The 115,343-nt window shown below is 52.9% G+C and carries 108 protein-coding genes, 1 tRNA gene, 3 pseudogenes and 1 riboswitch (2 of these 113 running past the window's edge); of the genes and pseudogenes, 66 read left to right on the top strand and 46 right to left on the bottom strand.

Translation table 11 applies throughout. The features are described from left to right. On the bottom strand, positions 1 to 568 hold the start of the coding sequence (gene ubiF, locus GW579_RS13115; RefSeq protein ID WP_165059427.1) for a 3-demethoxyubiquinol 3-hydroxylase. The gene continues 617 nt to the left of window position 1, outside the view; only the first 568 of its 1,185 coding nucleotides appear in the window; the start codon lies at positions 566 to 568; its stop codon lies off the left edge, out of view. 188 nt (positions 569 to 756) lie between these two features. Between ubiF and miaB the strand changes: the two genes are divergently transcribed. The 9 genes from miaB to GW579_RS13070 all read left to right on the top strand — a co-directional run bounded on the left by miaB (position 757) and on the right by GW579_RS13070 (position 10,181). Continuing rightward, positions 757 to 2,181, top strand: a complete 1,425-nt coding sequence (miaB, locus tag GW579_RS13110; RefSeq protein ID WP_152326449.1) for a tRNA (N6-isopentenyl adenosine(37)-C2)-methylthiotransferase MiaB — start codon at positions 757 to 759, stop codon at positions 2,179 to 2,181. Between the two features lie 268 nt (positions 2,182 to 2,449). After that, complete coding sequence (locus GW579_RS13105) at positions 2,450 to 3,526, top strand: PhoH family protein (protein ID WP_152326448.1); 1,077 nt, start codon at positions 2,450 to 2,452, stop codon at positions 3,524 to 3,526. Continuing rightward, the gene (gene ybeY / locus GW579_RS13100) at positions 3,523 to 3,996 is read left to right on the top strand and encodes an rRNA maturation RNase YbeY (protein WP_152326447.1); all 474 of its coding nucleotides are present in this window, start codon (positions 3,523 to 3,525) and stop codon (positions 3,994 to 3,996) included. Before GW579_RS13105 ends, ybeY begins: the two co-directional genes overlap by 4 nt. A 100-nt stretch (positions 3,997 to 4,096) precedes the next feature. Next, positions 4,097 to 4,975 carry a CNNM family magnesium/cobalt transport protein CorC gene (gene corC, locus GW579_RS13095; RefSeq protein WP_165059423.1) on the top strand — a complete coding sequence of 293 codons (879 nt, stop codon included), beginning with the start codon at positions 4,097 to 4,099 and terminating at the stop codon, positions 4,973 to 4,975. Between the two features lie 7 nt (positions 4,976 to 4,982). Then, positions 4,983 to 6,512 carry an apolipoprotein N-acyltransferase gene (lnt, locus tag GW579_RS13090; RefSeq protein ID WP_165059422.1) on the top strand — a complete coding sequence of 510 codons (1,530 nt, stop codon included), beginning with the start codon at positions 4,983 to 4,985 and terminating at the stop codon, positions 6,510 to 6,512. 440 nt (positions 6,513 to 6,952) lie between these two features. Next, positions 6,953 to 7,849, top strand: a complete 897-nt coding sequence (locus GW579_RS13085; RefSeq protein ID WP_165059420.1) for an amino acid ABC transporter substrate-binding protein — start codon at positions 6,953 to 6,955, stop codon at positions 7,847 to 7,849. Between the two features lie 189 nt (positions 7,850 to 8,038). Next, positions 8,039 to 8,779: an amino acid ABC transporter permease gene (locus GW579_RS13080; RefSeq protein ID WP_152326444.1), complete on the top strand. Its 741-nt coding sequence runs from the start codon at positions 8,039 to 8,041 to the stop codon at positions 8,777 to 8,779. A gap of 2 nt (positions 8,780 to 8,781) precedes the next feature. After that, complete coding sequence (gltK, locus tag GW579_RS13075) at positions 8,782 to 9,459, top strand: glutamate/aspartate ABC transporter permease GltK (RefSeq protein WP_152326443.1); 678 nt, start codon at positions 8,782 to 8,784, stop codon at positions 9,457 to 9,459. Continuing rightward, entirely contained in the window at positions 9,456 to 10,181 is a 726-nt protein-coding gene (locus tag GW579_RS13070; protein WP_152326442.1) for an amino acid ABC transporter ATP-binding protein, read from the top strand. The genes gltK and GW579_RS13070 overlap by 4 nt, the downstream gene beginning before the upstream one ends. Positions 10,182 to 10,230: 49 nt before the next feature. On the opposite strand, the gene GW579_RS13065 is transcribed toward GW579_RS13070, so the two are convergent. Continuing rightward, entirely contained in the window at positions 10,231 to 10,728 is a 498-nt protein-coding gene (locus GW579_RS13065) for a zinc ribbon-containing protein (RefSeq protein ID WP_152326441.1), read from the bottom strand. A 269-nt stretch (positions 10,729 to 10,997) separates the two neighbouring features. Between GW579_RS13065 and leuS the strand changes: the two genes are divergently transcribed. The 14 genes from leuS to lipA all read left to right on the top strand — a co-directional run bounded on the left by leuS (position 10,998) and on the right by lipA (position 26,046). Next, positions 10,998 to 13,580, top strand: coding sequence for a leucine--tRNA ligase (gene leuS, locus GW579_RS13060; RefSeq protein ID WP_152326440.1), 2,583 nt, complete (start codon positions 10,998 to 11,000; stop codon positions 13,578 to 13,580). A gap of 14 nt (positions 13,581 to 13,594) precedes the next feature. Continuing rightward, entirely contained in the window at positions 13,595 to 14,224 is a 630-nt protein-coding gene (gene lptE / locus GW579_RS13055) for an LPS assembly lipoprotein LptE (protein WP_152326439.1), read from the top strand. Continuing rightward, positions 14,221 to 15,261 carry a DNA polymerase III subunit delta gene (holA, locus tag GW579_RS13050; protein WP_165059418.1) on the top strand — a complete coding sequence of 347 codons (1,041 nt, stop codon included), beginning with the start codon at positions 14,221 to 14,223 and terminating at the stop codon, positions 15,259 to 15,261. Before lptE ends, holA begins: the two co-directional genes overlap by 4 nt. 14 nt (positions 15,262 to 15,275) lie before the next feature. Next, positions 15,276 to 15,953 (top strand): nicotinate-nucleotide adenylyltransferase, encoded by a 678-nt coding sequence (nadD, locus tag GW579_RS13045; protein ID WP_152326437.1) that lies wholly within the window; start codon positions 15,276 to 15,278, stop codon positions 15,951 to 15,953. Between the two features lie 206 nt (positions 15,954 to 16,159). Next, complete coding sequence (gene rsfS / locus GW579_RS13040; RefSeq protein ID WP_152326436.1) at positions 16,160 to 16,477, top strand: ribosome silencing factor; 318 nt, start codon at positions 16,160 to 16,162, stop codon at positions 16,475 to 16,477. Between the two features lie 3 nt (positions 16,478 to 16,480). Further along, on the top strand, positions 16,481 to 16,951 hold the full coding sequence (gene rlmH, locus GW579_RS13035; RefSeq protein WP_013576495.1) for a 23S rRNA (pseudouridine(1915)-N(3))-methyltransferase RlmH: 471 nt from the start codon (positions 16,481 to 16,483) through the stop codon (positions 16,949 to 16,951). A gap of 38 nt (positions 16,952 to 16,989) precedes the next feature. Further along, positions 16,990 to 18,894, top strand: a complete 1,905-nt coding sequence (gene mrdA / locus GW579_RS13030) for a peptidoglycan DD-transpeptidase MrdA (protein ID WP_152326435.1) — start codon at positions 16,990 to 16,992, stop codon at positions 18,892 to 18,894. A gap of 6 nt (positions 18,895 to 18,900) precedes the next feature. Then, positions 18,901 to 20,013 carry a peptidoglycan glycosyltransferase MrdB gene (gene mrdB / locus GW579_RS13025; protein ID WP_112287630.1) on the top strand — a complete coding sequence of 371 codons (1,113 nt, stop codon included), beginning with the start codon at positions 18,901 to 18,903 and terminating at the stop codon, positions 20,011 to 20,013. A gap of 9 nt (positions 20,014 to 20,022) precedes the next feature. Then, positions 20,023 to 21,174 carry an endolytic peptidoglycan transglycosylase RlpA gene (rlpA, locus tag GW579_RS13020; protein ID WP_165059416.1) on the top strand — a complete coding sequence of 384 codons (1,152 nt, stop codon included), beginning with the start codon at positions 20,023 to 20,025 and terminating at the stop codon, positions 21,172 to 21,174. 154 nt (positions 21,175 to 21,328) lie between these two features. Next, positions 21,329 to 22,537, top strand: a complete 1,209-nt coding sequence (gene dacA, locus GW579_RS13015) for a D-alanyl-D-alanine carboxypeptidase DacA (protein ID WP_101075658.1) — start codon at positions 21,329 to 21,331, stop codon at positions 22,535 to 22,537. A gap of 113 nt (positions 22,538 to 22,650) precedes the next feature. Continuing rightward, on the top strand, positions 22,651 to 22,914 hold the full coding sequence (gene ybeD, locus GW579_RS13010; RefSeq protein WP_101075657.1) for a DUF493 family protein YbeD: 264 nt from the start codon (positions 22,651 to 22,653) through the stop codon (positions 22,912 to 22,914). A 71-nt stretch (positions 22,915 to 22,985) separates the two neighbouring features. After that, positions 22,986 to 23,669, top strand: coding sequence for a lipoyl(octanoyl) transferase LipB (gene lipB, locus GW579_RS13005; protein WP_165059414.1), 684 nt, complete (start codon positions 22,986 to 22,988; stop codon positions 23,667 to 23,669). A gap of 160 nt (positions 23,670 to 23,829) precedes the next feature. Further along, a complete protein-coding gene (locus GW579_RS13000) occupies positions 23,830 to 24,771 on the top strand; it encodes a YbeF family transcriptional regulator (RefSeq protein WP_152326432.1) in 942 nt (313 codons plus the stop codon). Between the two features lie 309 nt (positions 24,772 to 25,080). After that, positions 25,081 to 26,046, top strand: coding sequence for a lipoyl synthase (lipA, locus tag GW579_RS12995; RefSeq protein WP_152326431.1), 966 nt, complete (start codon positions 25,081 to 25,083; stop codon positions 26,044 to 26,046). 102 nt (positions 26,047 to 26,148) lie between these two features. Here lipA and tatE read toward each other — a convergent pair whose 3' ends face one another. Beyond that, positions 26,149 to 26,352 (bottom strand): twin-arginine translocase subunit TatE, encoded by a 204-nt coding sequence (tatE, locus tag GW579_RS12990; RefSeq protein WP_095921144.1) that lies wholly within the window; start codon positions 26,350 to 26,352, stop codon positions 26,149 to 26,151. 257 nt (positions 26,353 to 26,609) lie between these two features. On the opposite strand from tatE, the gene GW579_RS12985 reads away from it, so the two are divergent. Continuing rightward, positions 26,610 to 27,674 (top strand): diguanylate cyclase, encoded by a 1,065-nt coding sequence (locus tag GW579_RS12985; protein WP_165059412.1) that lies wholly within the window; start codon positions 26,610 to 26,612, stop codon positions 27,672 to 27,674. A gap of 49 nt (positions 27,675 to 27,723) precedes the next feature. On the opposite strand, the gene GW579_RS12980 is transcribed toward GW579_RS12985, so the two are convergent. The 5 genes from GW579_RS12980 to GW579_RS12960 all read right to left on the bottom strand — a co-directional run bounded on the left by GW579_RS12980 (position 27,724) and on the right by GW579_RS12960 (position 32,359). Beyond that, positions 27,724 to 28,521 (bottom strand): amino acid ABC transporter ATP-binding protein, encoded by a 798-nt coding sequence (locus tag GW579_RS12980; protein ID WP_152326429.1) that lies wholly within the window; start codon positions 28,519 to 28,521, stop codon positions 27,724 to 27,726. Continuing rightward, entirely contained in the window at positions 28,518 to 29,501 is a 984-nt protein-coding gene (locus GW579_RS12975) for an amino acid ABC transporter permease (protein ID WP_165059410.1), read from the bottom strand. The genes GW579_RS12980 and GW579_RS12975 overlap by 4 nt, the downstream gene beginning before the upstream one ends. Continuing rightward, positions 29,498 to 30,406 carry an ABC transporter substrate-binding protein gene (locus tag GW579_RS12970; protein WP_152326427.1) on the bottom strand — a complete coding sequence of 303 codons (909 nt, stop codon included), beginning with the start codon at positions 30,404 to 30,406 and terminating at the stop codon, positions 29,498 to 29,500. The genes GW579_RS12975 and GW579_RS12970 overlap by 4 nt, the downstream gene beginning before the upstream one ends. Before the next feature lie 182 nt (positions 30,407 to 30,588). Beyond that, positions 30,589 to 31,383, bottom strand: a complete 795-nt coding sequence (locus GW579_RS12965) for a deaminated glutathione amidase (protein ID WP_165059409.1) — start codon at positions 31,381 to 31,383, stop codon at positions 30,589 to 30,591. A gap of 13 nt (positions 31,384 to 31,396) precedes the next feature. Next, positions 31,397 to 32,359 (bottom strand): substrate-binding domain-containing protein, encoded by a 963-nt coding sequence (locus GW579_RS12960; protein WP_165059407.1) that lies wholly within the window; start codon positions 32,357 to 32,359, stop codon positions 31,397 to 31,399. 210 nt (positions 32,360 to 32,569) lie between these two features. On the opposite strand from GW579_RS12960, the gene GW579_RS12955 reads away from it, so the two are divergent. After that, entirely contained in the window at positions 32,570 to 33,916 is a 1,347-nt protein-coding gene (locus tag GW579_RS12955; RefSeq protein WP_165059405.1) for an aminotransferase class I/II-fold pyridoxal phosphate-dependent enzyme, read from the top strand. Positions 33,917 to 33,919: 3 nt separating this feature from the next. Here the strand turns inward: GW579_RS12955 and GW579_RS12950 are convergent. Then, positions 33,920 to 34,359, bottom strand: a pseudogene (locus tag GW579_RS12950) (GNAT family N-acetyltransferase). Between the two features lie 73 nt (positions 34,360 to 34,432). After that, positions 34,433 to 34,495: riboswitch (Fluoride riboswitch) on the top strand. A 66-nt stretch (positions 34,496 to 34,561) separates the two neighbouring features. Here GW579_RS12950 and crcB point away from each other — a divergent pair. From crcB to GW579_RS12935, 3 genes are all read left to right on the top strand, one after another. Then, positions 34,562 to 34,945 (top strand): fluoride efflux transporter CrcB, encoded by a 384-nt coding sequence (gene crcB / locus GW579_RS12945; RefSeq protein WP_104922959.1) that lies wholly within the window; start codon positions 34,562 to 34,564, stop codon positions 34,943 to 34,945. Between the two features lie 463 nt (positions 34,946 to 35,408). Next, positions 35,409 to 36,065: a TetR family transcriptional regulator gene (locus tag GW579_RS12940; protein WP_152326422.1), complete on the top strand. Its 657-nt coding sequence runs from the start codon at positions 35,409 to 35,411 to the stop codon at positions 36,063 to 36,065. Between the two features lie 9 nt (positions 36,066 to 36,074). Then, positions 36,075 to 37,262 carry a multidrug effflux MFS transporter gene (locus GW579_RS12935; RefSeq protein ID WP_152326421.1) on the top strand — a complete coding sequence of 396 codons (1,188 nt, stop codon included), beginning with the start codon at positions 36,075 to 36,077 and terminating at the stop codon, positions 37,260 to 37,262. A 77-nt stretch (positions 37,263 to 37,339) separates the two neighbouring features. Here GW579_RS12935 and cspE read toward each other — a convergent pair whose 3' ends face one another. The 4 genes from cspE to GW579_RS12915 form a co-directional block, all read right to left on the bottom strand. Beyond that, on the bottom strand, positions 37,340 to 37,549 hold the full coding sequence (gene cspE / locus GW579_RS12930) for a transcription antiterminator/RNA stability regulator CspE (protein ID WP_009636912.1): 210 nt from the start codon (positions 37,547 to 37,549) through the stop codon (positions 37,340 to 37,342). Between the two features lie 177 nt (positions 37,550 to 37,726). Then, positions 37,727 to 38,464 (bottom strand): DUF2076 domain-containing protein, encoded by a 738-nt coding sequence (locus GW579_RS12925; protein ID WP_165059403.1) that lies wholly within the window; start codon positions 38,462 to 38,464, stop codon positions 37,727 to 37,729. Positions 38,465 to 38,647: 183 nt separating this feature from the next. Next, positions 38,648 to 39,781 (bottom strand): ABC transporter substrate-binding protein, encoded by a 1,134-nt coding sequence (locus tag GW579_RS12920; RefSeq protein ID WP_165059401.1) that lies wholly within the window; start codon positions 39,779 to 39,781, stop codon positions 38,648 to 38,650. 189 nt (positions 39,782 to 39,970) lie between these two features. Beyond that, a complete protein-coding gene (locus GW579_RS12915) occupies positions 39,971 to 42,088 on the bottom strand; it encodes a prolyl oligopeptidase family serine peptidase (RefSeq protein ID WP_165059399.1) in 2,118 nt (705 codons plus the stop codon). Between the two features lie 300 nt (positions 42,089 to 42,388). Here GW579_RS12915 and GW579_RS12910 point away from each other — a divergent pair, with 300 nt between their 5' ends. Next, a complete protein-coding gene (locus tag GW579_RS12910) occupies positions 42,389 to 42,634 on the top strand; it encodes a hypothetical protein (RefSeq protein ID WP_104922965.1) in 246 nt (81 codons plus the stop codon). A 42-nt stretch (positions 42,635 to 42,676) separates the two neighbouring features. On the opposite strand, the gene GW579_RS12905 is transcribed toward GW579_RS12910, so the two are convergent. From GW579_RS12905 to GW579_RS12890, 4 genes are all read right to left on the bottom strand, one after another. Beyond that, entirely contained in the window at positions 42,677 to 43,195 is a 519-nt protein-coding gene (locus tag GW579_RS12905; RefSeq protein WP_152326417.1) for a cupin domain-containing protein, read from the bottom strand. Positions 43,196 to 43,245: 50 nt separating this feature from the next. Next, the gene (locus GW579_RS12900; protein WP_152326416.1) at positions 43,246 to 43,611 is read right to left on the bottom strand and encodes a hypothetical protein; all 366 of its coding nucleotides are present in this window, start codon (positions 43,609 to 43,611) and stop codon (positions 43,246 to 43,248) included. A gap of 50 nt (positions 43,612 to 43,661) precedes the next feature. Further along, positions 43,662 to 44,645 carry a diguanylate cyclase gene (locus GW579_RS12895; RefSeq protein ID WP_235937368.1) on the bottom strand — a complete coding sequence of 328 codons (984 nt, stop codon included), beginning with the start codon at positions 44,643 to 44,645 and terminating at the stop codon, positions 43,662 to 43,664. 314 nt (positions 44,646 to 44,959) lie between these two features. Further along, positions 44,960 to 47,146, bottom strand: a complete 2,187-nt coding sequence (locus GW579_RS12890) for a TonB-dependent siderophore receptor (protein ID WP_165059397.1) — start codon at positions 47,144 to 47,146, stop codon at positions 44,960 to 44,962. Between the two features lie 471 nt (positions 47,147 to 47,617). Here GW579_RS12890 and GW579_RS12885 point away from each other — a divergent pair, with 471 nt between their 5' ends. From GW579_RS12885 to GW579_RS12875, 3 genes are read left to right on the top strand one after another with little or no spacing between them, the layout of a single operon-like run. Further along, positions 47,618 to 48,511 carry a substrate-binding domain-containing protein gene (locus GW579_RS12885; protein WP_268959602.1) on the top strand — a complete coding sequence of 298 codons (894 nt, stop codon included), beginning with the start codon at positions 47,618 to 47,620 and terminating at the stop codon, positions 48,509 to 48,511. Then, a complete protein-coding gene (locus GW579_RS12880) occupies positions 48,508 to 49,428 on the top strand; it encodes a PstS family phosphate ABC transporter substrate-binding protein (RefSeq protein WP_165059394.1) in 921 nt (306 codons plus the stop codon). Before GW579_RS12885 ends, GW579_RS12880 begins: the two co-directional genes overlap by 4 nt. 58 nt (positions 49,429 to 49,486) lie before the next feature. Continuing rightward, positions 49,487 to 50,392 (top strand): SIS domain-containing protein, encoded by a 906-nt coding sequence (locus GW579_RS12875; protein WP_165059392.1) that lies wholly within the window; start codon positions 49,487 to 49,489, stop codon positions 50,390 to 50,392. A gap of 63 nt (positions 50,393 to 50,455) precedes the next feature. Here GW579_RS12875 and GW579_RS12870 read toward each other — a convergent pair whose 3' ends face one another. The 3 genes from GW579_RS12870 to GW579_RS12860 form a co-directional block, all read right to left on the bottom strand. Next, on the bottom strand, positions 50,456 to 50,851 hold the full coding sequence (locus GW579_RS12870) for a (R)-mandelonitrile lyase (protein WP_165059723.1): 396 nt from the start codon (positions 50,849 to 50,851) through the stop codon (positions 50,456 to 50,458). Positions 50,852 to 51,145: 294 nt separating this feature from the next. Next, the gene (locus GW579_RS12865; protein ID WP_193333150.1) at positions 51,146 to 51,700 is read right to left on the bottom strand and encodes a sugar O-acetyltransferase; all 555 of its coding nucleotides are present in this window, start codon (positions 51,698 to 51,700) and stop codon (positions 51,146 to 51,148) included. Positions 51,701 to 51,734: 34 nt separating this feature from the next. Beyond that, a complete protein-coding gene (locus GW579_RS12860; RefSeq protein WP_165059390.1) occupies positions 51,735 to 53,150 on the bottom strand; it encodes a sugar porter family MFS transporter in 1,416 nt (471 codons plus the stop codon). 346 nt (positions 53,151 to 53,496) lie between these two features. On the opposite strand from GW579_RS12860, the gene GW579_RS12855 reads away from it, so the two are divergent. Next, the gene (locus tag GW579_RS12855) at positions 53,497 to 53,832 is read left to right on the top strand and encodes a hypothetical protein (RefSeq protein WP_152326409.1); all 336 of its coding nucleotides are present in this window, start codon (positions 53,497 to 53,499) and stop codon (positions 53,830 to 53,832) included. 23 nt (positions 53,833 to 53,855) lie between these two features. Here the strand turns inward: GW579_RS12855 and GW579_RS12850 are convergent, their stop codons facing one another. Then, entirely contained in the window at positions 53,856 to 54,740 is an 885-nt protein-coding gene (locus GW579_RS12850) for a LysR family transcriptional regulator (RefSeq protein ID WP_165059388.1), read from the bottom strand. Between the two features lie 137 nt (positions 54,741 to 54,877). On the opposite strand from GW579_RS12850, the gene GW579_RS12845 reads away from it, so the two are divergent. The 3 genes and pseudogenes from GW579_RS12845 to GW579_RS23830 all read left to right on the top strand — a co-directional run. Then, positions 54,878 to 55,837, top strand: coding sequence for a quinone oxidoreductase family protein (locus GW579_RS12845; protein WP_165059387.1), 960 nt, complete (start codon positions 54,878 to 54,880; stop codon positions 55,835 to 55,837). A gap of 163 nt (positions 55,838 to 56,000) precedes the next feature. Beyond that, a pseudogene (locus GW579_RS12840) lies at positions 56,001 to 57,049 on the top strand (integrase core domain-containing protein). Between the two features lie 29 nt (positions 57,050 to 57,078). After that, positions 57,079 to 57,333: pseudogene (locus GW579_RS23830) on the top strand (integrase); the annotation flags it as partial. A gap of 84 nt (positions 57,334 to 57,417) precedes the next feature. Here GW579_RS23830 and GW579_RS12835 read toward each other — a convergent pair. Further along, positions 57,418 to 57,494: transfer RNA gene (locus GW579_RS12835), tRNA-Arg, on the bottom strand. Between the two features lie 147 nt (positions 57,495 to 57,641). Next, complete coding sequence (locus GW579_RS12830) at positions 57,642 to 58,559, bottom strand: L-lactate dehydrogenase (protein ID WP_165059385.1); 918 nt, start codon at positions 58,557 to 58,559, stop codon at positions 57,642 to 57,644. A 185-nt stretch (positions 58,560 to 58,744) separates the two neighbouring features. On the opposite strand from GW579_RS12830, the gene folD reads away from it, so the two are divergent. Together folD and ybcJ are read left to right on the top strand one after the other, a co-directional pair. After that, positions 58,745 to 59,617 carry a bifunctional methylenetetrahydrofolate dehydrogenase/methenyltetrahydrofolate cyclohydrolase FolD gene (gene folD / locus GW579_RS12825; protein WP_152327960.1) on the top strand — a complete coding sequence of 291 codons (873 nt, stop codon included), beginning with the start codon at positions 58,745 to 58,747 and terminating at the stop codon, positions 59,615 to 59,617. Positions 59,618 to 59,649: 32 nt separating this feature from the next. Further along, positions 59,650 to 59,868, top strand: coding sequence for a ribosome-associated protein YbcJ (gene ybcJ / locus GW579_RS12820; RefSeq protein WP_152327959.1), 219 nt, complete (start codon positions 59,650 to 59,652; stop codon positions 59,866 to 59,868). Positions 59,869 to 59,958: 90 nt separating this feature from the next. On the opposite strand, the gene GW579_RS12815 is transcribed toward ybcJ, so the two are convergent. Beyond that, positions 59,959 to 61,029 (bottom strand): DUF1176 domain-containing protein, encoded by a 1,071-nt coding sequence (locus GW579_RS12815; protein ID WP_165059383.1) that lies wholly within the window; start codon positions 61,027 to 61,029, stop codon positions 59,959 to 59,961. A 256-nt stretch (positions 61,030 to 61,285) separates the two neighbouring features. Between GW579_RS12815 and GW579_RS12810 the strand changes: the two genes are divergently transcribed. After that, the gene (locus GW579_RS12810; RefSeq protein WP_165059381.1) at positions 61,286 to 62,461 is read left to right on the top strand and encodes a hypothetical protein; all 1,176 of its coding nucleotides are present in this window, start codon (positions 61,286 to 61,288) and stop codon (positions 62,459 to 62,461) included. 66 nt (positions 62,462 to 62,527) lie between these two features. Here GW579_RS12810 and nudK read toward each other — a convergent pair whose 3' ends face one another. Together nudK and GW579_RS12800 are read right to left on the bottom strand one after the other, a co-directional pair. Next, positions 62,528 to 63,118: a GDP-mannose pyrophosphatase NudK gene (nudK, locus tag GW579_RS12805; protein WP_152327956.1), complete on the bottom strand. Its 591-nt coding sequence runs from the start codon at positions 63,116 to 63,118 to the stop codon at positions 62,528 to 62,530. 72 nt (positions 63,119 to 63,190) lie between these two features. Continuing rightward, the gene (locus GW579_RS12800; protein WP_165059379.1) at positions 63,191 to 63,481 is read right to left on the bottom strand and encodes a winged helix-turn-helix domain-containing protein; all 291 of its coding nucleotides are present in this window, start codon (positions 63,479 to 63,481) and stop codon (positions 63,191 to 63,193) included. Positions 63,482 to 63,796: 315 nt separating this feature from the next. Here GW579_RS12800 and acrD point away from each other — a divergent pair, with 315 nt between their 5' ends. Next, positions 63,797 to 66,952, top strand: coding sequence for a multidrug efflux RND transporter permease AcrD (gene acrD / locus GW579_RS12795; protein ID WP_165059377.1), 3,156 nt, complete (start codon positions 63,797 to 63,799; stop codon positions 66,950 to 66,952). A 174-nt stretch (positions 66,953 to 67,126) separates the two neighbouring features. Here the strand turns inward: acrD and ypfM are convergent, their stop codons facing one another. Continuing rightward, positions 67,127 to 67,186 (bottom strand): protein YpfM, encoded by a 60-nt coding sequence (ypfM, locus tag GW579_RS23960; protein ID WP_152328030.1) that lies wholly within the window; start codon positions 67,184 to 67,186, stop codon positions 67,127 to 67,129. A gap of 198 nt (positions 67,187 to 67,384) precedes the next feature. Between ypfM and GW579_RS12785 the strand changes: the two genes are divergently transcribed. From GW579_RS12785 to GW579_RS12760, 6 genes are all read left to right on the top strand, one after another. Next, positions 67,385 to 67,768 carry an ArsC family reductase gene (locus GW579_RS12785; protein ID WP_165059375.1) on the top strand — a complete coding sequence of 128 codons (384 nt, stop codon included), beginning with the start codon at positions 67,385 to 67,387 and terminating at the stop codon, positions 67,766 to 67,768. Between the two features lies 1 nt (position 67,769). Further along, complete coding sequence (gene dapE, locus GW579_RS12780; protein WP_165059374.1) at positions 67,770 to 68,897, top strand: succinyl-diaminopimelate desuccinylase; 1,128 nt, start codon at positions 67,770 to 67,772, stop codon at positions 68,895 to 68,897. Further along, positions 68,894 to 69,568, top strand: a complete 675-nt coding sequence (locus tag GW579_RS12775; protein WP_165059372.1) for a M15 family metallopeptidase — start codon at positions 68,894 to 68,896, stop codon at positions 69,566 to 69,568. The genes dapE and GW579_RS12775 overlap by 4 nt, the downstream gene beginning before the upstream one ends. 15 nt (positions 69,569 to 69,583) lie before the next feature. Next, a complete protein-coding gene (locus GW579_RS12770) occupies positions 69,584 to 69,769 on the top strand; it encodes a YpfN family protein (RefSeq protein WP_152327950.1) in 186 nt (61 codons plus the stop codon). A gap of 129 nt (positions 69,770 to 69,898) precedes the next feature. Next, positions 69,899 to 71,170, top strand: coding sequence for an ATP-grasp domain-containing protein (locus GW579_RS12765; RefSeq protein ID WP_165059370.1), 1,272 nt, complete (start codon positions 69,899 to 69,901; stop codon positions 71,168 to 71,170). 2 nt (positions 71,171 to 71,172) lie between these two features. Next, a complete protein-coding gene (locus GW579_RS12760) occupies positions 71,173 to 72,273 on the top strand; it encodes a phosphoserine transaminase (RefSeq protein WP_165059368.1) in 1,101 nt (366 codons plus the stop codon). A gap of 67 nt (positions 72,274 to 72,340) precedes the next feature. Here the strand turns inward: GW579_RS12760 and ypfH are convergent, their stop codons facing one another. From ypfH to dapA, 7 genes are all read right to left on the bottom strand, one after another. Beyond that, positions 72,341 to 72,991, bottom strand: a complete 651-nt coding sequence (gene ypfH, locus GW579_RS12755; RefSeq protein ID WP_152327947.1) for an esterase — start codon at positions 72,989 to 72,991, stop codon at positions 72,341 to 72,343. Between the two features lie 108 nt (positions 72,992 to 73,099). After that, positions 73,100 to 75,139 (bottom strand): tRNA(Met) cytidine acetyltransferase TmcA, encoded by a 2,040-nt coding sequence (locus GW579_RS12750; protein WP_165059366.1) that lies wholly within the window; start codon positions 75,137 to 75,139, stop codon positions 73,100 to 73,102. 10 nt (positions 75,140 to 75,149) lie between these two features. After that, on the bottom strand, positions 75,150 to 75,602 hold the full coding sequence (locus GW579_RS12745; RefSeq protein WP_101075569.1) for a DUF441 domain-containing protein: 453 nt from the start codon (positions 75,600 to 75,602) through the stop codon (positions 75,150 to 75,152). A 114-nt stretch (positions 75,603 to 75,716) separates the two neighbouring features. After that, entirely contained in the window at positions 75,717 to 76,595 is an 879-nt protein-coding gene (gene ypfJ, locus GW579_RS12740; RefSeq protein WP_165059364.1) for a KPN_02809 family neutral zinc metallopeptidase, read from the bottom strand. A 226-nt stretch (positions 76,596 to 76,821) separates the two neighbouring features. Continuing rightward, on the bottom strand, positions 76,822 to 77,535 hold the full coding sequence (gene purC, locus GW579_RS12735; protein WP_047608889.1) for a phosphoribosylaminoimidazolesuccinocarboxamide synthase: 714 nt from the start codon (positions 77,533 to 77,535) through the stop codon (positions 76,822 to 76,824). A 56-nt stretch (positions 77,536 to 77,591) separates the two neighbouring features. After that, on the bottom strand, positions 77,592 to 78,671 hold the full coding sequence (gene bamC, locus GW579_RS12730; RefSeq protein ID WP_165059362.1) for an outer membrane protein assembly factor BamC: 1,080 nt from the start codon (positions 78,669 to 78,671) through the stop codon (positions 77,592 to 77,594). Between the two features lie 16 nt (positions 78,672 to 78,687). Next, complete coding sequence (gene dapA / locus GW579_RS12725; RefSeq protein ID WP_165059360.1) at positions 78,688 to 79,569, bottom strand: 4-hydroxy-tetrahydrodipicolinate synthase; 882 nt, start codon at positions 79,567 to 79,569, stop codon at positions 78,688 to 78,690. A gap of 145 nt (positions 79,570 to 79,714) precedes the next feature. Here dapA and GW579_RS12720 point away from each other — a divergent pair, with 145 nt between their 5' ends. After that, the gene (locus tag GW579_RS12720) at positions 79,715 to 80,281 is read left to right on the top strand and encodes a glycine cleavage system transcriptional repressor (protein ID WP_152327942.1); all 567 of its coding nucleotides are present in this window, start codon (positions 79,715 to 79,717) and stop codon (positions 80,279 to 80,281) included. A 25-nt stretch (positions 80,282 to 80,306) separates the two neighbouring features. Next, positions 80,307 to 80,774, top strand: coding sequence for a thioredoxin-dependent thiol peroxidase (bcp, locus tag GW579_RS12715; RefSeq protein WP_165059358.1), 468 nt, complete (start codon positions 80,307 to 80,309; stop codon positions 80,772 to 80,774). 108 nt (positions 80,775 to 80,882) lie between these two features. Here bcp and GW579_RS12710 read toward each other — a convergent pair whose 3' ends face one another. Next, the gene (locus tag GW579_RS12710; RefSeq protein WP_152327940.1) at positions 80,883 to 81,947 is read right to left on the bottom strand and encodes an AI-2E family transporter; all 1,065 of its coding nucleotides are present in this window, start codon (positions 81,945 to 81,947) and stop codon (positions 80,883 to 80,885) included. A gap of 261 nt (positions 81,948 to 82,208) precedes the next feature. Here GW579_RS12710 and bepA point away from each other — a divergent pair, with 261 nt between their 5' ends. Both bepA and arsC read left to right on the top strand, forming a co-directional pair. After that, a complete protein-coding gene (gene bepA, locus GW579_RS12705; protein ID WP_193333222.1) occupies positions 82,209 to 83,744 on the top strand; it encodes a beta-barrel assembly-enhancing protease in 1,536 nt (511 codons plus the stop codon). Between the two features lie 26 nt (positions 83,745 to 83,770). Then, positions 83,771 to 84,127, top strand: coding sequence for an arsenate reductase (glutaredoxin) (gene arsC / locus GW579_RS12700; RefSeq protein ID WP_165059356.1), 357 nt, complete (start codon positions 83,771 to 83,773; stop codon positions 84,125 to 84,127). A gap of 63 nt (positions 84,128 to 84,190) precedes the next feature. On the opposite strand, the gene hda is transcribed toward arsC, so the two are convergent. The 3 genes from hda to upp all read right to left on the bottom strand — a co-directional run bounded on the left by hda (position 84,191) and on the right by upp (position 87,065). Then, complete coding sequence (gene hda, locus GW579_RS12695; RefSeq protein ID WP_152328029.1) at positions 84,191 to 84,898, bottom strand: DnaA inactivator Hda; 708 nt, start codon at positions 84,896 to 84,898, stop codon at positions 84,191 to 84,193. Between the two features lie 165 nt (positions 84,899 to 85,063). Further along, positions 85,064 to 86,356 carry a uracil permease gene (gene uraA / locus GW579_RS12690; RefSeq protein WP_152327937.1) on the bottom strand — a complete coding sequence of 431 codons (1,293 nt, stop codon included), beginning with the start codon at positions 86,354 to 86,356 and terminating at the stop codon, positions 85,064 to 85,066. A gap of 82 nt (positions 86,357 to 86,438) precedes the next feature. Further along, a complete protein-coding gene (gene upp / locus GW579_RS12685) occupies positions 86,439 to 87,065 on the bottom strand; it encodes a uracil phosphoribosyltransferase (RefSeq protein ID WP_104922995.1) in 627 nt (208 codons plus the stop codon). Positions 87,066 to 87,423: 358 nt separating this feature from the next. On the opposite strand from upp, the gene purM reads away from it, so the two are divergent. The 5 genes from purM to ppx all read left to right on the top strand — a co-directional run bounded on the left by purM (position 87,424) and on the right by ppx (position 93,874). After that, positions 87,424 to 88,461 (top strand): phosphoribosylformylglycinamidine cyclo-ligase, encoded by a 1,038-nt coding sequence (purM, locus tag GW579_RS12680; RefSeq protein ID WP_165059354.1) that lies wholly within the window; start codon positions 87,424 to 87,426, stop codon positions 88,459 to 88,461. 27 nt (positions 88,462 to 88,488) lie between these two features. Beyond that, positions 88,489 to 89,127 (top strand): phosphoribosylglycinamide formyltransferase, encoded by a 639-nt coding sequence (gene purN / locus GW579_RS12675; protein ID WP_152327935.1) that lies wholly within the window; start codon positions 88,489 to 88,491, stop codon positions 89,125 to 89,127. A 224-nt stretch (positions 89,128 to 89,351) separates the two neighbouring features. Then, positions 89,352 to 89,927: a spermidine N1-acetyltransferase gene (gene speG / locus GW579_RS12670; protein ID WP_152327934.1), complete on the top strand. Its 576-nt coding sequence runs from the start codon at positions 89,352 to 89,354 to the stop codon at positions 89,925 to 89,927. 304 nt (positions 89,928 to 90,231) lie between these two features. Beyond that, a complete protein-coding gene (ppk1, locus tag GW579_RS12665; RefSeq protein ID WP_152327933.1) occupies positions 90,232 to 92,301 on the top strand; it encodes a polyphosphate kinase 1 in 2,070 nt (689 codons plus the stop codon). A 22-nt stretch (positions 92,302 to 92,323) separates the two neighbouring features. Next, the gene (ppx, locus tag GW579_RS12660) at positions 92,324 to 93,874 is read left to right on the top strand and encodes an exopolyphosphatase (protein ID WP_152327932.1); all 1,551 of its coding nucleotides are present in this window, start codon (positions 92,324 to 92,326) and stop codon (positions 93,872 to 93,874) included. 72 nt (positions 93,875 to 93,946) lie between these two features. Here the strand turns inward: ppx and GW579_RS12655 are convergent, their stop codons facing one another. Continuing rightward, on the bottom strand, positions 93,947 to 96,178 hold the full coding sequence (locus tag GW579_RS12655) for a sensor domain-containing phosphodiesterase (protein ID WP_235937366.1): 2,232 nt from the start codon (positions 96,176 to 96,178) through the stop codon (positions 93,947 to 93,949). Positions 96,179 to 96,910: 732 nt separating this feature from the next. Here GW579_RS12655 and mgtE point away from each other — a divergent pair. After that, positions 96,911 to 98,350, top strand: coding sequence for a magnesium transporter (gene mgtE, locus GW579_RS12645; protein ID WP_152327929.1), 1,440 nt, complete (start codon positions 96,911 to 96,913; stop codon positions 98,348 to 98,350). Between the two features lie 205 nt (positions 98,351 to 98,555). Then, positions 98,556 to 100,823, top strand: coding sequence for a PAS domain S-box protein (locus GW579_RS12640; protein WP_165059352.1), 2,268 nt, complete (start codon positions 98,556 to 98,558; stop codon positions 100,821 to 100,823). Here GW579_RS12640 and alkA read toward each other — a convergent pair whose 3' ends face one another. Both alkA and cysS read right to left on the bottom strand, forming a co-directional pair. Next, positions 100,824 to 101,687 carry a DNA-3-methyladenine glycosylase 2 gene (gene alkA, locus GW579_RS12635; RefSeq protein WP_206738907.1) on the bottom strand — a complete coding sequence of 288 codons (864 nt, stop codon included), beginning with the start codon at positions 101,685 to 101,687 and terminating at the stop codon, positions 100,824 to 100,826. An 89-nt stretch (positions 101,688 to 101,776) separates the two neighbouring features. Then, positions 101,777 to 103,168 (bottom strand): cysteine--tRNA ligase, encoded by a 1,392-nt coding sequence (gene cysS / locus GW579_RS12630; protein WP_165059348.1) that lies wholly within the window; start codon positions 103,166 to 103,168, stop codon positions 101,777 to 101,779. A gap of 227 nt (positions 103,169 to 103,395) precedes the next feature. Between cysS and ppiB the strand changes: the two genes are divergently transcribed. Together ppiB and lpxH are read left to right on the top strand one after the other, a co-directional pair. Beyond that, the gene (gene ppiB, locus GW579_RS12625) at positions 103,396 to 103,890 is read left to right on the top strand and encodes a peptidylprolyl isomerase B (protein ID WP_152327925.1); all 495 of its coding nucleotides are present in this window, start codon (positions 103,396 to 103,398) and stop codon (positions 103,888 to 103,890) included. A gap of 11 nt (positions 103,891 to 103,901) precedes the next feature. Beyond that, the gene (lpxH, locus tag GW579_RS12620) at positions 103,902 to 104,624 is read left to right on the top strand and encodes a UDP-2,3-diacylglucosamine diphosphatase (protein WP_165059346.1); all 723 of its coding nucleotides are present in this window, start codon (positions 103,902 to 103,904) and stop codon (positions 104,622 to 104,624) included. On the opposite strand, the gene GW579_RS12615 is transcribed toward lpxH, so the two are convergent. Further along, positions 104,608 to 105,240 carry a MiaE family protein gene (locus GW579_RS12615; protein ID WP_152327923.1) on the bottom strand — a complete coding sequence of 211 codons (633 nt, stop codon included), beginning with the start codon at positions 105,238 to 105,240 and terminating at the stop codon, positions 104,608 to 104,610. The genes lpxH and GW579_RS12615 overlap by 17 nt on opposite strands. A 180-nt stretch (positions 105,241 to 105,420) precedes the next feature. Between GW579_RS12615 and purE the strand changes: the two genes are divergently transcribed. Beyond that, positions 105,421 to 105,930 (top strand): 5-(carboxyamino)imidazole ribonucleotide mutase, encoded by a 510-nt coding sequence (purE, locus tag GW579_RS12610; protein ID WP_152327922.1) that lies wholly within the window; start codon positions 105,421 to 105,423, stop codon positions 105,928 to 105,930. After that, the gene (gene purK / locus GW579_RS12605; RefSeq protein WP_165059345.1) at positions 105,927 to 106,991 is read left to right on the top strand and encodes a 5-(carboxyamino)imidazole ribonucleotide synthase; all 1,065 of its coding nucleotides are present in this window, start codon (positions 105,927 to 105,929) and stop codon (positions 106,989 to 106,991) included. The genes purE and purK overlap by 4 nt, the downstream gene beginning before the upstream one ends. Before the next feature lie 155 nt (positions 106,992 to 107,146). On the opposite strand, the gene ybbP is transcribed toward purK, so the two are convergent. Then, entirely contained in the window at positions 107,147 to 109,579 is a 2,433-nt protein-coding gene (gene ybbP, locus GW579_RS12600) for a putative ABC transporter permease subunit YbbP (RefSeq protein WP_165059343.1), read from the bottom strand. Next, positions 109,576 to 110,262 carry a putative ABC transporter ATP-binding protein YbbA gene (ybbA, locus tag GW579_RS12595; protein WP_165059341.1) on the bottom strand — a complete coding sequence of 229 codons (687 nt, stop codon included), beginning with the start codon at positions 110,260 to 110,262 and terminating at the stop codon, positions 109,576 to 109,578. Before ybbA ends, ybbP begins: the two co-directional genes overlap by 4 nt. Here ybbA and tesA point away from each other — a divergent pair. The 5 genes from tesA to GW579_RS12570 all read left to right on the top strand — a co-directional run bounded on the left by tesA (position 110,233) and on the right by GW579_RS12570 (position 114,315). Then, a complete protein-coding gene (tesA, locus tag GW579_RS12590; RefSeq protein ID WP_235937388.1) occupies positions 110,233 to 110,862 on the top strand; it encodes a multifunctional acyl-CoA thioesterase I/protease I/lysophospholipase L1 in 630 nt (209 codons plus the stop codon). The two genes, ybbA and tesA, sit on opposite strands and share 30 nt — an antisense overlap. A 111-nt stretch (positions 110,863 to 110,973) precedes the next feature. After that, on the top strand, positions 110,974 to 111,750 hold the full coding sequence (locus tag GW579_RS12585) for an SDR family oxidoreductase (RefSeq protein WP_165059337.1): 777 nt from the start codon (positions 110,974 to 110,976) through the stop codon (positions 111,748 to 111,750). Between the two features lie 97 nt (positions 111,751 to 111,847). After that, positions 111,848 to 112,705, top strand: a complete 858-nt coding sequence (locus tag GW579_RS12580; protein ID WP_152327916.1) for a co-chaperone YbbN — start codon at positions 111,848 to 111,850, stop codon at positions 112,703 to 112,705. Between the two features lie 234 nt (positions 112,706 to 112,939). Further along, positions 112,940 to 113,860 (top strand): SPFH domain-containing protein, encoded by a 921-nt coding sequence (locus GW579_RS12575; RefSeq protein WP_152327915.1) that lies wholly within the window; start codon positions 112,940 to 112,942, stop codon positions 113,858 to 113,860. Then, positions 113,860 to 114,315 carry an NfeD family protein gene (locus tag GW579_RS12570; RefSeq protein WP_165059335.1) on the top strand — a complete coding sequence of 152 codons (456 nt, stop codon included), beginning with the start codon at positions 113,860 to 113,862 and terminating at the stop codon, positions 114,313 to 114,315. The genes GW579_RS12575 and GW579_RS12570 overlap by 1 nt, the downstream gene beginning before the upstream one ends. Positions 114,316 to 114,324: 9 nt before the next feature. Here the strand turns inward: GW579_RS12570 and cueR are convergent, their stop codons facing one another. Beyond that, the gene (gene cueR, locus GW579_RS12565; RefSeq protein ID WP_152327913.1) at positions 114,325 to 114,726 is read right to left on the bottom strand and encodes a Cu(I)-responsive transcriptional regulator; all 402 of its coding nucleotides are present in this window, start codon (positions 114,724 to 114,726) and stop codon (positions 114,325 to 114,327) included. A 71-nt stretch (positions 114,727 to 114,797) separates the two neighbouring features. After that, positions 114,798 to 115,343 carry the 3' portion of a molybdate ABC transporter permease subunit gene (locus tag GW579_RS12560; protein WP_195823985.1) on the bottom strand. The gene runs 195 nt beyond the window's last position, so only the last 546 of its 741 coding nucleotides appear in the window; the start codon falls outside the window, past its right edge; its stop codon occupies positions 114,798 to 114,800.

Here is a 115,343-nt window from a genome sequence, read left to right as displayed (position 1 = left end):
GCTGGCGATATTCCCAACCATCAACGCCGATGCCCGCCAGCTGGCGTACCAGAGAATTCGCTCCGTCGGCGGCGACGACCAGTTTTGTACGCAGCAGTTCACCGGTGGTCAGCTGAAGTGACCAGGTTTTATCGTCATGTTGCAGAAGATGGCGCAGTTTCGCCGGGCAGAAGCGGGTCAGATTGGAGAAAGCATCAAACTGCTGCCAGAGCGCCAGCTGAAGCACGCGGTTTTCAACCATGAATCCCAGCTCCGGTAATCCGAGTGATTGCGCATCGAATTTGACGTCGGAACCGTCAACTTCCCAGGTTTCCAGGCGGCGATACGGCACCGAGCGCATTTTTTCAACAGCAGGCCACGCCTCTAATTTTTGCAAGAACCGCACCGAAGCGCAGCCAATCGCAGAAATTCGCAGGTCTGCTGCCGCTGATGCGTCAAATTCAGCCGGCTCTTCATTTTCGATCAATGCAACCTGAAGCCCCTGACGGGCCAGCCCGAGAGCTGCCGCAGCGCCTACCATCCCACCACCGACGATCACTGCATCAAATGACTTCTCTGAATTATTCATTTTATTCCAGCTTTCTATTTCAGTTCATTATGCGAAGTGTACCGGATTTTTGTGTCTGCATCAGGGCCTAAGCTGCTTTCCCGCACTGGTCAGCGCTAAGGTGAGGGTTTACAATACCGCCCCTGAACAACGCTATGCACTGCGGCACTGCCGATCTAACGTTCCCCGTACTGAGTACTGACACGCTGATGACTAAAAAACTGCACATAAAAACCTGGGGCTGCCAGATGAATGAATATGATTCATCCAAAATGGCCGATCTTCTCGATAGCACCCACGGTTACCAGCTGACGGATAACGCTGAAGAAGCAGACATTCTGCTGCTGAATACCTGTTCAATCCGGGAAAAAGCCCAGGAGAAAGTGTTCAGCCTGCTGGGACACTGGAAATTATTAAAAAAGAAAAACCCGGATATTATTATCGGCGTCGGCGGCTGTGTGGCATCTCAGGAAGGGGAATTGCTGCGTAAGCGTGCGCCCTGCGTTGATATCGTTTTTGGCCCGCAAACCCTGCATCGCCTGCCAGAAATGGTCAACCATGTTCGCGGCACCAAAAGCCCGGTCGTGGATATCAGCTTTCCGGAAATTGAGAAATTTGACCGTCTGCCGGAACCACGCGCGGATGGCCCGACCGCATTTGTCTCCATCATGGAAGGTTGCAACAAATATTGCAGCTTCTGCGTGGTGCCTTACACGCGCGGCGAAGAAGTCAGCCGCCCGTGTGATGACGTCCTGTTCGAAGTCGCTCAGCTTGCCGCTCAGGGTGTGCGTGAAGTTAACCTGCTGGGGCAAAACGTCAACGCCTACCGCGGCGATTCCTTTGACGGTGGCATCTGCACGTTTGCAGAATTACTGCGTCTGGTGGCGGCCATCGACGGTATTGACCGCATCCGCTTTACCACCAGCCATCCGGTAGAATTTACTGACGATATTATCGAGGTCTATAAAGACACGCCTGAAGTGGTGAGTTTCCTGCATCTGCCTATTCAGAGCGGTTCTGATCGCATTCTGACTATGATGAAGCGCCCTCACACGGTGCTGGAATACAAATCGACTATCCGTAAATTGCGGGCTGCGCGTCCGGATATCCATTTCAGTTCTGACTTCATCATCGGCTTCCCGGGCGAATCCAACGATGATTTCGAACGCACTATGGATTTAATTGCACAGGTCAATTACGACGTCAGCTTCAGTTTTATCTACTCTCCACGCCCGGGAACACCTGCGGCAGACATGGTCGATGACGTCAGCATGGACGAGAAGAAACAGCGTCTGGCGCTGTTACAGGACCGGATCACGCAACAGGTGATGCGGTTTAGCCGCGCCACGCTGGGCACCGTTCAGCGCATTCTGGTGGAAGGGACGTCCCGTAAAGACATTATGGAACTGACCGGACGCACAGAATGCAACCGTGTGGTCAATTTTGAAGGTACGCCTGACATGATTGGCAAATTCGTGGATGTCGAAATTGTCGATGTCTATGCCAACTCCCTGCGTGGCGTAGTCATCCGCACAGAAGAACAAATGGCGCTGCGTCTGCACGAGTCACCACAATCTGTTATTGCCCGCACACGCAAAGAAAATGAATTGGGCGTTGGGCTCTATCAGCCGTAAATCATTGAAGCGAAGAATGACAGAACCTACAGGGCGCTCCGGCGTCCTGTTTCTTTTGAGAATTCAGACGCAACACCGGCTTCCAGGGGTTAATTTTCCAGGAAAGGCCGCATATCCGGATGCAGGTTCATGTAACTGCCTGCAAGCCGCAGCATATTTTGCCAAGGGCATGTATTATTAACTCAGGTATGGTTGACGGCTGAAAGCAGTTTACGGCCGTATGTCTCACTGAACGTACCCTGAAGTATGCAGGGTAAACTGGTCCAGAGTGGCCCAAAGGATAAGTTTGAACGTTGTAACACAAGAGATTTTACTGGAGCCCGAAGACAATCAGCGTCTGCTGAGCCTGTGCGGGCCGTTTGATGACAATATCAAACAACTGGAACGCCGGTTGGGCGTTGAAATCAACCGTCGTGATAACGCATTTAAGCTTGTTGGAAAGAGCCTGCCGGTTGCAGCAGCCGCTGATATTCTGCGCGACTTATACGTAGACACCGCGCCGCTGCGTGGCGAGATTCAGGATATCGACCCTGAAAAAATCCATCTGGCGATTAAAGAAAGCCGCGTTCTTGAGCAAACGGCTGAAAGCGTGCCTGATTTTGGCAAAGCGGTCATCATCAAAACCAAGCGTGGCGTGATCAAACCGCGAACTAAGAATCAGGCGCAGTACGTTGCCAATATTCTGGATCACGACGTCACGTTTGGTATCGGCCCTGCCGGTACGGGTAAAACCTATCTGGCCGTTGCCGCTGCCGTTGATGCGCTGGAACGTCAGGAAGTACGCCGTATTCTGCTGACGCGCCCTGCCGTTGAAGCCGGTGAAAAGCTGGGCTTCCTGCCGGGTGACCTGAGTCAGAAGGTTGATCCGTATCTGCGCCCGCTGTATGACGCGCTGTTCGAAATGCTGGGCTTTGAGAAGGTTGAAAAACTGATTGAGCGCAACGTTATTGAAGTGGCTCCTCTGGCGTATATGCGCGGGCGTACGCTCAATGACGCCTTCATTATTCTCGATGAAAGCCAGAATACTTCCATTGAACAGATGAAGATGTTCCTGACCCGTATTGGTTTTAACTCCAAAGCGGTGATCACCGGTGACGTCACGCAAATCGACTTGCCGCGCCATCAGAAATCAGGCCTGCGCCACGCCATTGAAGTATTGTCTTCGGTTGAAGAACTGAGCTTTAACTTCTTCCACAGCGAGGACGTCGTTCGTCATCCTGTTGTCGCACGAATTGTTGTAGCTTACGAAGCGTGGGAAGAAGAAGACCAGAAACGTCGTGATGCGATTGCCGCAGAGCGTAAACATGAACATCAAAACAGCGCATCCCAGCAGGTTAGTCAATGAACACGGTAATCCTCGATCTACAAATTGCTTGTGAAGAAAACGCAGGCTTACCGTCTGAAAATGACTTTCAAAAATGGCTGGAGGCGGTTCTTCCGCAGTTTCAGGAAGAATCGGAAGTAACGATCCGTCTGGTCGATATTCCCGAAAGCCATGAACTGAATATGACGTATCGTGGCATGGATAAACCGACCAACGTGTTATCCTTCCCGTTCGAAGCTCCTCCGGGCATGGAAATGCCACTGCTCGGCGACCTGATTATTTGTCGTCAGGTGGTTGAGAAGGAAGCCAAAGAGCAGGAAAAAGAACTTTGGGCTCACTGGGCACATATGGTGATTCACGGCAGTTTGCATTTGCTGGGCTATGACCATATCGTTGACGAAGAAGCCGAAGAAATGGAATCGATTGAAACTGAAATCATGCTGGATCTGGGTTATCCGGATCCTTATATTTCAGAGAAAGAAGACGACTGAATTTATCAGTAAACTTGCGCAGCGCCTGCCCGGTGAAGGTTTTTCATCCGCAGGCGTTTCGCCTAATTTTCACTAACACGAGTAAAACAAACCAAACGCCATGAGCGATGACCATTCACAAAATAGTGACAGCCCCAGTCCCAAGAAGGGCTTCTTTTCCCTTATCCTTAACCAGCTCTTTCACGGTGAACCCAAAAACCGTGGCGATTTGGTTGAGCTGATCCGTGACTCAGAACAAAACGAGCTGATCGACCCCGATACCCGTGACATGCTGGAAGGCGTGATGGATATCGCCGAGCAGCGCGTCCGGGACATCATGATCCCACGTTCTCAGATGATCACGCTCAAACGCAATCAACCGCTGGAAGAGTGTCTTGATGTCATCATCGAATCCGCACACTCCCGCTTCCCGGTGATCAGCGAAGATAAGGATCACATTGAAGGCATCCTGATGGCCAAAGACTTGCTGCCGTTTATGCGCACAGAGTCCGAGCCATTCAGCATTGATAAAGTGCTGAGAACCGCCGTGGTGGTTCCCGAAAGCAAACGTGTTGACCGCATGCTGAAGGAGTTCCGCTCCCAGCGTTACCATATGGCGATTGTTGTCGATGAATTCGGCGGCGTATCAGGCCTGGTCACTATCGAAGATATTCTCGAACTGATTGTCGGCGAGATCGACGATGAGTATGACGAAGCAGAAGATCTGGATATCCGTCAACTTAGCCGCCACACCTACACCGTCCGCGCGCTGGCACCGATTGAAGATTTTAACGAAGTCTTCCAGACCCATTACAGTGACGACGAAGTCGATACGATTGGCGGTCTGGTGATGCAGTCCTTCGGCCATTTGCCTGCACGAGGCGAAAGCATTGAAATTGACGGTTACCTGTTCAAGGTTGCGATGGCCGACAGCCGCCGTATTATTCAGGTTCACGTAAAAATACCGGACGACGCGCCGCAACCGATACTGGAAGAATAATTACTCCATGGCAATTGCCTCTTTATATCAACGCCAGCGGGTTCGCGCCCTGCTGGCGCTCTTATTCGGTGCCTGTGGCACGCTCGCTTTTTCCCCTTATGATTTCTGGCCTGCAGCAATCGTCTCGCTCTGCGGTCTGCTGGCATTAACGCTGGATCGCCGTCCGGCGCAATCCGCGTGGATAGGTTTCTGCTGGGGATTTGGCCTGTTTGGAACAGGCGTCAACTGGGTTTACGTCAGTATCGCCACCTTTGGCGGCATGCCGGAAGCCATCAACCTGTTCCTGGTGATTTTGCTGGCGGCTTATTTGTCGCTGTACACCATGCTGTTTGCCGGTATTTTCAGCAAACTCTGGCCAAAAACCACCTGGTGGAAACTGGCAATTGCCGCGCCGGCGCTGTGGCAAGTTACTGAATTCCTTCGCGGTTGGGTGCTGACCGGCTTTCCGTGGCTTGAATTCGGTTACAGCCAGATCAATGGACCGCTGAAAGGCCTTGCGCCAATCACCGGTGTGAACGGCATTACGCTGTTACTGACTTCCCTGAGCGGTCTGCTGGTGTATGCCATTTACCAGCACCGGAAAGCCCCGGGTATTGTTGCGCTGGCAATGTTGCTGCTGCCATGGCCGCTGCGCTATATCCACTGGTATCAGGAACAGCCTGACAAAGCTGTTGATGTTGCACTGGTTCAGGGCAATATTCCGCAGTCCATGAAATGGGATCCGAAGGCGCTGGAAAGCGCGCTGCAAACGTACCTGGATCTCAGCCGTCCCTATCTTGGCAAATCCAGCATGATCATCTGGCCGGAATCCGCGATTTCAGATATTGAGTCCGATCAGCAGGGTTTCCTGAGCATGGTGGATAATATTTACCGTTCTCACGGGACTCAACTGGTCACCGGGATTATCGATGCGCGCCGCAACGAAGAAGGCATGAAGGTGTACAACAGCGCCATTGTGCTGGGCGGTGAACAAACTTATCGTTACCCGGACGACAACCGTTTCAATAAACACCATCTGGTACCCTTTGGTGAATTTGTTCCTCTGGAAAGGCTGCTACGCCCTCTCGCGCCGTTCTTCGATTTGCCAATGTCGGGCCTGACCAGTGGCGATTATGTGCAGAAACCGTTGTTTGTCAGCGGACTCAATCTGACCACTGCCATTTGTTATGAAGTGGTATTCGGTGAGCAGGTGCGTGACAACCTGCGGCCGGACACCAATTTCCTGCTGACCATTTCCAACGATGCCTGGTTCGGCCACTCGATTGGCCCGTGGCAGCATTTCCAGATGGCGCGTATGCGTTCGCTGGAATTAGGCCGCCCGTTGCTGCGCAGCACCAACAACGGTATTACCGCCGTAGTGGATGCTCAGGGTGATGTGACCGCCCAAATTCCGCAGTTTACCCGTCAGGTTCTGAACGTGAAGGTCACGCCGACAACCGGTATGACGCCGTATGCGCGCGTTGGCTGGTGGCCGGTGTGGATAGTAACGCTCATCATGGCTGTCGCGGCACTGTGGCTGGGTCGTCGCAAAAACTGAATTTTCGTATTTTCTCTTTAAATCAGGCGTCTTCGGGCGCCTGAACTGTTTTGTCGCATCTTCTTTTTAGCCCCCGTAATCTTTCCCCCCTTTTACCTGCTGCCGTTTGTTATAAACCCGGCATTAAGCGCTGATTATCTGACCGCTGATGAAGTTAAATCAGGCTTTCTGGCATGACTCTTGCTACATCTAATTGAAAGATATCTGATTAGTTACTTTTTATGACGTCGTGCATCATTTTGGAACAAAAAGGCTATTCCTCATGCACCTTCTAAGTGCATAGCCCGTTAATTGCTTTTAATTGGTGCGTGTCTCGTCTCAAAAAAGAAACAATGTGGTTTCATAAAATTCACATTCAGTTATTTTCTAGCTTCATATGACGAGGCATTAGCACTTTCTGATCCGTGATTTGGATCCCTAATGACAGCAAGGAGTTGGACATGCAATTGCGCAAATTGGCGTTATCCGTAGTGTTGGCAAGCGTTGCCGTAAGCAGCTTTGCTCACGCAGAAGAACTGACCGGCACCCTGAAAAAAATCAAAGACAATGGCGTTATCGTGGTAGGTCACCGCGAATCCTCAGTGCCATTCTCTTACTACAATAACGAACAGAAAGTCGTAGGTTATTCACAGGACTATTCCGACGCCATCGTTGACGCGGTTAAGAAAAAACTGAACCTGCCAAACCTGCAGGTCAAAATGATGCCAATCACCTCGCAGAACCGTATTCCGTTGCTGCAAAACGGCACCTATGATTTTGAGTGTGGTTCTACCACCAACAACCTCGAGCGCCAGCAGCAAGCCGCTTTCTCCGACACCATCTTCGTTATCGGCACCCGTCTGTTAGTGAAGAAAGGGTCGGAGATTAAAGACTTCGCTGATCTGAAAGGCAAAACCGTTGTGGTGACTTCCGGGACAACCTCTGAAGTGCTGCTTAATAAGCTGAACGAAGAGAAAAAACTGGATCTGCGCATCATCAGCGCGAAAGACCACGGTGACTCGTTCCGTACTCTGGAAACCGGTCGTGCCGTTGCCTTCATGATGGATGATGCCCTGTTAGCCGGTGAACGTGCGAAAGCCAAAAAACCAGACAACTGGGAAATCATCGGAACTCCACAGTCCAAAGAAGCATATGGCTGCATGATGCGTAAAGATGATGCCGATTTCAAAAAACTGGTCGATGACACCATCGTGAAAGCACAGACTTCCGGTGAGGCGACTAAGTGGTTTGAAACCTGGTTCAAAAAACCGATTCCTCCGAAGAATCTGAACATGAACTTTGAACTGTCTGACGACATGAAAGCCCTGTTCAAAGCGCCAAACGATAAAGCACTGTAAGAAATACCAGACAGACGGGTATAACCAAGAGAAGTGTAATTAAAGAATAAGGCTGGACCACCAGCCTGTGATGATGCAGACCGGATGCGGGGTGGTCGTTCCCCACCCCGCATATCCTCCCAGTCATTTTTCACGCGGACCACGTCATCACTCAGATGGGTAGTTCATTACCCGGTTTACGGAGTTTTTATGTCAATAGATTGGAACTGGGGCATATTTTTGCAACAAGCCCCCTTTGGGAATACCACCTACCTGGGCTGGATTTGGAATGGATTTCAGGTCACTGTCGCACTGTCGGTTTGCGCCTGGATTATCGCGTTCTTCGTCGGTTCACTTTTCGGGATACTGCGTACCGTTCCCAACCGGATCCTTTCCGGTATCGGCACCTGTTACGTTGAACTCTTCCGTAACGTGCCACTCATTGTGCAATTCTTTATCTGGTATCTGGTTGTGCCTGAACTGCTGCCCGAAAATATCGGTATGTGGTTTAAATCAGAGCTGGCGCCAAATGTGCAATTCTTCTCCTCGTCAGTAATCTGTCTCGGTCTGTTCACCGCTGCCCGCGTATGCGAGCAGGTGCGTGCGGCCATTCAGTCACTGCCAAGCGGCCAGCGTAATGCCGGTCTGGCAATGGGCCTGACGCTGCCTCAGACCTATCGTTATGTTCTGTTGCCAAACGCGTATCGCGTGATCGTGCCACCGATGACATCCGAAATGGTCAATCTGGTTAAAAATTCAGCCATCGCCTCGACCATTGGTCTGGTCGATATGGCGGCACAAGCCGGCAAGCTGCTTGATTACTCCGCACATGCGTATGAATCATTTACTGCGATTACCGTTGCCTACGTCCTTATCAACGCCATCATCATGTTCCTGATGCATTTTGTAGAACGTAAAGTCCGCCTGCCGGGCAACATGGGGGGTAAATAAGAATGCATGAATTTGACTGGAGTTCTATCGGTCCCGGCCTGCCGTACTTGTGGCAGGGCATGGTCGTCACCCTGAAAATCACCTCGCTGGCGATTGTTGTCGGTATCCTCTGGGGTACGCTGCTGGCGGTCATGCGTTTATCGTCTTTCAAACCGGTCAGCTGGTTTGCCTCGGCTTATGTCAACCTGTTCCGCGCCGTGCCGCTGGTGATGGTGTTGTTGTGGTTCTATCTGATTGTGCCCGGCTTCCTGCAAAAAGTGCTCGGTTTATCCCCTAAAACGGATATCCGCCTGATTTCTGCGATGGTGGCGTTCGCCTTGTTTGAAGCAGCCTACTATTCCGAAATCATTCGCGCAGGGATTATCAGTATTGCCCGCGGGCAATCTTCCGCCGCGCTGGCGCTGGGCATGACACAATGGCAGTCCATGCAACTGGTGATTTTGCCGCAGGCGTTCCGCGCGATGGTGCCGTTGTTACTGACGCAGGCGATTGTCTTATTCCAGGATACCTCCCTGGTGTATGTTCTGGGCCTCGCCGACTTCTTCCGCAGCGCATCCAATATCGGCGACCGTGACGGTACGCTGGTTGAGATGGTGCTCTTTGCAGGACTTATTTACTTTGTTATCAGCCTTTGTGCTTCCTTGCTGGTGCGTTATTTGAAGAAAAGGACCGTTTCATGATTTCACTGAAGAATGTTTCTAAATGGTACGGGCACTTTCAGGTGCTGACCGGGTGCAGCACCGAAGTTAAAAAAGGTGAAGTTGTGGTGGTTTGCGGGCCTTCAGGCTCAGGTAAATCGACGCTGATCAAAACCGTTAACGGACTGGAGCCGATTCAGAAAGGTGAGATCCTGGTTAACGGCACGCCGGTCAATGACAAAAAAACCAATCTGGCTCAGTTGCGCGCGAAAGTTGGCATGGTGTTCCAGCATTTTGAGCTGTTCCCGCATTTGTCGATCATCGATAACCTGACGCTTGCTCAGGTAAAAGTGCTGAAACGCGATAAAGCAGCTTCGAAAGAAAAAGGCCTGAAACTGCTGGATCGCGTGGGCTTATCTGCTCACGCCAACAAATTCCCCGGTCAGCTTTCCGGCGGGCAACAGCAGCGTGTCGCTATCGCCCGCGCATTATGTATGGATCCTATTGCCATGCTGTTTGATGAACCGACCTCAGCGCTTGATCCGGAAATGATCAACGAAGTGCTGGACGTAATGGTTGAGCTGGCAAACGAAGGCATGACAATGATGGTGGTCACCCACGAAATGGGCTTTGCACGTAAAGTGGCGAACCGCGTGATTTTCATGGATGAAGGTAAAATTGTTGAAGACCGTAATAAAGACGACTTCTTCAATAATCCGGAATCTGATCGTGCCCGCGATTTCCTGGCGAAAATTCTGCACTAAAACCTGAATTGTCTGCTTCCGGATCAGACCGGAAGCAGACAATTAAACATCACGGTTCAAACGGGCGACGGCTGAATTCGGTATTTCCACATTTAGGACATCGGCTCAGAATCTCTGGCGTGTATACCGCCAGATGGAAATGACAGTTTTCACAGACCAGATTCCCGAGCCCCACCACTTCCCCGCTGTGATAAATGCCGTGATGGCTGACGTCTTTAAACACTTCTTTCCATTCAAGCTGCGTTTTGTCGGTCATATCGGCCAGTTCTTTCCACAGGCTTTCTTTAATCACACGCAAAAACACGCTGTCAGTTCCGTCGTCTTCTGCCACCGCGCGCTGACTCTCGCCGTAACTGCGCGCGAACTCATGCAGGTCGCGCCTGACGGCAGAGGTTAACTGTTCAATCTGAATTTCTGACAACTTGCCTTCATTTTGCAGACGGACACGGGCATCCTGCACCAGTGCGCTGATATCACGTTCGCCATTTTTTAACCGCTCAGTCAGCGAAGACACTAACTGGCGGTAAGATTGCGTAATATTGCTCATAACTTCCTCTCCTTGAACTGACATGACCGTTTGCCCGGCGGGAGCGTATTGTCTTTATTTTAGACGTAAATCCCTGATACGGCGCGCAGATTATCCCGGGTTGACTCGCAGATCATGAATAATGCGTCAGAAGAAGGCAGAAATCCCCGTTAGCCCTTCAGCGGGTGTTGTTGCACCCTCCGCTTATCGGCTATGCTATGCGGATCTTTTGATTAAAACTTTTTGAGCTACAGGCGTAGCTGTTTTCACTCACAGGACCACCGGCCGCCATGCAAGAGCAATACCGTCCAGAAGACATTGAGTCACACGTTCAGCTTCACTGGCAAGAGAAGCAAACCTTCAAAGTTACCGAACAGCCTGGTAAGGAGAAATATTATTGTCTCTCCATGTTGCCTTATCCGTCAGGTCGCCTCCACATGGGACACGTGCGCAACTACACCATTGGTGACGTGATTTCCCGTTATCAGCGTATGCTCGGCAAAAACGTTCTGCAGCCAATTGGCTGGGATGCTTTCGGCCTGCCTGCTGAAGGTGCTGCGGTTAAAAACAACACTGCGCCTGCGCCGTGGACTTACGAAAACATCGAATATATGAAGAACCAGCTGAAACTGCTGGGCTTCGGCTATGACTGGGATCGCGAAATCGCGACCTGCAAACCGGATTACTACCGTTGGGAACAATGGTTCTTCACCAAGCTGTACGAAAAAGGCATGGTTTATAAGAAGACTTCGGCAGTGAACTGGTGCCCGCATGATCTGACCGTTCTGGCGAACGAACAGGTTATCGACGGCTGCTGCTGGCGTTGTGATACCAAAGTAGAACGCAAAGAAATTCCACAATGGTTCATCAAAATCACCGATTACGCCGATCAGCTGCTTAACGATCTGGATACGCTAGAAAGCTGGCCTGAGCAGGTCAAAACCATGCAGCGTAACTGGATTGGCCGTTCCGAAGGCGTGGAAATCACTTTTGACGTGGCAGACAGCGACGAAAAAGTAACGGTGTACACTACCCGCCCTGACACCTTTATGGGTGCGACCTATGTGGCTGTCGCCGCCGGTCATCCGCTGGCACAGCTGGGTGCGCAAAATAATCCTGCACTGAACGATTTCATCGACGAATGCCGTAACACCAAAGTTGCCGAAGCAGAAATGGCAACGATGGAGAAAAAAGGCATGGCAACCGGTCTGTTTGCTGTTCATCCGCTGTCTGGTGAAAAACTGCCAATCTGGGTCGCTAACTTCGTTCTGATGGAATACGGTACCGGCGCGGTCATGGCCGTTCCAGGTCACGACCAGCGTGACTGGGAATTCGCCACTAAATATAACCTGCAGATCAAACCGGTTATCCTGAACGTTGATGGCAGCCATCCTGAAGTCACTGCAGAAGCGATGACCGAGAAAGGTACGCTGTTTAATTCCGGCGAATTCGATGGTCTGAATCACGAAGAAGGCTTCAACGCTATTGCCGACAAACTGGTTGCTCAGGGTGTTGGTCAGCGAAAAGTTAACTACCGTCTGCGTGACTGGGGTGTTTCCCGTCAGCGTTACTGGGGTGCGCCAATCCCGATGATCACACTGGAAGACGGTACCGTTATTCCTACGCCAGAAGATCAGCTGCCGGTTATCCTGCCGGAAGACGTCGTGATGGATGGGATCACCAGCCCGATTAAAGCCGATCCTGAGTGGGCGAAAACCACTGTGAATGGCATTCCGGGTCTGCGTGAAACCGACACCTTCGATACCTTCATGGAATCTTCCTGGTATTACGCGCGTTATACCTGCCCGCAATATGACGAAGGTATGCTGGATCCGGCTGCGGCCAATTACTGGCTGCCGGTTGATCAGTATGTCGGTGGTATCGAACACGCCATCATGCACCTGATGTATTTCCGCTTCTTCCACAAACTGATGCGTGACGCAGGTCTGGTCGATTCCGACGAACCGGCAAAACGCCTGCTGTGTCAGGGTATGGTGCTGGCAGACGCCTTCTACCACACCGGCAGCAACGGCGAACGTATCTGGGTTTCCCCGACAGATGCCACGGTTGAGCGTGACGAAAAAGGACGTATTACTAAAGCGACCGATCCGCAAGGTCGCGAGCTGGTTTACGCCGGCATGAGCAAGATGTCCAAGTCCAAAAACAACGGCATCGACCCTCAGGTGATGGTAGACAAATACGGCGCAGACACCGTGCGTCTGTTTATGATGTTCGCTTCTCCGGCAGAAATGACGCTGGAATGGCAGGAGTCTGGCGTTGAAGGCGCAAACCGCTTCCTGAAGCGCGTCTGGAAACTGGCCTACGAACATTCAGAAAAAGGCCTGACCGTTGCCCTTGATGCGGCTTCCCTGAACGAAGCGCAAAAAGATCTGCGTCGTGACCTGCATAAAACTATCGCCAAAGTCACCGACGATATTGGCCGTCGTCAGACCTTCAACACCGCAATCGCCGCGGTGATGGAGCTGATGAACAAGCTGGGCCGCGCACCTCAGGAAACTGAACAGGATCGCGCACTGCTGCAGGAAGCTCTGCTGGCCGTTGTCCGCATGCTTTATCCGTTTACTCCGCACGTTTGCTTCAGCCTCTGGCAGGCGCTGAACGGTGAAGGTGATGTGGATACCGCGCCGTGGCCAAAGGCTGATGAACAGGCCATGGTGGAAGATTCCAAACTGGTCGTTGTGCAGGTGAATGGTAAAGTACGTGCTAAAATCACCGTAGCCGCTGATGCTACCGAGCAACAAGTGCGCGAGCGTGCGGCAGAAGAACATTTGGTCGCAAAATATCTGGATGGGGTTACGGTCCGTAAAGTAATCTACGTCCCGGGCAAACTGCTTAACCTGGTTGTAGGTTGAGTCAAGGAGGATCTGTGCGACATCCTATAATGACGCTGCTGCTGGCCGCAGCAGTGCTGGTGACAGCAGGCTGTGGTTTCCACTTACGTGGAAAAACCAACGTTCCGGACGAGCTGAGAACCATCGTTCTGGACAGTGGTGACCCGTACGGTCCGTTGACGCGTGATATCCGATCTCAGTTGCGTCTGAGCAACGTGACCATCGTAGATGATCCAACCAAAGAACAGCGTAAGGGCATTCCTTCGCTGCGCATTGGTGCAGAATCGACGGGCAGAAGTACTGCGTCAATCTTCCAGGACGGTAAAACGGCTGAGTACCAGATGCAACTGGACGTCAATGCAACGGTCCTGATGCCGGGCAAAGACTTGTATCCGATCCATGTGAGAGTGTTCCGTTCCTTCTTTGACAACCCGTTAACGGCGCTGGCGAAAGATAACGAGCAGGACATTATTTTGGAAGAGATGCGCCAGCAGGCGGCTCAGCAGCTGATTCGTAAGTTACTGGCGGTTCATGCGTCAGAACTGCGTAAAGCCGATGAAGTGAATGGTCAGGTAGAAGTGATTTCAACCCGGTCATCTGCCAGCAAGTCGTATGATACCTCTGAAGTATCGACCCCGGCTCCGGCCAGCACTTCCGCAAAATGATCCGAATTTACCCGGAACAACTTGCCGCGCAGCTCCGTGAGGGGCTGCGCGCCTGTTATCTGCTATGTGGTAACGATCCTCTGCTTTTGCAGGAGAGTCAGGACAGTATCCGTAAAACGGCTCAGCTTTCTGATTTTCAGGAACACTACACTTTTGCCCTCGACACCCACACCGAATGGGAGTCAATTTTCAGTATCTGTCAGGCGCTGAGCCTGTTCGCCAGCCGTCAGACCCTGATGCTGATCCTGCCTGATAATGGCCCGACTGCGCCGATGGCAGAACAATTACTCAAGCTGACTACCCTTTTGCATGACGACATCTTACTGTTGCTGCGCGGAACCAAACTGACCAAAGCGCAGGAAAACAGCGCATGGTTTAAAGCGCTGAGTGATAAAGGCGTGTTTGTCAGCTGTCAGACGCCGGAACAGGCGCAGCTTCCCCGCTGGGTCACCCGCCGCGCTCAGGCGTTATCGCTTGAACTGGATGAACCGGCAAACCAGCTTTTATGTTATTGCTATGAAGGCAATCTGCTGGCGTTAGCTCAGTCCCTCGAGCGGCTTTCCCTGCTTTATCCTGACGGAAAACTCACGCTGCCACGCGTTGAAACGGCCGTCAACGACGCCGCGCACTTTACGCCCTATCACTGGCTCGACGCACTGCTGGCAGGCAAAAGCAAACGTGCCTGGCACATCTTGCGTCAGCTACAGCAGGAAGACAGCGAACCGGTTATTTTGCTGCGAACCGTGCAACGCGAACTTCTGATGCTGCTTAACCTGAAGCGTAAAATGGATTCGACGCCATTGCGCACGCTCTTTGATCAGCAAAAGGTCTGGCAAAACCGCCGGACGCTGGTGACGCAGGCGTTACAACGTTTATCACTCGAACATCTGACGCAGGCTGTCCGTTTGCTGACTCAAATGGAAATCACCCTGAAACAGGATTATGGTCAGTCTGTCTGGTCAGAACTGGAAAGCCTCTCCATGTTATTGTGTGGAAAACCCCTGCCTGTTGATTACGTGGTTTCGGGTTCGTATTGAAGCAGGACACAAGTATGTCACTCACCACCTCACATTCTTCCTCACGCCCGGCACCCTTACTGGCTTTCTTCGGCGGAACCTTCGACCCGATTCATTACGGGCACCTGAAGCCCGTGACCAACCTGGCCGGACAGGCCGGATTTGATCAGGTCATTTTGTTGCCTAACAACGTGCCGCCTCATCGCCCGCAACCGGAAGCCAGCTCGCAACAGCGTCTGTACATGGTTGAACTGGCCGTTGCGGGTAACCCGTTGTTTTCCGTGGACTCACGTGAGCTGAATGTCGATACGCCGTCCTACACCATTGAGACACTTGCAACGTTACGTAAAGAACATGGCGATGATTGCCCGCTGGCGTTTATCATTGGCCAGGATTCATTGCTGACCTTGCACAAGTGGCACCGCTGGGAATCGCTGCTCGATTTTTGTCATCTGGTGGTGATGGCGCGTCCGGGATATCAGGAACAGCTCGATACGCCGGCGCTCCAGCGCTGGTACGACGCACACCGGGTGGTCGATGCGGAGAAACTCAAACAGAAACCCGCCGGATTCATTTATCAGGCCAATACACCGCTGATAGATATTTCAGCAACGGAAATCCGCGAACGGCGTCATGCGGGGCTTGATTGCTCAGATTTGCTGCCATCTGCCGTTGAGCGCTATATAGAATCACAGGGCTTGTACCGCGAGTAGCTAACGCGTGGTATACTGCGCCGCTTAATTTCGGCTCTCGATAACGCTGCGTGATTAACCAATACAATGTATTGATTGTTAAACGTTTTCAGTTGTTTTCCTGATAACCGCTATGTGTATCCATCATGAGACAGGCCTTTGCTTCGGTGATTCACCGGCGGCTGTCTTGTGAGGTCAATTGTTTCAAACATCCCCAGGGGGAACCTTTGCAAGGTAAAGCGCTCCAAGATTTTGTTGTCGATAAAGTCGACGACCTGAAAGCACAAGACATCATTGCCATTGATGTTAAAGGTAAATCCAGTATTACTGATTGCATGATTATTTGTACCGGTACATCCAGCCGCCATGTAGTGGCTATCGCCGGACATCTGGTTGAAGAAGTGAAAGCGGCCGGTATGGACGCGATGGGCGTGAAAGGCATCAACGAAGCCGACTGGGTTGTTGTCGATCTGGGCGAAGTCATCGTTCACGTCATGCAGGAAGAAAGCCGTCAGCTTTATGAGCTCGAGAAACTCTGGGGTTAATGCGTGAAACTGCAACTTGTCGCCGTCGGCACAAAAATGCCTGACTGGGTACAAACCGGTTTTAACGATTACCTGCACCGTTTTCCGAAAGATATGCCGTTTGAACTGACTGAAGTTCCGGCAGGGAAACGCGGTAAGAACGCTGATATCAAACGCATTCTTGAAAAAGAAGGCGAACAGATGCTGGCTGCTGTCGGTAAAGGTAATCGCATTGTGACCCTGGATATTCCGGGCACACCGTGGGAAACCCCGCAACTGGCACAACAACTGGAACGCTGGAAACAGGACGGACGAAATGTCAGCCTGTTAATCGGCGGCCCGGAAGGGTTGGCACCGGCCTGTAAAGCCGCAGCGGAACAGAGCTGGTCGCTCTCTCCGTTGACACTTCCTCACCCGCTGGTTCGGGTTCTGGTCGCGGAAAGCCTTTACCGCGCCTGGAGTATTACCACTAATCATCCATACCACCGCGAATAACGGGTGGTGAATGTCAGCAACATGAATTAAGTAGTGGGATGAAAATAGATCGTAACCCTTTTCGCGACTATACGGCTGAATCAGCCCTCTTTGTGCGCCGTGCACTGGTGGCGTTCATCGGCATTCTGCTACTTAGTGGTATCCTGGCTTTCAATTTGTATAACCTGCAGATTGTCCGTTTTCAGGATTATCAGACCCGTTCCAATGATAACCGTATCAAGCTGGTGCCGATTGCGCCAAGCCGCGGCATTATCTATGACCGCAACGGAACCCCGCTGGCGTTAAACCGCACGATTTATCAGCTCGAACTTGTGCCCGAAAAAGTCGATGATCTTCAGGCCACGCTCGAAGGGCTGAAACCTATCGTCGATTTAACCCCGGACGATATCGAGAACTTCAAAAAAGAGCGCCAGCGTTCGCGACGCTTTACGTCTATCGCGGTGAAAACGGCACTGACCGAAGTTCAGGTCGCGCGTTTCTCCGTGAACCAGTTCCATTTTCCCGGCGTTGAAGTCAAAGGCTATCAGCGCCGCTATTATCCATATGGCTCAGCCCTCACGCATGTTATCGGCTACGTTTCGAAAATTAACGATCGTGACGTTGAGCGTCTGGATAAAGACGGCATTCTGGCAAATTACGCCGCAACGCACGATATTGGCAAACTCGGCATAGAACGCTTTTACGAAGACACGCTTCACGGCAAAACCGGCTATGAAGAAGTGGAAGTTAACAACCGTGGCCGCGTGATCCGTCAGTTGCATGAGGAGCCGCCTCAGGCCGGGAAAGATATTTATCTGACCATCGACCTGCCGCTTCAACAATATATTGAAGTCCTGCTGACCGGCAGCCGCGCCGCCGTGGTGGTTACTGATCCGCGTGATGGTGCAATCCGCGCGCTGGTGTCTAACCCAAGCTATGATCCGAATTTGTTCGTCGACGGGATTTCCAGCAAAGACTACAGTTCGTTGTTAAACGATCCGAACAAACCACTGATCAACCGTACCACGCAAGGCGTTTACCCGCCGGCGTCAACCGTGAAACCGTATATTTCCGTGTCGGCGCTGACGACCGGTGTGATCAACAAAAACACCTCTCTGTTTGACCCCGGCTGGTGGCAGTTACCCGGCTCAGACAAGCGCTATCGTGACTGGAAACACTGGGGTCATGGCCGCCTGAATGTGACCAAAGCCCTTGAGGAATCCGCGGATACCTTCTTCTACCAGGTTGCGTACGATATGGGGATTGACCGTCTTTCTGAATGGATGGGGAAATTCGGCTATGGTCAGTACAGCGGTATCGACTTATCCGAAGAGCGCAGCGGCAATATGCCAAACCGCGACTGGAAATTTAAACGCTTTAAAAAACCGTGGTATCAGGGTGACACTATTCCTGTCGGTATAGGCCAGGGTTACTGGACCGCAACGCCGGTGCAAATCATGAAAGCCATGACCACGCTGATTAATGACGGCAATGTCAAAACGCCGCACCTGTTGCTGAGCACGAAAGTTGATGGCAAACAGGTGCCGTATCAGCAGCAGGAAACCACGCAGATTGGCGATATCCATTCCGGCTATTGGGAAATTGCGAAAGACGGGATGTATGGTGTTGCCAACCGTCCGAACGGCACGGCCCGTAAATATTTCGCCGATGCGCCTTACAAAGCGGCCGCAAAATCCGGGACAGCACAAGTTTACGGTTTGAAAGCCAATGAAATCTATAATGCGCATAAGATTGCTGAACATCTGCGTGACCACAAACTGATGACCTCTTTCGCGCCGTATGACAAACCAACCGTCGCCGTTGCTGTAGTGCTGGAAAACGGTGGTGCAGGCCCGGCGGTAGGGACAATTTCGCGGCAGATACTCGACCATATTTTACTGGGCGATAACACGACACAACTGCCGGCTGACGCACCCGCGCCACCGGGAACTGAAGGTGATTAACCGGCAATGACTGAGAACCAACAAAAAAGATCATTGTGGTCGAAAATGCACATCGACCTGACCATGTTGCTGATCATACTTGCGCTGCTGACGTACAGTGCGTTCGTGATGTGGAGCGCCAGCGGTCAGGACATGGGCATGATGGAACGTAAAATCGGCCAGATCCTGATGGGTCTGGTGATTATGCTGGTGATGGCACAAATCCCTCCGCGCGTTTATGAAAGCTGGGCACCTTATCTCTATATATTCTGCGTTTTCCTGCTGGTGCTGGTCGATGCGTTTGGCAGTATCAGTAAAGGCGCGCAACGCTGGCTGGATTTAGGGATTATCAAATTTCAGCCGTCAGAGCTGGCGAAAATAGCCGTTCCGCTGATGGTCGCCCGCTTTATCAACCGCGACGTTTGCCCGCCGTCGTTGAAAAATACGGCGATTGCGCTGGCGCTGATTTTCATCCCTACTCTGCTGGTTGCTGCGCAGCCGGATCTGGGGACGTCAATTCTGATTGCCGCATCCGGCCTGTTTGTCCTGTTCCTGTCGGGCATGAGCTGGAAACTGATTGCGGTCGCCGCCATTCTGGTCGCTGCCTTTATTCCGATATTGTGGTTCTTCCTGATGCACGATTATCAGCGAGACCGCGTCATGATGCTGCTTGATCCGGAGAGCGATCCGCTCGGGGCGGGCTATCATATTATTCAGTCGAAGATTGCGATTGGCTCCGGCGGTCTCTCCGGCAAAGGCTGGTTGCACGGAACGCAATCACAGCTGGAATTTTTGCCAGAGCGTCATACCGACTTTATCTTTGCCGTACTGGCCGAAGAACTGGGCCTTATCGGCGTGCTGGTTCTGCTCGGGCTTTACCTGTGCCTTATCATGCGCGGGCTGGTGATCGCGGCCAATGCACAGACCACATTTGGGCGCGTAATGTCCGGTGGTTTGATGTTGATTCTGTTCGTTTATGTGTTTGTTAACATCGGTATGGTCAGTGGTATTGTCCCGGTAGTTGGGGTACCTTTGCCTCTGGTCAGCTATGGCGGGTCGGCACTCATCGTGCTAATGGCAGGGTTTGGTATCGTCATGTCGATACATACTCATCGAAAAATGTTGTCAAAAAATTTATAGAGGTGAGCAATGCGTAAGGAGTGGCTTGGAGCTGTCATTATCGGTTTGCTGTTAAGTGGCTGCACCACTGATGATACTCAGCAACAACAACCGGCACCGCAACAAGCCTACAACGGCCCTGTGGTGGAAATCGGCGGGGCTGATCCGCGTTACGAACCTTATAATCAGGGCACGATGCAGGATTATACCGTCAACGGTAAAACCTATAAAATCGTCAAAGATCCGTCAAACTTCTCACAAGTCGGTCAGGCAGCCTGGTACGGTCAGGAAAACGGCGGCAATACCACGGCAATTGGTGAAGAATTCGACCCGACAGCCATGACGGCGGCGCATCCTACCCTGCCAATTCCAAGCTATGTGCGCGTTACCAATATGGCAACCGGACGTATGCTGGTGGTGCGTGTAAATGACCGCGGCCCGTATGTTCCGGGCAAAATTATTGATTTGTCTCAGGCTGCGGCAGATCGTCTGAACCTGACTAACAGCACCAAAGTCCGCGTTGATTTCATTAACGTTGCGCCGGACGGTACGATGTCTGGCCCGGGCACCATCGGTACCACTGTGGCCAAGCAATCCTACGCCCTGCCATCGCGCCCGAGCCTGGGTGCCAGCAGCATGGGAACGCCGACGCTGTCCTCAGAACCGGTGAACACTTCTGATGTGCGCCCGATCAGCAACAGTACGCTGAGCAACCCGAACGCAGCACCGCTGACCAATGACGAAGACAGCAGCAACGCAAATGTGCCTGCTGCTACCACAATGTCCGGCAACAGCGGCGGTGGGGGTTTTCTGAGTGCGCCAACGCCATTGCGCGCAGGCGTACTTGAAGGCAGCGAACCTGTCGCGCCGGTGGTAACAGCCAGCGCAGCACCGGTTATCGCGGCCTCTGCCGCGCCGGTTGCCGCCGCACCAGCGCATACTACTGCCATTCCGAGTTCTGGTTATATGGTACAGGTCGGTGCGCTGAGTAATCCTCAAAACGCACAGTTATGGCAGAAAAGCCTGAGCCAGCGCTTCAACGTTCCGGGCAAAGTGCAGGCCAATGGCAGTACTTACCGCGTTCAGCTTGGGCCCTTCAGCACGCGCCAGCAGGCGGTTCAACTGCAACAGCGGCTCGCCAGCGAAGCCCAACAGCAATCTTTTGTCACTGCCAGCATGTAATACCCCTCCGGGGCTCAGGCCCCGGACTTATAAGTCCCTTTTCTTATAAGTAAAAGTCAGTAAGCGCCGGTAATCGAAGATGTCTGACTTATGACTCTTCTGCTATAGTGGCGCACGTTTATCACTTACCTCCACGGATGTTGTTGTCCCGATCATGAAACTTGTAAACACTTCACGTTTAGTCAAAAGCCTCGCATTTGGCACCGTTATCACTTTCAGTGCAGCGTCCGCCTATGCCGACGATGTTAATTTAAAAACAATGATCCCTGGCGTTCCGCAAATTGATGCAGAAGCCTACGTCCTGATCGACTACAACTCCGGCAAAGTTCTGGCGGAAATGAATGCTGATGCGCGCCGAGACCCCGCCAGCCTGACCAAAATGATGACCAGTTATGTCATCGGTCAGTCCATCAAAGCCGGCAAAATCTCTCCGACCGACATCGTCACCGTGGGGCCGGACGCCTGGGCAACCGGTAATCCGGTGTTCAAAGGTTCTTCCCTAATGTTCCTCAAACCCGGCGATCGCGTGCCAGTTTCTGAACTCAACCGCGGCATTATTCTGCAATCAGGCAACGATGCCTGTGTGGCAATGGCCGATCACGTCGCCGGAAGTCAGGATGCGTTCGTTGCCATCATGAACAACTACGTGAACGCGCTGGGCCTGAAAAACACCCATTTCGGTACCGTCCATGGTCTGGATGCCGCCGGTCAGTACAGTTCTGCTCGCGACATGGCGTTGATTGGTCAGGCGCTGATCCGCGATGTACCGGAAGAGTACGCAACCTATAAAGAAAAAGAATTCACCTTCAACAATATCCGCCAGATGAACCGTAACGGCTTGCTGTGGGATAACAGCCTGAACGTTGACGGCATCAAAACCGGCCATACCGATTCCGCGGGTTATAACTTGGTGGCATCCGCAACAGAAGGCCAGATGCGTCTGATTTCTGCTGTCATGGGCGGGCATACTTATAAAGGCCGTGAAGTTGAAAGCAAAAAACTGCTGACCTGGGGCTTCCGTTTCTTCGAAACTGTATCTCCGTTGAAAGCAGGTAAAGAATTCGCCTCTGAGCCAGTCTGGTTTGGTGATACCGATCGCGTTGCGCTGGGCGTTGAGAAAGATGCTTATCTGACCATCCCGCGTGGCCGCATGAAAGATTTGAAAGCCAGCTATGTGCTGAACACACCTGAACTGCACGCGCCATTGCAGAAAAATCAGGTCGTGGGTTCAATCAATTTCCAGCTTGATGGTAAAACCATTGATGAACGTCCGCTGGTCGTGATGAACGAAGTGAAAGAAGGCGGTTTCTTCGGCCGCATCGTCGATTATATCAAGCTGATGTTCCACCACTGGTTTGGCTAAGTTGTCCGCTTGAAAAAGTTTGCAACAATCCCCATATAATCGGTATAGATTATGGCTCCCGCTTCGGCGGGAGTTATACTTTCAGAGATAATACTTAATACGCTGGAGTGCACATGAAAACCAAACTGAACGAACTGCTCGAATTCCCTTGCTCCTTTACCTACAAAGTAATGGGCCTGGCACAACCCGAGCTGGTGGACCAGGTTGTGGAAGTCGTGCAACGCCATGCGCCTGGCGACTACAATCCTCAGGTAAAACCGAGCAGTAAAGGGAATTACCACTCCGTTTCAATTACGATCACCGCCACCCACATCGATCAGGTCGAAACCCTGTATTCTGAGTTGGGTAATATCGAAATTGTCCGCATGGTGCTGTAAGCCCTTTCTGACCGACCCGCGCGAGAGAAATTCTGTCGCGCGTTTCCCTCCTCCTACTGACGATAACTGCCGTGCAATCACATAATCCGCAAGAACGTATCGTACTGCGCCAGCTTGGCCTTCAGCCGTATGAGCCTGTCTCTCTGGCCATGCACCATTTCACTGAGCACCGGAACGCCGACTCGCTGGACGAAATCTGGCTGGTTCAGCATCCGCGCGTCTTCACTCAGGGTCAGGCAGGAAAGGCAGAGCATGTTTTAATGCCCGGCGATATTCCGGTGATCCAAAGCGATCGCGGCGGTCAGGTCACCTATCACGGACCGGGCCAGCAGGTGATGTATGTGATGGTCGATTTGAAACGGAAAAAACTGGGCGTCCGTCAGTTAGTCACGGCTATCGAACAAACCGTAGTGGATACGCTGGCGCACTTTTCTATCGATGCCTACCCGCGTGCCGATGCGCCCGGCGTTTATGTCGATGGCAAAAAGATTTGTTCCCTCGGCCTGCGCATTCGAAAAGGATGTTCATTGCACGGTCTGGCATTGAATATTGATATGGATCTCGAGCCGTTTCACCGGATTAATCCGTGCGGGTATGCAGGTCTGGAAATGACGCAGGCCAGCCAGGAAAAACCGGGACTGACCGTTGACCAGGTTATGCCGGTTCTGGTGAAATCCTTTAATCATCGTCTTGATTATCAGCAAGTTGATTATCTGCCCTGGCAAATTGAGCAGTACGCGACTTCGCCGCTCTGATTCCTGTGCTTTACCATCAGACTTATCAACGTTTTAGCAGTTTTACTTCGCATTCTGGTTTACTATCACCCGCTGAACTTCTTAGCATTTTATCGCTTACGGATAAGCATACTTCCCGGCTAATAACCGGGACAGTCCTTCACACTGCCGGGAAATATTTATGGATGATAACGATATTAGTGCCAGCCTGAATAAGCTTCATAACCTTGATCTCAATTTGCTCACCGTTTTCGAAGCGGTATATCTGCATAAAGGCATTGTTCACGCCGCGAAAGCGCTGAACCTGACGCCGTCTTCAGTCAGCCAGTCCATTCAGAAATTACGCAATACCTTTCCCGATCCGCTGTTTATCCGTAACGGACAAGGTATCAGCCCGACGGCGTATGCCATTAATTTGCATCAGCACATCAGTCAGGGTTTGAGTTCGATTCTCACCGGTCTGGACTTTACGCACGATAACGACAAATCCCGCGTACTGACCATCAGTTGTTACCCGTATGTCGCACTACAAACGTTTCCGCTGATCCTCAAAGAGCTGATGAAAATCAACAGCAACTACACGCTGAAACACCTGCCGCTCAGCGATCCGGAAGATACGCTGATCCAACATCGTGCGGATTTAGTGATTGATACCAGCCCGCTGTTTAACAAGTCACTGAAAGGCATCCGGCTGATGTCAGATACCGCGGTATTTGTGTGCAGAAAGAATCACCCGACGCTGGATAAAACCATTACGCTCCAACAGGCTCTGGCCATGCCGCAGACCACCGTGGTGACAAACGCCAGCGATCTCAAGCGTATACAATTTGAAATCAGCGGTTTCCTGCCAGATCGCCCTATAGTGTTTACCAGTTATAACGCAATAAACTCTCTCTCGATGGTTTCCAACACCGATTTGCTGGGGATATTGCCGAGAAAAATGGTCGAACTGCTGCAAAAAAGTTTTCCGGTCGATATCCTCGAATCGGATATTCCAGCGGTGTCATTTGATATCATCATGTATTACAACAAAACGGCAAAAAGCGATAAAACGCTGAGCATGATTATTGATGCGATCAAACTGGCTTTCTCACAGGATGAATCGCTGACGTCTTCCGGCTGAATTTTCGGAATCGGCGAAAATATTTACACACCATTAACACCAGAAGAAGATAACGAGAGTCGCACTTAAAAAATTATATATATCAAAAAATTAAGTGATAAATAAGACTAGTTTTTTAAGGAAAAAATCTTCTTCAGGTTAAAAAAATGCAGCGTTTAGCACTTCAGGCTATGTGTAAAGGCTGAATCCGGTGATGCTTCAATGATATAATTTCCGCATTATTTCTACTTTTTTTGATGAATCAGCCAGTTCATTGAATGTCCTGAAAAAACTCGAGTTACGAGAGACGAACCTGGAAGCTGCAAGATTATGAGTAAACCGATTCAGATGGAACGCGGCGTCAAATACCGCGATGCAGATAAGATGGCGTTAATCCCGGTGAAAACCGTGGTCAGTGACCGGCAGGAAATGTTACGTAAGCCGGCATGGATGAAAATCAAGTTGCCTGCGGACTCAACGAAAATTCAGGGCATTAAATCCGCACTGCGCAAGAATGGCCTTCACTCCGTTTGTGAAGAGGCTGCATGCCCAAACCTTTCAGAGTGCTTTAACCACGGCACCGCGACCTTCATGATCCTCGGCGCAATTTGTACCCGCCGCTGCCCGTTCTGCGACGTGGCACACGGTCGTCCAACCGCGCCGGATACCAATGAGCCGGAAAAACTGGCACAAACCATCGCGGATATGGGATTGCGTTATGTCGTCATCACCTCGGTTGACCGTGATGATTTACGTGACGGCGGCGCGCAGCACTTTGCCGACTGTATCACGGCGATCCGCGCTAAAAACCCGACCATCAAAATCGAGACACTGGTACCCGATTTCCGTGGCCGTATGGATCGCGCCCTGGATATTCTCAACGCCAGCCCGCCGGATGTGTTTAACCACAACCTGGAAAACGTGCCGCGCGTTTACCGTCAGGTTCGTCCGGGCGCTAACTACGAATGGTCACTGACGCTGCTGCAACGTTTCAAAGAAGCGCATCCGGAAATCCCAACCAAATCAGGCCTGATGGTCGGTTTGGGTGAGACAAACGAAGAAATCATCGAAGTGATGCGTGACCTGCGCCGCCACGGCGTCACCATGCTGACGCTGGGTCAGTATCTGCAACCCAGCCGTCACCACCTGCCGGTGCAGCGTTACGTCAGCCCGGAAGAGTTTGACCAGATGAAAGAAGCGGCGATGGAAATGGGCTTCACGCACGCCGCCTGTGGCCCGTTCGTGCGTTCGTCTTATCACGCCGATCTGCAAGCCAAAGGGTTAGAAGTGAAGTAATATCTCGTTACTTCTTGATGCCCAAAACGCAAAAAAGGTTGTTCATAAGAACAACCTTTTTTAATGCCCGAAATTTGTAACCGGAATTAATTCCGTAAAAACTCAGTCTTTGTGTTCGACACGCTCGGCTGGTTTTTCTTCGGCAGTGGTTTTTTCAGCAGGCGCCGGATCATCATTCATGGCTTTCTTGAAGCCACGCAGTGCTGCACCCAGGTCACCGCCCAGAGAACGCAGTTTGCTGGTACCGAACAACAGAACGATCAGCACGCCGACCACCAACAATTTAGTAATACTTAGACCTTCCATACATACCTTCTTTACACTGAGTGCTGGAATACAGCAGTGACAATTTGCCGTTATTAACGGCCATTCGCGACGTTAATACAACCCGAAAATGTAACAGAACGGATCCAGAACTGTGCGCATTGTGACCAGAGTAAGCTATTATGAGCTTGAATAGCACGCTCATAAAGTCTTTCAGTTTTTAAAATCTGTAAAACACCTTCAAATTTGATTTCGACCAGATTATTAACCCGGGTTAACTGACCCTGTAATGAGAACCGATGCCGAAAAAGCTTCATACGACTCTGGTTAACGATACTCATCATTCCGGAATACGTTTTGCCAAAAGGACTTATTTGCCCCGCATCGTCGGGCTGGGAACGGGCAGTTTTTGTGTCGGCTCGGTGATGATTGAGCACACAACGCCCGTCTGGCTCTGGCTGTTGCTGTTTTTAAACGGATTCATCTGGCCGCACATTGCCTACTGGAAAGCAAAGCGTTCGGCAAGCCCGTTTAACAGTGAAATCAATAACCTGAAGGCCGACGCCATTTTCGGCGGCATATGGATTGCAATGATGGGCTTCAACGCCCTGCCCTCTGCCACCATATTTGCCATGATGGGCATGAATAATATCTCCGCAGGCGGCCAGCGGTTATTCTTCCGGTGCGTTATCGCGCAAATTACGGTTGCCATTGCGCTACTGCTTGTCGCCGATATCCCCTTCATGCCCGAAACCACGCCGTTCCAGCTTTATCTCTGCCTGCCAATGATCATGATTTACCCGATTTTTCTCGGCAACGTCACCTACCGCACATCCCGAAAACTGGCCGAACATAAACAGGCCATCATGCAAATCAGTGTGCGCGACGGACTGACCGGGCTGTACAACCGTCGCCACTGGGAATCGCTGCTTAACACCGAGCTGGAAAGCTTCCGCCGCTACCGGCATAAGACCACGCTGGTGCTGATCGACATCGATCACTTTAAGGCCATCAACGACAATTACGGGCACAGCGTCGGCGATCAGGCCATTATTCTGCTGGCACAGGAATTACAGCATACGATGCGCGCCGCCGATATTATCGGCCGGTTTGGGGGTGATGAGTTCGCCGCTATTTTGCCGCACAGCACGGAGCTACAGGCCCGGCGCGCGATAGAACGTTTGCAAAGCCGGCTGGATAACAGCCTGTTTCCGCAACATCCTGACCTGAGAATCCACATCAGCGCGGGTATTGCTGAATGTGATGACGTTCAGGAAACCGCGACACACTGGCTGAATGCCGCTGACCACGCATTGTATGAAGCCAAAAAAAACGGGCGGAACCGGGTGGAAACGGCAAGTTAATCTCGCCCGGTTCCCGGTTTCAGCCCGTCTGGTTTTCCTGTTGTAAACGTCAGATAAAGCGGCTGAGAAACGCCTGAGTACGCGGATGCTGCGGATTGACCAGCACTTCATCCGCAGCACCCTGCTCGACCACATAACCGCGATCCATAAAGACCACCCGGTCAGCCGCTTCTTTTGCAAACCCAATCTCATGCGTGACCACAATCATGGTCAGCCCCTGCTGCGCCAGATCACGCATCGTGGCCAGCACTTCACCCACCAGTTCAGGGTCGAGCGCCGATGTCGGCTCATCAAACAACATCAGTTTCGGTTTCACCGCCAGCGCGCGGGCAATCGCTACTCGTTGCTGCTGACCACCGGAAAGATGACGCGGATAAGCATCGGCTTTGTCGCTCAGCCCGACTTTCTGCAACAACTCACGGGCATATTTTTCGGCCTCATGGCGGCTTTCCTTATGCACACCGACCGGCGCTTCAATAATATTTTGCAAAACGGTCATGTGCGGATACAGGTTAAATTGCTGGAATACCATCCCGATATCACGGCGCTGGCGCGCAATCGCCCGTTCGGATAATTTATGCAACCTGTCGCCACGCAGCTCGTAACCGATTTGCTCGCCACCCACCATGATTGAGCCACGGTCGATATCTTCCAGATGGTTAATACAACGCAGGAATGTGGATTTCCCGGACCCGGAAGGCCCCAAAATCACCACCACCTCGCTGGGTTTGACATCCAGATCAATGCCTTTGAGCACTTCGTTATCGCCATAGCTTTTATGCACATTACGGGCAACAACCAGAGATGCCGTTTCGGATGACTGCGCGTCGGCAGAAAGTTGACTCATAAGTCCTCCTTGCGGGCCAGGCCCGGTGGATTCATAACAGGAACCCCTTTTTCTTCCGCATTTTCCTGACGACGCTTGGCGCTCGCCACCGTGCGACGTGTGCCACGGGAATAATAACGTTCAATCGCCGACTGGCCGAGGTTCAGCACTGAGGTGATCAGCAGATACCAGACCACCGCCACCATCAACATCGGCACCACTTCAAAGGTGCGGTTGTAAATGGTTTGCACCGAGTACAGTAAATCGCCCATTGCGATCACACTGACCAGCGATGTCGCTTTGATCATACTGATCAGCTGGTTACCTGTTGGCGGAATAATCGAACGCATCGCCTGTGGAATGATAATCCGGCGCAGCGCACGGCCACGGCTCATCCCGAAGGCCTGCGCCGTTTCGGCCTGACCGTTATCAACCGACAGCAAACCGGCACGAATGATTTCCGCCATATACGCCGCTTCATTCAGCGCCAGACCGGCAATCGCCGCCGTCAGCGGGGTGATCAGATCATTGGTATTCCAGCTCATGTATTCCGGCCCAAACGGGATGCCGATCACTACGCGGGGGAACAGCGTCGACATGTTGTACCAGAATAAAAGCTGCACCAGCAGCGGTGTGCCACGGAAAAACCAGATGTATAAACCGGCCAGTTTGCGCAGCAACAGGCTGTCAGACAAACGGGCGATCGCCAGCATCAGGCCGATGAACACCCCGATCAACATGGACACCACGGTCAGGCCGAGCGTAACGCCCAGGCCTTTGATGATCGTCGCTTCTGTGAACCACTGCGCGACCACATGCCATTCGAAATTAGGGTTATGCGAAACGGCCCAAATCACATCGGCGGCAATCAGCAGCGCGACAATCCACGCAATCCAACGGCCAATGTTGCGTGGCGCGTGGGAGAATTCAACGTTACGTCGTGGATCCTGCGTATAGTCGTCCTTGACTGCCGGCTTTGAACTATACGTTTTATCAGTCATTTAGGTTGTGCCTTTGCCAGATTGATCCCCGGCGCCTGGATCATGTTGCCTTCCAGACCCCATTTTTTCATGATGATGGCGTAAGTCCCGTTATCGAACAGTTTCTGATATCCCGCCAGAATAGCGTCACGTACAGGAGAATCCTTCGCGACCACCGTTCCCTGGAAAATATCGCCAAAACCGTTGGATTTGCCGGTGCCGGTCAGTTCCAGCTGGCCATTCGCTTTCTCAACGAAATAGGTCAGCGGTGCCTGAGAAGAGAAGAACGCGTCCGAACGGTTAGAACGCACGGCCAGAATCGAGGTAGGCTGGTCAGAGAAAGATTGCACGGTAACCGCCGGTTTACCGTCTTTCACGCACACTTCAGACTGCTTACGGATCACCTGTTCGGCAGATCCACCCGCCATGACGGCGATGCGTTTACCGCAGGTATCATCCAGAGAATTGATGTTTTCCGGGTTGCCTTTACGCACGCCGAACACCACGAACTCCTTTACAAAATCAATAAAATCATTTTTCGCCTGACGATCCGGGTAATCACCAATCGGGCCGATACCCATCTGATAACGCCCTGCAGCCATTCCGCTGAGGATGCCGGATAAACCGCTTACGGAAGCGTGCTCAATTTTCACACCCAGCACTTCTGCCAGTGCATGCGCCAGATCCGCACTCGCGCCATCCAGGCCATTCGCCCCGGTCACGATTTCGTACGGAGGAAACGAGCCGTTGTTCACAGAGGTCATCACACCGGATTTTTGAATATCCGCAGGTAATTTGGCGTGAATTGCCGGATCCATCGTCTGAGCCGGGATCGCCACCGTTTCAGCAGCAAAGGCATTCATGGACGTTACGGAAAGTAATGCAGCGGTCAGTGCAGCAGCCTGACGTAATTGTTTTGCCATCATTTTCTTATTCCTCTGTGTAAAAAGTCGGTCTGTGAGTTTATGAATGTTGTGTATTTATAATGAAAACCTTCCCTGGCTCAGATCGTGTTTAAGTCTTATGAAAAACGAGTTCCCTGGTGAGGCGCTCGGTACGGCTTTATTCACCGGACGGTGCAACCGTTGAGGACCGGCTGCAGTCAGGTTCAGTCATTGCGCAGTTGCGGCAAACCGAAGCGGCGGTTCGCCAGCACAGGCAATACTTTACGGGCATGCGCCAGACGATCTTTGTCCAGCTCAGCAAAAACCAGTGCAGGGGCTTCAGCCGCGCGGGCAATCGCCACGCCCAGCGGATCGACCACCATACTGTTACCGATATTACGTTCACCGCATTCGCCGACAGCGACCATATACGTAGTGTTTTCCAGCGCACGGGCTGTGACCAGCACTTCCCAATGCATTTCTTTCAGCGGACCTTTGACCCACGCAGCCGGCAAGACCAGGACGTCCGCGCCATCAAGTACCAGACGACGCGCCAGCTCAGGGAAACGCACGTCGTAACAGGTCATCAGGCCGACATTAAACCCTGCAACCTCAACCAGTGGTGGTACATCGCTGCCCGGCGTGACGTTTTTAGATTCCTGCGAGGAGAACGCATCGTAAAGATGCAGCTTACGGTATTCTGAAATGATTTCACCATTCCTGATAGAAATCAGTACGTTCCATGCGCGACCATCGGGTGCAGGCGTATGAACGCTCATCATGGTCGTCATCTGATTGCTGCGGCTGGCGGCCACCAGCTGGCTGACGAACGGACCATCCAGCGGTTGTGCGGCTTTCAGAACCAGATCAGGATCAGTGATGTCGCGCGCCAGAATACCTTCCGGCAGCACCAGTAAATCCACGCCTGCTTCCAGAGATTTCGCCATCAGCGAAAGGCAGGTTTCAACGTTGGCTTCCCATTCGCGGGAAACAGCAAACTGACCTAATGCAACTTTCATTTTTACTCTCCCGTCACTTTTGTGTGGCGAACTGAGGGAACAAATCAGCCGGTGTGAGGCGCTGCGCCGTCAGCTTCTGGGCATATAATTCATGTGCAAAATCGTCGATCATTTTTTCATTGGCGGCGAAACCGTTTGCGTTCCAGTCCGCAGGTAAATCAACCACTGTACGACGCAAGTCGTCCAGCAACCACGGTGTGGTATCAGCATATTTTGCGCGTTTATCCATCCAGACCTGATAAGAACGGTCGATGATTTCACTCAGCGCCTGCGGCAGCCACGGATGTTCTTCGGCCAGGGCAGGTTTAATCGCCAGCAGGTGAATGCCGGGGATGTAACCCACGCGGTTGAAATAGGCCAGCTCTGCCGCACGGAAATCAGGCTGGAACTGACGGAAACCGGAATCAGGCTTGAAGAAACCGTCAGGCATGAATGGCGTGAATACGGCGTCCAGCCAGCCTTCCTGCAACAGTTCCATCATCGGGCGCTCTTCGGGCACCGCTTCAATGCGCCCTTCGCGACCAAACCCGGCCAGACGATCGACAACCGGATGCGATTCCGTCAGACGTCCAACGTACCAGTTTGCGTCTTCAATACCGACGCCTTCCAGCGCCAGCAGCGTACGGGTCCAGGTGTTGCCGGAATCCTGCCAGCCGGTCAGGCCAATGCGCTTGCCTGCCAGCTGAGAAAGTTCGGTCAGCGGGCTGTCTTCACGGGTGATGATGCAGCGCTGGCGGAAACCACGCATCAGAAAGTGTGGGATCGCCAGCAGATCAGATTCACCGCGAGCCCGCCCCTGCGCATAACGGCTGAAAGAGACTTCACCCGCGTCATATTTATCACTGGTCGCCAGGTTATCCACCAGCGTTCCCACGCGATCTATCTCGAGATTAAACCCTTCAGGTTTAAGGTCGCCCAACGCCAGCGGCGTAAAATAATCCCAGTCACGAACAGCCAGCCTGATGGTAATCGTCACATCTATCCCCTTAAGTGTCAGCATGGTTGATATGCAGAAAGACAACTGTGCGTTTACAAACCTTATCGGAAACGCACCAAATTCTTTTACGAAGGAGATCATGTTCAGCGTAATGTGATTATTTTATCGCCTCCGTTGGCTAAGTTTGATACTAATGGCATAAATTAATATGTACAATAGAATCTTTGTTACTGAACAAAAGGCAAAAACATGGCAGATAAACCCCTCGAAAAAACGCTGGATGCAGAATGGTTAGCGACACAATTACAGGATCGTTCGATGCGGGGCATTGCAATTGAAACAGCGGCGATGATCCGGTCCGGCGTCATCGAGATCGGCACGCATCTGCCCGCTGTCCGTGAACTGGCGCAGGCGCTGGGCGTCAGCCCGGCCACGGTATCTGCCGCCTGGGGTCAGCTCCGGCGCCAAAAAGTGATCGCCGGGCGAGGCCGCAACGGCGTCTGGGTGTGCGGTGACATGCTGTCGCCGCGCCCGGCAAGGTTTGAAAAAATCGGTAACTTTGGCGAGCATATTATTGCGGATCTCGCGCTGTCATCGCCCGATCCGGCGCTTTTGCCTGATTTGCGAGAAGCCATGCAGCACGGCGTTGGCGCAGATAACCTGAATAGCTATCAGCGCGAAGCCATCGCGCCTTCGCTGCTGGAAGCCGCACGTCAGGACTGGCCTTACGACGCACCGGCGTTCATGTCTGCCGACGGCGGATTTGACGGCATGAACCTCACGCTACAAACCCTGCTGATGCAAGGTTCCGTCGTGGCGATTGAAGACCCGACCGCCACGCGTTTGCTCGATATGCTGGATAATCTCGGCGCGCAGGTGATCCCGGTAAAATGCGATGAGTTCGGCCCGACGCCGGAATCTCTGAGTCTGGCGTTGTCCAAAAATCCGTCCGCGTTTATTTACCAGCCGCGCACCCATTCGCACTGCGGTCACGCCATGAATGCGGAGCGTTACGCGGAGCTGGCCGAAATTCTCCGCCACACCAATACGCTGATTATTGAGGATGACGGCATCGGGCAATTATCCCGCTACGCGCCCGTCAGCATGGGCAGCGTATTGCCGGATCGCACGGTACATGTCCGTTCGTATTCCAAAGCTTACGGGCCGGATTTACGGCTGGCGGTGATTTCCGGTTCGACGGATTTGATCAAACAAATCAAATCATTCCGGAACTTCGGAGCGGGATGGTCGAGCCGAATTTTGCAGGAAGCTCTGGCGTGGCTGATCAAGGATTCTAAAACGCAGGAAAGCATTGCCCATGCGAAAGCGGTTTACGCTCAGCGCCGCAAATCGATGTCTGACGCGCTGCGCATTCGCGGAGTAAATATCCCGGAACGCGACGGGCTGGCAATGTGGATCCCCGTTCCGTCGGAACAGTTTGCGCTGGTCACGCTGGCGGCACGCGGCATTGCTGTTCTGCCCGGCGAGCGCAGCCGCATTGGGCCGGGGCAGTTTATCCGTATCAGCACCAGCCAGATTAAACCTGAGAAAGTGGACCTGATTGCCGACGCCATCGTTCTGGCGCTGGGCGCATGATGATCAGCGGGGCGTCAGCTTTTTCATCAGATACTTAGGCGATTCCTCATATTCCGCGCGGGCATAAAACACGTGCGCGCGGACACGGCGCGTATGGCTGTGAACTTCCATCCGGTCACAGCCACGGTCGCCGGCCAGCCTTTCAGCCTTTCAGCCTCATCGAGCAATTGTTGCCCGATACCTTCGCCACGCGATTCACTGCTCACGCACAAATAACTGATCCGGCAGAATTCACCGGCGAGGGCGATTTGCGGGATAAAATGCAGCGAAATAAAACCGACGGCGCGCCCTTCGTTCTCTGCTACCAGCAAACGGCTGTCCGGATTGGCGGCCATTACGACAATCCGCTCAGCGATCGCTTCCGGCGTATTGGGATAATCCAAATCGCCGAGTAATCCCGCCAGAACCTGTGCGTCGTTTACATCACCTTCTCTGATTAACATGGCTATTTCCTTGTTAAAATCTGTTTCTCATTCGCGGCTACACAATCACTATCACACACGGTAAACTTACTGCCTGCAATATGGAGATGACATTCCTCCCAAACCGCCTTTACCGGCTGATGATGTCTACGCAATCTCGTGAGAGGTTCGTAGCGTCGTGCCCGGGCCTTTCTGAATTTCACTTTTTTTTAAGGTTTTTTTTATGTTCAGTACCTTTCTTGCTGTGTTGATTGGTGGTGCGGTTGGTAGTGTCGCTCGCTGGTATCTCGGGCTCAAAATGAATGTGATCACGCCTGTGGTGCCTCTCGGTACGCTGGCCGTCAATCTCATCGGCGCATTTATTATTGGCCTGGCCATCGCGATTTTTGGCCGCATGAACAGCGTCGATCCGGTGGTTAAAGCGCTCATTACGACCGGTTTCTGCGGCGGGCTGACCACCTTTTCCACGTTTTCCCTGGAAGTTGTTACGCTGTTGCAAATGGGCCGTTTTGGCGATGCCCTGCTCAATATCGCGCTTAATCTTTTCGGCTCGATTGCCCTGACGTTGCTCGGCTTCATGCTGGTCAGCTGGTACACGGCGCACTGATCCTACCTTCCGGCGATGCCTTTTTTATGACAACGGGCATCGCTGTAACAAATTTGTGACACAGCTTCACCCCTTCTCTGCGTTTCTTAATGTTTCCTTCATGTTATCTGCAGATAATGGCAAAACCCGCTCAGGTTTATAAATTGAGGTATGCCATGTTTTCTGTTCCAAAAACGTCTTCTGAATTTCTGGTTGTTGCCCTCTGTATTCTTACTGTAGTGGCTTTTTTACAGGCATATTTTAGTTAGACAGATGCGCCCTGCGCGCCCGTAGTACACCCTTTTCCGCCGACGGCGCATTCCTGATGGATGCGCCGTCGGCCTTTCTGGATCCGTGAAAACACACTGAAACGAAGCGTCACTTTTCATTCCATTCATAATACAAATATTTACCTGTTCCTCCTTATTGCCTATAATTGAGAATGATCGTTCACACTCATTTTCAACAGAGGTGCCAGGTATCCATGCTTCACCCACAACTTTGCAGTAAAGACGCGCGCATCAGTGCGCGACGCGACCAGATCATTGCCGCCGCCCGGCTGTGTTTTCGCAAACACGGTTTTCATGGTGCAGGCATGGCCGAAATCGCCAAAACGTCGCAGCTCAGTGTGGGGCAGATCTACCGGTATTTCGCTAATAAAGACGCCATCATCGAAGAAATTGTTCGTCGCATCGTGATGAAGAAAATCCGCCTGATGACCGGCAACGCGCATAACTTGCAGCAGGTTGCTCATAACCTGGCACACCGCCGGATTGGCAATTTAAGCGCGCCTTATAAAGAGGATCAGTGTATCGAACAAAAAGAACAGGCAGAGATTGACCACGCGCTGATGCTTGAGGTTGCCGCAGAAGCGACCCGCAATCCTATCGTGGAAAAAATCTGGCGCGATTCAGAAAAACAACTGTTCAGCGAAGCAAAATCCCTTCTCAGTGCAACTTTCCCGCAATTTTCAGAGGCTGAAATGACGGCAAAAGTCGAATCTCTGGCGGTGATCTGTGAAGGCACCGCATTCCGACGTATGACTACCGTTCACGCCGACGCAGAGCATCTGGAAGCTTTATACAATCGCTACTTCCAGGATCTCTTTGGCACGGATTTAACCACCAGCAAACTGGAATAAACTTTTACCATGAGCGCTCATCTGCAAGAAAAACGCCTCGGTTACGCCCTGGTTCTCGGCTCGCTTGCCGCCCTCGGCCCGCTATGTACAGATTTATATTTGCCAGCATTGCCTGAAATGGCCGGCGATCTCAACACTTCCACCGCCAGCGCTCAGCTGAGCCTGACCGCGGGTTTACTCGGCCTCGGTTTCGGCCAGCTATTATTTGGCCCGCTCAGCGATCGTTATGGCCGCATGCGCCCTTTGCTGTGGTCTCTGGCGTTACTGCTCGCGGCATCGGTCTGGTGCGCCGTCGCGCAGGACATCAATCAGCTGATTGTCGCCCGTCTGTTACAGGGCATTGCGGGCGCAGGCGGCGCTGTGCTTTCACGCGCCGTCGCCAGAGATTTGTATAACGGCCATGAACTCACACGGTTCTTCGCGCTGCTGATGCTGGTAAACGGACTGGCGCCGATTATCGCGCCGGTGCTGGGTGGCGCCATGCTCAGCTGGATGAACTGGCGGGGAATTTTCGCTGTGCTGGCCTTTATTGCCATCCTGCTGTTCAGCTTCTCATCCCTGAAACTGCATGAAACCTTGCAGCCGGAACGCCGTGCGCAAGGCGGTATTTTCAGCATGCTCGGTTCCGTTTTCAGCCTGCTGGGACACCGTCCGTTTATGGGGTTGTGCCTGACGCAAGGTTTTATCATGGCGGGGATGTTCGCCTACATCGGCGCTTCGCCTTTCGTACTGCAACAGATTTACCATCTTAGCCCGCAGATGTTCAGCCTGTGTTTTGCCATTAACGGTATCGGGCTGGTGATTTCTGCGCAGGTTTCCACGCGCCTCAGCCGCCGTTTCGGTGAAATGGCGCTCGTTAAAGCCGGGTTAGTGATAGCGGCCGTGGCATCTGTTGCGCTGGTGATGGCTGCCAGCCTGAATGCGCCGCTGGTGACGCTGCTGATTCCGCTGTTCTTCTCGGTGATGGTGATAGGGATTATCGGGCCGAACGCCGGGTCGCTGGCGATGCAAAGTCAGGGGAAAAATGCGGGGAGCGCGTCTGCGCTGCTTGGCGTGTGTATGTTTGCGCTGGGTGCGATTGCCGTACCGGTCACCGGTTTTGGCAGCATGCCTGCGTTGTCCATGGGCCTGACGATTTTAGGCTGTTACGCGATCGCTATTTTGATGTTCGTGACGCTGGTGCGCAAAACCGCGTAAGGGTTTACCGTTATACGCACTAATGTCCAGGCAAAAAAAAACCCGCTTCGGCGGGTTTTTTAAGAAATCGGCTAAAGTCAGATAGCGATAACGTTAGCAGCCGACGGGCCTTTGGCACCATTGGTGATTTCGAACTCTACGCGTTGGCCTTCAGCAAGGGTCTTGAAACCATTGCTGGAAATAGCAGAGAAATGAACGAAAACATCTTTGCTGCCATCTTCAGGGGTAATGAAACCAAAACCTTTAGATTCATTGAACCACTTAACGCTACCTTTAATCTTAGACATCAAACTTACCTTTACGTGAATGTTGGACACAAAACGTGTGTCAAATACAGTACAGCAACAGATTTAACTTTTGTCCAGAATTCTGATGGCAATAAGCGATAAAGCTCTCACTCTTCACTTTCTGCCGCCGTTTTCTGCTGTCAGAACGGCCTTTAATAGCCTTCTGACATCAAGCGGTTAGAAAAACGAATCATCGTCGTTGCTATAATCGTCGGAATCAAAGTCGTCAGAACCAAACCCTAAATCCGAATTATCGTTACGCAACGAGGCATCTTCCCAGGACGGTATATTGCTGTCGAAACCCTGTGAGTTGTCGAGGAAACTGCTGTCGGCAGGATTCAGATCCTGCACGGGCGGCTCTTCAATGATATTGACGATTTCCTGCGGCTGACTGTGATGGAACATTCCGGTCAGCATATCTGCCAGCACAACCCCACCCGCAACACCGGCGGCAGTCCGCAATGCGCTGCCCAGAAAGCCCGGTGCCTGTGGCGCGGCCTGAGCCGGAGCCTGCTGTTGTGGCGCGTATTGTTGCTGCTGAGGCTGTGCGCCCCAGGCTTGCGTACCCGGGATTGGCTGGCTGCCTTGTGAAGACTGACGCGCGGGTTCAGGCTGTGCCGAACCACCGCCAAACAGCCCGGCGAGGAAACCGGTACTTTGCGGTTTCGCGTTCTGTGCCTGCTGTTGCAACTGTTCGTTTTGCTGTTGCAGTTCCTTCACCTGAGCATTCAGCTTGGTCAGCGCCGCTTCCTGAATAATCATCGCCTGCGCCATGTAATAAGGGGCTGACGGTTGCTGGCGGATATGGGCCTGAATCACACGTTCAGCTTCCGCATCGCGCGGTGCCGTATTGGACTCAGCCTGTTGTAAACGACTAAAAAGCCCGTCAATTAAACGCTGTTCTTCAGATTGCATAAATTCACCTTGTTGATGTGTCGTACTACGCCAGTCGGCGTTATGCAGATACAGTAATACAGTTATATTTTTGTATGAATTAACGGAGTGTCAACAAATGTGACGGAGGTAAAGTTTGTGCAGAAGCGCCGTGACGGGGTTGAAAACCCGCCTGCGAGACCACAGGCGGGGAGGCTCAAAGACTTATTTCTTCGGTGACCAGCCCAGAATGAAATCCTGATCCGGCAGATTGGTGTAGTTACGCACCAGGTCGTGGTAGGTTTTTGCCGGATCCAGATTTTTAAACTGTTCCGGATAAATGAATTTCGCCAGATATTCCATCCCGACGATATTGTACGGGTGGTTGTAGAACTGGTGGTAAACGCCGTAAACGTGCTGGCTGCTGACCGCCGGGATCTGCGCCACACCGGTGCGGGAAAGCAGAACTTTCGCTTCCTTGTCGATGCTGGCCTCATTCGCGCCATAACCGAACGGCAGAATGTGGGTCACGGAACCGTTTTTACTCGGGCGCGCGGAACCGGTCATGATGTAAACATCCGGCTTCATGCTGATCACCTGCTCCAGAGAAACCGTGCCTGATGCGCCCGGCAGCAATTTGGTGCCGATATTATTGGCGTCTACCGCCTGAATCAGTTTGCCCCAGCCCGCGTCGCCGTGAGTAAAGCAGCAGGAATCATCGCGACCGGCAATCGGCTCGATGAACACGTTTGGTTTGTTTTTAATAGCAGCAACGGCTTTCTGAATGCTCTGGAAGTGCTCGTTATAGAACGCGGTGTACGCGCGGGCATTGTCTTCCTTATTCACAATTTTACCCAGCAGCTCAATGCTCGGTGCCGTGTCTTTCGCCGGATCCGCTTCGTAGTCAACGAAAACAACCGGGATGTGCAGCGCGGCAAGTTTATCCAGAACACCCGCCTGTGCCAGAGAATTCTTCGCACGTACCTGCGCAATCATCAGGTCAGGTTTTTTGGAAATCACGGTTTCCAGATCAACCTGCCCTTTGTCCGTGAATCCCATATCCAGAATTTTGGACGACTCAGGCCATTTGCTTTTCAGCATGTCCCAGGTGCCGCTGTCGGTGGTCTTCAGCAGATTGTTCCACGCCACGACGCGCTTAAACGGATCGGCTTTATCCAGCACAGCAAGCGCCAGAATATCGCGGCCATCCTGCAAGATGATGCGCTGCGGGGCTTTGTCGAGCGTCACTTTCTGCCCGCTAAGATCGGTAACAGTCAGCGGATAGGTGGTAGCAAAAGTGGAAAATGAAGCGGCCATCAGACCTGCGACAGACAGCACGCGAGCGGTATTCTTTAACATGCAAATCCCCGAAAATGAGAATGAATAAGAAATGATTTTGATAATTGTTATCAAATGAAGCGGAAATAATAAACAACGAATGAAGGGCGAGGCAACGCTTTTGGAAGGGAAAAAGCCTGATAAAACATGTCGAAATATGACTGAGTGGGAAATTTCCCCCGCCCAGTCATGTAACGCCGTGCGCGGAAGTTACGGTTTACGCCCGATGAAATGCAGCAGGAACTCGCTCACCAGAGCACGTTTAAATGCCGACTGCGTTTTGTCCGCCGCCGCGCTGTGCCCGCCCTCGGTGTTCTCGTAGAAATACACGTCAGGAATACCCAGTGCCTGCATCTTCGCGGCCATTTTTCGTGCATGATCCGGCCCGACGCGGTCATCGCTGGTCGCGGTCGAGAACAATACCGGCGGATATTTTTTCTGCGGGTCGATATTGTGATATGGCGAAAATTCGCGGATAAACGCCCACTCTTCCGGCTTTTGCGGGTCGCCGTATTCGGCAATCCACGACGCCCCCGCGGAAATCTGCGTGTAGCGCTGCATATCCAGCAGAGGCACTTCGCAGACTATCGCGCCGAACAGTTCCGGATAGCGTGTCAGCATATTGCCCACCAGCAGGCCTCCGTTACTGCCGCCCTGCGCCGCCAGATGCGCCGGTGACGTGATTTGGCTGGCAATCAGCGCCTTCGCCACTGAAGCAAAATCTTCATACGCACGCAGGCGCTTTTCTTTCAGCGCGGCTTTATGCCACTCAGGCCCGTACTCGCCACCGCCACGGATATTCGCGACCACGAAAACGCCGCCGCGATCAAGCCACGACACACCGCTCACGCCCAGATAATACGGCTCCAGCGACACTTCAAAACCGCCATAACCGTATAACAGCGTCGGATTTTTGCCGTCATAAACCACATTTTTGCGGCTGATCACGAAATAAGGCACGCGCGTCCCGTCGTCAGATTGCGCAAAGTGCTGGCTGACCTGATAGCGGGAGGCGTCAAAATGCGACGGATCCTGTTTCAGCAATTCGGCTTCGGCGTTAGCGCCGTTGTCCAGATTGCCCAGCGAGAGGCTGGCGGGTTGCAGGAAACCGCTGACGCTCATGAAGTATTCGTTGGTTTTATCATCCACGCCCCAGGCGCTGATTTTACTCAGCTCCGGCACATGCCCGAACGGTTCACGCTGCCATTCGCCATTCTTTGGTGTCAGCACTTCAAGGCGATTTACCACATCACGGGTCAGGCTGAGAATGATGTGATCACGGGTATGTGAGTAACCGTTGAGCTGATCGCGGGTTTGCGTCACGCCGCTGAGCGCGGAACCGGTATCAGGAACAAACAGCGGTTTCAGCGTGCGCTCACCTGCCATAAAGGCGTCAAAATTCATCGTCAGCAATGAACCTGACGGCCAGCGCTGGCCATTCACCTGCCATTCGCTGGACGGTTCGATAAGGATCCATTCCTGCCAGGTGGTGAATTTGGCATCGTCCGGAATGTCGATTTTGACCAGCGAGCGGGTCTCGTCCACCAGAAAAACTTCGCGATGATAGAAGTCGATAACCCGCACCACGTAATTGCGTTTAATGTCCCCGTCAGATCCCTGATAACCCGCAGCCATCATGTCTTTTTGCCCGGCGCTGTAAACCGTCACCGCTTCGCTGAGCGGCGTTCCGCGTTGCCAGATTTTCACGATACGCGGATAGCCGGAATCGGTCATCGAACCTTCGCCAAAATCGGTGGCGACAAACATATGGTCGACATCAATCCAGCTGATGCGGCTTTTGGCTACCGGCAGATAAAAACCGCCGGTGACAAATTCTTTGGTTTTCAAATCAAATTCGCGGACTTCGCAGGCATCGCCGCCGTCCGGAGAAAGCACAACGAAAGCGCGCTCAAAGCCCGGTTTCAGGTTCAAGAAGCCCGAGAAAACCCATTCAATATTTTCGGCTTTACCCAGCGCATCGACGTCGAGCACCGTTTCCCAGCGCGGTTCGGCTTTGCGGAATTCATCGAGCGTGGTTTTGCGCAATAATCCTTTTGGATTTTTCGCATCCTGCCAGAAGTTGTACCAGTCGTTATCGCATTTCCAGACACCCGGAATTTGCTCGGGGGAATTCAGCCCCTGAAGCACTTTTTCGCGGATCGGGTCAAAATCTTTTCCGTGCGTGAAAGCAGAAAGTGTGACCGAATTTTGCTCATGTGCCCAGGCCAGCGCTTTTTCATTGCGCAATCCTTCCAGCCAGATAAATTCGTCCTGCCCGATTTCTGACACTGTTTTGCGTAAATCTGATTCGCGTGAATCTGTGGTCATATTGTTGCGTCCTTCCCGTCCTGAGAAATAAATTAAAAGTCAGACTTGGGGTTTAGATAACTGTTTTGCTCACGTCATTTCAAGCGTTTTTCAAACACAGATGATTCACAATCTTTCCGAAAAATCCGAATATGCGATCCCAAAGGGTTCTCTCGCCTTCTTTTTGTGAGTCAGTTCAAGCATTCAAATTATCTGAACGCCTATAAAGAAATCATTACCTTGTGATGACAAAAAATGACGTGGATCTGAGGTAGAAAAGGGGACACAGAAATCAGGCAGCAACAGGAAAGGAGCGAGAATATGGAATGGAAAATCATAGATATCCTGAGTATCCCACAGACCGGACTGAAATATATCTGCATTCAGGCATTCAAAAACCTGAAGCTTATCCTGTCTGTCGATAACGACTTTACACTGCAAACCGGCGACACTTTAGAGATTACGCCGGAGGGTTATTCCCTGAACCGCCACCAGGCGCAAAGCCTGAAAATTCATCGCATGATGCCGTATTGTCAGCAACGCTGGCAGTCACTGGGTATCCAGTAAGCGCATCTTCAATTTCATGAATGAATCCAAAAAAGCCGGTTTTTACACCGGCTTTTTGTTGGCTTCTCTTCTCGAATCTGAAAAACCGTCGTGGCTACCCAGTTCCTGTTCAGGCACATCCAGCCAGCGGTCTTTACGCGTTGCTTCATATTCCTGATTGAGCGGATAATGAATGCGGTTTTCCGGCTTATTCGCTTCGCCAACGACCAGCAAACGTACTTCTTCTTCACTGTTATTGATGAACGTATGGCAGATGCCGGTGCCGTGGGGAAACGCCACCGCGTCGCCAGGTTTAAGCCGGTGCAGGTGGCCATTTATCCACGCGTCAGGCTGGCCTTCCAGCACATAAACAAACTCATCTTCAGAACTTTCAGCATGCGCGTAACAGGTACGTCGCCCCGGCAGCAGACGTTCGTGATGAATGCCGATACGCGTCAGCCCCAGCGCTTTGCCGAGCGGTGCACCAATCGACATCAGTTCATCATCACCCGGATAACTGCTGTCGTCCGGGCCTTCGAGCTCACGCCAGTTGGCGATAAAGTCGGGTCTTTCCTTGCTCATCGTTGACTCCGTTTCCCGCCGGTCGCTGCATCCGTTTTACACAGCCGGCCTCAGTACAGCGACGGGGATTTTTGTTGAATTGAGTAAGTGTTTTGATTTGAATACGTGCTTTGCGTCGCCGGTTTCGGCAGACATGCAAATCTTATGTGTACCCGGTCGCCGTCATTGCTTTCACCCAGCGTCTGGAATTTCCCTGTACAAAAATCGAAGATCTTTTTATAGGTATCCGCGCGGCGCTGACGTTCCAGAATGGAAAACACGGAAGACTCATAGCTTGCCTGCCCCTGTACAAAAGACGCATCAAAGTTTGCAGGCCGGTAGACTTCCGCGCCAACGGGTTCATCAATCGATGAGCATCCTGCCAATAAAGTTGCTGCTGCCACCGCTGCTACCATCATTATTTTGATATTTTTCATTATTTATCCCGAGACATCTTCCATTCTATTCAGTGTAGATGAACAACGGCCTAAGCCCTGCCCGCGCTGCCAATACTGTTTTTTCCATTCTTTTTCACGCTTATCAATGCCCGTTCGGCGGCGGCCAGCCACTGATTGTAATTCTCATGATTTCTGGATGTCGCCACGCCAATGCTCATCGAGCACTGAAAACCAGAATCCTGCGACAGACGAATTTCCGAGGTTTTCAGCAACAACCGGTATCCGACCGCATACGCTTCTTCTTCGGAAATGCCCGGCAGTATCACCACAAATTCGTCACCGCCCAGTATGGCTGGAAAATCGTGCTCAGCCGTTTCCTTACGCAAAATAGTTGATACCGATCGTAAAACATAATCGCCCGCTTCGCGTCCGAACAGGTCATTCACCATTTTCAAATCATCGACGCCCAGCACCATCAGGCAGGCCAGATCCTGCTTTGAACGTTCAAATTCCAGCATCAGGCGGCGATCGAGCAAACGCCGGTTAGGCAGGCCAAGAAAGGGATCCATCAGCGCCGATTTTTCCAGTTCGTGCTGCTTATCGCGCAGTTTGCGGGAAATCGAATAATTGGCGGCGCTGAACGCAATAATGTAAATCGTGGAAAGCGGCAGCGTCAGCCATAACGTCCGGTCGCTCACTTCGGTATAGAGGCTCATCCCGGAAAGCGGCCAGCACAGAATAAATCCGGCGCAGTAAAACAGCGCAGCACGGCGCAGTAATTGCCAGCCACCGGCAGAAAACCGGTCGGCAACCAGAATAGACGTAATGATCGCAGATGGCAGCGGACACACGCCCATCAGCGCGACCCATGCGCCACCGGCAATGGCGTCGAACGCCAGGTTTCTGAATTCAGCCTGATTAGGATGCCTGGAACGGCGGGAAATCAGCATTGCAACGTGCGGCCAGACAAACGCGTTCAGCACCAGAAAACCCATCGGGATCCAGGAAGCTTCGCGTTCTAAAAGCACCGAGGCAATGGGGAAAAAACAGAGAAAAGTGCCAAGTATGCGCATTAAATACATTCGTCGTAAGAAACGATCAGAACGCTCACGAACGAGACTTTCATCTGTAGAAAAATATGCCATACCCGAGAAGACTCAATGATTGATTTTTATTTATAGTAGTCGAGTTGGATATCACAGAGCTACTGAAAGCACCGGTTTTAATGGGCCGAACATCGGGGTTTTTTAGGCTTAAATAAAACGGGTCAGCGAATAAGCAGGTAATTTAGGATAAAAAGTCGAAAAGCTAAATCAGACGTGCAGAATTTATCGTGAGGGAGATTACGGGCAGCTTATTTGCCGCCCGCCCGGAATTGCCTGCGAAGTTAAAATTCGAACGTTGAGGAAAGAAGTAACGTTCTTGGCATCCCGACCGCCAGCTGGCCACTGCCTGCCGCGCTCCAGTAACGTTTGTCGGTGACATTATTCACGGTTGCCTGGAATGTGGCCCTGGTTCCCGCCAGTTTAGTGGTGTAACTCGCGCCCAGATTGTACGTCGTATAGCCCGCCACAAACGCCTGATTCTGGGCATTCACCGGTCGTGAGCCGACATAATACGCGCCACCATTAACCGCCAGACCGTCAATGAAATCCAGCTTGTGGTTGATGAAGATGTTCGCCACTTTTTTCGGCGTATTTTCCGGCGTTTTCCCCAGCAGCTTTTCATTGGTGGTTGAGGTGACTTCCGCACTCAGCAACATGACAGAACCCATCACCGACGTATTTTCCGTGACGTCGCCCTGAAGCGAGAATTCCCCGCCGCGAAATCGTGCTTCGCCGTTAAGGGAATAAATCAGATCATCGCCGGTACTGGCAGACGGTTGTTTCAGCTCGAAATAAGCCGCCGACGCATAAAGTTCACCGTAAACCCGTGTGCGGATCCCCAATTCTTTCTGTTTGCTGACCGCCGCTTTCAGGGATTCCCCGGCGTTAGCGGCGGTTGATGGTGCCGTTCCCGCCGACTCCAGACCTTCCACATAACTGGCGTACAGGCTGATATCCGGCGTGACTTTATAAAGCACGCTGACGGCTGGCGTAACCGCGTGAACATCTTCGGAAGCCGCATCAAGCTGCTGGCTGGTATAGCGCCCGTAACGCACAGCGCCGGTCACCTGCCACTGATCGTTGAGCGTGATCCAATCTTGCAGGAACAGGCCGCCGTCGCGGATAGTCTGTTCTTTAAAGCTGCGGTCAGTCAGCGTTTTTTTACTGTTTTTAGCCGCACGCGTCAGCGATGTAATGGTCACCGGGTCATACATATTCTGCGCAGCAGAATACATGTAGGTTTCAAAACTCGGCTGGTAAAGACGGTTCTGACTGCCGCCAAATAACAATTCATGCTCAACGGAACCGGTATCAAACGTGCCTTTAATTTCCGCCCGGACGTTCTGGTTCAGATAATCCTGGCCAGGCTGATCGGCACCATAAACCGTTCCCTCGCCGGTCTGCGCATTGTAATTATCAAAGACCCACAACCAGCGGTCACGCTTGGTACGCGATTGCCCCGCGCTGACTTTACCCGTCCAGTTATCGGTCAGGGCATATTCAGCCTGAAGTAAGTGCGTTTCTGCCGAGGAATGCGTGTCTTTCCCTTTCATCGATAACAGCTTTTTCGGATCAGGTATTGAAGGAATGGTCATGACGCCATTAACGGCGGTCGGCGTGGCGATTGCCGCCTGCTCAGTAATACGTGCGCGGATTGACTCATAGTCATATTTGAGCAAAAGCCGATCCGTCGCCTGCCAGTCCAATGCTGCGCTGAACATCCGGCGGTTACCATTATCGCCGCCTATCGGCGTATGGATATTATTGGTGACGGCATTGATGCGGACGCCAAAATTTTTCTCTTCACCAAAGCGGTCAGCCAGATCGACGTGCGCGAGGGACGAGCCATTATCATCGGTCGAAAACGTCACCGTTCTGACAGGCTGCTGCCCCGCCCGTTTGGTCACCATATTCACCACGCCACCGGGCGCGACAAAGCCATAATAAAGTGCCGATGCGCCTTTCAGCACTTCCATCCGCTCCTTATCTTCCATCGGAATCGGCAGGTTATTATCAAAAGGCAGAACGCCGTTAAACATATAACTTGAGCGGTTATCCAGATTAATACCGCGAACGGAAAGCTGGTCGTAAGCAATTCCGCTTTGTTGCTGGCGAACAATACCCGCCACATTTCGCAAAGCGTCAAATAAGCCCGTGCCCTGCTGCGCCTGAATAATATCTTTGGAAACGACGCTGACTGAGGCGGGAACATCCATCATATCGCGTCCCTGATAAGCCCCCACGTCGGCATAGCCGGGAATATATCCCGAAGGTTCGCTGTAAGAGCTTCCGTTAACTTCAATGGTGTCATCTTTTTGCAGATTTGTATTATCACTACTTTGATCAGGGTATTTAACGCTATTTTCGCCGGAACGCGTTTCAGCCAGACTTTCCCTGACAGGCAATAAAACAGGAAAGCTGGCAATTAACAGCGACAGCGCGTTTTTTTTCATTTTGTTGAAGTTCATACAATCCCCAAAAACATCCGTAAAAGTATTTAAATCAAAATTAATTTCAGGCCGGCTTTTATTATTTTTTTCAGCATATCCGTGCCGACTTTCTCAGGAAGAAAACCTGATTACTGACTCGCTTATTGCGCGAAACACCGGGCGCCGCTGGCCAGTTCCTGCTCAATCTTACAGGAATCAAAGGGCTCACTAAATTAGAATGATTATCATTCCATCACATAGGGCTGTAGTAGTAAACGTCAGGCAATGAAGTGTAAAAAAGAGAAGCCCGGCGGAGTAAAAACCGGGATTTCATTTTTTATATCCCTCTGAAATTGAATATATTATTTTCGTAATCTGTTCTGCAAAACTCACCCGGAATAGCCCTGATATCCCGACACACCTTCGTAGCGTTGACTACTACAGTTACGTACTTCATCATGATTCTTAAAGGATAATGATAATTCTTCTCATGCATCACTGAGATGAGTTATGCATGATCGCGCAAGTTTTAAAGACTCAGCCAGAAGGAATAACAGATTGAACCCGGACAGCCCCCTGCCCGCTCCAGCGCAGTACCCCTCTGAAAAGAAAAGCGTTATCAGGATTACCGCAAAGCCAGAACTTGTGCCGTTGGTTGAAAAAATCATTGCGGCATTCCGTCGCGTTCACCCTGATATTCCGGTCGCCGCCACTTTTTGCCATGACGATGCCGCGTTTGCCTTTCTGATTAACCGACGTTCCACGATGGCGCTGATTGAAAGAGAAATTACGCCCACGGAATCCGTGCCGTATAAAAAGCAGCGCGGCTCGGCACCGTTTTCTGTGAAGCTGGCGGTCAGTCCGGCAACGCCAGCCGTGTACGTGCATCACAGTAATCCGCTGACTGAAATTTCGGTGACGCAACTTTCACAGATTTTCACGCGCGGAAATGCACAGGGTGATTTTTCGAACTGGGGACAACTCCTTTCGTCTTCTCACGATGCCAGTATTCTGCCGCTGAGCCTGCCGGAAGACAGCGCCCTTCAGGTGTTTTTACAAAAGCATTTATTTGCCGGACGTGAGCTGACTGCGCGGACTGAATATGTGCTGGATTCGGCCACGCTTCTGGCGCGGCTTGAGAATATGCCAGACGGCATTGGCATTGCTGACTCCGCCGGAGAACATCCGCTATTACGTAAAATGACGCTGACGGGCCAGGCGCGCGACCCGCTTACCCGTTTTCTGTCTCTTTATCTGCCCGCCAGTGAAGGCCACGACGCACATAGACTGGCCGGTTTCCTGCTCTCCGATGACGGTCAGACAATAATCGCAGAGACAACCTGTCTGCCTCTGGAACCTGCTGAGCTCGCTCAGCAGCGTGCAATATTCGCGGTGCATTCATGAATTCAAACACAATAAATCTCCCGCTGCCGATTGTCGGAAATGACGGCATGGCCTCTCTGATCCTTCCGTGGTGCGCACTTTTCCGCGAAGCGAATCCGGCAATTTCTTTCGACTGCACGCTGGAAGGCTCGTCAACAGCGATTATGGCACTGGCGGCGGATGCCAGCTGGCTGGCACCGATGTCGCGCGCGCCGTGGCCTCATGAACTGGCGGCTTTTGAGCGCGTAAAAGGTTACCGGCCGACGGAAATCCATGTCGGATATACCGGCCACGGACCGCGACCGGAAGCCAAAAGTCCGCCTGCGATTTATGTTCACCGTGATAACCCTATGGCGGGACTGACAATGGCGCAGCTGGCCTCGGTTTTCTCTTCAGGGCAAAGCTGCGGAGATATCACTGACTGGCAGCAACTGGGGCTCGAAGGCAAATGGCATAAACGGCGCATTCATCTTTATGGCCTGCGAGATAACGGGAAATACGCCACCGCATTCCGGTATGCGCATCTGGCCGGGCGCCATTATCCTGCCCATTATGAAGGCCTCGCCGATCGCCGCGCCGTGATTGAAGCCGTGGCGCAAGACCCGTTCGGGGCGGGCTGTCTGGGCTGGTGTAACGCGGCACTGTTCTCTGACGACGTGCGTATTTTGCCGCTGGCCTCAGAAGCAAACACCGCATTTTATTCGCCGGATTTAGTCAATGTGGCGCAGGGGAACTATCCGCTTTCAAGCTATGTTTCGCTCTGCTTTGACCTGCCGCCGGGCGCCACGCTGGATCCGCTGGTTAAAGCCTGGCTGGAAATGACGCTGTCTGATGAAGGGCAAACTATTGTGGCTGATCAGACCCACAGCCCGGAAGGATACGTGCCGCTGGAACCGTCGATGCTGGCTTATCAGCGGCAAAGACTGGCAAACCTGTAAGTCGCTCCCGAAGTACACTGTAAAAAAATGGCAGCAATGTGAATGAACAGGCGTAACTGTGAAAAAACCGAAAACTAAACCCAACCGCTCCGGCCCGGATCTCTACGGCGAACGTTTCCGCCTGCGTAAAAACCAGTTATCGCCACGCTTGTTTGCCGTTGCGCAGTATATTCATACTCACCGTGGCGCAGTGCTGGATAAAACCGCCATGGAAATCGCAGCGGATACCCAAAGCTCAGATGCTACGGTCGTGCGTGCCATTCAGGCGCTGGGGTTTTCCGGCCTGCGCGACCTGAAAAATGTGCTGGCCAGTTATCTCGGGGAGACGCTGACGTCGTCGGCAAAAATGGCAACTACGGTGAATTCCCTGACTCCGGATACCAATTCCAGCATTGATTTCGTGCTCGACGGCTATCTTTATACCTGCCAGATGCTGTCGGAGGAGAAGAACCGGCTGGCACTTTCGCGTGCCAACGCGTTGTTGAAAACCGCCGACCGGATAGCCATTTTTGGCATCGGAGCTTCCTCTCTGCTGGCGGAATATACCGCCCGTCTGTTCAACCGTAACGGGACGCCCGCGTATGTGCTTAACCGTACCGGCGCGTCGCTGAGTGAGCAACTGATCGGCATGCGTCCGGGCGATGTGCTGATTATGATGGCGCAACGAAGCGCCCATCGGGAAGGTGTAACAACGCTGGCAGAAGCCAAACGCCTGGGGATTTCAACTATTTTACTGACCGGCTCGGCTGAATCCGTTTTTATCAAAGAAGCGGACTGCGTGGTGTTTATTCCTCGCAGCGCTGATGCGGAAAAAATCCCCGTCCACGGCACGCCTGTCATTTGCCTCGAAATTCTGGTGCTGGCGCTGGCCGCCTCTTCACCAAAAGTCCCGCTTCAGACCATGAACCGGCTCTATGAGCTGAGTAATTCCATGACCAAGCCCCGCAAAAATCCGCGCGGATGATAAGACGCAGAAACCCCGTCCGGGACAACCGGACAGGATCGCGCTCATTTCTGATCCCCAAAATCACTTCTGGTATTGAGCGTCGGTCACTTTTTCCAGCCACTCCACCGGGCTGCCGTTAAGAGATTCGGCAATTGCAATGTGAGTCATGGCATTTTCCGGCGTAGCGCCGTGCCAGTGTTTAACCCCTTCAGGGATCCACACGATATCGCCGACATTCATTTCACGAATTTCACCGCCCTCTTCCTGCAACCAGCCACGGCCGTGAGTGATGATCAGCGTCTGGCCCAGCGGATGCGTGTGCCATGCGGTGCGCGCGCCCGGTTCAAAGGTCACGGTTGCACCCCCGACGCGCGCAGATTCAGTACCGCTGAACGGCGTATCGATGCGCACCTTGCCGGTAAAATAGCTTTCCGGGCCATTCTGTGAAGGAACAGAACCGCTTTTGGTAATTCTCATTTTGTCAGACATTTTACTCTCCGTTTTCTCGTTCTGATAAAAGGTACAGACATTCCGTTTAAACGACTAGATGACAAAATATGAAAGGAGCTATGAGCGGGATTCATAAATAAAACACAAAGCACGGCAGATTCAATATTAGAAAAATTGATAATTTATTGATTTTTATTAGAATTTCATTCATCCTTTGCGAACTTTAAGAAATATTGTATTTTTCGCATTTGCGGCCCGCCTGGAGCGGGCTTTTTTATGTTTTTAACACTGAAATTTGACTTAGGAATTTATTTAACACAATTAATCTACCCGACGAACCGCCCGGCACGGATTACCACAGGCAACAACGCCCTTTGGAATAGAACGAGTCACTACGCTGCCAGCACCAATTGTACTTCCCGCTCCGATGGTGACGCCTGGCAGAACGATGCACCCTCCGCCAATCCAGACATCATCACCGATTGTGACCGGTTGCGCGCTCCCGATATGTTCCCTGCGTAAATCACAATCCAGCGGATGTTGAGCGGTATAAATTTGCACATCTGGCCCGATAAAAACGTTATTCCCAATACACACCGGCGCGCAATCGAGCAGGACAAAATTGAAATTGATGAAAACGTTGTCCCCAAACGTTGTGTTAATACCGTAATCGATACGCATGCCTTTTTCAAAATGCACGTTGTGCCCAACCTGACCGAATATTTTTCTGATCAGGCTGTCTTTCTCAGCCACCTGACGCGCACCCAGTGCATTAAACTCGTCCACTTTGTCCCGGGTCTGGTAGCGGATTTCAATAAGTTCTTCATCATTAATCGGATAATCCAGACCGTTAACCATGCTTGTCAGCGCAGACATAATCTTCTCCCTGTTCAAAAATTTTTCAACCGGCTTACTGCCCGATATCCCGCAGTTTTTTCCCTGCCATCAGATTTCTTTCAATCTGTTCAAGCGTTACGTTTTTCGTTTCAGGAATAAGAATAAAAGTAATCACAACAAAAGCGAGATTCAGTGCGGTGTACAGCCAGAATGTTTCTGCGGCGCCAATATTGTCCATCAGCGTCAGGAAAGTCGCACCGATAATCATGTTGGAAATCCAGTTGGTGGTCGTTGAGCAGGTGATCCCAAAGTCGCGGCTTTTGAGGGGCTGAATTTCAGAACACAGGATCCACACCACCGGCGCAGCGCTCATGGCATACCCGGCGATACACATCATCGTCATCCCCACCGACAACCAGGAAAGCCCGGCTCCCGCCGTTCCGTGATTAAACTGCTGAAGGCAATATCCCAACACCAGCGTCCCGAGCGCTATCACGCTGAAACCTATTTTCAGCGCAGGTTTACGCCCCGCTTTATCAACCATGCCGATAGCAATGAAAGTCGCCAGCACAAACGTCAGGCCGACAATAATCGTGGCAATCATCTGTTCCTGTGTGCTGGTAAATCCGGCCAGATTAAAAATTTTCGGCGCGTAATACATGATGATATTCATGCCGGTAAATTGCTGCATGGCCTGCAATAACATGCCGAGATACACCGCCCGACGCACATTGCTGTTGGCTTTAAATAAATTCCAACCGCCCTGTTTTAACTTCAAACTTTCACGAATTTCATTCAGTTCCTGACGGGCCTTTTCAGAGGTATCGCGCAGCATCCGCAGCACACGTTCCGCTTCAATATGCTGTCCTTTCGCCGCCAGCCAGCGCGGGCTGTTGGGTAAAAAGCAGACCGCGAGCATCAGAACTAATGCAGGGATCGCCAGAACCCCCAGCATGGCGCGCCAGTCGCCGCTTGCGCTGAACGCCGTATCAGACAAAAAGGCCAGCAAAATACCGAAAGTCACCATCAGCTGATACATAGCGATCATTTTGCCGCGGATAGTTTCTGACGCCATTTCAGAGAGATACAGAGGCGCAGTATAAGAGGCGATGCCAACTGCAAATCCGAGGATCAGACGAGAAACCATCAGAATTTCAACACCTGAAGCAAACGCTGAGCCAAGCGAACCGAGAACAAACAATAATGCTGCGGCCATCAGGCTGTATTTGCGCCCCAGCCGGAAAGAGAGCCAGCCATTGGCAAGCGCCCCGAATGCCGCGCCGAGCATCATAATGCTGACGACCCATTCCTGCTGCCGGCTGGTAAGGACGAAATGGTCAGTAATAAAGGGAAGCGCACCCGAAATCACACCGATATCAAGGCCGAACAACAGCCCGGCCATCGCCGCCGCGAAAGACACAAAGAGGTTCATCACTTTGGTATTTTTCAGTGGATTTTCAGTCAGTTTTGCTACATCAGATGACGACATTTTTTTTCTCCGGATAGAAGGAAACACAGCAACGGACATCAGAAAAAAATAAATCCGGTCTTCACGATAAGCACAACGCACCCCGGCAGTGAGAGCAGGACGGGTACATATATAAACAATCGTGCTGCGCCGGATTTTTTGTGATCAAGATCACCAGCCCGCAGCAATCACATTAAATAAACGTGTCAGCCGAACCCTCACGATTTGCGAGACACTTTCCAAATCTGAATTAAAAACACTGTAAATACATACAGTCTGTTTCTTTATTTCTCGGTCAGGAATAGAGTCAACCCGGTAAAGGCGGCCCGGAAAGCTGCTTCAATTTTACTGACTCGGGATAAACATCATGATGAATTTCGAAAGCGGCACAGCATTTCAGCAAAACTCAGTCACCGTTTTTCGCTCACTGGTTGCCGGGCTGGATCTGGGGAATTTTAACGAGGGGCAGCTTTACGACCTGAGCGCACTGGCGTCAGAATCCGCCGAAGGTTTATGCCAAGGCTTACTGTGCCTGAGTGAAGGGCTGGAGAACGGAGAATTGTTGCCGCCCGAAGGCATTTTGCAGGTCAGCGCCTACCTGAAAGCCTCAGCGCATATCTTGCCGGTCCTGTTTGAGTTGTCGGAAAAAGCCAGCGACAAGCTGGGGAAAGTGAAGAAAAAGATAACTTACCCGATGATGTGACCATCACTAGCAGGCGTGCCGGGTTACGGGATTAATTGCTGCATAAAATATTCAAAGAAAGATGAAACCACGGTAGCGGCGGGCCTTATGGGTAAACGGAGTAAATGCATGGGTCTGGATACCGGCGCGTAATCGGGTAATACGCGGTTCAGCCGTCCGGCCTCTATATCATCTTGCAGCGTGACGCAGGAATGCATAACTACGCCCAGACCAGATAACGCGGCCTGACGGATAGCTTCACCGGAATCCACGGTAAGGCGCGGGACGATATCTACATCAATCTGACCGTCCGGCCCCAGGAGTTGCCAGCGATGAGCAGAGCGCCACTGGCTGAAACTGACACAATGGTGGCGGGCTAAATCAGCGGGCGTTGCCGGTGTTCCGTGAGTCTCCAGATACGACGGTGAGGCTGCAAGCACCATCTCATAAGGCGGTAAAGGAACGGCGACATATCCTTCGTCCTGAAGATTACCAATGCGTATCGCTATCTGAAAACGCTCTTCAATCATATCCACACGGCGGTCGCTCAGAACCAGATCGGCGTTGACGGCGGGATAGCGTTGCAGAAATTTCGACAATATTGGCGTGAGGATACGCTGACCAAACGCAACCGGCGCGCTGATACGCAGCATGCCCGTCACCTGTTCGTTAAGATGACGCGCCAGAGAATCGGCATCTTCAATCATTGCGAGGATCTGCACTCCGTAAAGATAAAAACGGTGCCCTGCTTCCGTCAGCCCCTGACGCCGGGTGGTCCGGTTAATCAACACGCAGCCCGTGCGGGTCTCCAGCATCTGGATGTGCTTACCGACCATAGCAGGCGTGATACCCAGCTTATCGGCGGCGGCCGTAAAACTTCCGGATTCTGTCGCGGTGATGAACGATTCGACACACTTCAGGTAATCCATTGCTCTGCTCCGTGAGGATAAAATGAAGCATTATAAATTTTTATTATCGAATAAATAAAGCAGACCGCTGTTTATCTCCTGCGACCGCTTCACGATAATCGCCGCAATATTCACAAAGATTAAGTTAAGGAAAGGCAATGAAAGCACTGGTTTTTGAAAATCCGGGTTCGGCCGATGTATTACATATGCATGAGGCGGCCGATCCTGTTCCGTCTTCAGGAGAATTACTGGTTGCGGTCACCGCAGCCGGGCTAAATTTTGCTGACATTTACCGCCGTCAGGGCCGTTATCCGCTGGCAGGAACCTCGCCGTATATCGCAGGTTATGAAGGGGCTGGCCGGGTCATTGCTGTGGGTGAAAATGTGACCGACTGGAAAACTGGCGATCGCGTTGGTTTTGCCGATGTCCCGCTGGCGCACGCCAGCCATATCCGGGTGCCGGTCGACCACGCAATCCGCTTACCGGAATGGCTGTCTGAAACTGATGCCGCCGCAGTTTTGCTGCAAGGCCTGACTGCCGATTATCTGCTTCACGATGTGCTGCCTTTACGTGCCGGAATGCACGTCGCAGTACTGGCTGCCGCGGGTGGCGTCGGGCGTTTATTGCTTCAGATGCTAAAACATCAGGACATCCACGCCTTTGCTGTTGCATCGAGCCTGGAAAAGCAGAAATCTTGTCTGGAGCTTGGCGCTGATGCTGCTGCAAATTATGACACCTGGCCTGAGCAGGTACGTTTGTGGCAGAGCGCAGGTTGCGATGTGGTATTCGACTCCGTGGGAACAACGCTCACCCAAAGTCTGGATTCCCTAAAAGACGGCGGCCGTGTAGTGCTGTTCGGTATGTCCGGCGGAGCGCTTGCTGAATTCGACCCAACCCGCCTCCAGCTCAATTCTCACGGCATTCTGGGCGCCGATCTCTGGACGTACCTGACCTCCGCCAAAGAGCGCCAGTGCCGCGCAGACCGGCTTTTTGCCCTGATTAAAGAAGGCAGCGTAGTTCTTCCGCCAGTTACTCAGTTTGCATTATCATCCGGCGCAGATGCGCACCGACTGCTGGAAACCCGAAGCTTCAGCGGTAAGATTGTGCTGGTGCCATAGGGGAAATTGTTTAGCGGATTTTTGAACCCTGCAGGATTCGAATACAACCGTTATAACCCTTGTTATTACAGTATTTTTCTCTGTTCGAAAATTGACCTGCTCCCCGTTGATTAATACACCCCGATATTAGTAATGTCTTCATAAGCCACATGAGGACATCCCCATGAAGAAGCGTTTTTCCGACCCACAGATCATCAGTATTCTCCGCGAGGCTGAAGCCGGGGTATCCGCCCGTGAACTCTGCCGCAAGCACGCTATTTCCGATGCCACGTTTTACACCTGGCGTAAGAAGTATGGCGGTATGGAGGTATGGAGGTATGGAGGTGCCCGAGGTTAAGCGCCTGAAGTCGCTTGAAGAAGAGAACGCCAGACTCAAGAAGCTGCTTGCCGAAGCCATGCTGGATAAGGAGGCGCTTCAGGTGGCTCTTGGGCGAAAGTTCTGACGACAGACCAGAAGCGGGAAGCCGTGATATTGATGTGTGATGCGACCGGTCTGTCGCAACGTCGTGCCTGCAGGCTGACAGGTTTGTCCCGGTCGACCTGCCGCTACGAAGCGCAGCGTCCGGCGTCAGATGCGCATTTATCCGGACGCATCACCGAACTGGCACTGGAGCGCAGACGTTTTGGCTACCGTCGCATCTGGTAGTTGCTGCGCCGTGAAGGGCTGGCAACAGAACGTCTGCCGCTGCTCCGTCCGGCTGCGCCTAATCTGACCTGGTCGATGGATTTCGTCATGGATGCACTGGCCACCGGTCGCAGGATCAAGTGCCTGACCTGCGTGGACGACTTCACGAAGGAGTGCCTGACGGTCACTGTTACCTTTGGGATTTCAGGCGTGCAGGTCACGCGTATTCTGGACAGCATTGCGCTGTTTCGCGGCTATCCGGCGACGATAAGAACTGATCAGTGCCCGGAATTTACCTGCCGCGCGCTCGATCAATGGGCCTTTGAGCATGGCGTGGAGCTGCGGCTTATCCAGCCCGGCAAGCCGATACAGAAAGGATTTATTGAGAGTTTTAACGGACGCTTTCGCGATGAATGCCTGAATGAACACTGGTTCAGTGACGTCAGTCATGCCAGGAGAACCATCAGTGTCAGGATTATAATGAGTGCCGCCCGCACTCCGCGCTCAATTATCAGACGCCGTCTGAATTTGCGGCGGGCTGGAGAAAGGGTAATTCTGAGAGTGAAGGATCCGACATTACTAGGTGAGCGTTGTATCTAATCCTGGGGGCAGATCAGCAAGGATGCCTGACAGGAAGCACAAGCAGATATGGGAATCGCGCAGGGATGCAGCTCTGAGGAAAGGCAAGCCAGTTCCTCAGTACAAAGAGAAGCTGATTTCAGCGGCCACGCGCAGCCAATACCTTTCATTCATTCGCGGATTATTTCGGATCGCCGCCGATGAATGGAAGTGGCTGAGTAAGGCACCTGTCATCAAGACGAGAAAGCCAATCTCCCGCCGCGTCAAATGGCTGACACGCGAAGCAGATAGACGCTATTTTGGGGTTTTTGTTCCAAATCTGTCCCACTCGCAAATTTCGAAGGGAACGACTGACAGCTAAGTGATTGATTTTGAATGGTACGCCCTACAGGGCTCGAACCTGTGACCTACGGCTTAGAAGGCCGTTGCTCTATCCAACTGAGCTAAGGGCGCATTGCTTGTCCCAAATTGGGAGCGTTGCGGGTTCGGATTATACGGGCAGACCGGGTTGAGTCAATGGCTTTCGAACTCTCTGCTTAATGCCTGAACAATTAGCAGTTATTCCCGGTATGCCTGATAAGACGATGTCATCAGCGGTGGTTATTTTTCGTGCTCAGATTTCAATGCAGCGGTGATAACGCGCGCGCAGGCGTGGTATGCCACGCCTTCGTAGGCGGTCAGTTCCGGCTGCAAAGTTTGTACGATACCGTTTTTACCGATCACCGCAGGTTGCCCGATATACACGCTAAGTTCGTCATCCCACGCGGAAACCGGGTACACGCTCTGCGCATTGGACAGCACGGCATCCACCAGACGCGCTGACGCGGTCGCAATACCGAAGCTGGTCCAGCCCTTCCCTTGCAGGATTTCCCAGCCGCCGCCGCGAACGGCGTCGTCCATTTTTGCCCAGTCAACCTCGCGATCGCCCGCCAGTTCGGCGACCGGACGTCCACCGAGCGTGACAGTGCTCCAGGCGACAAACTGCGACTCACCGTGTTCGCCCATCACGTAGCCCGTGACGCTTTTCGGATCAAAGCCGAAAAACTCGCCGACGACGCGTTTCATCCGTGCGGTATCCAGAGACGTGCCGGTGCCAAATACCTGCGAATCCGGCAAGCCGCTGGTTTGCTGAATAATCTGGGTTATCACGTCGCACGGGTTGGTGATGTTGATAATAACGCCGCCAAAACCGCTGGCGATGACACGGGGAATGACTTCACGGACTGCCGCACGGGTTTCGGCCAGCTCTTCCAGACGGTCTTCGCGTAACAGCGTTTTAGGGCCGACGGCGATGACCAGCACGTCGGCGTCATGCAATTCGCTGTAATCATTAGCGATGACCTGAACGCGCGAAGCAGTCAGTGAAGCCATATCGCGTAGTTCTAGCGACTGGCTGACGGCTTTCTTTTCATTTTCATCCAGCAGCACAATGATGTCGCACAAACCCTGTGTGACCAGTGAAAACGCGACGTCAGCGCCCACGTGCCCGGCACCGATGATTCCCACTTTACGTGTCATTTATTCCTTTCCTCATGATTTAAATAGAGTCACATCTAAAATAGACACTTTTTTCGCCACTGTCTCAGGTTAAATTCTCACCCGCCGATAACAAGTTATTCGCATTCAGCGCCTGACAGCGCACGCCGCTTCTGACAAAATAGACGCATCCCCCTGCATTTTTTAATTGATGGATTTATTCCCTGATGGCAGCAAAGATTATTGACGGTAAAACGATTGCGCAGCAAGTCAGAAACGAAGTTGCGGCGCGTGTTCAACAACGACTGGCGGAAGGGAAACGTGCTCCCGGGCTGGCTGTCGTACTGGTCGGTGAAAACCCGGCATCGCAGATTTATGTTGCCAGCAAGCGCCGTTCTTGCGAAGAAGTCGGGTTTATTTCCCGCTCTTACGATTTACCGGCGACGACCACCGAAGGCGAACTGCTCGGCCTTATCGATCAGCTCAATAACGACAACGAAATCGACGGTATTCTGGTTCAGCTTCCGCTGCCTGCGGGCATTGATAACATCAAGGTGCTCGAGCGTATTCATCCTGACAAAGACGTCGACGGGTTCCATCCGTACAACGTGGGGCGTCTGTGCCAGCGCGCGCCAACGCTGCGCCCTTGTACGCCGCGCGGTATCGTGACCCTGCTCGAACGTTATGGCGTTGATACATTCGGGCTGAACGCCGTGGTGATCGGCGCATCCAATATTGTTGGCCGTCCGATGAGCATGGAGTTACTGCTGGCGGGCTGCACCACGACGGTCACGCACCGCTTCACTAAAAATCTGCGTCATCACGTCGAAAACGCCGATCTGGTGGTGGTTGCCGTCGGTAAACCGGGTTTTATTCCGGGCGAATGGATTAAACCGGGTGCGATTGTCATTGATGTCGGTATAAACCGTCTGGAAAGTGGTAAAGTTGTCGGCGATGTGGAATATGATGGCGCCGCTGAGCGAGCTTCCTTTATCACACCGGTGCCGGGCGGTGTTGGCCCGATGACGGTCGCGACGCTGATCCAGAATACCTTGCAGGCTTGTGAGGAATATCACGACATCAGCGCAAATAAGTCTTAAACAATTAGCACTACACATAAAGTCAGGAATACATGGAAACTTTTTTTCTCGAAAAACATCCGCACGTTGAACTGTGCGACCTGCTCAAATTTATGGGCTGGTGTGACAGTGGCGGTACCGCTAAAGCGGTGATCGCTGAAGGCCAGGTTAAGGTCAACGGCAAAGTCGAAACCCGTAAACGCTGCAAAATCGTTGCTGACCAGAACGTTGAGTTCGCCAGCAATAAAGTCGTGGTGAAGGCGTCAGTATAATTTTCTGACCCAATCCGGCTTCGAAAAAATGCCCTGCAAGCTTCACGCTGACAGGGCATTTTTTATGTCTGCTTTAGGACAAAGACTGAGTTACTGAGCCTGTGTAACCCATAATACCGGCCAGTCGCCGCCGCTGCTGTAGCCATCACAGCTTGGCTCTGACGCAAACGCGGCCAGGCGGAACGTTTTGCCGTCGAATATCCAGCGGGAAGAGACGCCGCAATCTCCGACGCCACGGCCTTTATCGTAGGTCGTCAGCAATCCGGTTTTCGGATCAAAATCAGCATTGATCAGTTCCGGAGACTGATCGTCTTCGCCCAGTTTGAACGGCATGCTCAGCGCCAGATCGTCCATTTTATACGGTGACTGACGCGAAACCAGGAATCCCAGCGCGTAAAGGTTATACGCGCCCATATCGCAGTTCACCGTCATCAGCGCTTTCTCGTTGCTGAGTGCAAAGATATGTACTTCGCGCTCCGACGGGTCGAGGCTGCAATCGTTGTTCTCAATGGTAGTCGCGGCATTCTGCGTTATCGCCGAAATCTCAGTTTCAGAAAGCGCATGAGGTTCGCTGAAACGCGGCAGAACCGGCGTTGCCGGGATCGGCGGCACCGTATTCACCGGCTTCGTTCCGCGGTTCGCCCAGGCAGTTTTCGTGCCAACGCGCCCCTGCTGTGCATCGATTGCCAGCAAAGCGGCCTTCAGCCCTTTGAGTGAAATAACCGGCCTGACCGGCTGCGCGGTATCGGCTTTACCGGCCAGCTGAATGCTGCTGCCTTCACGGATAGCGGCAATAAAATCATTCACCACCAGACGGTTACCGGTAGAAAGGTGTTTTTTGCTGACATCCCATTCGCGATGATTAAAGCTCAGCGTTTTGCCATTCATCTGCAAACGGCTGGCGATTGGCGCTTCAGCAGACTGTTCATCGCTGTTGCGCTGGTAATCAATGCTGACAGTCGATTTACCTTCGGGTCCGGCTTCGCGGGTAATTTTCATTACCAGCTCCTGCCCGTCCTGAGAATTTCGGGCGACGCAGTGATTGAGATTGTCGCAGCTGACCTGCCAGTCGTTATAAATTGCCTGCGTCGGCTCGGCCTGCGCGCTGAAAGCCAGCATTCCGGCCAGCAGGCATAAAGGGGCGGTAATCCATCTGCTCATTATGAGTTTCTGCTCTGTTCGAAATTATCTTTTTTGATAATAGCGTAACCGCCGCCAAGACTCTGCCAACAATGCAGCATTTTTTATTCGAAATAAGAAAGAGATACTTTGCCGGATTTATTTTTTTGCAGGCATTTATTTTTCACCACTTACGAAATCACGTAATGGTGACGTAACGAAACTTTCAGTACACTGACTCCGCCAATAACGAAAAAAAATGGCGAAAGGATGATGTTCATTTCTCCGGGAGATTCAGATGAAGTTATGGATTTGGCTGATAACGTTGTTCTCTCTGTCCGCGTGGGCGGAAGAGCCGCCGGTGGTGTACAACGGCACACTGGGAAAAACCAGCATAGTGGTTGAGCTGGACATGAATAAACCTGACGAAGTGACGGGCCGTTACTTTTATCAGAAGTACCATCTGGATTTGCCACTCAACGGCGCGCTGGACGGGCAGGATCTCAAACTTCAGGAAGGGCTGGACGATTTTGACGATACGCCGCGTCCTGAATTTACCCTGACCAAAGATGAAAACGGTGGCTGGCAAGGCAACTGGACCAACCCGCAGGGCAAAACGCTGCCGGTGACGCTAAAACCTGCGCAGCTTCCTGCGGCGGCTACCGACGACAGCTATCTGGGTTCGCTGATTCATACCGATCCTTACGAGTATCTGCGGTTATCCGAATTGCAGCTGAAGGCCGGTAAAAGCGAGAATTTCATGGGCTATCAGCTGCAATGGTGGGTTGAGCCTCAGTCGAAAATCACGCTTTTCGAGATTGTGTCCGGTTATCCGGACGCCAGTTTGCAGGCGATGAACCAGAAACTGCGCACCCGTTTATGGCAGGAAGTCAGCGGATGGCATGCGTGTATGCTCGGCGCCAGCCGGTTTGGTCAGGGCGAATATCAGCAGACCGTTACGCCGGAATTCATGAGCCCGGAAGTCGTCAGTGTCAGTCTGTTCACGTCCTATGATTGCGGCGGTGCGCATCCTGATTTCGGCGAAGCGCCGGTCAATATGAACGCCCAAACGGCGGATACACTGACGCTGGAAGACATCGTGTGGGTCGGTGACGGCGCGCCGTTCCATTATCTCAATGCGGAAGATCGTGCCTCATCGGGCAAAAATGACGTGGATTTCGATACCTTCGCCTCGTACCGCGATAAGAAATGGGCACCGTGGCTGGTGAAACAACTTACTGCGGCGCATCCGGAACAGATGAAGAAGCCGACCGACGATAGCGACGATGACTGCGATTATTCGGATCCGTCCGTCTGGCAGTTCCCGGCGTGGTATTTCACACCGAAAGGCCTGTATTTTGATCCGACGTTCGCCCGCGTACAACGTTCGTGCGAAAGCCCGGAATGGTCAGTCTTGCCGTGGTCAGCGCTGAAAGGCCACGCAGGGAGCACCGCCATCAGTCTGGAACACTAAAAGTCAAAGGCACCTGCGGGTGCCTTTGACTTTTAAGATAACAATGACTTTTCGGGATTAAAACTTTTACGCCAGCCAGCCCTGCAACTGCGCGTATTGAAGCAACATAATCGTTTTACCGTCTTTGATGCGGCCATCTTTGATCATCGCCAGCGCTTCGGTGAACGGCACTTCCAGCACGTCAATATCTTCATCTTCCACGCCACCGCCAGCATTCGCCCGCTGCGATTCATCATATTCTGCGGCAAAAAAGTGAACGATTTCCGTCACGCTGCCCGGCGACATGTAGCATTCGAAGAGTTTCTCGACGTGCCCGACGGCAAAACCGGTTTCTTCAATCGCTTCTTTACGGATGCAGTCTTCCGGCGAATCATCGTCCAGCAACCCTGCGCAGGTTTCCAGCAACATGCCGGTCGGGTTGCCGTTGACATACGTCGGCATACGAAACTGATTGATCAGCAGAACGGTTTTCTTTGGCCGGTTATAAAGCAGAATGGTCGCACCGTTTCCCCGGTCATACACTTCACGGGATTGCGGCTGACGTTCACCGTTGCGTTTGATTAAGTCGTAGGTGAATTTTCGAAGAACATACCAGTTATCAGAGAGTAACTCGGTCCGGACGTTTTCGATTTTAGATGACCTGCCATGAGATGACATTTAGCGTGCCTCCGCTCAGAAGTGGTGAGAGAAGCCCGATATCATAGCCGCAATAGTACGCCCCTGCCAGCGTCAGCCGTGCTCAATTGCGTCGAGAAGTTGCTCGCGATGTCGGCCAATCCATTGGGGATCCAGCGGTCCCCAGCCGGAAATCTGATAGTAGCCGTCGTTATTGCGCACGCCCTGCTGCACAAATTCCAGCTCGATGCCCATCCCCGGTAACGCTTTCAGCACATCCTGCAAAGTGCGGCGCGGCCAGCCGGTAATCTCCATCAGTTTGGGCACATTCGATTTTTGTTCGTTATCCAGCAACCAGCAAAGATAGAGACGGCGCGCAAACACCGAATTCAAATTCAAACTCATCTGGACGACCCCTGCGTATTGTCATAAAAAGAAGATAGCCAAAGCGTAGACTGTTTCAGCGAATACGTGTGAGACATAACCCTGTGTGCGGGGAGGCTTTTTTACATTATCTCCTTTATTTCTCCACGTTTTATCGGGAATGAGAAGGTAAAGTGCATTGACGTAGAACGACACTCTAACACTCGCTCAGTCCTTTCCGGACGGTACTGCCTCTGAGAAAACCTTTTCAGGGGATTTTTTTGTCAGATTACTGACGCTCTGTTTGTTTGCTGATGTTAGTCACTCACGCCAGAGTGACAACGAGGTTCTTGACGCATGGCTAACTTTTTTATCGATCGCCCGATCTTTGCCTGGGTTTTAGCGATCATCATTTCCTTGTCCGGCGCACTGGCTATCTATTCTTTGCCCGTTGAACAGTACCCCGATCTGGCTCCGCCAAATGTGCGTATAACCGCGACTTATCCGGGCGCATCAGCTCAGACGTTAGAAAACACGGTGACACAAATCATCGAGCAGAACATGACCGGGTTGGACAACCTGATGTACATGTCTTCTCAGAGCAGCAGCAACGGCAAGTCACAGATTACCCTGAGTTTTGTGGCCGGAACCGACCCGAATGAAGCCTTGCAACAGGTACAAAACCAGCTGCAACAGGCGATGAAACGATTGCCGCAGGCGGTGCAAACGCAGGGGGTCACCGTCTCGAAAACCGGTGATACCAACCTGATGACCGTCGCATTCGTGTCCACCGACGGCAGTATGGATAAGCAGGATATCGCCGACTATGTGGCCTCCAATATTCAGGATCCACTAAGCCGTATCGACGGTGTCGGCAGTATTACCGCTTACGGCACGCAATATGCGATGCGTATCTGGCTCGATCCGAACAAACTGACTAACTACCAGATGACCACCAGCGATGTGGTGACGGCAATTGAAAACCAGAACAGTCAGGTGGCAGTCGGGCAGCTCGGCGGCGCACCGTCGGTTGATTTGCAGGCGCTCAACGCAACGGTTAACGCGCAGTCGCAGTTGCAAACGCCGCAACAGTTTCGCGATATCACCCTGAAAGTGAATCAGGACGGCTCACAGGTCAAACTCGGCGATGTCTCAACCGTCGGTCTGGGTGCCGAAGACTACAGCATTCTCAGCCGTTATAATGGCCAGGCCGCATCTGGTATGGGCGTGCAGCTGGCGTCCGGCGCCAACGAACTGCAAACCGACAAACTGGTTCGCGCACGTCTGACGGAACTGGAAAAATACTTCCCCCACGGGCTCGAAACCCGCATCGCCTATGAAACCACGCCATTCGTCAAAGCGGCGATCACCGACGTGGTGAAAACGCTGTTCGAAGCGATCGTGCTGGTGTTCCTCGTAATGTATCTGTTCCTGCAAAATATCCGCGCAACGTTGATCCCGACCATTGCCGTCCCGGTGGTTTTGCTGGGTACGTTCGTGGTGCTGCATCAGTTCGGTTACACCATCAACACCCTGACAATGTTCGCGATGGTGCTCGCCATCGGGCTGCTGGTCGATGACGCCATCGTGGTGGTGGAGAACGTCGAGCGCGTGATGAGCGAGGAAGGGCTAAGCCCCAGAGACGCAACCCGAAAATCGATGGGGCAAATTCAGAGTGCGCTGGTCGGTATCACCATGGTGCTGTCGGCCGTATTTATCCCGATGGCGTTTTTCGGCGGTACAACCGGTGCGATCTACCGTCAGTTCTCCATCACGATTGTCGCCGCGATGGTGCTTTCTGTCTTTGTCGCGCTGACCCTCACACCGGCGCTGTGTTCGACCATTCTCAAGCCGATTGCCAAGGGCCATCATCACGGCAAAACAGGTTTCTTCGGCTGGTTTAACCGCACGTTCGATAAGAATGCGCACCGTTATGAACGGGGCGTTGGCAGCATTCTCCGCCACAGCGTGCGTTATATGCTGGGTTATCTGCTGATCCTCGGCATTCTGGCGTTCCTGTTTGTGAAACTGCCGACGTCATTCCTGCCGCAGGAAGATCAGGGCGTACTGACCGTTCAGGTTCAGCTGCCGCCGGGTTCTACGCTGCAACAGACACAAAAAGTGGTCGAGAAAATCGAGCACTATTTCCTGACGGAAGAAAAGAATGATGTGGTTTCCGTGTTCTCCACGCTGGGCGCAGGCCCGGGCGGTAACGGTCAGAACGTTGCCCGTCTGTTTATCAGCCTGACGGACTGGGACAAACGCACCTCCGGTCATAACTCTGTCTTCGACATTATTGACCGCGCGACCAAAGAATTCCGGCACATCCGCGAGGCGCGCGTTATCGCCAGCGGACCACCGGCCATCAACGGACTGGGGACATCTGCCGGTTTCGATATGGAATTGCAGGATCACGCCGGGAATGGTCATGATGCACTGATGGCCGCGCGCGATCAGCTTCTGGAAATGACCAGCAAAGACAGCACGCTGAGCCGCGTTCGTCATAACGGTCTCGATGACAGCCCGCAGTTGCAGATCGACATCGATCAGGTAAAAGCGCAGGCGCTGGGGGTTTCCGTTGCGGATATCAACAGCACGCTGAGTACCGCCTGGGGTTCCACGTACGTGAATGACTTCGTTGACCGCGGGCGTGTGAAGAAAGTTTATGTTCAGGCTGCCGCGCCGTTCCGTATGCTGCCGGACGACGTCAATAAATGGTACGTGCGCAATTCCAGCGGAACGATGGTGCCGTTCTCCGCATTCACCACGTCGCACTGGCAAACCGGTTCACCGCGTCTGGAACGTTACAACGGTTATTCTGCGGTAGAAATTGTCGGTGAAGCTGCAACGGGCGTCAGCAGCGGTACGGCGATGGACGAGATGGAAAAACTGGTTGCGAAACTCCCCGCCGGATTCGGTCTTGAATGGACGGGGCTTTCTTATCAGGAACGCCTCTCCGGTGCGCAGGCTCCGGCGCTGTACGCCATCTCCCTGCTGGTCGTATTCCTGTGTCTGGCGGCGCTTTATGAAAGCTGGTCGATTCCGTTCTCGGTCATGCTGGTGGTGCCGTTAGGCGTGATCGGTGCGGTGATTGCAACGTGGCTGCGCGGGCTGGAAAACGATGTTTACTTCCAGGTCGGGATGTTAACCATCATCGGCTTGTCGGCCAAAAACGCCATTCTGATCGTCGAGTTTGCCAATGACCTTAACCACAAAGGCAAAGCGCTGGTAGAAGCCACGCTCGAAGCCTCAAGGATGCGTTTGCGCCCTATTCTGATGACGTCGCTGGCGTTTATCTTCGGGGTCTTGCCGATGGCGACCAGCACCGGCGCGGGTTCCGCGAGCCAGCACGCAGTCGGCACCGGGGTTATCGGCGGGATGATTTCTGCCACCGTTCTGGCAATCTTCTTCGTTCCGCTGTTCTTTGTGCTGGTCCGCCGCCGCTTCCCGGGGAAAACCGGTGAGCCGGTCATCTCGGATATCGTCGCAACCGTGCCTCACGAACACAAATAGCAGGCACAAAAAAGGCGTTAATGTGAATTAACGCCTTTTTTATTAATGATTTATTGGCTGGTGTAAATCGTCTCTAAATGGACGTAATGGTCTTCCTGAACAAACGTTTTTATTATGACGCGCTGACACGGTGAATAAATCTTCTCTTTGCTTTGTCGCTGGTACTGTGGGCAATTACGCTTTCAACATACGGTCGATAAAGTCTTTCCAGTTACCTAATTCTTGCTCTAACATTTTTCTCCCCTTGATTGGACGGCATCATTATACGTCTATTTTTTGTACACGCAAAAATTCAGTGACAATTGTTTAATCGCGATCACAATCCCGCCCCGTCTGGATCCTGCCCGCGTTTTGCCTCATTATGTGATTATTCGTGCCCCGCTTTTTGCGCTGGTCAAAAGTTCCTTTATTACTCACAGGTTATGTTTTTTTATGGCAACGACGTCTGCTCAAACCACTTTTATTCTTTACGGCATTAAAAATTGCGATACCGTCAAAAAAGCCCGCCGCTGGCTGGAAGAAAATGGCGTTGAATGCCAGTTCCACGATTATCGGGTTGAAGGCCTGGACGAGGCGCTGCTGCAAAACCTCATCGACAAACAGGGTTGGGAAGCGATGCTCAACACGCGCGGCACCACCTGGCGCAAACTGGACGAAGCCACGCGCACGGCCTGTGATAACGAAGCCAGCGCCAAAGCCGTGATGCTTGAACATCCGGCGGTGATCAAACGCCCTTTCTTGCTGGCGCCAGATGGCCAGTCTCTGCTGGGATTCAAACCAGAAAGCTATCAGCAATTTCTCGCACAGGTGAAGTAACATGAGTTGTCCGGTTCTCGATTTAGCCCAGCAGTTAATCCGCCGCCCTTCCCTCAGCCCGGACGATGCAGGCTGCCAGGAAATTATGATTGCCCGCCTGCAGGCCATTGGTTTTCACGTTGAGCCGATGAATTTTGGCGATACCCTCAATTTTTGGGCGACACGCGGTGAAGGCAAAACCCTGGCATTTGCCGGGCACACTGACGTCGTACCGACCGGCGATCACAATCTGTGGGTAACCGGCCCGTTCGAGCCAACCCTGCGCGATGGCATGCTGTATGGCCGTGGCGCTGCCGATATGAAAGGTTCGCTGGCGGCGATGGTGGTCGCGGCAGAACGCTTTGTGGCAGCAAACCCGAATCACAAAGGCCGTCTGGCGTTTCTGATTACTTCCGATGAAGAAGCCAGCGCCGTGAACGGCACCGTCAAAGTGGTTAACGCCCTGATGGAACGCAAAGAGCGCCTGGATTTTTGCCTGGTCGGCGAGCCGTCCAGCACCACGCGCGTGGGCGATATTGTGAAAAATGGCCGTCGCGGCTCGATGACCGCTAACCTGCACGTGCATGGCGTTCAGGGGCATGTTGCCTATCCACATCTGGCCGATAATCCGGTGCACCGCGCCATGCCTGCGCTCAACGAACTGGTCGCTACGGTCTGGGATAACGGCAACGAATTCTTCCCGCCGACCAGCATGCAAATCGCCAATATCAATGCCGGTACCGGCAGCAATAACGTGATCCCCGGCGAGCTGTATGTGCAGTTTAACTTCCGTTTCAGCACGGAACTGACCGATGCCATCATTAAGCAGCGCGTCGCTGAACTGCTGGATCGCCACAATCTTCAGTACACCCTGAACTGGGTGGTGTCCGGCCAGCCGTTCCTGACGTCCCGCGGTGAACTGGTTGACGCCGTCGTGAATGCCGTTCGCCACTACAGCGAAATCACGCCAGAACTGCAAACCACCGGCGGAACTTCCGACGGGCGTTTCATCGCGCTGATGGGCGCTCAGGTGGTTGAACTGGGACCGGTGAATGCCACCATCCACAAAATCAACGAATGCGTACATGCCGCCGATTTGCAGGTTCTCAGCCGTATGTATCAGCGCATCATGGAACAGTTAGTCGCATGATCAGCCACGAAATGCTGACCGGCCGCTCCGACGCGCATCTGGTCACATTGGGCGAAGTCCCGCACCGGTTACAAAAAGCCGCCGCCGGTGCCTTTGCAGAAATGCAAAAAGCAGCGGCGCAGGCCGGGTTTAATTTGCAGCCAGCCAGTACTTTTCGTGATTTCAGTCGCCAGCAGGCCATCTGGAATGGCAAATTTCGCGGCGAGCGACCAGTATTAGATAAGAACAGCCAGCCGGTGGACATCAGCACGTTGTCTGCCGCTGAACGTTGTGAACTGATCCTGCGCTGGTCGGCACTACCGGGCGCAAGCCGCCACCACTGGGGCAGCGATCTGGATGTTTACGATCCGTCTCTGCTGCCGGAAGGCCGGACGCTGCAACTGGAGCCGTGGGAATACGAGGAAAACGGCTATTTTCATCCGCTGAACCTCTGGATGTCGGCGCACATGGAAGCATTTGGCTTTTACCGGCCTTTTGCACAGGATCGTGGCGGCGTTGCCGTTGAACCCTGGCACCTGAGTTATCGTCCTCTGGCACAGCAGTGCGAATCACAGCTGACGCCGGAGGTGCTAATCAGCGCGTGGCAGGGCCAGGATATCGCCGGTTCTGACTGGGTCATCAGTGAGATAGCGACATTTTTTCCGCGTTTTATCGCCCTAAACCCTACATAAATTAAGGAGCACGCCATGGAGTGGATTAAAGATTACTGGTGGATCGTTCTGATCATTCTGATCGGCATGTTTATCAGCGGGATGAAAGAGTTACGTCGTGTGGACGTGAAGAAATACCTGAAAGATAAACCTGAACTTCCACCGCATCGCGACAACAATGCCGAGTGGGATAAAGACGATGACTGGCCAAAGAAAAAGTAACACCGGTCAGCACGGCTAAAAAACCTAATCAATATTAGTCGGCGGATTATGTAGCGATTCTCCGCCGATTGACTCTCTCTCCGGCCAGTATCATGTGACGTGAAACTGACGTACGGAGAGACGAGTCCTTTGCCAACTTTAACAACCCCGACACCAGAGCAGGCGACAGCCGACGCCACGCAATTTCTGGGGCTTGCTCCATTTTTACGCATGAGCATAGCCGGTGACGAGTGCACCGCGATCGCGCAGGAACTGGTCACACGTGCGCAGCAAAATCCTGATGATGCCATTTTGTGGATGAACCTTTCCACGGTGATGCTGTGCCTGCAACGCACCGATCTTGGCCTGACTATCCAGAATCAGGCGCTGGCGATGCAGCAGGTTTATACCCTCAGCGCTGTGCAAAAACCGGCAAAACTGCGTTTACTGATGCTGATGGTGCCCGGTACGCTGTCCGCCAACGTGCCCCTCGACTGTCTGCTGGAAAACAGCGACATCGACCTGATTTATTACTACATCACGCCGGAAGCACCGTTTGAGGCGCCCATTCCTGAACATGACCTGCTGATGATTGGCATCAGCGCGACCACCGAAAATCTGTTCCTGTTGCAACAACTGGAAACCTTGACCCGCCAGTGGCCGGTGCCGGTGATCAACGCTCCCGAGTACATTCCTCATTCAGAACGCCACATCGCCAGCCGCGTTTTACAAAACAAACCGGGGCTCACCATCGCGCAGGCGTATCCGGTGACGCACGCCCTGCTTACTGCGGTCGCAAGCGGGCAAATGACGCTGAGCGATGCGTTACCGGGCAGTGATTTCCCGGTTATCCTGCGCCCCGCAGGTTCGCACGGTGGCCACGGTCTGGAGAAAATCACCCGGCAGGACGAACTGGCGGATTACCTTGCGCGCGTTGGCGTTGAAGATTATTTCCTGTCGAAATTCATCGATTACAGCAACGCGGACGGCCAGTTCCGTAAATACCGTATATCGCTGATCGACGGTAAACCTTACGCCTGCCATATGGCTATTTCGTCGCACTGGATGGTGCATTACGTCAACGCGGCGATGTATGAAGATCATAAAAAGCGTGAAGAAGAAGCGGCTTTCCTGACGAATTTCCACGAATTCGCCGCGCGCCACCACGCCGCGCTGAAGGCCATTTATGACACAACCCTACTCGATTATGTCGGGATTGATTGCAGCGAAGCGCCCGACGGCTCGTTGCTGGTCTTTGAAATTGATCCGGCAATGGTGGTTCACGCCATGGACCTGGAAGTCATGTTCCCGCACAAACAAATCCATATGAATAAAGTTAAAACAGCATGCCGCGAGTTGCTGTTATCCCGTGCCTTTGCGCACGCCGACACTTCCGCTGATGCGCTAACAGGACAAGAATAAACATGATTTCACGTAACGCCCTGAATTTCTCTGGTGGTCCCGGCGCATTGCCGGAAACGGTTCTGGCGCAGGTCGAGGCCGCCATCAAAGAAGTGCCGGAGGTTGGCCTGTCGATCCTCGGGATCAGCCACCGCTCAGACTGGTTCGCTGCCGTCGTCGAAGAAACGGAAAATAACATCCGTACCCTGCTCGGCTTGTCTCAGGATTTCCATATTCTGTTTCTGCAAGGCGGCGCCACGCAGCAGTTTTCCATGGTGCCGATGACGTTACTTCGCGGCCAGAAACATGCGGCTGAATATCTGGATACCGGTTACTGGAGCAGCAAGGTTGTGACCGAAGCGCGTCGCGAAGGCCCGGTAAAGGTGCTGTGGAGCGGTGAGTCCTGTGGTTTTAACCGTCTGCCATCTGATGGCGAGCTGGATTTTTCACCGGACGCGCCGTATCTGCATTACGTTTCGAACGAAACCGTGGAAGGGCTGCAATTCCAGCGCGTTGTGGGCCGCGATGATGTGCCTCGCGTCTGCGATATGTCCTCTGATTTCCTGTCTAAACCGTGCGATGCTAATAAATTCTCGGTGATTTACGCCCATGCCCAGAAAAACATCGGCCCGGCCGGTGTGACGATTGTGCTGGTGCATGACACCGTGGTGAAAGCCTCCTCCGACGAACTGCCGACATTCCTCAACTACCGTCGTCAGGTTGAATCCCATTCCAACCTGAATACGCCGCCAGTTTTTGCGATTTACGTGGTTCTGCTGGTCACCCGCTGGCTGCTCAATGACGTAGGCGGTCTGGAAAATATGGCCCAAACCAACCGCCATAAAACCGAATTGCTGTATGCGATGCTTGATAACAGCGACGGTTTTTACAAAGGCTGGAGCAGCAAGGAAGACCGTTCACAAATGAACGTGGCGTTTAAACTCCCGGATGAAACGCTGGAGCAAAAATTCCTGGCAGAAAGCCATGAAGCCGGTTTCTCAGGTCTGGCGGGGCATCGCGCCATTGGCGGGATCCGCGCCTCAATCTACAACGCGCTTTCACTGCCAGCGGCAGAGAAACTGACCAACTTCATGGATGACTTCCTGCGTCATAACCGCAAATAAACCTCTGTGATTTCAATAAAAAAGCCCCCAACTGATCAACAGGCGGGGGCTTTTTTACGGGTAAAAATCAGTGCTGATGAGACTTCGGTTCGTAGTTTTTCAAATGCGCAATCGCGGTATTGATCATGTGTGAATCCAGCCCGTGGCCCATGCCCGGCTGAAGATTCAGGGTGCAATCGCAGCCTAATGATTTGAGGCGCTCAGCGGCACTTTTTGACTGGAACGGGTTAATCACCGGATCCTGTTCACCGTGAATAAAATGCACCACCGTACCGGCAGAAATCGGTTTTTCCGGCAGGACGGAGAAACGTCCGCTGAAAGCCACAATGCGCGAAGCCAGATGTTCTTCCACTTTGGTGGATTCCAGCGCCATGATGGTCCCCTGAGAAAAACCAATCAGCGTGGTATGTTCCGGCGGCACGCCGGTTTTCTGCTGCCAGTCGCGGACAATTTCGACGAATGCGGGCATCGCCGCGTCGACACGCGGCTGACGGTTTTGCTCCGTCACGCCCTGCACGGAGAACCACTGGAAGCCACGGCCAAAATCACAGATGTCCGGGCTGCCGACGCTGATAACCTGCGCCTGTGGAAAAGAAAGCGCAAAAAACTTGCCGATCTCACCCATGGAAATCGGGTTATCGCCCACGCCATGAAACAGTAAAATCAGCTGGTTAGCTCTTTCTTCCGGTTGCTGGACAATAATCTGTTCTGAGCTCATGAATTTCTCCCGTTGTAGGTTAATGGCCTTACTATACGCCGCCCGCCGGTCAGTGAAATCGGGTTTTATTGAACGAGTCTTTCCATTTTTTGCAATAAAACCGTTGATTTAATCGCCAGTGTGCAGGGAAATTGCCCGCCGACGCCAAATTTCACACGCCGTCGCATCCGTGGCTTTCAGCGCCTGCGCCGTTTCCTGACGCCAGCGGACCAGCAGGTCTTTCCGGCCATTCAGCCGCAGCATCTGCACAATGCCGGCGACACTTTTCCCCTGTTGCAGGTAAGCGCGCAGGGCGACCAGCGGCAGGGAAAGTTGCAGTAAGAGGCGGTTCAGCGCCGGTAAACTGCTTTCCAGCGGCCGGTGCGCAAACGCAAATCCGGCCAGTTCGCGCCAGTCGGCTTCATCTAATGATAAACCGCCCGTTAACGGGAGCGGCAGCTGGCGGTCAATCTGCGGTGCCAGCCAGCGCCAGTCACGGTTGAGCTGCGACTCTGCGGCATCCGTCAGCGCCTTTCCGGCATCGCTTAACGGTAACAGCGCCATCGCGGCGTAACATCCGCTGCTGGCCTCTTTCTGCGAACTCACGCGGACCAGACGAAAACCGGCCTGCTGCCACAACGCGGCGAGTTCATCGGTATACCCGAAACTGACCGACATAAAATCCAGCCTCTGTTGCTGCGCGCTGTGTTTTTGCTGCATCAGCAACTCGCTGGCAATTCCCTGACGCCGGAACGCCGGATGAACAGCAATACGGCTGATGCGGCGCGAACGCAAAACCGCCGCCTGCGGGAAACCGGCGTGCGCGGCAAGAGATTGTGCGACCAGGTTCCCGCGCGGACGCCGCCTTCCTGCCCAGACTTCATGCGCCAGTTCCGCACTCAGCCCGCCCTCATCCACCAGCCACAGCGCACCGGTCAGCGTGCTTTTCTGCCGGGCGGCACTGAAAATCATGCCTGGTGCATCGAGCAGGCGGCGTAAATCCAGCGGCGAGGTGCGGTAGTGTGCGCTGGTCAGTAAACCGTAAAACTGCTGCAAAAGCGCAGGTTCACGCAGCCAGTCGCCGGCATCGATGGAGAATATTTCGGACGTTGCTGTCGTGGCATCTCCGGCGGGAATTTCTTCCGAAAACAGCAATAACTCGCTGATGAACGGCTCCAGCAGGTCGCCTGCGGACCAGCGGACCGGTTCGGTCAGACGTAAATCATGCCAGTGCGGCAGCGAGGCGCAGAATTTCAGCAGAAAACCGCGGCCTGTGCCTTCATAGCCGTGAACCGTGGTGGAAAGTAAAACGCGGGGAAACGCGGCAATCAGCGCCGAGAGCATCCGTGCGGGGATCGCCGCCGCTTCATCGATTATCAGCCAGTCGGCGTCCGTCACCGGCCCGGTGTCACTTAATGCAAGCAAGGCATCCGGTGCGATAAAACAGGCCGATTCCGGAAGATGACTGAGGATTTGATTTGCGGACGCTTTACCCGGCGCGGTAATCCGGCAGATACCCGGCCAGCGACTGGCGAGCATGCCGGCCAGCGTTGATTTGCCGCGACCGCGCGGTGCCGTCAGCACCCAGACGCCGGAGTCCGCGCTCAGCAGCTGTTGCAAAATCAGATGCTGCTGAGGCGTTGGCTGGCCGTCGGGCGGTATCCACGCAACGGCGGGCGATAAAGGTGGAATGGCTAAAGGCGCATTCTGGCGACACACGGAAATTTCCGGATGGCGACGCAGTAAAGTTTGAAAACGTTGGATAAAACGCGGAGCCGGGATCGCCTGCGGCTGTTCGCTCCAGCGCAGACTGTCGGCATCAGGACGCTGCGGCCACTCATCCCATTCCGGCACCAGTAAAATAAGCCAGCTTCCCGCTTTCAGAATGCCGGAAAACACCGCCAGCGCGTCGGCATTCAGCCCGGTTCGCGCGTCGAATATGCCGTGCAGTTTTTCCTGTCCCAGCAACGTGTGTACCGCAGAAAAAGTCACAGACTGCGCGCCTGCCGGGGAATTTTCGCTGACCCACACCCAGTCGCCAGGTTGCCCTTGCGCGAACTGCTCGGCCTGTGCGGCACACCACGCGGCCTCGCCGCTGAAAACCAGCAGACGGCGAACGCCCTGTTCAAGCATCTGCTGTTGCAGGGTATTTTTTAGCGCAATATCCATGGGTTACCGCTCAGGTTTTTCCCACCAGCATCGACAGCAGACCTGCCGCAATCAGCGGCCCGACCGGAACGCCTTTAAACATCGCCACGCCCAGCACCGTCCCGACCAGCAGACCCGCCACCAGATGCGGCTGACTGCCCATCAGCGTCAAACCGCGTCCGCCCAGCCATGACACCAGCACGCCCACCAGGATCGCCAGAATGGATTTCCAGTGGAAGAAAGAGTGAACCACGGTACTGGCGCTGATTTTGCCGCTGGCAATCGGTGCCATCACCCCGATGGTTAAAATAATAATGCCGATAGTAAGGCCGTATTTTTCGATCCACGGAAAGAAATTATTGAGCGGTGTAATGCGCACCGTCAGGAGAAAAAACATTGCGATAGTGACGGCACTGTTGTGACTGATAATTCCGAGACCGGCAAAAACGAGCAGAATTAAAAGGGTTGGATCGAGAAAAGCCATGGCGTTCCCAGCGGTTCAACATGCAGATGAAAGAGAGGCTCAGTGAGCCTCTCAAAGTCGGACATTGATTATTGAACAGTTTTTACTGGCAGACCAGAGCTTATTCTCACTTAATCAGCGGCTGGCGAAGGTGTTGCACTGGTCAGGATTCCCGGTGTCGAACCCGCGTTTAAACCAGGTGTAGCGTTGTTGAGACGTGCCGTGCGTAAAGCTGTCCGGCACGACGCGCCCCTGGCTTTGCTGTTGCAAACGGTCATCGCCGATCGCCTGCGCGGCATCCAGCGCTTCTTTTAAATCGCCTTCTTCAAGCACGTTTTGCTGCTGCATCGCGTGGCCCCAGACACCGGCGTAACAGTCGGCCTGAAGTTCCATTTTTACGGAAAGCTGATTCACCACAGTTTGCGAAGCGCCCTGCTGCATCTGACGAACTTTACGCTCGGTGCCCAGAAGGTTTTGCACATGGTGACCGACTTCGTGCGCGACCACATAACCCTGCGCAAAATCGCCGCCCGCGCCGAGCTTATTCTGCAAATCCTGATAGAAAGAAAGATCGATGTAAACCGTGCTGTCCGCCGGGCAATAAAAAGGCCCCATGACCGACTGACCGGTGCCACACCCGGTTCGGGTTGCGCCGCGGTACATCACCAGTTTTGGCTCGCGGTAGGTCATCCCCTCTTTCTGAAATATTTCTTTCCAGGTGTCTTCTGTTGACGCGAGGATCACGGACGTGAATTTCGCCTGCTCGTCATCTTTCGGGCTGATGGATTGCGATTGCGTCTGACGCTGTATGTCGCCGGACTGACCGCCGTCAATCAGCGGCGTCAGGTCGATGCCGTAATAACCGGCCACCAGTACGACGATAATAATCACAATGCCGCTTTTGCCACGGATAGGCAGGCGCATTCCGCCACCGCCCATTCCCGGCCCGCCGTTAGCTCCTTCTCCGCGTCTGTCTTCTACATTGTCGCTTTCGCGACGCCCTTGCCAACGCATACCCCACCTCCAGACTGTTTTTTTAAAGACTAGCCAGCGCACACGATTAATACCATCTGCGAAGGGACGTAATTTTAGGCGAGGAATATTTAAATGAAATAAAACAGTGAGGAAAAGGGAAAATAAAACGTAAAGAAAAGAGCGGGTGATGATTTTCATCACCCGTTGAACACCGGGCTGCACCGCGTAAACGATTGCGCAGCCCCGCTAAAAAAATAGCGGTCGCTTAGTCCAGTTTTACACCGATGCGATGCGCAACTTCTTCGTACGCTTCGATCAGGCCACCGAGGCTCTGGCGGTAACGGTCTTTATCCATTTTGTTCAGGGTTTCTTTATCCCACAGGCGGCTGCCGTCCGGGGAGAATTCATCACCCAGTACAACTTCACCGTTGAACAGACCGAACTCCAGTTTGAAGTCGACCAGGATCAGACCTGCATCGTCAAACAGTTTGCTCAGAACGTCGTTCGCTTTGTAGCTCAGCTCTTTCATGCGCGCGAGGTTTTCCTCGTTTACCCAGCCAAAGGTCTTGCAGTAGGACTCATTGACCATCGGGTCGTGCATCGCGTCGTTTTTCAGGAACAGATCGAACAACGGCGGGTTCAGTTCCAGACCTTCTTCAATGCCCAGACGTTTTACCAGCGAACCCGCAGCACGGTTACGGATAACGCATTCAACCGGGACCATATCCAGTTTTTTCACCAGCACTTCGGTGTCAGACAACAGGCGTTCCATTTGCGTTGGGATACCCGCTTCTTCCAGCTTAGCCATGATGAAATGGTTAAATTTGTTGTTAACCAACCCTTTACGGTCGAACTGCTCAATACGCTGACCATCCAGTGCTGACGTATCGTTACGGAACTCCAGTACCAGCAGGTCCGGGTTTTCGGTGGTGTAGACGGTTTTCGCCTTGCCGCGATACAACTCAGCTAACTTTTGCATCTTTACTTACTCCAGTGGAAAAAACAGATGTAAAAAGGGGCCGGAGCCCCTTGGTATTATTTTGCGCTGCTCTGGCTAAACGCGGCCTGCATGACCGCCACCATCGCGTCGTTTTGCGACTGGCTGAGAGCATGTCCTTTCGGATCAAGGAACTGCAAGCTACTACGGTTATCGAGGTCGCCGACCTGAAGTTTGTAATCACCGGAAGTGAGGCCCGGATCTTTCGCACCCAGTGTCTGCCACGCGTCGTCGTTTAGTGGTTTGTAGGTCACGGACAAGGTGCCCTGCGGACGGCTGCTGTCGGTGACTTTCATGCCAGCTTTCGCTAGGGCATTCGGCAGGCGATCCCACACTACGCCGTACGTTGAACGAACGATCAGCACAGGTAAACCGGTATCATCCGCGCCGCTCTGGACATCAATCTCACCCACACGACGGTTGTCGAGGCGTGCCTGAGTATCCTGCTGCACTTTATCCAGATTCGTCGTGATGGTGTTCATCATCTGGCTGTTATAACGCTGGATTTCAGCTGTGGTTGTGACCGCTTTATCCTGCTGTTTCAGCTCAAGCGTTTTCACGGTCAGCGCTAACTGGTAGCTCTGCTGTTTCACGCTGATCTGATAACGGCCCTGATACTGGAAGTCTTCATCGGCACGATTCCAGTTAACGAAATCAGTGGTCAGAGTCTGGTTAGCATCATCGCGGTTAGCAATTTTGTAATTATTTTGCTCAACGGCTTTCACTACGCTGTTCCACAGGTCGCGGTTTTGCGGCGTATTTTCCAACAGTACGGTGCTGCTATCGCCAGAGAACTGGGTCTGAGAACCGTTCAGTAAGGCCAGCGGCTGGGACGGCGGACGAATGTCGAGTTGTTTGCCGACAGCGCCCTGCATTGAACCGGCCTGAATTTCATACGTACCGTTCTGAACCGGTAAAATCATGCCCGCTGGCGCTTTCAGATCATGCAGCGCAGGGGCATCCAGATAAGCTTCATCGCCGCTTACCTGGCGCTTATAACGTTGATCGCTTGAACAAGCGGCCAGCAACATAATCAGGGAAACCCCGACCACTTTTGCTACGGCAGACTTCTGCAAATGGGTCATCTGGAAACTATTCTTGTCAAATAAAGAGGCCATCAAATCTTCCTAAGAGTTACAGCAAACCGGCGCTTTTTAATGCTTCTTCCACGACCGGACGGGCAGCATCTGTTAACGGCGTCATAGGCAGACGCAGAGTATCGGTTGCCATCAAACCCAGTGCCTTACAGGCCCATTTCACCGGGATTGGGTTTGCTTCTACAAACAAATGCTGATGCAACGGCATCAGGCGCTGATTCAGGCGACGCGCTTCGGCAAAGTTACCGGAGGCCGCCAGCTCACACAGTTGAGCCATTTCACGGGCAGCTACGTTGGCAGTGACGGAAATGACGCCCTTGCCGCCGAGTTGCATAAAGTCCAGACCGCTGGCGTCATCGCCGCTCAGCAGAATGAAATCTTCATCATCAACCAGCACTTGGATCTGACTAACACGACTTAAGTTCCCTGTTGCCTCTTTAACAGCAACAATATTCTTCAATTTTGCTAAACGCGCGATGGTCGGCGGCAACATATCGCAGCCGGTACGTGAAGGCACGTTATAGAGAATTTGCGGCAGAGACGTGTTTTCAGCAATCGCTTTGAAATGCTGATACAGGCCTTCCTGCGTCGGGCGGTTGTAATAGGGAGTGACTGTCAGGCAGCCAATAACGCCACTATTTTCAAAGCGTTGTGTAAGAGAAATCGCTTCAGCGGTGGCATTTGCCCCGGTCCCGGCGATAACAGGAATGCGCCCATCGGCCAGTTCCAGCGTCTGAAGAACCACGTCACCGTGCTCTTCATGGCTTAACGTTGCCGACTCACCGGTCGTGCCAACGGAAACGATCGCCGCAGTACCACTGGACACATGATAATCAATCAGTTTTTTCAGACTCGCGCGATCGACAGCACCTTTGGTGTCCATCGGCGTAACCAGTGCAACAATACTTCCCGTAAACATTGACCTTCCCCTCCACAAACAGGTCACTCATGGTACTTTTGACACCACTGCAAAAGCAAGCAAACAACGAGCGGTAAGCGCTTGTCCGGCGGTTTTTTTTATGTTTACCTTGGGAATACTCCCAAGCACGACAGGAAGACACAATTTGCCGCAGCCACAACAACATTATCTGGTTATTACCGCATTAGGTGCCGATCGTCCGGGTATCGTGAACACCATCACCCGTCAGGTCAGCAGCTGCGGCTGTAATATCGAAGACAGCCGTCTGGCGATGCTCGGCGATGAATTTACGTTTATTATGCTGCTTTCCGGCAGCTGGAATGCCATCACGCTGATTGAATCCACCCTGCCGCAGAAAGGCGCTGAACTGGAATTATTGATCGTGATGAAGCGTACCAGCGCACATGAACGCCCGCCGATGCCTGCGACGGTTTGGGTAAAAGTGGATGTTAAAGACTCCCCTCATCTGATTGAGCGTTTTACTGATTTATTCGATACACATCAGATGAATATCGCCGAACTTGCGTCAAAAACACGTCCGGCCGATGCGACCACGCCTGCGCAGTTATCTATTCAGATGACCGCGCACAGTGCCGCCAATACCGACCCGGCAATTATTGAGCAAGCGTTCCATCAGCTATGTACAGAACTGAAAGCGCAAGGCAGTATTAACGTCGTTAGTTATTCTGAGAATGAAGATAAACTGCAGTAACAGCTAAGAGATACGGAGAAAGACAATGAGCCCACTGAAAGCCGGTGACCCTGCGCCGCAATTTAGTTTGCCCGATCAAGATGGTGAACAAATTAATCTGGCCGACTTCCAGGGACAGAAAGTCCTGGTCTATTTCTACCCTAAAGCGATGACGCCGGGCTGCACCGTGCAGGCTTGTGGTCTTCGCGACAACATGGATCAGTTGAAAAGCGCAGGCGTTGAAGTGCTGGGGATCAGCACTGATAAGCCAGAAAAACTGTCACGCTTCGCAGAAAAAGAACTGCTGAACTTCACATTGCTGTCCGATGAAGATCATCAGGTTTGCGAACAGTTTGGCGTCTGGGGTGAAAAATCCTTTATGGGGAAAACCTACGACGGCATCCATCGCATCAGCTTCCTGCTCGACGGGAATGGCAACGTTGAGAAAGTCTTCGACGACTTCAAAACTACCAACCACCACGACATTGTGATGGCTTACCTCAACGGCAATTGAGCCAACCGGTAACCTTCGCACCATCACAAAGTTGGCTTACGGTAGTGGAAAATAAAAAAGCGCAGACGCGCTTTTTTTATTGCTGCTAAACCAACATGTAACGCCCTTTCAGACGGTTTCGTTCAGGGATTCATCCGGCCAGACGTGAACCACGGCCTTGACCAGTGTGGCCAGCGGTATCGCAAAGAACACACCCCAGAATCCCCACAGTCCGCCGAATACCACCACCGAAAGAATAATCACCAGCGGATGCAGATTTACAGCTTCCGAGAACAACAGCGGCACGATAACGTTGCCGTCTAATCCCTGAACCACCAGATACGCCACAATCAGCGTCCAGAAATCCGCGCCAAGACCCCACTGGAACATCGCCACAATGACCACCGGAATGGTTACCAGCATCGCGCCGATGTAGGGGATCAGAACCGATACGCCCACCAGCACAGCAAGTAAGAGCGAATAACGCAAATCCATAACCACAAACACCAGATAGGTCGCCACACCCACGATGATCATTTCCAGCACTTTTCCGCGGATATAATTGGTGATTTGCTGATTCATCTCTGCCCACACTTGCCCTGCCAGACCGCGGTCGCGGGGCAAAATACGGCGCACAGCGTTCAGCATCTGCTCTTTATCCTTGAGCAAAAAGAACACCATCATCGGCACCAGAATCAGGTAGATCGCCAGCGTCAGTAAACCGACCAGCGACGCCAGTGAATATTTCACTACGGATTCGCCTAGCCCTGACAGCTTGCTGCGCAGGTTTTCGGCCATCATATCGATGATGCCCGCATCCACCAGCGCCGGATAACGTTTAGGCAATGTGGCGGCAAAATCATAGAAACGGTTAAGCATACTTGGCAAATCGGCCAGCAAATTGACGCCCTGCTGCCACGTCACCGGCGCCACCACAAACATGCCGAGCAGTAAAATCCCGGCAAATATAATCAGCACCACGCTGACCGCCAGCGTGCGCGACAGCCCGACGTGTTGCAGCCGTACCGTCGGCCATTCCAGTAAATACGCCAGCACAATCGCCACTAAAAGCGGTGCCAGAATGCCGTTGAGAAAATAAAGAATACAAAAACCCGCCACCAGAATAGCCAGCAGCGCGATGGCCTGCGGGTCAGTAAAGCGGCGGCGATACCATTGCAATAACATGTCCAACATCGTGAGAACACTCCTGTAAATTCCGGGTCTGACGGGTTTGCGCTGTTCGTTCCCTGCGCGCTCAGACACAAGTAACTATCTTCAAATCTCGTTGTCACACAACTGTAGCTGCGGAGTGTTTTAAACTCTCACGAGGATAGCTACTATAGAGACCGGCGCAAAGAAAAGCGTCACAAAATAATGGTGTGACCAACAGTTCATGGATGAAAGGCTCTTAATGCTTATCGGCATCGCGGTTAACTTATTGGGAAGCAAATGTTTATGGTAATGCGGTTGAAAAAAACGGTGATCGCCCTGTGCCTGGGCAGCCTGTTCACTGGCACAGTCCTCCCCGCAGGAGCCGACGACAGTTCATTCTGGTCGACGCCCGTTGGTTCTTCATCCCAAAATACCCGTTCACCGTCAGCGCCCGTGTCGAGCGATCAGCTTCCCGACATCGGCACCACCGCAGGCGGGACGCTCAGTATTAATCAGGAACTGCAGATGGGCGATTTTTACGTCCGTCAGATGCGCGCCAGTACGCCGCTGATTAACGATCCGCTGCTGAATCAATACATTAATGCGCTCGGCCAACGTCTGGTCGCCCACGCGTATTCCGTCCGCACGCCTTTCCATTTCTTTATCGTCAATAACGATGAGCTGAACGCCTTTGCCTTCTTCGGCGGCAACGTGGTGCTTCACTCCTCGCTGTTCCGGTATACCGATAACGAAAGCCAGCTGGCTTCGGTGATGGCGCACGAAATTTCTCACGTCACGCAACGCCATCTGGCGCGTGCGATGGAAGATCAGCAGCGTAACGCGCCGCTGACGTGGGTTGGCGCACTCGGTTCGATTCTTCTGGCAATGGCCAGCCCGCAAATGGGCATGGCGGCGCTGACCGGCACGCTGGCCGGAACCGCGCAGGGGATGATCAGCTTCACGCAGGCCAACGAACAGGAAGCCGACCGCATCGGGATCCAGGTGTTGCAGCGTTCCGGCTTTGATCCGCAGGCCATGCCTGCATTCCTGCAAAAGCTTGCCGATCAGGCCAGTTATTCGACGCGTCCGCCGGAAATGTTGCTGACGCACCCGTTGCCGGACAGCCGTCTGGCCGATATCCGTAACCGCGCCAACCAGATGCCGCACCTGTTTGTCCAGTCGTCACAGGACTACGTGATGGCGAAGGTGCGTATCCTCGGGATGTACGGCTCAGAAAGCTATCCGCTTTCCGATGACTATCTGCAAAAGCTGAGTAACGGCAATGTCCGTGAACAGCTGGCGGCGAAATATGGCCACGCATTGCTGTTCTATAAAGCGAAAAAATTCGATCAGGCGCGCGCCATTCTTGAACCGCTGCTGACGACCTATCCGGGCAACGAATGGTTGCTCGATTTGTCCACCGATAATGACATCGACAGCAAACGCGCTCCACAGGCGATCGCCCGTCTGGAGCAGGCCGGTGCGGCGACCAGTTCCAACCCTGTTTTGCAGCTGAACCTGGCAAACGCCTATCTGGAAGGTGCGAAACCGGCCAACGCCATGAAAATCCTGAACCGTTATACGTTCAATTATCCGGGCGACCCGAACGGCTGGGATTTATTGTCTCAGGCTGCTGCCGCGCAAGGCTTGCGTGCGCAGGAACTGGCCGCGCGCGCTGAAAGTATGGCGCTGGTCGGGCGCCTGGATCAGGCGATTGAAATGCTGAGTAATGCCAGTGCATTGCAGAAATTAGGCAGCCTCGAGCAGGCCCGCTACGACGCACGTATTGATCAGCTCCGCCAGTTACAGGGGCGTTTCCGCCAGTATCAGAAAGGCTGATGTCTGAATCTATCAGGGAGAAAGTTATGTCAGATGAAGTTGCGATTTATCACAATCCGCGCTGCTCAAAGAGCCGCGAAACGTTGAAACTGCTGGAAGATGAAGGTATTACGCCGGAAGTGATCCTGTATCTGGACACACCTCCGTCTGTTGAAACATTGCAAAGTTTGCTGAAAAAGCTGGGATTCAGCTCTGCGCGGGAATTAATCCGCAAAGGCGAGGAAATTTATAAAACATTGAATCTGGCCGATAAAAACCTGAGTGAAGCTCAGCTTTTGCAGGCGATGGTGGAAAACCCGAAACTGATTGAACGTCCGATTGTGATCGCCAACGGCAAAGCGCGTTTAGGCCGGCCACCGGAACAGGTGAAAGAGATTTTGTAATTCCCCGCGTCAAATTCGGGTTCGCCACACGAACCCGGATCTTCTCCGATTTACAACCCTGATTTACAGCCCCAGAATTTCTTTCACAAACGGGATCGTGAGTTTCCGCTGCGCCGTGATGGACGCGCGATCGAGCTGATCCAACGTCATGAACAATGTCCGCATTTCGCGATCCAGGCGTTTTAACAGGAAACGCCCCACGTCTTCCGGCAATTCAAAACCGCGCAGTTTGGCGCGCAACTGTAATGCCTGAAGTTTTTCATCATCGGAAAGCGGCTGGAGTTTGTAGATTTGCCCCCAGTCGAGACGGGAAGCGAGATCCGGCAAGCTGAGATTCAGCTGACGCGGAGGACGATCGCCGGTAATAAACAGGCGCGTGCGACCGGTTTCGAGAATGCGGTTATAAAGATGGAAAACGGCCGCTTCCCATTCATCATCTCCGGCAATCCCTTCGATGTTATCAATACAAACCAGCGCCAGATGCTCCATGCCGTCCAGCACTTCAGGGACGAAATAAGCGCGCTTGTCTAAAGGCACATAACCCACGGCTTCACCGCGTTGCGATAATTCGGCGCAGGCTGCGTGTAAAAGATGGCTGCGGCCACCGCCTTCGCGGGACCAAAAATAGATATACGTGCCGTGTTCCTGATGCAATGCGGTCTGAATCGCAGAAAGCAGAGAAGAGTTTTCCCCCGGATGAAAACTGGCAAAAGTCTCATCATCGGGCAGATAAAGTGGCAGGGAAAGCTGTGCCGGCGTATTCAGAAGCACCTCAACCAAAGCGGTATGAAGACCGCAGATGTTGTCACGTCAATAAAAGGAACTGCCAAATTCTAGCAAGGATCCGCGGTGAAATGAACTGTGCCCGGTGCAACCGCTTGCGATCCGAGCACCTGACCGGTTGCGCGCTGGCAAACCGGTCAGAAATGATCCCCCTCAGACTGGCGGATTTTCCCTCTCGTCATCGATATCAATGATCTGTTCTTCGCCGCGGAAAATCTCGATCACTTTGAACAACAGACTCAGGAAGATACCCACGATCGTGGCCAGCGCCATGCCTTTCAGCTCCGCCGCACCGATGTGGATCTTCGCGCCGCTGACGCCGATGATGAGGATCACCGCAGTCAGGATCAGGTTCTGTGCCTTGTTGTAATCGACTTTAGATTCAATCAGTACGCGGATACCGGATGCGCCAATCACGCCATACAACAGCAAGGAAACGCCGCCCATTACCGGAACCGGAACGGCCTGAATTGCCGCCGCCAGTTTCCCGATACAGGAAAGCAGGATCGCCAGAATCGCCGCACCACCAATCACCCAGGTGCTGTAAACCTTGGTGATCGCCATCACGCCGATATTTTCGCCGTATGTGGTATTGGGAGTAGAACCGAAGAAACCGGACAACACGGTAGAAAGGCCGTTAGCCAGCATCGAACGGTGCAGGCCCGGATCACGCAGCAAATCTTTTTTCACGATGTTCGCCGTCACGACTAAATGCCCGACATGCTCGGCAATAACCACCAGCGCCGCAGGCAAAATGGTCAGGATCGCTACCCATTCGAAACGCGGTGTGTAGAAAGTTGGCAGAGCAAACCAGTGCGCGTTTTCAATCGCAGAAACATCCACAACGCCCATAAAGAAGGACAGCGCATAACCTACCAGCACGCCGATGAGGATCGGGATAATCGCCAGGAAACCGCGAAAGAGCACGGAACCAAGGATCGTCACCGACAGCGTCACCAGAGAGATGATGATCGTTTTGGAATCCACCGGTACGCCGTCAGCCGGCAGCAAACCGGCCATATTGGCAGCCACACCGGCCAGCTCCAGCCCGATGACGGCAACGATTGCGCCCATCGCTGCGGGCGGGAACATCACGTTAATCCAGCCAATCCCGGCTTTCTTAACAATCAGCGCCACCAGGCAGAACAGTAAACCGCAGGCAATAAATCCGCCCAGCGCCACTTCATACCCCATCGGCAACAGCAACAGCACCGGTGAAATGAACGCGAAGCTTGAACCCAGATACGCCGGTATTTTCCCTTTACAGACAAATAAATACAGCAAAGTCCCTATGCCATTGAACAGCAGCACCGTTGCCGGGTTAATTTTGAACAGAATGGGAACCAGAACGGTGGCACCAAACATGGCAAACAGATGCTGGAAACTCAGGGGGATTGTCTGCAGTAAAGGCGGACGCTCACTTACCCCGATGACACGACGGGTCATGGATGTGATCCTCTTAAAGTGTGGTGTTGTGTTATGTGTTTTAAAAACCAAAAAAAAGCCGACTCATGAGTCGGCTTAACGCTTACTTCGTACCAAATATCTTGTCGCCCGCATCGCCGAGCCCCGGCATGATGTAGCCCTTTTCGTTGAGTCCCTGATCCACCGAGGCCGTGTAGAGCTCGACGTCAGGGTGCGCAGCTTCGAGAGCGGCGATCCCTTCCGGTGCCGCCACCAGCACCAGAACTTTAATGCTCTGGCAGCCCGCTTTTTTCAGCAGGTCGATGGTTGCGATCATGGAACCGCCGGTTGCCAGCATCGGGTCAACCACCAGCGCCAGACGTTCTTCGATGTTAGAAACCAGCTTCTGGAAATACGGCACAGGCTTCAGGGTTTCTTCATCACGGTACACACCCACCACGCTGATACGCGCGCTCGGGACGTGTTCCAGTACGCCTTCCATCATGCCCAGACCGGCACGCAGAATTGGCACAACAGTAATTTTCTTGCCCTTGATCTGGTCGATTTCAACCGGACCACACCAGCCTTCGATAGTCACTTTTTCAGTTTCTAAATCGGCAGTCGCTTCATACGTCAGAAGACTACCCACCTCAGAAGCCAGTTCGCGAAAACGTTTCGTGCTGATGTCATTTTCACGCATCAGGCCCAGCTTGTGTTTCACCAGCGGGTGTTTCACCTCGACGATCTTCATTGTTTATTCTCCTAAGGTGGTTGGGCTGCAAAAAAAAATCGCGAGATTATAACGCCATTTTTTTTGAACGCCACTGCCAATTGCCTGATCCGGATCAACATATCCTTCGTCAGTCTAACTGCTGCGGTGTTGGCTGCACTTTCTCACCCGAATCACTGACTCATGTCAGCTCATCGGGATTCGTGCGTTTGCCGCCTTGCTGCAATCAGAGTGACTTTGGATAAGCTCTCTCATTGGCTTCTAAAATCAGTATAGATAGACACAGTCAATAAGGCGCTCGCAAACGTTTGCTTCCACTGTTAGAATTGCCACGCATTATTTTTCAACCACCAACCCAAACCGCCGTGGGGACTTCGCAGTGACCGACAAAACCTCTCTCAGCTATAAAGACGCAGGCGTAGATATCGATGCCGGTAACGCATTGGTAGACCGCATTAAAGGTGTAGTAAAACAGACCCGTCGCCCGGAAGTTATGGGTGGATTGGGCGGTTTTGGTGCTCTCTGCGCGCTGCCGCAAAAATATCGTGAACCCGTGCTGGTTTCGGGTACCGACGGCGTTGGCACCAAGCTGCGTCTGGCGATGGATTTAAAACGCCACGATACCATCGGTATCGACCTGGTCGCGATGTGCGTCAACGATTTGATCGTTCAGGGCGCTGAACCGCTGTTCTTCCTCGATTACTACGCCACCGGCAAACTGGATGTCGACACTGCCGCCAGCGTGATCACCGGTATTGCAGAAGGCTGTAAACAGTCCGGCTGTGCGTTAGTTGGCGGCGAAACCGCTGAAATGCCGGGGATGTACCACGGCGAAGATTACGACGTCGCGGGCTTCTGCGTCGGCGTGGTGGAAAAATCAGAAATTATCGACGGCAGCAAAGTGGCTGACGGCGACGTGCTGATCGGCCTGGCCGCGAGTGGCCCGCACTCCAACGGCTACTCGCTGGTGCGCAAAATTCTGGAAGTCAGCAAAACCAATCCGGAAACCACCGTTCTGGCAGGCAAATCGCTGGCCGACCATCTGCTGGCACCGACCAAAATTTACGTGAAATCGATCCTGAATCTGATCGAAAACGTCGAGGTGCACGGTATCGTCCACCTGACCGGCGGCGGCTTCTGGGAAAATATTCCGCGCGTTCTTCCTGAAAATACTCAGGTCATCATTGATGAATCAAGCTGGCAGTGGCCGGATGTCTTTACATGGCTGCAAACCGCCGGCAACGTCAGCCGTCACGAAATGTACCGTACCTTCAACTGTGGCGTTGGCATGCTGGTTGCACTTCCGGCTGAGCTGGCTGAACAGGCGATTGCTTTACTGAACGATAATGGCGAAAAAGCGTGGAAAATTGGCTACATTAAAGCCTCTGACTCCGCTGAACGTGTTGTCATCCAGTAATTCAACTCACTGAAGACAGGTATAGAAATGAAAAGGATTGTGGTTCTGGTATCAGGCGAGGGAAGCAATTTACAGGCCCTGATCGATGCCTGCCAGCAGGGAAGGATCAACGCAGAAATCTGCGCTGTTTTCAGCAACAAATCCGCCGCTTACGGGCTTGAAAGAGCCCGTTCTGCCCACATTCCTGCGCATGCGCTGGATGTCAAAGCCTACGAAGATCGCGCCGCGTTTGATGTCGCACTGGCCGATGCCATCGACACGTTCCGGCCCGATCTGGTGGTACTCGCCGGGTATATGCGTATCCTCACCGCAGAATTCGTTCAGCGCTTTGCCGGACGGATGATCAACATCCACCCTTCCCTGTTGCCGAAATATCCGGGTCTTCATACTCACCGCCAGGCGATTGAAAATCAGGATACCGAGCACGGCACATCGGTGCATTTTGTCACTGAGCAGCTCGATGGTGGCCCTGTCATATTGCAGGCGAAAGTCCCGGTGTTTACCGAAGACACTGAAGAAGAGCTGGTGGCGCGTGTGCAAACGCAGGAACACAGCATTTATCCGCTGGTGGTCAGCTGGTTTGTTGAAGGACGTTTGTCCTTGCAAAATGGACAGGCGCTACTGGATAATAATCCACTGCCTGAACAGGGTTACGCGGCGGATTAATCTGCTTAAGCGCGATGATTTCACTATAAACCGGCCCCGTGCCGGTTTTTTATTTTCTGTCATTTGACACTTGTTTACATTTCACCCGATATAATGCCCATCCCGGCGCACGTTTAAACGTCGTTTGTGCGCCGACCTTCATCTGAAACACGGTTGTTTCAGATCTCATATTCACGAAGGTTACCTCAGGTAAAACGGCTTTTTGATTCTTTGAGGAACACCCCATGTTTAGCAATAACAGCGTCAGATTACGTCCACTGGAAAAGGATGACCTGTCGTTTGTTCACCGTCTTGATAATAACGCCAGCATCATGCGTTACTGGTTTGAAGAGCCTTACGAGGCGTTCGTCGAACTGACAGATCTCTATAACAAACATATTCATGACCAAAGCGAGCGTCGCTTTATTATTGAATTCCAGGGCGGACCGGTCGGATTAGTCGAACTGGTCGAAATTAATCATATTCACCGCCGCGCGGAATTTCAGATAATCATCGACCCGCAGCATCAGGGTAAAGGCTTTGCCGGTGATGCCGTCCGTCTGGCCATGGATTATGCCTTCTCCGTTCTGAACCTCTATAAGCTGTATTTAATCGTCGACAAAGAAAATAAAAAGGCGATTCATATTTACAGCAAACTCGGATTTGAACTTGAAGGCGAACTGAAGCAGGAATTCTTTGTGAACGGCGAATATCGCAGCGCCATCCGCATGTGTATTTTCCAGCCTCAGTTCCTGGCGAAATATAAAACTAAGCCTGTTCAGGTAAAACCTGAATCTCTTATTGGTGCCAGCGCCGTCTGATTTCGCATAAATACCTTACCGGTGAGGGCGACAACGCCTTCACCGGTAAGACTTTTCCCGCTTTTGATCCTCATTTATTCCCCCTGCATAGACTCTCCTTAATTCATCCCCTGTAGTGTTGGACTTTCCTGTCAATCTTTCGCAATATTGGTAGTAGACACTAGGCCCTCTCACAAAAGGCTTCCTGTTGCGCCCGGCTTTGAAACAGACGGGTAACATGAAGATCACGTTGAGCTAAATTGCGGTGTTTTTCAGGCGATTTGCCTGTATGGGCCAGGTTGTAAGCCAAATGAACGGAGTGAAAATGGGTCAGGAAAAGCTTTATATCGAGAAAGAACTAAGCTGGCTGTCCTTCAATGAGCGCGTGTTGCAGGAAGCGGCAGACAAAAGTAATCCCCTGATCGAAAGGATGCGTTTTTTAGGGATTTACTCCAATAATCTGGATGAGTTTTATAAAGTCCGCTTTGCTGATTTAAAACGGCGGATCCTCATCAGTGAGGAACAGGGTTTTCTTGGCGCGTCCCGTCATTTGCTGAAAAAAATTCAGGCAAAAGTGCTTCGCATTGATCAGGAATTTGACAGTCTCTACAACGATTTACTGCTGGAAATGGCACGTAATCAAATTTTCCTGATTAACGAGCGTCAGGTGTCGGAAAACCAGCAAGCCTGGTTGCGTCAGTATTTCAAACATCAGCTGCGCCAGCACATTACGCCGATCCTCATTAATCACGACACCAATCTGGTGCAATTCCTCAAAGACGATTACACCTATCTGGCGGTAGAAATTATCCGCGGCGAAGAGATTCACTACGCCCTGCTGGAAATCCCGTCCGATAAAGTTCCGCGTTTCGTTAACCTGCCACCGGAAGCGCCGCGCCGCCGCAAGCCGATGATCCTGCTGGATAACATTCTGCGTTATTGCCTCGACGACATTTTCAAAGGCTTCTTCGATTACGATGCGCTGAATGCCTATTCGATGAAAATGACCCGCGACGCCGAATACGATCTGGTCACAGAAATGGAATCCAGCCTGCTGGAACTCATGTCATCGAGCCTGAAACAGCGTCTGACCGCTGAGCCGGTGCGTTTTGTCTATCAGCGCGACATGCCGGATGAAATGGTGGAATTGCTGCGCGGCAAGCTCGGTATTTCCAACTACGATTCTGTAATTGCCGGTGGCCGTTACCACAACTTTAAAGATTTCATTGGTTTCCCGAACGTCGGCAAAGCCAATCTGGTCAACCGCCCTCTGCCACGCCTGCGTCATTTGTGGTTCGATAAATTCCGTAACGGCTTTGCCGCCATTCGTGAACAGGACGTGTTGCTGTATTACCCGTACCACACGTTTGAGCACGTTCTCGAACTGTTGCGCCAGGCGTCGTTTGATCCCAACGTTTTATCGATAAAAATCAATATTTACCGCGTGGCAAAAGACTCACGCATTATTGAATCGATGATCCACGCCGCGCATAACGGCAAGAAAGTGACGGTTGTTGTTGAGTTACAGGCGCGTTTCGATGAAGAAGCTAACATTCACTGGGCGAAACGTCTGACGGAAGCCGGTGTACACGTTATTTTCTCTGCGCCGGGTCTGAAAATTCACGCAAAACTCTTTCTTATCTCGCGCCGCGAAGGCGATGAAATTGTCCGCTATGCTCATATTGGGACCGGTAACTTTAACGAGAAAACCGCGCGGCTTTATACCGACTATTCGCTGCTGACCGCTGATGCGCGTATCACCAACGAAGTCCGTCGCGTCTTCAACTTTATTGAAAACCCTTACCGCCCGGTTTCTTTCGAACATCTGATGGTGTCGCCGCAAAACTCGCGCGACATGCTTTACCGCCTGATCGACAAAGAGATCGCCAACGTACAGGCTGGCGGAACCGGCGGCATTACGCTGAAGATCAACAATCTGGTGGACAAAGGGCTGATTGATCGTCTGTACGTCGCGTCGAATGTGGGCGTCAAAATCCGCCTGCTGATCCGCGGCATGTGTTCACTGGTGCCCAACTTACCCGGCTTCAGCGAAAACATTCAGGTCACCAGTATCATCGACCGCTATCTTGAACACGATCGCGTTTATGTCTTTGAAAATGGTGGCGATACCAAAGTCTTCCTGTCTTCCGCTGACTGGATGACCCGAAATATCGATTACCGTATTGAAGTGGCTGTCGCCCTGCTCGATCCGCGCCTGAAACAGCGCGTTCTGGACATTCTCGAACTGCTGTTCAGCGACACGGTAAAAGCCAGAGTGATTGATAAAGAACTGAGCAACCGGTATGTTCCACGCGGAAATCGTCGCAAAGTGCGCGCACAACTGGCGATTTACGAATATCTCAAAGATCTGGAACAACAAAGTCAGCAAGCCTGAACCCCTGGAGCGTTACACAACTATGCCCCTTAAAAGCAGCAGCCCATTGAATGCCAAGCCACAGGAAATTGCTGCAATCGACCTCGGATCGAACAGTTTCCATATGGTGATCGCCCGCGTCGTTAACGGCGCATTGCAGGTGCTGGGACGCCTGAAACAGCGCGTTCACCTGGCCGATGGCCTCAACAATAAAAATGTGCTCAGTGAAGAAGCCATTCAACGCGGGCTGGATTGCCTGGCTTTATTTGCTGAACGCCTGCAGGGTTTTCCGGAAAATAACGTCACTATCGTTGGAACCCATACGCTGCGTCAGGCGGTGAACGCTGAGGAATTCCTCAAGCGCGCCGCCGAAGTGATCCCGTATCCGATAGAAATTATTTCCGGTCAGGAAGAAGCACGTCTGATTTTTATGGGCGTTGAACACACGCAACCTGAAAAAGGCCGCAAGCTGGTGGTCGACATTGGCGGCGGTTCGACTGAACTGGTCATCGGCGAAGATTTCGAGCCGCTACTGGCCGAAAGCCGCCGCATGGGCTGCGTCAGTTTTGCGCAAATGTTTTTCCCCGACGGTGAAATCAGCCGCAGCAATTTCAAACGCGCACAACTCGCCGCCGCACAGAAACTCGAAACACTGGCGTGGCAGTATCGTCTGCAAGGCTGGCAGTATGCGCTGGGTGCCTCAGGCAGTATCAAAGCCGCCCATGAAGTGCTGGTCGAAATGGGTGAAAAAGACGGTCTGATTACCCCTGAACGGCTGGAAATGCTGACCGAAGCCGTGCTGAACTTTAAGAATTTCAGTGCGCTGGAGTTGCCGGGCTTATCAGAAGATCGTCAGTCGGTATTCGTTCCCGGCCTGGCGATTCTGCGCGGCGTGTTTGATGCGCTGGCGGTGAAAGAATTACGCCTTTCCGACGGCGCGCTGCGTGAAGGCGTGTTGTATGAAATGGAAGGCCGGTTCCGTCATCAGGATATCCGCACCCGCACGGCGAAAAGCCTGGCCGAGCATTACAATATCGACCGGGAACAGGCGCGCCGCGTGCTTGAAACGACGGAACAGTTGTATGCCCAATGGCTGGCGCAAAATACCAAACTGGTACAGCCGCAGCTCGAATCTCTGCTGAAATTCAGCGCCATGCTGCATGAGGTCGGCCTGAGCATCAACCACACCGGCATGCACAAGCATTCTTCTTATATCCTGCAAAATACCAACTTGCCGGGCTTTAATCAGGAACAGCAAACGCTGCTGGCGACGCTGGTGCGTTTTCACCGCAAAGCCATCAAGCTCGAAGAACTGCCGCGCCTGAATTTGTTTAAGAAGAAGCATTATATTCCGCTGATTCAGCTGCTGCGTCTGGGGGCATTGCTCAACAACCAGCGCCAGTCGACAACCACGCCGGAATCCCTGCGGTTATCGACCGATGATAATCACTGGACGCTGCGTTTCCCGGCGGGATATCTGGCCCAGAATAACCTGGTTCAGCTCGATTTCGAACGCGAACAAAGCTACTGGAACGATGTCACGGGCTGGAAACTGATGCTCGAAGAAGAAGACGCTGAGCCTTCTGACAAATAAATCCGGACAATAAAAAAAGCCCTCTGGCATTTTATGCTCAGAGGGCTTTTAACTTTTCAGCGTACTGATAAATCAGTTTTTTTGAAATTCCAGCAGCGAGGCCAGCGGCAGAGGTTTGCCCACCAGATACCCCTGCATATAATCCACGCCCAGTGCGTGAAGTGCCGCTTTCTGCTCTTCGGTTTCCACGTATTCCGCCACAATCGACAGATGCTTCATGCGCGCCACCTGACAAATTGACTGCACAATGTATCCGTCCAGCGGATCAGTCAGCATGTTGCGCACAAAACTGCCGTCAATCTTCAAAATATCAGCCTGAATCGCCTTGAGGCGGCCATAACTGGCGTAACCGGTGCCGAAGTCGTCAATCGCAATCCGGCAGCCATAAGAGCGCAGTTCACGCATCGCATAATCCGCATACTTCATGTTTTGAAGTAAATGCGATTCCGTAACTTCTAAAACGATCTGGAACGGTTCGATCTCAAATTCCAGCATCAGCGTTTTAAAATCGCGGGTAAACGTCGGGCGGCACAGCGTGGATGGTGTAAAGTTCACGGCAAAACGCAGGCTGGGAAGACGCACGCGGTTCTGATGAATAAACATCAGCGTGTGCCGCAGAACCCACATATCCATCTGATAAGAAAGACCGAACTCATGCACCACCGGCAGGAATTTATCCGGCGTCACCAGTGATTCCTGTTCACCATCAAACAGGCGCAGCAGAATCTCATGATAGCTGTCGCCGCGCACGCCCAGTATCGGCTGCGCCATCAGCACAAAGCGGTCGTCATCAAGGGCACGCTGGATTTTATGCAGCATGTCGACTTTCTCTTTAATCTCCAGCTGAACCTGACTGTGGTCGCTTTTATTGGATTCTGGCTGACCGGTGGTCAGGGAAACTTCCGCAATACCGCTAAGTTCGCCGAGCAAAATCGGCAAATGCTCAACCGGGGAATAGACTGTGCAATAGGATAAGCCGATGTTCGGATGCAGCGGCAGACCGTTCCAGATCAGCCGGAAATCTTCCAGATAATCATGCAAATACTGAAGCTTTTTATCGGCGTCTTCGCAGTTTAAACGCAGAACCAAATCATATCCCGGCAGGTGGTAAACCCGCTCACCGTCCTGCAAATAAGGATTCAGCCCCAGCGCCAGTTGCTGTTTAAACTGGATACGCAACTGCATGCCGTAGTTGCGGCTCAGCACATCCATGTCCGAAACGCGGATGAAGCACAACATTGAGCGCGGATGACGGGCCAGATCACGGTTAAACGCGCGCAGGTTGGGCAGGCCAAAGACCGGATCCTGCAACGCCGCGGCGCTGAATTTTTTCATCAGCAGACGCTGACGGGAAGAAAGGACCGACATGAGTAACAGCGTCACGGTATAAACCAGCATGAGCGCAGAAACAAAGACCAGATTATGTGTAAACCCGTGTTCAGAGATAAAACCCTGATAGTTATTGAATAAGACGGTAAGCGTAACCGTCCAGACGATGCTGATGAAGTAATAGCCATAACGCAGCGCGCCGAACAGCAGCACCGGGAAAAGCAGTGTCAGCGTATAGTCGCTGAGCAAAATCTTGGTAAACGGCTCGCTGAGCCCCGGAATGCACAGCAACGTCACCATGAAGGTCAGCACAACAAACCACAGCAGCACTTCGAGACGTTTCACGCCCGGCGCACGCTGTTTTCTCAACATCATGCGCAACACGCGGAAATAACGTGGCTGACGGATCAGGCGGATAACCAGATAAATAACGTGAGAGTTAAGCAAGATCCCTAAAATCATTGCCTGCAAATTGACCAGCGTTCTGAGGGTGACAAACTCTGCGGTCGCCATGCCCAGATAACCGGGTAAAAGCCCGCTTTCCACGACAATCTGCAAGACGATCATAAAAAAGAACGTCAGAAAAATCAGCAGCCAGCCAACACGAACTTTCGCCAGCGTCATTAATCCCAACGGAGCCGACCAGCGGTTCCCGGCCTGCCAGCGATAACCCAGCCATGCGAGAAACAGTGACGTGAAATAAATCACCGTCATCAGCACGCTCATGTCAAAACCGACACGCAGGTAATAACGCAGGAAAAGCGTGAGGACAATGCCCGGGAAAGCCGCCCAGTCAAATACCATCAGTAAGGCAACGCACGTTGCCAGCGGCATGTAGATCAGATACGTCCGGCCTTCCGGCAGCATAATGATCGGCGAAAGCCATGACGTCACTGGAATCAATACCAGCGCGCAAATAACGGGAAGTCCCCACCATTTGTGGCGCAGGTCATGCCAGGAGAAATTTTTACGCATCAAGTCCATCTACGTTTGCGCATGAGCTTCATGCAGCGGTGAGTGATTTAGGATGTCACGGACGTCAGGCAATCCGGCAGCAGTGGCGACAGGTCCGCTCTCCGTTATCATTGTAAAAATGTCATTTCACAGAAAAAAATGCGGAAGAAAAGAATACAGCGGACGAAAGCCTGGTCGCAGATATTTAAATTATGGCTGGATTCTAATGCGACTTATCTTAAATCCTTTGATGCAGATCATTAAACAGAATCTTTACGATTTTCACTAAAAATCATCCAAAACAAATTAATCACGCGATGAATGAAGTGAAAAATCTTATTTAGATTAGAATCATGAAACAAAGAGAAAAATTCTATGCAGTGAGGCTTTCACCGGAGGTCAAATCGCCTTCTTTGCGCTTTTTTTGATTATCTGGTTGCCCGTTTAGTTCTGTTATATATTGTAAATATTATTATTTATCCTCTTTCTTTCCCGCTACCGGAGCCAGGAACCACTTAAGCGATCTTAATTATGTCTCGAAAATCCAACATCAAGATGACGAAAATCGTTTTATCGATAAGCTTCATTATTTTGTTCGGCCGTCTCGTCTACTCAGCTATCGGCGCGTATACGCATCATCAGAACCAAAAACAGTCCGAAACGCCAACCGAAACCCGACGAGATCAGACCCCCGAAAAAACATGTACCGGCACGCTGAAAAGTTGCCGTTACTTCAAGGAATAAGGATCTCGAATGTCTGCCGAAAAACCTAAGAATTACGGCCAAAAGCTGGCGGAAAGCCGCAGCAGGATCCTCGATCTCCTTCTGAATACCGACAATCTGGCTGAGAGCATACTGGGCGAAGACCTGGATGTGGATGACGCAACGCGTGCCACACTGATGGATAACACCGCCGAACTCACCGCGCGCGTACAAAAACTGCATGCGGCGGACGTCGCCGACGTGCTGGAAGCATTACCCATACGTGAACGTCTGGCGTTGTGGAGCCTGGTTGAGCCGTCGGCGCGCGGTAAAGCGCTGGTCGAAGTTTCAGAAACCGTCTGGGACAGCCTGATTGAAGAGATGAGCGATAAAGACCTGCTCAAAACCATGTCGCTGCTCGACGTGGACGATCAGGTGTATCTCGCCGAATACCTTCCGCGTGACCTGATTGGTCGGGTTCTGACGTCGCTCGACCCGCGCCAGCGCGATAAAGTCCGCGAAGTCATGAAGTTCAGCAAGGAATGCGTGGGCCGTATCATGGATTTCGAGCTGCTGAGCGTTCGCCCGGATGTCACGCTGGGCACCGTGCAGCGCTTTCTTCGTCTGCGTAAAACCATTCCGCAAGCGACCGATAAGTTATTCATTACCGACCGGAAAAATACGCTGCTCGGCGAACTCCCGCTGACCACAATTTTACTGAACCCGCCGCATACGCCGGTTTCTGACGTCATGATTACCGACTTCACCAGTTTTGAGCCGGAAGATAAGGCCGAAGACGCGGCCAGCGCGTTTGAACGTTATGACCTGATTACCGCCCCAGTGGTGGATAAAAAAGGCAAACTGATGGGACGTCTGGCGGTGGAAGAGATTGTTGATTTCGTGAATAACGACACCGACAGCAATCTGCGCCGGATGGGCGGCCTGAGCCCGGAAGAAGATGTGTTTTCTCCGGTCAGAAAGGCCGTACGAAACCGCTGGGCCTGGCTGGCTATCAATTTGTGTACGGCGTTTGTCGCCTCGCGCGTTATCGGCCTGTTTGAACATACTATTTCACAACTTGTGGCCCTTGCCGCGCTGATGCCGATTGTCGCCGGGATCGGCGGTAATACCGGCAATCAAACCATCACGATGATTGTCCGCGGGCTGGCGCTACACCATGTTCAGCTCGGTAACCTAAGATTTCTGATGTTCAGGGAGTTGGGTGTAGCGCTGATTAACGGCCTGGTTTGGGGCGGGCTGATGGGCGTGGTGACGTGGCTGCTGTACAGCGACTGGCAGATGGGCGCTGTGATGACGCTGGCGATGGTGCTGAATCTCCTGCTGGCCGCGCTGATGGGCGTGGTTATTCCTCTGACCATGGTTCGCCTTGGCCGTGACCCTGCCGTGGGTTCCAGCGTGATGATCACCGCGCTGACTGACACCGGCGGTTTCTTTATCTTCCTGGGCCTTGCCACTATTTTCTTGCTTTGACGCACACTTTCCGGCTTTCGGGCCGGAATATTCGTTATCTATTACACCGTAATGTAGAATTTATATTAATAATTCATTCTGATTTTCCGATACTGATAACATGCCGCCGCGCGATCCCCACACCGCCGCGACGAGTAAAAAATAGAACAACAGCTATTACTGCATTTGTTTGTCATTCGCCGCCGGTCAGAAAAGGGTTTTCATCGTGGAAAGAAGCCAACCACCTTCTCTCATAGTTCACAGGGCAGACTGGAAAGCCCCCCTGCTTTTAGGTATTGCTATCTGCCTGCTGGCGCTTGCGTGCATGAACGTTATTCAGAGACAGTCGAGCCTGGCGGGTTTATGGCTGCCCACTGCGTTGCTTATCCCGGTCCTTTTTCATCACCCTTATCGCCAGTGGCTGACGTTGCTTTGCGCCGCGTCTCTGGGCATTGCCGCCGCCCATGCGGTCATGGGCACGCCGTTCCCGCGCTATTTTCCTTATCTGCTCAACAACCTGATTGAAGCGTCTTTGTGTGCAGTATTGTTGCGCCGGATGTTGCCACAGCGGGATCCGCTTTCCGGTCTCGGTTCCTGGGTGAAGTTTTTGCTGATTGCCGTGGTTTTCTGCCCGCTGGTCAGTTCGGTGATCATGATGCTGTTCATCCTGCACATTCATTCACCAGGCGAATTGCAAAACCGTTTTGCAACCTGGTTTATGTCTGAGGCCGTGGCGATCCTGGCACTCACGCCGCTGGGGCTGATTTATCAGCGCGGTTATTTCAGCAAAAATCTCACTTCTCAGCGTTTTTTTGAGCTGGCTCTGACACTGATTCTGACGCTGATCGCCGGTTTTCTCGCACTGAAATGGCTGCCTTACACCTTCGCGTTTATCACCATTCCGCTGCTGTGGTGCGCCATCCGCCTGCCGCGTATTGAAGCCTTTATTATTTTCCTTTCGATGACGCTGATGATTGCCCTGCTGCACACCAGCGGGATTATCAACGTTCAGCCCCATACAGTGATGCAAATCCCGCAGGGGTTAATTTTCCTGCCGCTGCTGCTGATCCTGATGCCAGCTAATGCGATGGCCATGGCCATGCATTCCTTGCGCATGGAGAAATCGCACATTACCCAGAGCGAAAACCGCTTTCGTAACGCCATGGAATATTCGGCCATCGGAATGACTCTGGTTTCTCCGCAGGGAAAACTGCTCCAGGTCAACAAGGCGCTGTGCAACCTTTTGGGTTATGAAGCGGAGTATCTGACTACGCTGTCGTTTCAGGAAATAACCTATCAGGAAGACTTAGGCAAAGATCTCACGTTGTTCAAGCAGTTGCTCGATGATGAAATCCAGAGCTACACCATGGAAAAACGCTATTTATGCCGCAATGGTGAACTCGTCTGGGCTTTGCTGGCGGTTTCGCTGGTGCGTGATGAACACCACAACCCGCTGTATTTCATTTCTCAGATTGAGGATATTAACGAACTCAAACACACGGAAATGACCAACAAACGGCTGTCTGAAGCGCTGCATGAAGAAAAAGAGCTGCTGCACATCACCCTGAATTCGATCAATGAAGCCGTGATTTCCACCGACCGGAATATGAATATTACGTTCATGAATCCGGTGGCGGAGAAAATGACCGGCTGGTCAGAGCAGCAGGCGCAGGGGCAGCCGGTAAACCGGATCGTGTTGATCAGCAAAGGGCCTGACGGGCCGCTTATCGACAACCTGCTGCAATTTGATATCAACGAAAACCTGCACTCTTCCGTGGAACGTTCCCTCGTGCTGCACGGCCACGACACCGGTTTGTTTGATGTCCAGCTGGCCGTTTCGCCGCTGCGCACGCTGAAAGATGAGCCGATCGGTATCGTGCTGGTACTTCAGGACGTCAGTAAATCCCGCGAGCTGATGCGCAAACTCAGCTACAGCGCGTCCCACGATTTGCTGACCGGCCTGTCTAACCGCGGCAGTTTTGAATCGAGCCTGAAAAAAGCGCTAAACCTGACGGCGACGCGTCATCAGGTTCACACGCTGGCGTTTATCGATCTCGACCGTTTCAAAGCGATCAATGACAGTGCGGGCCACGCAGCGGGCGATGAGTTGTTGCGTCAGCTGAGCACGCTGATGCAGGAACATATCCGCAACAGCGATCGTCTCGCGCGTCTGGGTGGTGATGAATTTGCGCTGATTCTGTTTGATTGTCCGATGGAACAAGGGCTCGGCATGGTTCAGCAACTGGTGGATAAGATCAACGCGTACCACTTTATGTGGGAAGAGAAAATGTACCGCATCGGCGCCAGCGCAGGGCTGACGCAAATTTGTAATCCGCACATCAGCGGGAGTGAATTTATGGCGCAGGCCGATATGGCCTGTTATACCGCCAAACGTAACGGCCGCGGACAGGTTTTCAAATACGAAGCCGACCAGAAAACCGCAACCGCCCACGCCCCGCAATCCGTGTCGCCGCCTCAGAACGGAACGGAATAATCAGGGCAAATCAGGCTGCCAGTCATTGTTGAACCATAAATGCAGCGTGGCGTAAGTGCGCCACGGCTTCCAGACCTCGGCGTAACGGGCGATTTTCCCCGGCGTCATTCCGGGAAAGCGCTGCTTAATCAGATAATCGCCGCCCAGAAAAACATCCGGCGCAGACCACGCGCGCATCGCCACATAACTCGCCGTCCAGCTGCCAATGCCCGGCATCGCCAGCAACTGTCTGACACCTTCCTGCACATCGGTAATGTCATCGAGCGGCAACCGCCCTTCTTCCACCGATTGTGCAATATTAATCAGGCACGCCGCGCGTTTGGCCTGCACACCGATACCGCGTAAATCATCGACCGTTAATTTCGCGATTGCCGCCGGAGACGGAAACAGGTGCGTCAGCGCCGCAAAAGGCGTGCTCAGCGGTTCGCCCCATTTTTCCGTCAGCCGCGTCGCCAGCGTTGCCGCCATTTTCACACTGACCAGTTGACCCAGTATCGCCCTCACCGTCAGCTCAAAACGATTTATACAGCCCGGCAGACGGAGTCCCACGGCGTTTTCGGCCAGCGGACCTAAACCTTCAGCGATCAGTAATGGCTGCGCATCCAGATCCAGTAACCGCCGCACCTGCTGCGCTACATTTTCTGCAACCGGAGCCAGCGACGGCGAAACCTCCAGTTCGACACTGTTAAGGTCCGGCAAAGGACGCAACCGCAACCAGCCGCTCAGCCGCACGCCGTTGTGCATCACCGCCAGTGTGCGCTGAAAAAATTCGCCGTCCTGCTGCTCGATGCCCTGCAAGGCACGTGCGCCAAGAAACGCGGTCATCCACTGCCAGTCATACGGAGGCTGATACGTCAGAAGCATTTGAGTCACAGGACAGTCCTTATAAAAAAGCCTCCAGAAAGGAGGCTGTTGAGATCTTGCATCTCCAAAAAAATGGAGTCTGAAGGAGATTATTTACGGCGCCAGGTGGTTCCGTTTGCCCCATCTTCCAGCACGATACCCATTTCATTCAGGCGGTCGCGCGCCTTATCCGCCATGCCCCAGTCTTTGCTGGCGCGGGCATCGTTACGCTGTTTGATTAACGCTTCGATTTCAGCGACTTCATCGTCATTATCTGCCTGCGCACCGGATTTCAGGAACTGCTCCGGATCCTGCTCCAGCAAGCCGAGCACGCCCGCCAGCTGACGCAGTTCTGCTGCCAGACCGTTTGCCGCCGCCATATCTTCCGTTTTCAGACGGTTAATGTCGCGCGCCATATCGAACAGCACGGAATAGGCTTCCGGCGTATTAAAATCGTCGTCCATTGCCGCACGAAAACGCGCCACAAACGCGTCGCCACCGGCAGGCGTTGCGCTGGCGTCAGTACCACGCAGCGAGGTGTACAGACGTTCCATCGAGGTACGCGCAAGTTTCAGGTTCTCTTCGCTGTAGTTCAGCTGACTACGATAGTGGCCGGACATCAGGAAGTAACGCACACTTTCCGCATCGTAATATTTCAGCACATCGCGCACGGTAAAGAAGTTATCCAGCGATTTGGACATCTTTTCGCGGTCAATCATGACCATGCCGGAGTGCATCCAGGTGTTCACATACGGGCCGTCGTGTGCGCAGCTTGACTGCGCAATTTCGTTTTCGTGGTGCGGGAACATCAGGTCTGAGCCGCCACCGTGAATATCAAAATGTGCGCCCAGCTGCTTGCAGTTCATCGCAGAACATTCGATGTGCCAGCCCGGACGGCCCTCGCCCCACGGAGAGGTCCAGCTCGGTTCGCCCGGTTTGGACATTTTCCACAGCACGAAATCCATCGGATTACGCTTCACGTTAGCTTCAACTTCGACGCGTGCGCCAGCCTGCAACTGATCCAAATCCTGACGGGATAACACACCGTAATCCGGATCACTTTCCACCCAGAACATCACGTCGCCATTGGAGGCGACATAAGCGTGATCGCGGTCGATCAGCTTCTGCACGATATCGATGATTTCATGAATGTGTCCGGTCGCGCGCGGCTCAGAATCCGGCGGCAGAATATTCAGGGCAGCAAAATCCGCGTGCATTTCGGCGATCATACGGTCGGTCAATGCCATAAAAGTTTCGCCATTTTCAGCGGCACGTTTAATGATTTTGTCGTCGATATCGGTGATGTTACGCACATATTTCAGGTCATAACCGAGGTAACGCAGGTAACGCGATACCACATCGAAAGACACAAAGGTGCGGCCATGGCCGATATGACACAGGTCGTAAACAGTGATCCCACACACGTACATCCCGACTTTACCGGCATGAATTGGCTTGAATTCCTCTTTTTGGCGACTCAGGGTATTAAAAATCTTCAGCATCAGGCTATTCCGTGTGTTGGGCGTAGAAAATGACGTTGGCGCAGTTAAGCGACACTAACGGCCATAATATAACGAAAATGATTTCACCGAAACGGCATAAGGCCGCCGGACGGGCTTTAGTGGTCACAAAGGCGCTGCTGACGGCAACTTTTGAGTTATGGTATAAGAAAAGGCTATAGTAGCCGCTCTGACACAGAGCACACATCAACATTAGCAGGATGATAATTATGGTCACTTTCCACACCAACCACGGCGATATCGTCATTAAAACTTTCGCTGACAAAGCGCCAGCCACGGTTGAAAACTTCCTGAACTATTGCCGTAAAGGCTTCTACGACAACACAATTTTCCATCGTGTGATTAACGGTTTCATGATCCAGGGCGGCGGTTTTGAGCCAGGCATGAACCAGAAAAACACCGACGCACCTATCGATAACGAAGCGGATAACGGCCTGAAAAACACCAAAGGCACGCTGGCGATGGCGCGTACTAACGATCCGCATTCTGCCACCGCACAGTTCTTCATCAACGTTACTGACAACGATTTCCTTAACCACAGCGGCAAAAACGCGCAGGGTTGGGGCTACTGCGTATTTGCAGAAGTGGTTGAAGGTCAGGACGTGGTTGACGCAATCAAAGCCGTGAAAACAGGCCGCAGCGGTATGCACCAGGACGTTCCAAAAGAAGATGTTGTGATCAAAAGCGTCACCATCAGCGAATAATTAGCGTCGGGATGACCACGTTTTTTATCGCAGATATCCATCTTTGCGCACAGGAACCGGCAATCACTGCCGGTTTTCTGCGTTTTCTTCGCGAAGATGCGCCGCAGGCTGATGCGCTGTACATTCTCGGGGATTTATTCGAAGCCTGGATTGGTGACGATGACCCGGAACCGTTACACGCAGAAATCGCTGCGGCGTTAAACCAGCTCCGCCAGCAAGGCGTGCCCTGCTTTTTCATCCACGGTAACCGCGATTTTCTGCTCGGCAGACGTTTTGCGCGTGAAAGCCTGATGACGCTGCTGCCAGAGAAAAAAGTTCTCGAGCTTTATGGCCGCCGCGTGCTCATCCTGCACGGCGACACGCTGTGTACCGATGACGTTGCCTACCAGAATTTCCGCAAAAAAGTTCATAACCCGTTTATCCAGAAATTTTTCCTGATGCTGCCTCTGAAATGGCGACTGGCGATTGCCGCAAAAATGCGCGCCAACAGCAAAGCGTCTAATCAGGGAAAATCGCTGGAAATTATGGACGTGAATCCGCAGGCGGTGATCAGTGAAATGCAGGCGGCAGGCGTCGAGTGGATGATCCACGGGCACACGCACCGCCCGGCTATTCATGATGTGCCTTTAGAAAATAAAACCGGCCACCGCGTAGTACTCGGCGCATGGCACGAAGAAGGCTCGATGGTGAAAGTCACCGCCGGTAATGTGGAACTGATCAGCTTCCCGTTTTAAGCCCGCAGACTGGGACTCCACTGTGGAAGCGGAATTGTTCATCTGGCGTTAAGATCAGTTCCGCTTCAATCCTGCCAAACTCCTCCACCCGTTCACTGATATCGGTTCCCGCATACTGTTCGGCCAGCGCCAGATAATCGGCAAAATGGCGTGATTCTGAGCGCAACAGCGACGTATAAAAGCGTGACAGGGTTTCATCGAGATGCGGAGCAATCTTGGCAAATCGCTCGCAGGAACGCGCTTCGATGTACGCACCAATAATCAGACGGTCCACCAGAATATTCAGGTCATCATGATGGCGGGTATGTTTAATCATGCCACTGGCGTAGCGCGACGGTGAAAGCTGGGTATAAGTAATATTGCGTTTCTGCATGATTTCCACCACCTGCTCAAAGTGATGAAGCTCTTCGCGCGCCAGACGTGCCGCGCAAAACAGCAACTCGGTACGCTCAAGATATTTGGTCATCAGGCTCATCGCCGTGGCCGCCGCTTTCTTTTCACAGTTAGCGTGGTCAATCAGCATGACCGTCTGATTTTCCAGCGCCACATCCACCCATAACGCAGGTGTTTCACAGTGAAGAAAATCATAAATCGGTGCCAGTAAAGCCTGCGTCATAGTTCAGTTTCCAGTGGGGATGGCGAATATTATCGTGGCTGGGATTATACAAATCTGTCGCGCACTTCTCATCAAAAATGCACCGTATTCCGGCTACGCAACCGTTTTCCTTGCTTCGTGAGCGTGATATCATTTGCGCCCTCACACGCTTTAAATCCGAATCACAGGAGCTATACAGACATGTCATCCAACGTTACCCCGGCAAAAATCGCCATCGTTATGGGGTCTAAAAGTGACTGGGCGACCATGCAGTTCGCCGCCGAAGTGCTCACAACGCTGAATATTCCTTTCCATGTCGATATCGTCTCCGCACACCGCACGCCGGACAAATTGTTCACCTTTGCTGAACAGGCGTCGGCCAATGGTTTTGATGTGATCATCGCAGGCGCAGGCGGCGCGGCGCATTTACCGGGCATGCTGGCGGCGAAAACGCTGGTGCCGGTGCTCGGCGTGCCCGTGCAAAGCGCGGCCCTGAGCGGCATCGACAGCCTGTATTCCATCGTACAAATGCCGCGCGGTATTCCGGTCGGTACGCTGGCAATTGGTAAAGCGGGTGCCGCTAACGCCGCGTTGCTGGCGGCACAAATTCTGGCGCTGCATGATACTGAAATTGCCAAAAATCTGGCCGCGTGGCGTGTCGCACAAACGGATGAAGTGCTGAATAATCCCGATCCGCGGGAGGAAGCATGAAACCGGTTTGCGTACTCGGAAACGGTCAGTTAGGCAGAATGCTGCGTCAGGCCGGTGAACCGCTGGGCATTGCCGTTTATCCGGTCGGACTTGATGCCGAACCGGAAGCCGTGCCGTATCAGCAAAGCGTCATTACCGCAGAAATCGAACGCTGGCCGGAAACCGCGCTGACCCGCGAACTGGCAACGCATAATGCGTTCGTTAACCGCGATATTTTCCCGCGTCTGGCCGATCGCCTGACGCAGAAACAGTTGCTCGACCAGCTCGGTCTGGCGACTGCGCCGTGGCAATTGCTGGCAGATGCCGCACAATGGCCGCAGGTTTTTTCACAGCTTGGCGAACTGGCGATTGTGAAACGTCGCGTCGGCGGTTATGACGGTCGTGGTCAGTGGCGCTTGCGTTCCGGCGAAGAAAATACATTGCCACAAGATTGCTACGGCGAATGCATCGTTGAGCAGGGCATCAATTTCTCCGGTGAAGTGTCGCTGGTAGGTGCGCGTGGTCACGACGGGAAAACCGTTTTTTATCCGCTGACGCACAATCTGCATCAGGACGGTATTTTGCGCACCAGCGTCGCACTGCCGGAGCCGGACGCTGCGCTGCAACAGCAGGCAGAAAGCATGTTGTCCGCCATTCTCAACGAACTGAATTATGTCGGCGTGATGGCGATGGAATGTTTCGTGGTCAGCGAAGGTTTGCTCATCAACGAACTGGCTCCGCGCGTACATAACAGCGGGCACTGGACGCAAAACGGCGCATCCTACAGCCAGTTTGAAATGCACCTGCGCGCCATACTCGGTCTGCCGCTGCCGAAACCGGTGGTCAGTACGCCGTCGGTGATGGTGAATCTGATTGGCACGGATGTGTCACAACAGTGGCTGAGCCTGCCACTGGTCAATCTGCACTGGTACGAGAAAGACGTGCGTCCGGGTCGTAAAGTCGGACACCTGAATCTCAATGATGCCAGCGCCAGCCTGCTGAAAGAAAACCTGAATGCACTGATCCCGATGCTGCCGGCCGAATATGCCAGCGGCATTGAATGGGCAGTTGAAAAGCTTTGATTTGAGCACCTCCTTATTAAAAGGAGATGCTCTGGTAACCTAAATAATTCGAGTTACAGGAAGGCGGCAAGTCAAGGAATCCCGATGAGCTTACTCAGGTAAGTGATTCGGGTGACTGAACGCAGCCAACGCACCTGTGGCTCGAAGTATGACGGTTACGAGTCGTATTGCCTGAACAGCGCCCGCCCCCGCAGCAACCGTACACCCAGCCAGCCTCCGCAGACAGACAGCAGCAACGCGCTCACCACCGGAACGGCGATCCACATCAGGTAATCCGGTTCCCACGGGAAATCAAACACTTTTCGCTGCAACAACCATAACGCCACTTCGGCACCTATCGCCGCCGCAATGCCCGCCACGAGTCCAAGAACCGCAAATTCGCACCAGAGAGTACGGTGCAGCATTTTTTTACTCGCGCCTAACGTGCGATAAACGATCAACTCCTGACGGCGCTGACGCATCCCGACCTGAATCTGTGCCAGCAACAGCAAACCGCCGCACAGCATCACCAGAATCACCATCACTTCCAGCGCCCGGCTGACCTGCTGTAAGACCTGTCCGACCTGCCGCAGAATCGAACCGACATCCAGCAAACTGAGCGTCGGGAACTGACGGTTCAGTTGCGTAATGGTGCTGTCATCGCCGTGATAACGGAAACTGGTCAGCCAGCTTTGCGGCTGGGCATCCAGTGCGCCCGTCGGGAAGATAAAGTAGAAATTCGGCTTCAGGCTGTCCCAGTCCACTTTTCGCAGGCTGGTAATCTTAGCGGTGAAATCCTGCGTATCGCCGGTGAAGGTCACCGAATCGCCGATTTTCAGTCCGAGACGTCCGGCCAGCCCTTCATCGATGGACACTTCACCCGCTTTCGGTGCGCCATTACCTGCGGTCAGCGGATTATGATCCGGCAATCCGTCCATCCAGGTCAGATTCAGTTCACGGTTTACCGCTTCCCCGCCCGCATCGTCCGGTTTGATTTTGTCCGTCGCGGCTTCGCCGTTAATCTTCGTCAGACGCGCCCGTACAATCGGATAGAACGCTTCCGGCTGCGCGTTATGCTGATGCAGGAAATCCGTCACCTGCGGAACCTGCTCTTTGGTGATGTTGAGCAGGAAGAAGTTCGGACTGTCCGGCGGAAGCTGTTGCTCCCAGCGGTTCAGCAGATCCCCGCGCATCACCAGCAACAGCGCCAGCAGCATGAACGACATGGAAAACGCCGCCAGCTGGCTGAGCGTTACCCACGGCTGTCGCAGCAGACGGTTGACCGCCAGACGCAACGGAAGCTGGCGGAACGTCAGGCGGCGCAGCAAAAGCAAAGCGCCCCAGCCAATCACACCGAGCAACAGCGAAAGCACCAGCACGCCCGCCAGCAGTGACCAGAGCAGCGGACTGCCGCCCATCAGCGCCGCCAGTAACCCGACGACCACCAGCACCATCACCGGCAGGAAATAGCGCAGCGGCCAGACGTTCGCCACAACGTCATTTCTCAGCACGCGCAGCGGTTGCGTGGCCAGCAACTGACGGTAAGGACGGATGCCAATCAGCAGTGAAATCACGACCATTGCGCCCATCGACCAGACCCACGGCCAGCCACCGGCAGGCGGCAATTGTGCGGGAAGAACCGGCGCGAGCACTTTCATCAGAACGGCTTCAAAGGCCAGTCCGACGATGCTGCCGCAAATTCCCGCCAGTACCAGAACTGCCAGCCACTGACCAATAATCAGTTTTCGCAGCGCCTTTTTCCCGGCGCCTAATGTTTTCAGCACTGCCACCAGATCGTACCGGCTTCGGCAGTAATGCCCCATCGACACGGCAATGGCGGCAATCGACAACATCAGCGTCAGCAGGGCTGACAACGTCAGGAATTGTTGTGAACGCTGTAATGATTTGCCCAGCGCGCCTTCGGAATCCTCCATGCCGGTCCAGCGCTGATCGGGTTTCAGCAGCCCTTTAATGGCATCGCCGTAGGTCTGAATGGCCTGCGGGGAACCGGCAAACATATAGCGGTACGTCAGGCGGCTGCCCGGCTGAACCGCGCCGGTTTTCGGCACATCATCAAGATTCATGATTACGCGCGGCGCGGTCTGGAACGGGTTAAAACCGGCATCCGGTTCCTGAACAATCACACCGGCAATTTTCAGCGTACTGTCGCCGACATCCAGATCATCGCCCACTTTCACGTTCAGCAGCGCCAGCAAACGGGGTGCCACCAGCACGGTTCCCGGCTGCGGTTTCAGCCCCACCGGTTCCGTCTGCAACGCCCCGTATAACGGATACGCCAGATCGGTGGCTTTTACCGACGCCAGCTGCGGCGTGTTTCCGGCAAAGGTCATGGTCATGAATGAGAGCTGACGGCTGACTTTCAGCCCCTGCGTTTCGGCATCCTGCAACCAGGCTTCAGTAATCGGATGAGAAGAACGCAGCACGCGGTCTCCCGCAATAAACTCACGACTTTGCTGGCTCAGCCCTTTGTCCATGCGGTCGCTGATACTGCCCAGCGCCAGCACGCAGGCCACCGCCAGCGTCAGCGCCAGCCAGACAATCAGCAGCGAAGGCGATCGCCATTCCCGCCAGAACCAGCGCCAGATCATGCTTCCTCCCACAATTTCCCGTCACGCAGACGCAGACGCCGCTGACAACGCGCCGCCAGTTGTTCGTCATGCGTGACCAGAATCAGCGTGGTGGCCGCATCTCGGTTCAGTGAGAACAGCAGATCGACGATACGTTCGCCGGTGGCGCGATCCAGATTGCCGGTCGGCTCATCGGCGAACAGAAGTTTAGGTTTGCCGATAAACGCACGCGCCAGCGCCACACGTTGCTGTTCGCCACCGGAAAGCTGCGCCGGAAGATGATTCAAACGCCCGCCCAGCCCGAGACTTTCCAGCAACTGCACCGCCTGCTGACGGCTGTTGCTGTCGCTTTCACCGCGCAACAACGCCGGAAGTTGCACGTTTTCCAGCGCGTTTAGCGTCGGCACCAGCATGAAGGATTGAAATACAAATCCGACGTTTTTTGCCCGCAGTGCGGCGCGCCCTTCCTCATTGAGAGAGTTCAGGGATTTGCCGAGCAACATCACGTCGCCCGAGGTGCCGTCGTCGAGTCCGGCGAGGATCCCCAGCAACGTCGATTTACCGGAACCGGATTCGCCAATCAGGGCAATTGTCTGGGCAGGTTTGACAACCAGCTCGACACCGGACAGGATGGTGAGCTGTCCTTCACCCTGACCGACGTGCTTACTAAGATGATGAACTTCAAGAACGTTTTCCGCTGGCATCTCCCCTTCCTTATGTTGTTGGGATTGCTGAGTTTTCGCGCCATAGCTGCTGATAACTTACTGATTATCGGCGACAGTTTAAGCGCCGTCTATCGCCTTCCGGTAGCCGAATCCTGGCCGTCGTTGCTCAATAATAAGTGGCAAAAAGAAGGGGATAAACCCACGATTATTAACGCCAGCATCAGCGGAGATACCGCCGAACAGGGGCTGGCCCGTTTACAGACTTTGCTGCAACAACATCATCCGCGCTGGGTGCTGATTGAACTGGGCGCGAATGACGGACTGCGCGGCTTTCCGCCACAAAACATTTCACAAACGCTGACGCAGATTATCAGTCAGGTAAAACGGGCCAACGCCGAACCGCTGCTGATGCAAATCCGCCTGCCGCCAAATTATGGCCGCCGTTACGGTGATGCGTTCTACGCCATTTATCCGGCGCTGGCGAAGCAGGAAAACATCCCGCTGGTGCCGTTCTTTATGGAGCCGGTCGCCGCAAAACCCGAGTGGATGCAGGACGACGGTTTGCATCCCGCACTGGCGGCACAGTCTTTTATCGCCGACTGGATGGCCGACAAACTTGCGCCGCTGGTGACGCAGTAGGGTTACAATAAATAATACCGTGACGTGATTAAAACCAAGACGTTACCTTTTTCACCCGACTCCCTAGTAAATCACAGCCATGAAAAATAGGGACACCTCACAGGTAAAGTTATGCAAAAAGCAGTATTAATTACCGGTTGCTCCAGCGGAATAGGGCTGGTTGCCGCCCAAGATTTACGGGCTCGCGGCTACCGGGTGCTGGCCGCCTGCCGTAAAAGTGCAGATATCGACACGCTCAGCCAACTCGGTTTTGAAACTATTGCGCTCGATCTTGATGACAAACACAGCGTAGAGCTTGCCGCCGCGGAGGTTATCGCGCTGACCGGCAATCGTCTTTACGGCCTGTTCAACAATGCCGGATACGGTGTTTACGGCCCGCTGAACACCATCAGCCGCGAGCAGTTTGAGCAACAATTTTCCACCAATTTGTTCGGCACGCATCAGTTGACGCAGCTATTACTGCCCGCAATGTTGCCGCACGGCGAAGGCCGCATTATTCAGACCAGCTCGGTGATGGGGCTGGTGACGACGCCGGGCCGCGGAACCTATGCCGCCAGCAAATTCGCGCTAGAAGCCTGGTCAGATACGTTACGCATGGAGTTGCACGGCACGGGCATTCAGGTGAGCCTGATTGAACCCGGCCCGCTGAGCAGCAACTTTACGGCTAACGTGAATCAGTCCCAGGCTGAGCGGCCGGTCGAAAACCCGGGGATCGCGCGGCGTTTTACGCTGCCGCCGGAGGCCGTTTTGCCGAAATTGCACCATGCTTTAGAAAACCCAAAGGCGCGTCTGCGGTATCCGGTTACGCTGGTCGCCCATGTGCTCACTGTGCTGAAACGCCTTTTACCTTCGCGTTTGCTGGACAAAATATTGCGCGGAAACAGCTAAGTAAACACAGACGGGGGTTGAAGCCGTAAAACCTGCCCCCATCTGGTATTTAATGCTTTAAATGACTTTGAGCCTTAGCGCGAGAGAGACAGAATTCATGCTTGCACAACCTACTGTTATCGATATCAACGAAACCAATCTGCATCAGACGCTGGAACAATCCATGTCGGTGCCGGTGATGTTCTACTTTTGGTCTGAGCGCAGCCAGCATTGCCTGCAACTGGGGCCAATTCTCGACAAACTGGCGGCGGAATATGCCGGTCAGCTGGTTCTGGCGAAAGTGGACTGCGATGCCGAGCAGATGATTGCCCAGCAGTTTGGCCTGCGTTCTATCCCGGCAGTTTACCTGTTTAAAGATGGTCAGCCGGTGGATGGTTTCCAGGGGCCGCAGCCGGAAGAAGTGATCCGCGAACTGCTGCAGAAAGTCCTGCCGAAAGAAGAAGAGCTGAAACTGGCTCAGGCGCAGGAACTGATACAAGAAGGTAACTTCGCCGATGCCCTTCCGCTGCTGAAAGATGCATGGCAAGTGAGCAACTACCGCAGTGATATCGGGATGACGCTGGCGGAAGTTCAGATTCAGTTGAACCGTTCCGACGACGCGGAAGCCGTGTTGGCCACCATTCCCTTGCAGGATAAAGATTCCCGTTATCAGGGGCTGATTGCCCAGATTGAACTACTGAAACAGGCGGCTGACACCCCTGAAATTCAGCTGCTGCAACAGGAATTACAGCAGGATCCTGACAACGCCGAGCTGGTGGTTAAACTCAGCCTGCAACTGCATCAGGTCGGGCGTAACGAAGAAGCGCTGGAACTGCTGATGGCTCCGCTAAAAAAAGATTTAGGTGCGGCAAACGGCGCGGCACGCAAAACGCTGATGGATATCATGGCGGCACTCGGCACCGGCGACGCGCTGGCGGCTAAATATCGTCGCCAGTTATATTCCCTGCTGTACTGATTCACGCTAAAAATTTCTTACGCGCGTCGGGCATTCCCCCTTCCTGACGTGCGTTTTTTTTCGCCTTTTCCCCTGCCTTTTATCCCCTGAACTATCCTTTATTAATACGACGCGTAAGTTATTTGTGCGACAATTGCGCACGCGCCTGACTTTCGGGGAGTGCGCCAGGGACATGTTTTTACTCGAATATTCCGCCGGAATATTCAGGACACAGTTTTACAGGAGTTTCATACTATGTTTGACCTCATTCCCATTCCTATCCTTATTCTGATCGTACTGGCGCTGCTGGTGGTTTACGCCGGGATCAAAATCGTGCCACAGGGCTACCAGTGGACCGTAGAGCGCTTTGGCCGTTATACCAAAACCCTGATGCCGGGGCTGAACCTGGTTGTGCCATTTGTTGACCGCATTGGCCGCAAAATCAATATGATGGAACAGGTTCTGGATATCCCCTCTCAGGAAGTGATTTCCCGCGATAACGCCAATGTCGCCATCGACGCTGTGTGTTTTATCCAGGTTATTGATCCGGCGCGTGCCGCCTATGAAGTCAGCAATCTGGAACAGGCGATCGTGAACCTGACCATGACCAACTTCCGTACCGTGCTGGGTTCGATGGAGCTCGACGAAATGCTGTCACAACGCGACAACATCAACGCACGTTTGCTGCATATCGTCGATGAAGCCACCAATCCATGGGGCGTGAAAATTACGCGTATCGAAATCCGTGATGTGCGTCCACCGGCTGAACTGATTTCTGCGATGAACGCACAGATGAAAGCGGAACGTACAAAACGTGCCGACATTCTGGAAGCCGAAGGCGTTCGTCAGTCCGCCATCCTGCGTGCGGAAGGTGAAAAACAGTCGCAGATCCTTAAAGCCGAAGGTGAGCGTCAGTCGGCGTTCCTGCAAGCTGAAGCCCGCGAACGTGCGGCGGAAGCGGAAGCGCAGGCCACCAAAATGGTCTCTGAAGCGATTGCTGCCGGAGATGTTCAGGCCATTAACTACTTCGTGGCACAGAAATATACCGATGCGCTGACCAAAATAGGCTCGGCGAACAACAGCAAAGTCATCATGATGCCGCTGGATGCCACCAGCCTGATGGGCTCAATTGGCGGGATTGCTGAGCTGCTTAAAGAAACCAAAGGCGGCAAATAATGCTTCGCGATTTCATGGCAAGTCCGCATGTGTTCTGGCTGTCTTTGGGCGGCCTGTTGCTGGCGGCAGAGCTGGTAGGAGCAAGTGGTTACTTACTGTGGAGTGGCGTAGCGGCGGCGCTGGTGGGGCTGGTGACGTGGATTTTGCCGCTGCCGTGGGAATGGCAGGGCGTGGCGTTTGCCCTTCTGACCATTATCGCCGCCTGGCTGTGGTGGAAATGGCTGAATCAGCGCACGGACAAAACCAGCGGTAATTCGGCGCTGAACCAGCGCGGACAGCAGTTAGTAGGTACTTACGCCACCGTGCTCGAACCGCTGAAAAATCAGCATACGCGGGTACAAATCGGCGACAGCAGCTGGCGGGCGTCCTGCGCTTCGCCGCTGGAAGTCGGTGATAAAGTGGTAATTACCGGTGTCGAGGGCGCGACGCTGCGCGTAGAACGCCCTGCGCAGTAACGCCTGACGTTAGTGTTTGTGGCAACAGCCAGAAAGATTATCGATTATCGGGCAGTCTGCGCCGTCATCGCCGGGGCAGGATTCCGCCAGCGTCAGCAGGCGCTGGCGCATCAGCTGAAGTTCTTCAATGTGCCGCTCAATTTCGGCGGCCTTTTCTAAAGTGCGTGCTTTCACATCTGCACTGTGGCGATCCGGATTATGGAATAACGCCACTAACTCCTGACACTCTTCCAGCGTAAACCCCACCTGCCGTGCCTGACGAAGCAACGTCAGTTCTTCGATATGTTTTTGTGCATAGCGGCGGTATCCGTTCTCGCTCCGCGCCGGTGCTGTCACCAGCCCTTTCTCTTCGTAAAAACGAATCGCCTTGCTGGTCAGCCCGGTTTTTTTCGCCACATCACTGATATTCATTTCGCCTCCGCGTCGCCCTGTTTTTGCACTATATCTGAACAGTATACGTGTTTACGGTTTTACGAAAATCCTCAACTGTAATGCACGGTCTGTTTTTTGGTGCGCATCAGCAACCACATGGGCAGCGGCAACGTCACGATAAGCAGGATCCACAGCAGCGAGTAAACCGACGTCACGCCGTCGTTTTGCAGGTTGATAAACATTTTGACCGGAATACCCTGCGGGAAATAACAGAACACCATGACAATGCCGAATTCACCAATCGCCCGTACCCAGGCAATGGCGATCCCGGCGGCAATTCCGCGTGAGGCCAGCGGCAACGTGAGCCGGATAAGCACCTGAAAAGGCCGTGCGCCCAGCGTCTGCGCAGCCTCTTCGACATCGCGCGGCACCGCTTCAAGTGCACCGCGCGCCGAAAGAATGAAATAAGGCAGCGCCCCATAAATCTGCGCCAGCACAAACGCGGGCGCATTGTTATTGAGCGTCATACCGATGGCAGAAAGGGTTTCACCGACCGAACCGTAGGGCCCGTAAACCGACACCAGCAAAATCCCCATCGCCAGCGGAGGCGTCAGCAGCGGGATCAGCACCAGTACTTCCACCAAAGTGCGCCAGCG

It is taken from the genome of Rahnella contaminans (assembly GCF_011065485.1).
Taxonomy (GTDB): Bacteria; Pseudomonadota; Gammaproteobacteria; order Enterobacterales; family Enterobacteriaceae; genus Rahnella; species Rahnella contaminans.
The sequence above is the reverse complement of the archived record's forward strand: the minus strand, read 5'-3'. Positions and strand labels throughout refer to the sequence as shown.

What these genes read in the sequence shown, in the direction of transcription:
- miaB (WP_152326449.1), top strand. Translation starts at nt 757, where the DNA reads ATGACTAAAAAACTGCACATAAAAACCTGGGGCTGCCAGATGAATGAA.
- ybeY (WP_152326447.1), top strand. Translation starts at nt 3,523, where the DNA reads ATGAACACGGTAATCCTCGATCTACAAATTGCTTGTGAAGAAAACGCA.
- corC (WP_165059423.1), top strand. Translation starts at nt 4,097, where the DNA reads ATGAGCGATGACCATTCACAAAATAGTGACAGCCCCAGTCCCAAGAAG.
- lnt (WP_165059422.1), top strand. Translation starts at nt 4,983, where the DNA reads ATGGCAATTGCCTCTTTATATCAACGCCAGCGGGTTCGCGCCCTGCTG.
- GW579_RS13085 (WP_165059420.1), top strand. Translation starts at nt 6,953, where the DNA reads ATGCAATTGCGCAAATTGGCGTTATCCGTAGTGTTGGCAAGCGTTGCC.
- GW579_RS13080 (WP_152326444.1), top strand. Translation starts at nt 8,039, where the DNA reads ATGTCAATAGATTGGAACTGGGGCATATTTTTGCAACAAGCCCCCTTT.
- gltK (WP_152326443.1), top strand. Translation starts at nt 8,782, where the DNA reads ATGCATGAATTTGACTGGAGTTCTATCGGTCCCGGCCTGCCGTACTTG.
- GW579_RS13070 (WP_152326442.1), top strand. Translation starts at nt 9,456, where the DNA reads ATGATTTCACTGAAGAATGTTTCTAAATGGTACGGGCACTTTCAGGTG.
- GW579_RS13065 (WP_152326441.1), bottom strand. Translation starts at nt 10,728, where the DNA reads ATGAGCAATATTACGCAATCTTACCGCCAGTTAGTGTCTTCGCTGACT.
- leuS (WP_152326440.1), top strand. Translation starts at nt 10,998, where the DNA reads ATGCAAGAGCAATACCGTCCAGAAGACATTGAGTCACACGTTCAGCTT.
- holA (WP_165059418.1), top strand. Translation starts at nt 14,221, where the DNA reads ATGATCCGAATTTACCCGGAACAACTTGCCGCGCAGCTCCGTGAGGGG.
- nadD (WP_152326437.1), top strand. Translation starts at nt 15,276, where the DNA reads ATGTCACTCACCACCTCACATTCTTCCTCACGCCCGGCACCCTTACTG.
- mrdA (WP_152326435.1), top strand. Translation starts at nt 16,990, where the DNA reads ATGAAAATAGATCGTAACCCTTTTCGCGACTATACGGCTGAATCAGCC.
- mrdB (WP_112287630.1), top strand. Translation starts at nt 18,901, where the DNA reads ATGACTGAGAACCAACAAAAAAGATCATTGTGGTCGAAAATGCACATC.
- rlpA (WP_165059416.1), top strand. Translation starts at nt 20,023, where the DNA reads ATGCGTAAGGAGTGGCTTGGAGCTGTCATTATCGGTTTGCTGTTAAGT.
- dacA (WP_101075658.1), top strand. Translation starts at nt 21,329, where the DNA reads ATGAAACTTGTAAACACTTCACGTTTAGTCAAAAGCCTCGCATTTGGC.
- ybeD (WP_101075657.1), top strand. Translation starts at nt 22,651, where the DNA reads ATGAAAACCAAACTGAACGAACTGCTCGAATTCCCTTGCTCCTTTACC.
- GW579_RS13000 (WP_152326432.1), top strand. Translation starts at nt 23,830, where the DNA reads ATGGATGATAACGATATTAGTGCCAGCCTGAATAAGCTTCATAACCTT.
- lipA (WP_152326431.1), top strand. Translation starts at nt 25,081, where the DNA reads ATGAGTAAACCGATTCAGATGGAACGCGGCGTCAAATACCGCGATGCA.
- tatE (WP_095921144.1), bottom strand. Translation starts at nt 26,352, where the DNA reads ATGGAAGGTCTAAGTATTACTAAATTGTTGGTGGTCGGCGTGCTGATC.
- GW579_RS12985 (WP_165059412.1), top strand. Translation starts at nt 26,610, where the DNA reads ATGCCGAAAAAGCTTCATACGACTCTGGTTAACGATACTCATCATTCC.
- GW579_RS12980 (WP_152326429.1), bottom strand. Translation starts at nt 28,521, where the DNA reads ATGAGTCAACTTTCTGCCGACGCGCAGTCATCCGAAACGGCATCTCTG.
- GW579_RS12975 (WP_165059410.1), bottom strand. Translation starts at nt 29,501, where the DNA reads ATGACTGATAAAACGTATAGTTCAAAGCCGGCAGTCAAGGACGACTAT.
- GW579_RS12970 (WP_152326427.1), bottom strand. Translation starts at nt 30,406, where the DNA reads ATGATGGCAAAACAATTACGTCAGGCTGCTGCACTGACCGCTGCATTA.
- GW579_RS12965 (WP_165059409.1), bottom strand. Translation starts at nt 31,383, where the DNA reads ATGAAAGTTGCATTAGGTCAGTTTGCTGTTTCCCGCGAATGGGAAGCC.
- GW579_RS12955 (WP_165059405.1), top strand. Translation starts at nt 32,570, where the DNA reads ATGGCAGATAAACCCCTCGAAAAAACGCTGGATGCAGAATGGTTAGCG.
- crcB (WP_104922959.1), top strand. Translation starts at nt 34,562, where the DNA reads ATGTTCAGTACCTTTCTTGCTGTGTTGATTGGTGGTGCGGTTGGTAGT.
- GW579_RS12940 (WP_152326422.1), top strand. Translation starts at nt 35,409, where the DNA reads ATGCTTCACCCACAACTTTGCAGTAAAGACGCGCGCATCAGTGCGCGA.
- GW579_RS12935 (WP_152326421.1), top strand. Translation starts at nt 36,075, where the DNA reads ATGAGCGCTCATCTGCAAGAAAAACGCCTCGGTTACGCCCTGGTTCTC.
- cspE (WP_009636912.1), bottom strand. Translation starts at nt 37,549, where the DNA reads ATGTCTAAGATTAAAGGTAGCGTTAAGTGGTTCAATGAATCTAAAGGT.
- GW579_RS12925 (WP_165059403.1), bottom strand. Translation starts at nt 38,464, where the DNA reads ATGCAATCTGAAGAACAGCGTTTAATTGACGGGCTTTTTAGTCGTTTA.
- GW579_RS12920 (WP_165059401.1), bottom strand. Translation starts at nt 39,781, where the DNA reads ATGTTAAAGAATACCGCTCGCGTGCTGTCTGTCGCAGGTCTGATGGCC.
- GW579_RS12915 (WP_165059399.1), bottom strand. Translation starts at nt 42,088, where the DNA reads ATGACCACAGATTCACGCGAATCAGATTTACGCAAAACAGTGTCAGAA.
- GW579_RS12910 (WP_104922965.1), top strand. Translation starts at nt 42,389, where the DNA reads ATGGAATGGAAAATCATAGATATCCTGAGTATCCCACAGACCGGACTG.
- GW579_RS12905 (WP_152326417.1), bottom strand. Translation starts at nt 43,195, where the DNA reads ATGAGCAAGGAAAGACCCGACTTTATCGCCAACTGGCGTGAGCTCGAA.
- GW579_RS12900 (WP_152326416.1), bottom strand. Translation starts at nt 43,611, where the DNA reads ATGAAAAATATCAAAATAATGATGGTAGCAGCGGTGGCAGCAGCAACT.
- GW579_RS12895 (WP_235937368.1), bottom strand. Translation starts at nt 44,645, where the DNA reads ATGCGCATACTTGGCACTTTTCTCTGTTTTTTCCCCATTGCCTCGGTG.
- GW579_RS12890 (WP_165059397.1), bottom strand. Translation starts at nt 47,146, where the DNA reads ATGAACTTCAACAAAATGAAAAAAAACGCGCTGTCGCTGTTAATTGCC.
- GW579_RS12885 (WP_268959602.1), top strand. Translation starts at nt 47,618, where the DNA reads ATGCATGATCGCGCAAGTTTTAAAGACTCAGCCAGAAGGAATAACAGA.
- GW579_RS12880 (WP_165059394.1), top strand. Translation starts at nt 48,508, where the DNA reads ATGAATTCAAACACAATAAATCTCCCGCTGCCGATTGTCGGAAATGAC.
- GW579_RS12870 (WP_165059723.1), bottom strand. Translation starts at nt 50,851, where the DNA reads ATGAGAATTACCAAAAGCGGTTCTGTTCCTTCACAGAATGGCCCGGAA.
- GW579_RS12865 (WP_193333150.1), bottom strand. Translation starts at nt 51,700, where the DNA reads ATGTCTGCGCTGACAAGCATGGTTAACGGTCTGGATTATCCGATTAAT.
- GW579_RS12860 (WP_165059390.1), bottom strand. Translation starts at nt 53,150, where the DNA reads ATGTCGTCATCTGATGTAGCAAAACTGACTGAAAATCCACTGAAAAAT.
- GW579_RS12855 (WP_152326409.1), top strand. Translation starts at nt 53,497, where the DNA reads ATGATGAATTTCGAAAGCGGCACAGCATTTCAGCAAAACTCAGTCACC.
- GW579_RS12850 (WP_165059388.1), bottom strand. Translation starts at nt 54,740, where the DNA reads ATGGATTACCTGAAGTGTGTCGAATCGTTCATCACCGCGACAGAATCC.
- GW579_RS12845 (WP_165059387.1), top strand. Translation starts at nt 54,878, where the DNA reads ATGAAAGCACTGGTTTTTGAAAATCCGGGTTCGGCCGATGTATTACAT.
- GW579_RS12830 (WP_165059385.1), bottom strand. Translation starts at nt 58,559, where the DNA reads ATGACACGTAAAGTGGGAATCATCGGTGCCGGGCACGTGGGCGCTGAC.
- folD (WP_152327960.1), top strand. Translation starts at nt 58,745, where the DNA reads ATGGCAGCAAAGATTATTGACGGTAAAACGATTGCGCAGCAAGTCAGA.
- ybcJ (WP_152327959.1), top strand. Translation starts at nt 59,650, where the DNA reads ATGGAAACTTTTTTTCTCGAAAAACATCCGCACGTTGAACTGTGCGAC.
- GW579_RS12815 (WP_165059383.1), bottom strand. Translation starts at nt 61,029, where the DNA reads ATGAGCAGATGGATTACCGCCCCTTTATGCCTGCTGGCCGGAATGCTG.
- GW579_RS12810 (WP_165059381.1), top strand. Translation starts at nt 61,286, where the DNA reads ATGAAGTTATGGATTTGGCTGATAACGTTGTTCTCTCTGTCCGCGTGG.
- nudK (WP_152327956.1), bottom strand. Translation starts at nt 63,118, where the DNA reads ATGTCATCTCATGGCAGGTCATCTAAAATCGAAAACGTCCGGACCGAG.
- GW579_RS12800 (WP_165059379.1), bottom strand. Translation starts at nt 63,481, where the DNA reads ATGAGTTTGAATTTGAATTCGGTGTTTGCGCGCCGTCTCTATCTTTGC.
- acrD (WP_165059377.1), top strand. Translation starts at nt 63,797, where the DNA reads ATGGCTAACTTTTTTATCGATCGCCCGATCTTTGCCTGGGTTTTAGCG.
- GW579_RS12785 (WP_165059375.1), top strand. Translation starts at nt 67,385, where the DNA reads ATGGCAACGACGTCTGCTCAAACCACTTTTATTCTTTACGGCATTAAA.
- dapE (WP_165059374.1), top strand. Translation starts at nt 67,770, where the DNA reads ATGAGTTGTCCGGTTCTCGATTTAGCCCAGCAGTTAATCCGCCGCCCT.
- GW579_RS12775 (WP_165059372.1), top strand. Translation starts at nt 68,894, where the DNA reads ATGATCAGCCACGAAATGCTGACCGGCCGCTCCGACGCGCATCTGGTC.
- GW579_RS12770 (WP_152327950.1), top strand. Translation starts at nt 69,584, where the DNA reads ATGGAGTGGATTAAAGATTACTGGTGGATCGTTCTGATCATTCTGATC.
- GW579_RS12760 (WP_165059368.1), top strand. Translation starts at nt 71,173, where the DNA reads ATGATTTCACGTAACGCCCTGAATTTCTCTGGTGGTCCCGGCGCATTG.
- ypfH (WP_152327947.1), bottom strand. Translation starts at nt 72,991, where the DNA reads ATGAGCTCAGAACAGATTATTGTCCAGCAACCGGAAGAAAGAGCTAAC.
- GW579_RS12750 (WP_165059366.1), bottom strand. Translation starts at nt 75,139, where the DNA reads ATGGATATTGCGCTAAAAAATACCCTGCAACAGCAGATGCTTGAACAG.
- GW579_RS12745 (WP_101075569.1), bottom strand. Translation starts at nt 75,602, where the DNA reads ATGGCTTTTCTCGATCCAACCCTTTTAATTCTGCTCGTTTTTGCCGGT.
- ypfJ (WP_165059364.1), bottom strand. Translation starts at nt 76,595, where the DNA reads ATGCGTTGGCAAGGGCGTCGCGAAAGCGACAATGTAGAAGACAGACGC.
- purC (WP_047608889.1), bottom strand. Translation starts at nt 77,535, where the DNA reads ATGCAAAAGTTAGCTGAGTTGTATCGCGGCAAGGCGAAAACCGTCTAC.
- bamC (WP_165059362.1), bottom strand. Translation starts at nt 78,671, where the DNA reads ATGGCCTCTTTATTTGACAAGAATAGTTTCCAGATGACCCATTTGCAG.
- dapA (WP_165059360.1), bottom strand. Translation starts at nt 79,569, where the DNA reads ATGTTTACGGGAAGTATTGTTGCACTGGTTACGCCGATGGACACCAAA.
- bcp (WP_165059358.1), top strand. Translation starts at nt 80,307, where the DNA reads ATGAGCCCACTGAAAGCCGGTGACCCTGCGCCGCAATTTAGTTTGCCC.
- GW579_RS12710 (WP_152327940.1), bottom strand. Translation starts at nt 81,947, where the DNA reads ATGTTGGACATGTTATTGCAATGGTATCGCCGCCGCTTTACTGACCCG.
- bepA (WP_193333222.1), top strand. Translation starts at nt 82,209, where the DNA reads ATGGTAATGCGGTTGAAAAAAACGGTGATCGCCCTGTGCCTGGGCAGC.
- arsC (WP_165059356.1), top strand. Translation starts at nt 83,771, where the DNA reads ATGTCAGATGAAGTTGCGATTTATCACAATCCGCGCTGCTCAAAGAGC.
- uraA (WP_152327937.1), bottom strand. Translation starts at nt 86,356, where the DNA reads ATGACCCGTCGTGTCATCGGGGTAAGTGAGCGTCCGCCTTTACTGCAG.
- upp (WP_104922995.1), bottom strand. Translation starts at nt 87,065, where the DNA reads ATGAAGATCGTCGAGGTGAAACACCCGCTGGTGAAACACAAGCTGGGC.
- purN (WP_152327935.1), top strand. Translation starts at nt 88,489, where the DNA reads ATGAAAAGGATTGTGGTTCTGGTATCAGGCGAGGGAAGCAATTTACAG.
- speG (WP_152327934.1), top strand. Translation starts at nt 89,352, where the DNA reads ATGTTTAGCAATAACAGCGTCAGATTACGTCCACTGGAAAAGGATGAC.
- ppk1 (WP_152327933.1), top strand. Translation starts at nt 90,232, where the DNA reads ATGGGTCAGGAAAAGCTTTATATCGAGAAAGAACTAAGCTGGCTGTCC.
- ppx (WP_152327932.1), top strand. Translation starts at nt 92,324, where the DNA reads ATGCCCCTTAAAAGCAGCAGCCCATTGAATGCCAAGCCACAGGAAATT.
- GW579_RS12655 (WP_235937366.1), bottom strand. Translation starts at nt 96,178, where the DNA reads ATGCGTAAAAATTTCTCCTGGCATGACCTGCGCCACAAATGGTGGGGA.
- mgtE (WP_152327929.1), top strand. Translation starts at nt 96,911, where the DNA reads ATGTCTGCCGAAAAACCTAAGAATTACGGCCAAAAGCTGGCGGAAAGC.
- alkA (WP_206738907.1), bottom strand. Translation starts at nt 101,687, where the DNA reads ATGCTTCTGACGTATCAGCCTCCGTATGACTGGCAGTGGATGACCGCG.
- cysS (WP_165059348.1), bottom strand. Translation starts at nt 103,168, where the DNA reads ATGCTGAAGATTTTTAATACCCTGAGTCGCCAAAAAGAGGAATTCAAG.
- ppiB (WP_152327925.1), top strand. Translation starts at nt 103,396, where the DNA reads ATGGTCACTTTCCACACCAACCACGGCGATATCGTCATTAAAACTTTC.
- lpxH (WP_165059346.1), top strand. Translation starts at nt 103,902, where the DNA reads ATGACCACGTTTTTTATCGCAGATATCCATCTTTGCGCACAGGAACCG.
- GW579_RS12615 (WP_152327923.1), bottom strand. Translation starts at nt 105,240, where the DNA reads ATGACGCAGGCTTTACTGGCACCGATTTATGATTTTCTTCACTGTGAA.
- purE (WP_152327922.1), top strand. Translation starts at nt 105,421, where the DNA reads ATGTCATCCAACGTTACCCCGGCAAAAATCGCCATCGTTATGGGGTCT.
- purK (WP_165059345.1), top strand. Translation starts at nt 105,927, where the DNA reads ATGAAACCGGTTTGCGTACTCGGAAACGGTCAGTTAGGCAGAATGCTG.
- ybbP (WP_165059343.1), bottom strand. Translation starts at nt 109,579, where the DNA reads ATGATCTGGCGCTGGTTCTGGCGGGAATGGCGATCGCCTTCGCTGCTG.
- tesA (WP_235937388.1), top strand. Translation starts at nt 110,233, where the DNA reads ATGAACTTCAAGAACGTTTTCCGCTGGCATCTCCCCTTCCTTATGTTG.
- ybbA (WP_165059341.1), bottom strand. Translation starts at nt 110,262, where the DNA reads ATGCCAGCGGAAAACGTTCTTGAAGTTCATCATCTTAGTAAGCACGTC.
- GW579_RS12585 (WP_165059337.1), top strand. Translation starts at nt 110,974, where the DNA reads ATGCAAAAAGCAGTATTAATTACCGGTTGCTCCAGCGGAATAGGGCTG.
- GW579_RS12580 (WP_152327916.1), top strand. Translation starts at nt 111,848, where the DNA reads ATGCTTGCACAACCTACTGTTATCGATATCAACGAAACCAATCTGCAT.
- GW579_RS12575 (WP_152327915.1), top strand. Translation starts at nt 112,940, where the DNA reads ATGTTTGACCTCATTCCCATTCCTATCCTTATTCTGATCGTACTGGCG.
- GW579_RS12570 (WP_165059335.1), top strand. Translation starts at nt 113,860, where the DNA reads ATGCTTCGCGATTTCATGGCAAGTCCGCATGTGTTCTGGCTGTCTTTG.
- cueR (WP_152327913.1), bottom strand. Translation starts at nt 114,726, where the DNA reads ATGAATATCAGTGATGTGGCGAAAAAAACCGGGCTGACCAGCAAGGCG.